General features: G+C 61.5%; 81 protein-coding genes and 2 pseudogenes. 40 read left to right on the top strand and 43 right to left on the bottom strand.

The window, feature by feature from the left end:
• The 4 genes from INT40_RS11940 to INT40_RS11925 all read right to left on the bottom strand — a co-directional run.
• Window positions 1–199, bottom strand: a 199-nt coding sequence (locus INT40_RS11940; protein ID WP_193096142.1) for a transposase, incomplete at its 3' end; no start/stop codon positions are given.
• Between the two features lie 326 nt (window positions 200–525).
• Window positions 526–1,593, bottom strand: a complete 1,068-nt coding sequence (locus tag INT40_RS11935) for an NAD-dependent epimerase/dehydratase family protein (protein WP_193096141.1) — start codon at window positions 1,591–1,593, stop codon at window positions 526–528.
• Window positions 1,586–2,308: an IspD/TarI family cytidylyltransferase gene (locus INT40_RS11930; RefSeq protein WP_193096140.1), complete on the bottom strand. Its 723-nt coding sequence runs from the start codon at window positions 2,306–2,308 to the stop codon at window positions 1,586–1,588. The genes INT40_RS11935 and INT40_RS11930 overlap by 8 nt, the downstream gene beginning before the upstream one ends.
• Window positions 2,290–4,026 carry a CDP-glycerol glycerophosphotransferase family protein gene (locus tag INT40_RS11925; RefSeq protein WP_319021983.1) on the bottom strand — a complete coding sequence of 579 codons (1,737 nt, stop codon included), beginning with the start codon at window positions 4,024–4,026 and terminating at the stop codon, window positions 2,290–2,292. The genes INT40_RS11930 and INT40_RS11925 overlap by 19 nt, the downstream gene beginning before the upstream one ends.
• Window positions 4,027–4,689: 663 nt before the next feature.
• On the opposite strand from INT40_RS11925, the gene INT40_RS11920 reads away from it, so the two are divergent.
• On the top strand, window positions 4,690–5,970 hold the full coding sequence (locus tag INT40_RS11920; RefSeq protein ID WP_319021982.1) for a CDP-glycerol glycerophosphotransferase family protein: 1,281 nt from the start codon (window positions 4,690–4,692) through the stop codon (window positions 5,968–5,970).
• 15 nt (window positions 5,971–5,985) lie between these two features.
• On the opposite strand, the gene INT40_RS11915 is transcribed toward INT40_RS11920, so the two are convergent.
• The 7 genes from INT40_RS11915 to INT40_RS11885 all read right to left on the bottom strand — a co-directional run bounded on the left by INT40_RS11915 (window position 5,986) and on the right by INT40_RS11885 (window position 16,631).
• Window positions 5,986–7,614, bottom strand: coding sequence for a glycosyltransferase (locus INT40_RS11915; protein WP_193096138.1), 1,629 nt, complete (start codon window positions 7,612–7,614; stop codon window positions 5,986–5,988).
• Window positions 7,615–7,933: 319 nt separating this feature from the next.
• Window positions 7,934–10,594, bottom strand: a complete 2,661-nt coding sequence (locus tag INT40_RS11910; protein ID WP_193096137.1) for a hypothetical protein — start codon at window positions 10,592–10,594, stop codon at window positions 7,934–7,936.
• Window positions 10,595–10,704: 110 nt separating this feature from the next.
• The gene (locus INT40_RS11905; protein ID WP_193096136.1) at window positions 10,705–12,825 is read right to left on the bottom strand and encodes an acyltransferase family protein; all 2,121 of its coding nucleotides are present in this window, start codon (window positions 12,823–12,825) and stop codon (window positions 10,705–10,707) included.
• A 170-nt stretch (window positions 12,826–12,995) separates the two neighbouring features.
• Window positions 12,996–13,919, bottom strand: a complete 924-nt coding sequence (locus tag INT40_RS11900) for a glycosyltransferase family 2 protein (RefSeq protein ID WP_193096135.1) — start codon at window positions 13,917–13,919, stop codon at window positions 12,996–12,998.
• A complete protein-coding gene (locus INT40_RS11895; protein ID WP_319021981.1) occupies window positions 13,916–14,746 on the bottom strand; it encodes a CDP-alcohol phosphatidyltransferase family protein in 831 nt (276 codons plus the stop codon). Before INT40_RS11895 ends, INT40_RS11900 begins: the two co-directional genes overlap by 4 nt.
• Before the next feature lie 118 nt (window positions 14,747–14,864).
• Complete coding sequence (tagD, locus tag INT40_RS11890) at window positions 14,865–15,254, bottom strand: glycerol-3-phosphate cytidylyltransferase (RefSeq protein ID WP_193096134.1); 390 nt, start codon at window positions 15,252–15,254, stop codon at window positions 14,865–14,867.
• Between the two features lie 108 nt (window positions 15,255–15,362).
• Complete coding sequence (locus tag INT40_RS11885; RefSeq protein WP_193096133.1) at window positions 15,363–16,631, bottom strand: CDP-glycerol glycerophosphotransferase family protein; 1,269 nt, start codon at window positions 16,629–16,631, stop codon at window positions 15,363–15,365.
• Window positions 16,632–16,788: 157 nt separating this feature from the next.
• Between INT40_RS11885 and INT40_RS11880 the strand changes: the two genes are divergently transcribed.
• Window positions 16,789–17,910 (top strand): magnesium and cobalt transport protein CorA, encoded by a 1,122-nt coding sequence (locus INT40_RS11880; RefSeq protein WP_193096132.1) that lies wholly within the window; start codon window positions 16,789–16,791, stop codon window positions 17,908–17,910.
• Between the two features lie 276 nt (window positions 17,911–18,186).
• Here the strand turns inward: INT40_RS11880 and INT40_RS20970 are convergent, their stop codons facing one another.
• The 9 genes from INT40_RS20970 to INT40_RS11840 all read right to left on the bottom strand — a co-directional run bounded on the left by INT40_RS20970 (window position 18,187) and on the right by INT40_RS11840 (window position 24,239).
• Window positions 18,187–18,321 carry a hypothetical protein gene (locus tag INT40_RS20970; protein ID WP_264298405.1) on the bottom strand — a complete coding sequence of 45 codons (135 nt, stop codon included), beginning with the start codon at window positions 18,319–18,321 and terminating at the stop codon, window positions 18,187–18,189.
• Between the two features lie 95 nt (window positions 18,322–18,416).
• Window positions 18,417–18,893: a VOC family protein gene (locus INT40_RS11875; RefSeq protein ID WP_319021980.1), complete on the bottom strand. Its 477-nt coding sequence runs from the start codon at window positions 18,891–18,893 to the stop codon at window positions 18,417–18,419.
• 160 nt (window positions 18,894–19,053) lie between these two features.
• Complete coding sequence (locus tag INT40_RS11870) at window positions 19,054–20,421, bottom strand: FAD-binding oxidoreductase (RefSeq protein WP_226831205.1); 1,368 nt, start codon at window positions 20,419–20,421, stop codon at window positions 19,054–19,056.
• A 68-nt stretch (window positions 20,422–20,489) separates the two neighbouring features.
• A complete protein-coding gene (locus tag INT40_RS11865; protein WP_193071901.1) occupies window positions 20,490–21,278 on the bottom strand; it encodes an SDR family NAD(P)-dependent oxidoreductase in 789 nt (262 codons plus the stop codon).
• Window positions 21,279–21,334: 56 nt separating this feature from the next.
• On the bottom strand, window positions 21,335–22,219 hold the full coding sequence (locus tag INT40_RS11860; protein WP_193071900.1) for a nitroreductase/quinone reductase family protein: 885 nt from the start codon (window positions 22,217–22,219) through the stop codon (window positions 21,335–21,337).
• A 67-nt stretch (window positions 22,220–22,286) separates the two neighbouring features.
• A complete protein-coding gene (locus tag INT40_RS11855) occupies window positions 22,287–22,559 on the bottom strand; it encodes an SDR family NAD(P)-dependent oxidoreductase (protein ID WP_193071899.1) in 273 nt (90 codons plus the stop codon).
• On the bottom strand, window positions 22,556–22,720 hold the full coding sequence (locus INT40_RS11850) for a hypothetical protein (protein WP_193071898.1): 165 nt from the start codon (window positions 22,718–22,720) through the stop codon (window positions 22,556–22,558). The genes INT40_RS11855 and INT40_RS11850 overlap by 4 nt, the downstream gene beginning before the upstream one ends.
• A 32-nt stretch (window positions 22,721–22,752) precedes the next feature.
• Entirely contained in the window at window positions 22,753–23,367 is a 615-nt protein-coding gene (locus INT40_RS11845) for a TetR/AcrR family transcriptional regulator (protein WP_193071897.1), read from the bottom strand.
• Window positions 23,364–24,239: an NmrA/HSCARG family protein gene (locus INT40_RS11840; RefSeq protein ID WP_193096131.1), complete on the bottom strand. Its 876-nt coding sequence runs from the start codon at window positions 24,237–24,239 to the stop codon at window positions 23,364–23,366. Before INT40_RS11840 ends, INT40_RS11845 begins: the two co-directional genes overlap by 4 nt.
• Window positions 24,240–24,494: 255 nt before the next feature.
• Between INT40_RS11840 and INT40_RS11835 the strand changes: the two genes are divergently transcribed.
• Window positions 24,495–25,001 carry a GNAT family N-acetyltransferase gene (locus INT40_RS11835; RefSeq protein WP_193071895.1) on the top strand — a complete coding sequence of 169 codons (507 nt, stop codon included), beginning with the start codon at window positions 24,495–24,497 and terminating at the stop codon, window positions 24,999–25,001.
• Window positions 25,002–25,136: 135 nt separating this feature from the next.
• The gene (locus tag INT40_RS11830) at window positions 25,137–25,352 is read left to right on the top strand and encodes a hypothetical protein (RefSeq protein WP_193096130.1); all 216 of its coding nucleotides are present in this window, start codon (window positions 25,137–25,139) and stop codon (window positions 25,350–25,352) included.
• A 39-nt stretch (window positions 25,353–25,391) separates the two neighbouring features.
• Here the strand turns inward: INT40_RS11830 and INT40_RS11825 are convergent, their stop codons facing one another.
• Entirely contained in the window at window positions 25,392–26,033 is a 642-nt protein-coding gene (locus tag INT40_RS11825) for a PepSY domain-containing protein (RefSeq protein WP_193096129.1), read from the bottom strand.
• A 167-nt stretch (window positions 26,034–26,200) separates the two neighbouring features.
• Between INT40_RS11825 and INT40_RS11820 the strand changes: the two genes are divergently transcribed.
• The 3 genes from INT40_RS11820 (at window position 26,201) to INT40_RS11810 (ending at window position 29,005) form a co-directional block, all read left to right on the top strand.
• Window positions 26,201–27,052, top strand: coding sequence for a glycerophosphodiester phosphodiesterase (locus tag INT40_RS11820; protein ID WP_193096128.1), 852 nt, complete (start codon window positions 26,201–26,203; stop codon window positions 27,050–27,052).
• Between the two features lie 305 nt (window positions 27,053–27,357).
• On the top strand, window positions 27,358–28,344 hold the full coding sequence (locus INT40_RS11815; RefSeq protein WP_193096127.1) for a malate dehydrogenase: 987 nt from the start codon (window positions 27,358–27,360) through the stop codon (window positions 28,342–28,344).
• A gap of 67 nt (window positions 28,345–28,411) precedes the next feature.
• Window positions 28,412–29,005 (top strand): helix-turn-helix domain-containing protein, encoded by a 594-nt coding sequence (locus INT40_RS11810; RefSeq protein ID WP_145997489.1) that lies wholly within the window; start codon window positions 28,412–28,414, stop codon window positions 29,003–29,005.
• 37 nt (window positions 29,006–29,042) lie between these two features.
• Here INT40_RS11810 and INT40_RS11805 read toward each other — a convergent pair whose 3' ends face one another.
• From INT40_RS11805 to INT40_RS11790, 4 genes are all read right to left on the bottom strand, one after another.
• On the bottom strand, window positions 29,043–29,459 hold the full coding sequence (locus tag INT40_RS11805) for a ChaB family protein (RefSeq protein WP_193096126.1): 417 nt from the start codon (window positions 29,457–29,459) through the stop codon (window positions 29,043–29,045).
• A gap of 284 nt (window positions 29,460–29,743) precedes the next feature.
• A complete protein-coding gene (locus INT40_RS11800) occupies window positions 29,744–30,637 on the bottom strand; it encodes an SDR family oxidoreductase (RefSeq protein WP_193096125.1) in 894 nt (297 codons plus the stop codon).
• Between the two features lie 89 nt (window positions 30,638–30,726).
• Complete coding sequence (locus INT40_RS11795; RefSeq protein WP_193096147.1) at window positions 30,727–30,909, bottom strand: hypothetical protein; 183 nt, start codon at window positions 30,907–30,909, stop codon at window positions 30,727–30,729.
• 186 nt (window positions 30,910–31,095) lie between these two features.
• Window positions 31,096–33,660 carry an ATP-dependent DNA ligase gene (locus INT40_RS11790; RefSeq protein ID WP_193096124.1) on the bottom strand — a complete coding sequence of 855 codons (2,565 nt, stop codon included), beginning with the start codon at window positions 33,658–33,660 and terminating at the stop codon, window positions 31,096–31,098.
• 126 nt (window positions 33,661–33,786) lie between these two features.
• Here INT40_RS11790 and INT40_RS11785 point away from each other — a divergent pair, with 126 nt between their 5' ends.
• The gene (locus INT40_RS11785) at window positions 33,787–34,620 is read left to right on the top strand and encodes a Ku protein (protein WP_193096123.1); all 834 of its coding nucleotides are present in this window, start codon (window positions 33,787–33,789) and stop codon (window positions 34,618–34,620) included.
• Between the two features lie 75 nt (window positions 34,621–34,695).
• Here INT40_RS11785 and INT40_RS11780 read toward each other — a convergent pair whose 3' ends face one another.
• Window positions 34,696–35,250 (bottom strand): MarR family winged helix-turn-helix transcriptional regulator, encoded by a 555-nt coding sequence (locus tag INT40_RS11780; protein WP_319021979.1) that lies wholly within the window; start codon window positions 35,248–35,250, stop codon window positions 34,696–34,698.
• A gap of 73 nt (window positions 35,251–35,323) precedes the next feature.
• Here INT40_RS11780 and idi point away from each other — a divergent pair, with 73 nt between their 5' ends.
• From idi to INT40_RS11735, 9 genes are read left to right on the top strand one after another with little or no spacing between them, the layout of a single operon-like run.
• A complete protein-coding gene (gene idi / locus INT40_RS11775) occupies window positions 35,324–35,866 on the top strand; it encodes an isopentenyl-diphosphate Delta-isomerase (protein WP_193096122.1) in 543 nt (180 codons plus the stop codon).
• A complete protein-coding gene (locus INT40_RS11770; protein ID WP_193096121.1) occupies window positions 35,859–36,923 on the top strand; it encodes a polyprenyl synthetase family protein in 1,065 nt (354 codons plus the stop codon). Before idi ends, INT40_RS11770 begins: the two co-directional genes overlap by 8 nt.
• A gap of 11 nt (window positions 36,924–36,934) precedes the next feature.
• Complete coding sequence (locus INT40_RS11765; RefSeq protein ID WP_226831201.1) at window positions 36,935–38,215, top strand: cytochrome P450; 1,281 nt, start codon at window positions 36,935–36,937, stop codon at window positions 38,213–38,215.
• A complete protein-coding gene (locus INT40_RS11760) occupies window positions 38,212–38,565 on the top strand; it encodes a lycopene cyclase domain-containing protein (protein ID WP_193096120.1) in 354 nt (117 codons plus the stop codon). Before INT40_RS11765 ends, INT40_RS11760 begins: the two co-directional genes overlap by 4 nt.
• Complete coding sequence (locus INT40_RS11755; RefSeq protein ID WP_193071883.1) at window positions 38,555–38,878, top strand: lycopene cyclase domain-containing protein; 324 nt, start codon at window positions 38,555–38,557, stop codon at window positions 38,876–38,878. Before INT40_RS11760 ends, INT40_RS11755 begins: the two co-directional genes overlap by 11 nt.
• Window positions 38,875–40,452, top strand: a complete 1,578-nt coding sequence (locus INT40_RS11750) for an FAD-dependent oxidoreductase (RefSeq protein ID WP_193096119.1) — start codon at window positions 38,875–38,877, stop codon at window positions 40,450–40,452. The genes INT40_RS11755 and INT40_RS11750 overlap by 4 nt, the downstream gene beginning before the upstream one ends.
• A gap of 46 nt (window positions 40,453–40,498) precedes the next feature.
• The gene (locus INT40_RS11745; RefSeq protein ID WP_193096118.1) at window positions 40,499–41,017 is read left to right on the top strand and encodes a TspO/MBR family protein; all 519 of its coding nucleotides are present in this window, start codon (window positions 40,499–40,501) and stop codon (window positions 41,015–41,017) included.
• Window positions 41,017–42,537 carry a cryptochrome/photolyase family protein gene (locus tag INT40_RS11740; RefSeq protein ID WP_193096117.1) on the top strand — a complete coding sequence of 507 codons (1,521 nt, stop codon included), beginning with the start codon at window positions 41,017–41,019 and terminating at the stop codon, window positions 42,535–42,537. Before INT40_RS11745 ends, INT40_RS11740 begins: the two co-directional genes overlap by 1 nt.
• Before the next feature lie 21 nt (window positions 42,538–42,558).
• Window positions 42,559–43,371, top strand: coding sequence for an NAD(P)-binding domain-containing protein (locus tag INT40_RS11735; RefSeq protein WP_193096116.1), 813 nt, complete (start codon window positions 42,559–42,561; stop codon window positions 43,369–43,371).
• A 36-nt stretch (window positions 43,372–43,407) separates the two neighbouring features.
• On the opposite strand, the gene INT40_RS11730 is transcribed toward INT40_RS11735, so the two are convergent.
• Complete coding sequence (locus INT40_RS11730; RefSeq protein ID WP_193096115.1) at window positions 43,408–43,986, bottom strand: CueP family metal-binding protein; 579 nt, start codon at window positions 43,984–43,986, stop codon at window positions 43,408–43,410.
• Window positions 43,987–44,123: 137 nt separating this feature from the next.
• On the opposite strand from INT40_RS11730, the gene INT40_RS11725 reads away from it, so the two are divergent.
• From INT40_RS11725 to INT40_RS11715, 3 genes are all read left to right on the top strand, one after another.
• Window positions 44,124–44,492 (top strand): metal-sensitive transcriptional regulator, encoded by a 369-nt coding sequence (locus INT40_RS11725; RefSeq protein WP_193096114.1) that lies wholly within the window; start codon window positions 44,124–44,126, stop codon window positions 44,490–44,492.
• 27 nt (window positions 44,493–44,519) lie between these two features.
• Window positions 44,520–46,688: a heavy metal translocating P-type ATPase gene (locus tag INT40_RS11720; RefSeq protein WP_193096113.1), complete on the top strand. Its 2,169-nt coding sequence runs from the start codon at window positions 44,520–44,522 to the stop codon at window positions 46,686–46,688.
• An 87-nt stretch (window positions 46,689–46,775) separates the two neighbouring features.
• A complete protein-coding gene (locus tag INT40_RS11715; protein WP_193071875.1) occupies window positions 46,776–47,363 on the top strand; it encodes a YdhK family protein in 588 nt (195 codons plus the stop codon).
• Here INT40_RS11715 and crtI read toward each other — a convergent pair.
• The 3 genes from crtI to INT40_RS11700 are packed head-to-tail and all read right to left on the bottom strand — an operon-like array spanning window position 47,347 to window position 51,385.
• A complete protein-coding gene (crtI, locus tag INT40_RS11710) occupies window positions 47,347–48,942 on the bottom strand; it encodes a phytoene desaturase family protein (RefSeq protein WP_193096112.1) in 1,596 nt (531 codons plus the stop codon). The two genes, INT40_RS11715 and crtI, sit on opposite strands and share 17 nt — an antisense overlap.
• The gene (locus INT40_RS11705) at window positions 48,939–49,835 is read right to left on the bottom strand and encodes a phytoene/squalene synthase family protein (protein ID WP_193096111.1); all 897 of its coding nucleotides are present in this window, start codon (window positions 49,833–49,835) and stop codon (window positions 48,939–48,941) included. Before INT40_RS11705 ends, crtI begins: the two co-directional genes overlap by 4 nt.
• A 41-nt stretch (window positions 49,836–49,876) precedes the next feature.
• Window positions 49,877–51,385: an SDR family oxidoreductase gene (locus INT40_RS11700; RefSeq protein ID WP_193096110.1), complete on the bottom strand. Its 1,509-nt coding sequence runs from the start codon at window positions 51,383–51,385 to the stop codon at window positions 49,877–49,879.
• 142 nt (window positions 51,386–51,527) lie between these two features.
• Here INT40_RS11700 and INT40_RS20965 point away from each other — a divergent pair, with 142 nt between their 5' ends.
• Window positions 51,528–51,662 (top strand): hypothetical protein, encoded by a 135-nt coding sequence (locus INT40_RS20965; protein WP_264298404.1) that lies wholly within the window; start codon window positions 51,528–51,530, stop codon window positions 51,660–51,662.
• A gap of 245 nt (window positions 51,663–51,907) precedes the next feature.
• Here INT40_RS20965 and INT40_RS11695 read toward each other — a convergent pair whose 3' ends face one another.
• From INT40_RS11695 to INT40_RS11680, 4 genes and pseudogenes are all read right to left on the bottom strand, one after another.
• The gene (locus INT40_RS11695; protein ID WP_193096109.1) at window positions 51,908–52,306 is read right to left on the bottom strand and encodes a hypothetical protein; all 399 of its coding nucleotides are present in this window, start codon (window positions 52,304–52,306) and stop codon (window positions 51,908–51,910) included.
• A 95-nt stretch (window positions 52,307–52,401) separates the two neighbouring features.
• Window positions 52,402–53,682 (bottom strand): ATP-binding protein, encoded by a 1,281-nt coding sequence (locus tag INT40_RS11690; protein WP_193096108.1) that lies wholly within the window; start codon window positions 53,680–53,682, stop codon window positions 52,402–52,404.
• 150 nt (window positions 53,683–53,832) lie between these two features.
• Window positions 53,833–54,174 (bottom strand): annotated as a pseudogene (locus tag INT40_RS11685) (FAD-dependent oxidoreductase); the annotation flags it as partial.
• Between the two features lie 296 nt (window positions 54,175–54,470).
• Window positions 54,471–54,830: a hypothetical protein gene (locus INT40_RS11680; RefSeq protein WP_193096106.1), complete on the bottom strand. Its 360-nt coding sequence runs from the start codon at window positions 54,828–54,830 to the stop codon at window positions 54,471–54,473.
• Window positions 54,831–54,970: 140 nt separating this feature from the next.
• On the opposite strand from INT40_RS11680, the gene INT40_RS11675 reads away from it, so the two are divergent.
• The 6 genes from INT40_RS11675 (at window position 54,971) to INT40_RS11650 (ending at window position 68,669) form a co-directional block, all read left to right on the top strand.
• Window positions 54,971–55,195 carry a hypothetical protein gene (locus INT40_RS11675; RefSeq protein WP_193096105.1) on the top strand — a complete coding sequence of 75 codons (225 nt, stop codon included), beginning with the start codon at window positions 54,971–54,973 and terminating at the stop codon, window positions 55,193–55,195.
• 84 nt (window positions 55,196–55,279) lie between these two features.
• On the top strand, window positions 55,280–65,917 hold the full coding sequence (locus INT40_RS11670) for a non-ribosomal peptide synthetase (RefSeq protein WP_193096104.1): 10,638 nt from the start codon (window positions 55,280–55,282) through the stop codon (window positions 65,915–65,917).
• Between the two features lie 13 nt (window positions 65,918–65,930).
• The gene (locus tag INT40_RS11665) at window positions 65,931–66,137 is read left to right on the top strand and encodes an MbtH family protein (RefSeq protein WP_193096103.1); all 207 of its coding nucleotides are present in this window, start codon (window positions 65,931–65,933) and stop codon (window positions 66,135–66,137) included.
• On the top strand, window positions 66,137–67,120 hold the full coding sequence (locus INT40_RS11660; protein ID WP_319021978.1) for an ATP-binding cassette domain-containing protein: 984 nt from the start codon (window positions 66,137–66,139) through the stop codon (window positions 67,118–67,120). Before INT40_RS11665 ends, INT40_RS11660 begins: the two co-directional genes overlap by 1 nt.
• Window positions 67,117–67,917 carry an ABC transporter permease gene (locus INT40_RS11655; protein WP_101573743.1) on the top strand — a complete coding sequence of 267 codons (801 nt, stop codon included), beginning with the start codon at window positions 67,117–67,119 and terminating at the stop codon, window positions 67,915–67,917. The genes INT40_RS11660 and INT40_RS11655 overlap by 4 nt, the downstream gene beginning before the upstream one ends.
• Window positions 67,914–68,669, top strand: coding sequence for a 4'-phosphopantetheinyl transferase family protein (locus INT40_RS11650; RefSeq protein WP_193096101.1), 756 nt, complete (start codon window positions 67,914–67,916; stop codon window positions 68,667–68,669). The genes INT40_RS11655 and INT40_RS11650 overlap by 4 nt, the downstream gene beginning before the upstream one ends.
• Before the next feature lie 29 nt (window positions 68,670–68,698).
• Here INT40_RS11650 and INT40_RS11645 read toward each other — a convergent pair whose 3' ends face one another.
• The 6 genes from INT40_RS11645 to INT40_RS11620 all read right to left on the bottom strand — a co-directional run bounded on the left by INT40_RS11645 (window position 68,699) and on the right by INT40_RS11620 (window position 74,949).
• Window positions 68,699–69,577 carry an NmrA/HSCARG family protein gene (locus tag INT40_RS11645; protein ID WP_193096100.1) on the bottom strand — a complete coding sequence of 293 codons (879 nt, stop codon included), beginning with the start codon at window positions 69,575–69,577 and terminating at the stop codon, window positions 68,699–68,701.
• A gap of 184 nt (window positions 69,578–69,761) precedes the next feature.
• The gene (locus tag INT40_RS11640) at window positions 69,762–71,606 is read right to left on the bottom strand and encodes an MFS transporter (RefSeq protein ID WP_193096099.1); all 1,845 of its coding nucleotides are present in this window, start codon (window positions 71,604–71,606) and stop codon (window positions 69,762–69,764) included.
• 147 nt (window positions 71,607–71,753) lie between these two features.
• Entirely contained in the window at window positions 71,754–73,025 is a 1,272-nt protein-coding gene (locus INT40_RS11635; RefSeq protein WP_193096098.1) for an MFS transporter, read from the bottom strand.
• 93 nt (window positions 73,026–73,118) lie between these two features.
• Window positions 73,119–74,105 (bottom strand): M56 family metallopeptidase, encoded by a 987-nt coding sequence (locus tag INT40_RS11630; RefSeq protein ID WP_193096097.1) that lies wholly within the window; start codon window positions 74,103–74,105, stop codon window positions 73,119–73,121.
• A complete protein-coding gene (locus tag INT40_RS11625) occupies window positions 74,102–74,491 on the bottom strand; it encodes a BlaI/MecI/CopY family transcriptional regulator (protein ID WP_193096096.1) in 390 nt (129 codons plus the stop codon). The genes INT40_RS11630 and INT40_RS11625 overlap by 4 nt, the downstream gene beginning before the upstream one ends.
• Window positions 74,488–74,949 carry a hypothetical protein gene (locus INT40_RS11620; protein WP_226823664.1) on the bottom strand — a complete coding sequence of 154 codons (462 nt, stop codon included), beginning with the start codon at window positions 74,947–74,949 and terminating at the stop codon, window positions 74,488–74,490. Before INT40_RS11620 ends, INT40_RS11625 begins: the two co-directional genes overlap by 4 nt.
• Before the next feature lie 185 nt (window positions 74,950–75,134).
• Here INT40_RS11620 and INT40_RS11615 point away from each other — a divergent pair, with 185 nt between their 5' ends.
• The 9 genes from INT40_RS11615 (at window position 75,135) to INT40_RS11575 (ending at window position 84,688) form a co-directional block, all read left to right on the top strand.
• The gene (locus INT40_RS11615; protein WP_219618759.1) at window positions 75,135–75,887 is read left to right on the top strand and encodes a DsbA family protein; all 753 of its coding nucleotides are present in this window, start codon (window positions 75,135–75,137) and stop codon (window positions 75,885–75,887) included.
• Between the two features lie 6 nt (window positions 75,888–75,893).
• Window positions 75,894–77,183: a hypothetical protein gene (locus tag INT40_RS11610; protein ID WP_096157501.1), complete on the top strand. Its 1,290-nt coding sequence runs from the start codon at window positions 75,894–75,896 to the stop codon at window positions 77,181–77,183.
• Window positions 77,184–77,250: 67 nt separating this feature from the next.
• On the top strand, window positions 77,251–77,994 hold the full coding sequence (locus INT40_RS11605; protein ID WP_193096095.1) for a DsbA family protein: 744 nt from the start codon (window positions 77,251–77,253) through the stop codon (window positions 77,992–77,994).
• Window positions 77,994–78,884: a cytochrome c biogenesis CcdA family protein gene (locus INT40_RS11600; RefSeq protein WP_009884259.1), complete on the top strand. Its 891-nt coding sequence runs from the start codon at window positions 77,994–77,996 to the stop codon at window positions 78,882–78,884. The genes INT40_RS11605 and INT40_RS11600 overlap by 1 nt, the downstream gene beginning before the upstream one ends.
• Window positions 78,884–80,041, top strand: a complete 1,158-nt coding sequence (locus INT40_RS11595) for a hypothetical protein (protein WP_009884260.1) — start codon at window positions 78,884–78,886, stop codon at window positions 80,039–80,041. Before INT40_RS11600 ends, INT40_RS11595 begins: the two co-directional genes overlap by 1 nt.
• 22 nt (window positions 80,042–80,063) lie before the next feature.
• Window positions 80,064–80,858 (top strand): GntR family transcriptional regulator, encoded by a 795-nt coding sequence (locus INT40_RS11590; protein ID WP_009884261.1) that lies wholly within the window; start codon window positions 80,064–80,066, stop codon window positions 80,856–80,858.
• 339 nt (window positions 80,859–81,197) lie between these two features.
• Window positions 81,198–82,394, top strand: coding sequence for an FAD/NAD(P)-binding oxidoreductase (locus INT40_RS11585; protein WP_373270354.1), 1,197 nt, complete (start codon window positions 81,198–81,200; stop codon window positions 82,392–82,394).
• A 69-nt stretch (window positions 82,395–82,463) separates the two neighbouring features.
• Window positions 82,464–83,849, top strand: coding sequence for an MBL fold metallo-hydrolase (locus tag INT40_RS11580; RefSeq protein ID WP_009884889.1), 1,386 nt, complete (start codon window positions 82,464–82,466; stop codon window positions 83,847–83,849).
• 68 nt (window positions 83,850–83,917) lie between these two features.
• Window positions 83,918–84,688, top strand: coding sequence for a sulfite exporter TauE/SafE family protein (locus INT40_RS11575; protein ID WP_165770310.1), 771 nt, complete (start codon window positions 83,918–83,920; stop codon window positions 84,686–84,688).
• Window positions 84,689–84,712: 24 nt separating this feature from the next.
• Here the strand turns inward: INT40_RS11575 and INT40_RS11570 are convergent, their stop codons facing one another.
• The 3 genes from INT40_RS11570 to INT40_RS11560 are packed head-to-tail and all read right to left on the bottom strand — an operon-like array spanning window position 84,713 to window position 87,341.
• A complete protein-coding gene (locus INT40_RS11570; protein WP_009884887.1) occupies window positions 84,713–85,837 on the bottom strand; it encodes an aminotransferase class V-fold PLP-dependent enzyme in 1,125 nt (374 codons plus the stop codon).
• Between the two features lie 41 nt (window positions 85,838–85,878).
• Window positions 85,879–86,766 (bottom strand): formate dehydrogenase accessory sulfurtransferase FdhD, encoded by an 888-nt coding sequence (gene fdhD / locus INT40_RS11565; protein WP_096167700.1) that lies wholly within the window; start codon window positions 86,764–86,766, stop codon window positions 85,879–85,881.
• 5 nt (window positions 86,767–86,771) lie between these two features.
• Entirely contained in the window at window positions 86,772–87,341 is a 570-nt protein-coding gene (locus INT40_RS11560) for a MogA/MoaB family molybdenum cofactor biosynthesis protein (RefSeq protein WP_096159607.1), read from the bottom strand.
• A 79-nt stretch (window positions 87,342–87,420) separates the two neighbouring features.
• On the opposite strand from INT40_RS11560, the gene INT40_RS11555 reads away from it, so the two are divergent.
• From INT40_RS11555 to INT40_RS20625, 4 genes and pseudogenes are all read left to right on the top strand, one after another.
• Window positions 87,421–87,870, top strand: coding sequence for a MarR family winged helix-turn-helix transcriptional regulator (locus tag INT40_RS11555; protein ID WP_096157505.1), 450 nt, complete (start codon window positions 87,421–87,423; stop codon window positions 87,868–87,870).
• A gap of 60 nt (window positions 87,871–87,930) precedes the next feature.
• A complete protein-coding gene (locus tag INT40_RS11550) occupies window positions 87,931–89,118 on the top strand; it encodes an LLM class flavin-dependent oxidoreductase (protein WP_009884883.1) in 1,188 nt (395 codons plus the stop codon).
• The gene (locus INT40_RS11545) at window positions 89,115–89,681 is read left to right on the top strand and encodes an NADPH-dependent FMN reductase (RefSeq protein WP_193096094.1); all 567 of its coding nucleotides are present in this window, start codon (window positions 89,115–89,117) and stop codon (window positions 89,679–89,681) included. The genes INT40_RS11550 and INT40_RS11545 overlap by 4 nt, the downstream gene beginning before the upstream one ends.
• A 30-nt stretch (window positions 89,682–89,711) precedes the next feature.
• A pseudogene (locus INT40_RS20625) lies at window positions 89,712–89,867 on the top strand (hypothetical protein); the annotation flags it as partial.
• Window positions 89,868–89,988: the final 121 nt, after the last annotated feature.

Below are 89,988 nucleotides of genomic sequence, written 5' to 3'. Positions count from 1 at the left end.
CTCGTAGTTCGGCGGACTCGTCGCTGGTGTTGCCGGGTTTGTTGCCGGCATCGATTTCTGCTTGGCGGAGCCATTTGTTGATGGTGCCTTCGTGGACTCCGAAGTCCTTGGCGATCTGTCCGATCGTCGTCTTGGAATCCCTGGTCTGGACGACGCGGATGACGTCGTCGCGGAATTCTTTCGGGTAGGGCTGTGGCATGATGTCTATCCTTCCAGGCTTGCCTATGAACAAGCCAGATCAGATGTCACCTAACCCTGCATCAGTCCCGGCGGTCGCCCTGGCTCCTGTCCAGACGCTGTTCTGGCTCATCGTGCGTATGAGTCCAAAGGCAACCGCGAATACTTACGTTCGCGTGGCATTCGCGCGGTGATCCCGGAGAAGAAGGATCATATCGCGACCTGAAGGAAGCGCGGCAGCAATGGCGAGGGTTAGCGACGAGATACGACAAGTTCGCCATCACATATCGAGTGTCAGTCGTGATCAGCGCGATCCTGACATGGCTACGCCAACAAAGGAGACAAGCCCTAGATTAGTGGGCCTTCCTCAAACGAGCGGATTGCACGAGAGACTCCAGCGGATAGGTCAGTCTTGGCGGCCCACCCTAGAGACTGAATGCGATCAGATGCGAGGCCCAGAGTCGCAACCGGCGAATACGAACCGCTGTCAGCCTCATTGGCGAAAGCAAGCTTCAGACCAAGCGACGGCCGTGCCGCAGCGAACTCTTCTGCAAGTTGCCGAATGCTGACGTTGCCCTTTGGATCGGCAACGTTGTAGACGGATTCTTCACCACGCAGGTGCGCATAGAACAGGCCGAGAACTGCGTCCGACACATAAGTGTAAGTTCTAGTCGGCGCACCCGCACTCATCATCGTGATGTCCCGTTGCCGGACGACATCAGCCAGGAAGTCGGCCTGCACCCTGCCGTCGTCCAAAGCCATTCCAGGTCCGTAGATGTGGCCGAACCTGACGCTCAGTGGTCGAACGTTGAACTCATCGGAATAGGCAGCTAGAGCAGTTTCGGCGATTCGTTTGCCCTCGGAGTAGCTCGCGCGCGGAGCAAAGTGCTGAAGTACGCCCGCTGAGTCTTCAGTGATCAGTTCGACTCCGGATACAGATCCATAGACTTCCGAGGACGAAAGGAGCACGAAGGAACCCCCACCGTCGCTGACGAGTCGGTCCAAAAGATTGATCGTACCCAGGGTATTGGCCTTAAGCGTGGACACGGGCGAGCTCTTGTGCAGAGAAGGCCTTGCCGGCGAGGCACCATGGAAGATCGTGGTGAAAGTCCGATCGAATTCCTTCGGTTCAGTCACATCTCCTTCGACCAGAGTGAAATCTGTCCGCGAGAGGGCAGCGCTGAGCCGGGGCCTCGCTTTGGCCAAGTTGCGCACCATTCCAGTGACATGTATGCCCAGGTCATATTCATCGTTAGCTGCCAATAGGGTCCCGACGATGTACATCGGTATCATTCCTGAGGCACCTGTTACAAGAATGTTCTGATCACGGTACGTTTCCCAGGTCAATGGTTCACTGACCAGCCGCCGCACGTCTTCCTGAAATACTGGCGAATCAAATAGTGCGACATCATTCACCGGCGAATGCCTCCCGGTCTTCGATCAGTGTCAGGAAGGTTCGACAAACATAGTAATCGGATGCTGTAGTGATCTTGATGTTGGTACGTGGCCCCTCGACCCGATGGACGTCGTACCCGAAACCGTGCATGAGTGTACAGGTATCGATAGAGTCGTGCTCGCCTTCGGCAACTGCGCGATCGTAACCGTCAAGGGCATCCTTGAGTCGGAATGTCTGTGGGGCCTGGGCTGTCCACAGAGGGTCCCGCGGGATGACATCCTTGATGCCGGCTCCTTCTTCGACCACCACTGTCTCAGTCATCTTTGTGCATGTGATTGCTGAGCCGTACTCAAGCGCGCTTTCGATATTGCGAGATACAAGATCCGCATCGATGAGAGGGCGGACTCCGTCGTGGATCAGAACCAAGCTATCTGGATCATTGCTTTCAGCGACAGTCCTCAGCGCGTTGTGTCGAGATTCCTGCCCTGTTGAACCGCCATCGACAATCCATTTGACCTTGTCCAACTCGTATCGCTTGACGAGTCGTTCAAGATGTTCGCGGAACTGCGGCAATATTGCTACAGCAATTGCGTCAATGTCTGGGTGCTGCTGGAATATGTCCAGCGTGTGGACGATTACCGGGCGACCATGAATTTCCAGAAACTGCTTCGGTCGAGAGCTGTGAGCCATCCTGGCTCCAACTCCTCCAGCGAAGACTACTGCGATGTTTGCCATTCGTTCTCCTCGTTGTTCTCTTCTTCAGTGGTGTCCGCAGTGCTCTCATCCCCATCGGGGTTGTGCGAGCTGTCCTCTTCGGCATCATTGTCGGGATCTTCTTCCAGATCCTGTTCGATCAGGTCTTCGTAGCGAAGTGGGCCTGACGGCGCCGAATCGACCACAGGGTCTGAAAGTATCAGCGAATCAATGACTCGGTCGGAGTTGTTCGTATCGACATAGTCAAAGTTTTCGCGCACAAATTCCTTCGTTTTTTCAACACTCAACTCAGGTTCACGAAGCAGTGTGATCAGTTCATCGAACGTAGTGGCAATGCTTCCAGGAGCGGCTTCTTCGTATGCTCTGTGCATTCCGCGAGTCGCTGAGTACGTCTCTAGGTCGTAAGCGAAGAAGATCATCGGCTTTTCAAGCAACGAGTACTCATAGATGACCGACGAATAGTCAGTGATCAGAACGTCAGAAATCAAAAGCAGATCGTTGGTGTCCGGGCAGGAGGCGACATCAAAGAGCCGATCGCTGAACTCAGCTGGGATCGGTGCTGGGTCCGGAATGAAATGATGCTGCCGGAATAGAACAACGGAGTCTTCTCCACACGCCTCGTAGAGGGCTGCGAAATCAATCTCGTCGTAGTCGTAGTGTGCATCGCCCGAACCTCGCCCGCGGAAGGTCGGAGCCAGGAGAATCTTCCTTTTTCCTTGAGTGTTCGGGAATGAAGCCTCGAATTCAACACGTACTTCTTCAGCGCGTCCTGCACGAAGGAATCCGTCGATTCGTGGAAGGCCGGTGGCAAGAACGGACTCTCGCTCAATTCCGAACGCTTCGCTATAGACATCGCGAAGATGTTGGGATCCGCAGATCGCGTAAGAGTAGAGACGATGAGCATTGCGCAGGTTCGGTGAACCATACTGACCGAACCGGCTATACCCGACCGATTTGAACCCACTTCCCGCATGCCACAGCTGAACGATCTTCTGGTTGTTTCGATCGCCTAAGTCTTTGAGGACTGCGAAATAGTCGTCGATCAAAATCGTATTTGCTTTGCCCATCTGCCAAGCAAGGTTGAGGGCGTTCTGGCGGGAGCTGGTCCGCCCCGTCCGGAAGGAGTATCCGAAATTGAAATCTTTGTCTAGCCCGCGTTCAAGCATCCTGTCGTGGACCGCTTTGAGATTGCCCTGCATATTCGGCCTCGCCTCGGAGGCAAACAGGACATTGTTTCCCTCTACCGGCCGCCGTCTTGCGGCAACGGCGAACACACCGCGCAGAGCCTTCCGCTTAGTCTTTACCCATTTCGATCGCACCTTCGACTTGATCCGCGCACGGGCGGTCGACGGCTTCCCTGCAGACCGGCCGAAAGAATAGGTACGCATCAGGAAATGCGGTGCCTCTTCGTCGTCTGAGATTCCGAATGTCACTGTATATGCAGATCGGTTCTTGTTGTAGACGAAGGCTCTGGACTGTTCGTCCAGCTCGGCGACTCGTCCGAGGGGGAAGTCCGCGGGGTGCAGCTCCGCACCTGTCCGCGCCACCAGGAAGTAGGTGCCATTGGGCACCTGGCCTCGCCGATTAAAGAGAGTGACGTTAATCTTCAGGTTATATCGGGTCGCGTCGATTCGCTCGAAGGTTACGGGGAACAGCTTCTCGCCAGGATTCGCATTTGAAGTGAGGTAGAAGTCATCGACCTCGTCACCAGAGAACTCGACAACGAAGGTGAGGTTCACTCGCTCCCATTTGATGTCGACGATAGTTAGATCTGCTGACACAATACCCCTTGCCGTCCGCATCAAGCATTCGATGCGCGTAGTTCATCGTTTCGTAATTCAGACAGCATAACAGGATCGAGACGTTGGTCGACGCTACCAGTCCGTTGGAACCTACAAGTGTGGTCAGCCCAAATTTCACGTGAATTTCTACTCAGATCTATGCTTGTACTACTAGCGGCCTCAGACCAGTACATGCTTCCACCTTGGAACTTTATGTCTTGAGCAATCCACAGACTCCGTACTCACCACTAGTGGCACCTTAGTGGTGCTTTTCCTGGCGTGAGACGTCACCGGTGGCCACAGTTCCCTACCTCAGCGCTAAGAACGCGTGAACTTTTAAGTCGCTTGAGGAGGTGGTGGTGTCGATCTGAGAAGGAATCCGTGCGCGAAGGCGCTGTCGTTGTCAGTCTCAAAGTCTGAAATATCGACGATAGTGTGCTTCATTCGTCATTTTCCCACGTAAGGAGCCCGCATCCTCCGTCGGGTTCGACCTGTACAATTTTTCGTCTGCGGTGGTCGTTGCCACTGAGGCCTGCGGGCACCTTTTGCCCGTAGCATGAGTGATGGCATCATGTGCCAGGGCCGCTTGGAAGGCCGAATCGATTTTCTGAAAGGTCCACTGTGAAAAACCTGGTTCGTACGACTGCTCTGAAAGCTGTGCGGTCGCGTGCATGGAAGAACACCAGCAAGTGGATCAGGGGTACGGAGCGCTGGCAACAGCTTGAAGACGAGTACGACGGAAGCTACGTCAAAGCTGAGGTTGTCGTCTACTTTGGTGATCGTAAGCCTAAGTTCTACCAGCTCAGTCAGTGGATCCCTGTGCTGGAGGAACTTCACCGGAAGCACCGTGTAGTTCTCGTGTTCCGAAAGCCATCGTCGTTGCTCGAAGCGCGTGATCTCACAAGACTGCCTATGGCCCTCAAACGCAGATTCGACCCGCTTCACACCTTCTATCATGCCAACGACTTCAAGCTGGCTCTGTACGTAAATAACGGGATGTCCAACTTCCAGTCTCTTGGCTTCGCACCGATGGTCCATGTTCATGTCAACCATGGCGAGTCCGACAAGCTGAGCATGGTCTCCAACCAGGCGAAATCGTATGACAAAGTCTTTGTCGCCGGTGATGCGGCAATCAACCGCCATCGCAAATCCCTGGTCGACTTCGATGAGTCTGCACTCGTCAAAGTCGGTAGACCTCAGCTGGACATCGACCGGCCTCCAGAGCTGGAGACTTCGTCAGCGACAACAATCATGTATGCGCCTACATGGGAGGGCGAGAACGATGCGAACAACTACACATCCGTCGATCTCTTCGGTCCCCAGATTGTTGAGGCCGCGTTGGGAATCAAGGGTTCACGTGTGATCTACAAACCGCACCCACGCGTAGCCGCCTCCAGCGATCCCGCCATGGCGGTGGCGAATGCGCGGATCCTTGAACTCATCGCCAGCGCCAACGCGTCTATTGCAGACGAGTCCCTGCAGCATCAGATTCTGATGGAGGGCGACATCCTCGCAATGTTCGACACGGTCGATCTTCTCGTCACCGACATTTCCAGTGTCGGACTCGACTACCTCTATCTGCATCCGGAGAAACCACTGGTTCTGACAGATCGTCGCGACGACATGGCCAAGCTCAACGATGAAGCTCCAATCAGCCGTGCGACCCCCATCATCGACGGTTCGACAGTGGGACAGGCAGATGAGCTGCTGCGCGACCTGTTGACGAACGACTCAGCGGCCGAGGCACGCCAGGAACTGCGCCGCCACTATTTCGGCGAGGGAACAAAGGGTACGTCGACCGTATTGTTCACGGAGGCCATCAGCACGCTCATCGCCAACAGGACGTCTGAAATGAAGAAATATCATTTCGAGAGCACCAACGCCGAGGCGAGCGACGAATAGTTTCGTCGGCTACGTTCAGTCCATTGTTCGTGGACGAACGGACAGGTTGCCGAGTCTCGTCGAATACCAGTCTCGTGAGCCGGTGCTTTCCGCCGTGTAGCTATTCGGAGGACGAATTCTGCGTTTCCCATTCCACGGATCGTGTGGCCGCCGGAGGTAGACGTCGAATGTCTCGTCCTTCGATTCGGAGAACTTGCCTTCTTCAATGTCGAAGGTGATGATCGCGCCACGGCCGAAAGACCGACGCTTGATCGACGGATCGGTGCATAGAAAGTATGTGTTCTTCTTTCGCGCGGCGAGAACCAGTTGCAGGGCGGCCGCAATGGATTCGTGAGTCTGACTGAGCTCCAGCTCGATTCGTGTTCCATCAATAGTGGGTGCGACCCTCAAGCTCTTCGCACTGATCGCTTGACCGCTTTCTCGCGGGTCGACGTTCGGAAGCAATACAGGGCTCAGGCCTTCCAAGACGGTTTTCCAGCGCCGGTAGCCGGCCTCTGGAAGATACTGTTTGACAGTCTCCTTTGCGGCCTCCCGCATCGTAGCTATACGGTCCGATCCGAGGCCCAGGAACTCCTCAATCTGAGTAGCCAACGCTTCGATGTCGCCTAGTGGCGTGATGAAGCCATTCTGGCCCTGAATCACCAGATCTCTAGGCCCATAGGTGATGTCGTAGACGATGGGGACGCACCCAGCACCCATCGACTCCATCATCGCCAGGGGCAGGCCTTCGCTGGTACTTGTCAGCATCGAGAAGGATGCAGACTGGAGGCGTGCTGGTACATCATTGACATACCCCGGCAGCTGAACCCGATCTTCGACGCCGAGGTCTGCAATCAGGCGTTCAAGCTTCTCGCGCTCGGCACCTTCTCCCAACACGGTCAGGGACACGTCCACTCCCCTGCCCTTCAGCAACGACACGGCACGTATCGCATGATCCACACGTTTGAGCGGAATCAAGTTGGCGATCATCACAGCGTTGTTCGTCGAGCGGTCAGCTTGGGTCTCATCGTGTACTGACCCCACCGGCAATTCTCCGGTGAGCAGCTTGATATTGGCTCCGGAGATACCCTTCGCGGCTATCGCATCGGCCTGCTGCTTGGTCTGCACACCGACCGCATCGAACCGGTCGAAATTGCGCATGGTATCAATTCTGCGAGGAAGGAACTCTCCGTGAGCACCATTCCAGGGGTGACGAAGATGGGATCCGTGCAAGAAGAGGATGAGTGCAAATGTTCTCTCAGTGATTTCATGGATGAATTCGCTGATCTTCTTGTCATCGATGATGAGGACTGCGGGCTCTTCCGTAATCGTCGCCGTAATCCAGGCATTGTAGAAGTCTCGGGGCCGGTTCCATTCGGCGATCGGATTGCCGCCTGCCGAATAGAGGACGAAACGGCGCCCGAGCTTCGGATCGTGAACATCAGTGAGCAGCAAAGTGTTGTCGGGACGCAGATAGTTGCGACGAATTATTCCAGTGGAACTCGATTTGCGAAAGACATCGTAGAACTCGGTGATGCTCTCGACTTCCCCGTCAGCTTCGGGCACGGGATCTGTCGGCGCTTTTCCCCCCAATGCGGCGAGTTCGACGTCAGATCTGCCTCTCAAGTCCTGCCAGATGTTCACCAACTCGACGGATTCATCCATCCGTCCTTCGGAGATGAGCCTAGTACGCGTCACGTCCACGTCCATTCGCGGGCTGAATGTCAGCAGCGTCTGCGACAGAGGCCTCCCGTATTTCTGGAAGCTCCGGATTCGACGCACCGCAGCGGTCGTCATTCCCCCGATCGACTCGGGAATACCCCAGATGGCGTTATAGACATGTAGAGCATCAGTTTTGAGCTCCTTCCCAAGTCCGATTTCAGACTGGTCGTGGTCAACGTCCTTGCGCAACAATCGAGAAATGGGTCTCAACGTCGGTGTCCTTCCTCAAACCCGCCTATGTGCTCTCCGACCATGACTGATTTCACGGTACGAGCGCCATATGTCCGTGATGGCGAAGCTGGCCCCTCCAGTTCACGATCTTCGGGCAGTCCGCGGTCTCCCAGTGCGCGCGAATGTTCCATGCGGAGTCCAGTTCGGTGTACCGGCCGCCTACTGCGACCTGCAGCGAATCGACATAGTTGATTCCGACCGTCTTCAACAGTCCGACGACACGCTCCACGACGCCTTCGGAACGGAGCCGAGCAAGATTGAGCACCGCAACCTGGGGATCAAAGACAATGAAATCTTCGTTGAAATGACTATGGCTGGCGAAGACGAAATCCAGAGCTCCCTCATGATCTTCCTTGAACGCACTGGCTATCCGCCGCATGAGAGTAAGACCGCTGGTCCGGGTCTTCCTCACATCCCTCTTCGCGCCGAGGAGGGACGTGCCCAGTTCTGTCGCTGACAAGTCCGTGATATCGGAGGAGACTTCCCCTGCTGCAGGAAGGACGACGAGTCTGTCATGATCAGCAAAGATCGCTGGCAGCAGAGCCTGGACCAGGTCGTCCGACTCCCGAATACCTGGGGCCGTCACCGGCTTCAGGACGTTGATGGTGCCATTGGTCAGCCTCTCTTGGACGGCATCAACCTGTTGTGCGCCAAGGGCATCAGCTGCCACCCAAAGGCGGTAGGAGCCAGTGGCATGATCGTCGATGGATGAGGCAAGAGTACCCACGAGGTGGCTCTCACCGCTGTTCACGGAAACATAGACATCCGTCGTTCCGCTCTTCGGCTCGGGGCGTTCGACCTGATCTATCGTCGAGGCGATTTCCGCGCTGCTGACATCGGGCAGATGCGCCGTAGCCAGGTATTCATCCGCGAGAGCCATATCGGCTTCGGTGATTTCGATCCATTTGGCATAGATCATCTCCTCCGAAGCCCCCGAGGCGATGAGCGGAATGATCTCGGCAAGTTTGTCGAGGATCCCGGTGCGGATTGCGTCGAATTCGGCGTCGTTGATTCCGTAGAGGCCGCCGAACCGGGAGTCTGATTTGTTCTTGGGTTCGAACTCGACCTCGGCTCCGACTGATCGCGCGGGGAGGTTGGCGTGCAGGCGTGAAGTCAGCACACGCGAGTATTTGTACGCGTAGTCGGCGACCCAGCTTCGAGCGAGTTCGAGGTTTTCGGGGAACGACTTGTCGCGGATCGCGGTGACGGTCTGCTTCTTCTTCGGCCCTTTGCCGCCCTTCATCCAGTCGACGAGCAGTGTTCCTGACCGCAGGTCGGGGGCAGGTGTTGGAAAGAGCGTGTCAACGGTCGTAGTCAGGCAACCCGAGAAGAACGCGGGAACACCAACGGCGCGCAGTAGGGCTACTGACTGCCAGTCGCGGCAACCGACCGGTCCGTATTTCTTCAGGTATGCGATGGCATCAGGCGTGAGCATTTCGGGGTATCGGACAAAGACCGACAACAGGATAGGACGGAGATTGGGATGGAACGGGATGTTGAAGGACTTGCCGAAGATGTCATGCATGTACCACCCGAAGGCGATATACCAAGTATCTTCAGGGATGTCTTGGTAGACGTTGCCATCACGGTAGACCTCAACCAGATTGAGTTCAGCCTCGGGACCCGAGTATTTTCTCTCTGCTTTGACCGTTTCGCCCAGTTTCGTGAAGAGCTGCGTGAGACCGCTGTCTCCTGTGAAACTGAGGTTCTCATATCTCAACAGGTGTCCGATTGAGGCGACCGTTTGGATGTAGTCACCGATGTTGCGTGAGCGGATTCCCGGCTGGTCGTAGCTGAGCACACCGAAGTTGCGTTTTCCTTCAGTCGTCGGAAGTGGTTCCAGATGCTTTCCACCTGGGAGCCAGTCACGCATGCGTGTGAGCTCGTAGCGAATGGCCGCATCCAGTTTGTCGGCGCCCCAGGCGAGACGGTCGTCGACGAGAGTGCGAACGTGGTCGAAGGCGTCGATGCAGAACGCAGATTCAGCGGTGCGCAGCACAGCTTTGGAACTCCACTGTTCAGTATCGCCGCTGTGATTCGAGCGCTCGATGAGCGGCAGCGCTTCGGCCCCGAGCGTATCGATAGCAGTCGGGTAGTATTCCACGGCTGCCGCAGTAATGAGTCCTCGTTCGTTGACACGCTCGAACTCTGCCCAGGCAGCTGCAGGGTCTGATGCACGGTGGTAGGCCATGCCCAGCAGTGTTCGTCCGATCTGACTGTAGTCAGGGCGGCCCAGCAGGTTCAATCCGATGGATACGACCTCTCCATGGTGCCCCGCATCAATCAACGCTCTGCCGGACTCCACCATTGAGGATTCAATTGACGAACCCCTGATCAACGATTCGGCCAGGGTCGAACCGGCCCGTATCCGTTGTAGTTCTCGCAGTTTGGCGTCGGCTTCCTTCTTGGTCGGTGCAACGGTCCACCCGTCGACGTCTGCGGCAGTAGGACCTTTAAGGGAAGTCGCCAGATCCCGGTAGGAACGCGCAGTGACTGCTGCGATCTTCTTCGCGCTGCCCGCGGGTTGTGCCTTTCCTGAAGCGCCGGTGGCATTGCGCTCTCGCACATACCTGGTTCCCGATGCCCGTTCAACTGTGGGGAGAGCACGACGAGCAATGCCGTGTACCACGGGCTTCACCAGCTCTCGTCCCTTGCTGATGAGCCTGTCAGTTGCGTTTCGCTGATTGGTCACTCGCCTAGTCCTTTGCAGAGGTGTCGGTGATCTGTCGGTAGTCGCGAACCCGTGATTTCACGGTATCGATTTTGTCTGTTCAATGAGCTGATCTTCGAACCTTTTGTCGCTCATTCGAAGGTGCCCAGCCCAGTGTGACGCAGCCTGTCGTTGAGTTGAGGTGCAAGGGTCTTAGCGTAGGTGGCCGTGATGTGAGCAGTATCGAAATAGGTGATGACTCCCCCGATGACCGGTTCACATCGACCGTCCGGACAGAACCAATCTTCCGGGTAGATGATCGACATATGCTTCGATTCCACTGCCTTCGCCGATTCTGCGAGTGGATCCATCCAGTGCCACGATTTGGGAGTTCCTGAGCATTCTTCGAGCTCATCCTCATGTGTGGCTACGCAATCAGGTACCTGGATATCGTCTCCCCCTGGATAAGGTGTATCTCTGATGACAACAACGTCCAGCTTGGCGTCCGTCCAGCTCTCCAGTATTTCCTTATGCCCTGCTGGGGCCTTCTTCTCAGTCTCTTCCCACGACATTCCTTCCAACGGTGTTGACTGCCGTTCCGAGGTGATCACTGCGTCGAACCCGCCTGATGTGGTGCGATCGACAACCCAGTCGGAATAGTCCTGACAACCTTTGATGCCCTCTGGAGTGCCGAGGTCCTGCGGAAGGGTCGATATGCTGCAGTTCGATGCCAGGAAGGTCGTGATCGTCCAATCGTTTTCGTCAGCCAATCGCTCCAGCGCCGGCAGCCAGTGACCAGCGTGGGAATTGCCGACCAGTGCGACCTGCTTCTCGCCGTCACCATACGTGCATTCGGGTCGATCCGTGTATGGCTCGCTCGACCAGCATCCATCTGCATACGCCTTTGATTTATCTTTCTTAGCGGCAGCCGGCTCCATCAACAAGGAGTCCGTGCCATCACACTTAGGGTTGGCCTTCGCGCTCGGCAACAATGCCGCGGCACCTAAGCAGGAGTCTGGGTCAGAAAGTGCGGATTGCAGGTTCTCCTTGTTCTGCTCGACAATCCGGTCTGAGACCCACATCTGGCTCAGACCAAGCGAGCCGACGACTGTCATGGCCACTATCGCGAAACCAAACGTCCTTCTCCGGTTACGCAACAGTGAGGTCTTTCGAAAGCGGTTCTCAACCCACGTTGTGGACGCCCACGCGACAATGAGTGAAACAAGAATGATCATTGCTTTGTCCAAGCGGCCAAGATTCTCCGTGGTGCCCAGCTTCTCGGACAGGTATGGAACAAGGACGATCAGCGGCCAGTGCCAAAGATAGACGGAATACGAGATGTCACCCAGGAACTGTGCAGGCCGCAACGATAGGAGAGGAAGCACGGAGAATCTGCCGCGGGAGTCAGCAACGATCACGAGTGCGGTGGAGACGACTGGAACAAGAGCGATATAGCCGGGGAACGGCATGTCCGCGCGAATGAGGAATGTCCCTGCGACGATTCCTGCCAGTCCGACCCACCCGATCAGTGAGCTGAAGGGGAGGCGCTTCGGACGAATATAGCTGACGAACACTGCCACGAGTCCACCAGTCGCCATCTCCCACATGCGAGTCGGGGTGATGAAGTAGGCCATAGCCGGCTGCACGACCGTGAACCAGACCGAGAAGATGAGTGAAGCAGCGAAGACGCCGACAATGGTGAAGCCGACGATCTGTTTGGGTCGCTTGGCTTTCACCCCGATCAGGAATGCGAGTCCGATGAGCATGGGCCACACAAAGTAGAACTGCTCTTCGACGGACAGCGACCAGAAGTGCTGCACCGGAGACTGAGCATTGTCCGCCGCGAGGTAGTCGACGCTGGAACTCGCGAAGTCCCAGTTGACCACGTATACCGCTGCGGAGAAGATCTGTCGTCCTGTATCGACCCAGATCGATTGAGGAGCCACAAGGTATGTGGAGACTCCGACGAAGAGGAGCACGAGCAGGGAGGCCGGCAGGAGTCGGCGAATCCGTCTCGCCCAGAAGTCAGTCACGTCTCGCCAGTTCTTCGGCGGAGACTTGATCAGGTGACTGGTGATGAGGAAACCGGAGATGACGAAGAAGACATCTACGCCGATGAATCCACCGACGAAGCGATTAGGCCACAGATGGTAGAGCAGGACGACTCCGACGGCTAAAGCCCGCAGACCTTGAATATCGGCGCGGAATCCCGACCCGCTCGGTTTAGCGTCCGTACTCGGCGGTCTTTCAACGTGGGTGGATTTCAACTGCATGTATCGCTTCCAAAACACTTCTCGGCCGGTGGGATCGGACCCGGCTGTGGTCGTTGTCGTTCCTCGTTTATGCAGGTCGTTGTTAGGCGTGCGTACCGATTCTGATCGAGCGAGATGAGAAATTCTGCAGAGCCTGATGCCGATCCGCTCGATGCACGCGCCTTTTCGCCTCAGATGATGGGAGGACGTCCGTGTCGAGACATCCGCAGCACGCCCCGTTTCGACAGTTTCTGTCGATCCTCACCCTCGGCCCACGGATCCAGTCGCCAGCCTGCACGCCAGCCTTCCATCCAAGCTCGGAGCTGGTGAGGCTTATTCGCCCATTTCACGCACTGCATCAGCGTCCATGAACCGACGTAGGCCCAGCTGAAGGGCCACGGCAAATTACGGCGAGCCAGCCAGACACGGTTCCGTGCATTCATGTAGAAGTATTCGTCATGCCGTCTGGGATCGATCACAGGGTGCGCCACAACCAGGTCTCCCATGTACCAGACTATGTAGCCTGCATCCCACACGCGCCAGGCGAGCTCAATGCCTTCGTGGGCGTACCAGAATGGTCCCGGCCAGCCGCCGCACTCGTCGAATGCCTTCCGCTGCATGCAGACGGCACCTTCCCACACTGAAAAGACGTTGGAAGAATGCTCGGCTTCGCCCTTCTTCAATCGGGGAATCCACCGTTTCGGAGCATCCGGCCCGCCCGGTTCTTCGACACGAGGTTGGATCAGACCGATTCTCGGTTTTGTGCGCATCAGCGCAGCCATGCGCATCAGAGTGGTGTCGTCGGGCAACCAGGCATCGTCATCGAGGAAGAACAGGAATTCGCCTTCGACGTGCGGCACTCCGGCGTTGCGTCCGGCGGGGATCCCTAAGTTCTCCGGCAGTCCCAGGGTCTTGACCTCGGCCGGGATCCCCTCGGGTTCCCATCCGTTGCCGACGCACACAACGTCGAGGTCGACACCCTTCTGCGCCAACAGAGACTCAAACCCTCGGTTGAGGTCCTCGAGTCGCTTCCCCTGGGAAAGCACGACAACACCGAACGAATATTTGCGGCTTTCTTCAAATCGCTGGGACAGAATACGGGAAGAATCGGTCATGACAACCTCCTCGAGGCCATGATCGACATGAAGTGTCCGATGACCGACAAAAGGCACAACGGCGCCAGAATCACGATCAGCCAACGTTCACCGAAGAGCGGAGCCGCACCAGCTGATGATGCGATCAGAGTCACGATGCTCGCGGCCAAGGCGAGGAGGGACATCTCCACGGAATGATAGATGCGATGGAACGGTACGAATCGAGCAGCTCTTTTCAGTTTCGCGACAAAACCTGGGTTCAGAGCAGTAGCTGCCTGCGAGTCCGCAAGTTTGTCCAAACCGTTGAACGCTCTGGACACGTGAACCATGTCGTTGAGCGCCTTGTTGAGCAGGACGAAACCAGCGAGGACAGTTCCGGCCAGCAAGTACGGGTACGTTCCGGCGGGATCGTCGCTGAGGTTGTTCCACTCCCCCACGGCTCGCACACCAAGAGCCACGGCAACCAGGCCCTCCGTGGTGTAGTGCCCGACTTTGTCAAGGAAGACGCCCTTGGCTCCACTGGTCCCACGCCATCGGGCCACTTCTCCATCACAGCAGTCGATATACATCTGGACCTGAGAAAAGAACACGGCAAGGACTGCGCCCCAGATCCCTGGGATGAGCAGACTGGCCGCAATGCACCAGCCGGCAAGAATCATCAGACCGGTGACCCCGTTGGCGCTGATCCTCGTTCTCACGAGGAGCATCGTGAAATAGATCGAAATGTGCCTGAGGTAAAGCTGTGCGCTCCAGTGCTCAGCGTTCTTCCGACTGCGAACTTCGATCGGCTGGGCCTTAGCCCGAAGCTCAGCCAGGGTCGGGTGGCTCTGCGGTTCTCGTGTGGGCACACCCGCTCCTCTCTGCTTCAAGGCATCTGAATAGTGTTTCGAAGCATTCTACTGTGGACACATCGATTGCCACTTCGAAGGCACAGGGGTGTCCAATGCGCTTCAGGCAACCGAGATGTCAGGGTTTGCCGAGTTCCGACTTGATCCGAGTCGTTGAAATTTCGGGAGTACGGGGCAGATAGACGACTTCACATTTGTCTTTGAGGAAGTCGAACTTCCCCTCCCAATCGTCACCCATCACGAACGTGTCGATATGGTATTTTTCGACATCGGTGACCTTCTGTTCCCAGTTGTCTTCTGGAATCACGAGGTCGACGTAGCGGATCGCCTCGAGCATGTGCTTGCGTTCCTCATACGAGAAGTAGGACTTCTTGTCCTTACCAGCATTGAATTCGTCGTTTGAAAGCGCCACAACGAGGTAGTCGCCCTGCTCCTTGCAACGCTGAAGCAGGCGGATATGGCCGTAATGGAGAAGATCAAACGTGCCATATGTGATGACTCGTCGCATTGAAGGAACCTTCCAGACGATTGGTGCCTCAAGAGCAGGCGGATGGGAGTAGCAGTTCAGCGGCAGTTTACCATTCTGTTACCTTAGGTTGCAGACGTGTAACCTGCCTCACGAATCAGCCTTTTGAAGACGGTCCTCGTTTCGTCGCTCGATGACGGATTTGCTGGCATCGATGAATTGAGAGATCTGCGCACCAGGCGACGTATCACCCAGATAACGTCGGCCCAGCTCCGTGGAGAGGTCCCACGCCGATTCCGCCTCCGTGATGAGATCGACGATATCCAGGCTGTCATCTGCGGGGAGGGTAAGACAACGATCAAGAAGCCCCCCGGGCAGTACCTCGGCGTCCGAGCTAAAGGGTTCGATCATGACGAGCGGCTTCTTCGATGCCAGCCAGTCGTACGCCACCGAGGACATCTCGGCAACAGCGATATCTGCCATCTCGAACTGCCACGAAACGTCGGAAGTTCGATCCTGAAATGCTCGCGGATCGGATTCGACGATATCCTCAATGGCTTCAACTGCCTTTGCAAATTCGCTCTTGATCACCCCAGTACGCGGATGGGGACGAAAGATCACTCGATATCCCGCATCGAGAAGTTTAGTGACGATGCTCGCACCATTGTGTGCGATTGCCCCATAGGACATTGACGGCGAGTCTCCCTCCCATGTGGGCGCATAGAACACTATCTGCCCATCAGGCTCGGCTGCGGCAAAGTTGCGCCACACCTCCGGAATCGCTCGGGGTCGGTCCAGCTGAGGACGCCCGACGTCGAGCATCTTCTCGTCACACATTCCATAGAGTGTTCGCTCAATGCGCTCCCGGGCCGCCGCTCCTGCGGTAAAGACAAAGTCATAGGCCTTGAGCTGGTTGGAGATCATCGATACCTTCTCGCTCTCTCCATGGCTGAGATGAACGTGAGCGGGCCCCGGATAACGCAGTGATTGAAAGTTCGGTGTCCCCTGATTGACATAGAAGACGGCCCTCAAGGACGACGACGTCATGAACTCATCGAGGCCCTTGGTCAGACGCGAGAACCGAATTGGGAGATCGGTGACCGTCTTCAGATGCTTCGCAACGATGGAGCTCCGGACGATGATCCCAAACGGGCGATCGCCGAGACCCATGCTCTTCATCTCTGCTTCCAACTGTTCGAACGGCCAGATCCACTGTTCGAGCTGATAGACCGAATCCATTCCGACGCCGAAATAAGCGGCAGCCACGAATTCGTCCGTCGCCTGTGGGTAGAAATCACCAGAGAGTCGTGACTCTTGAATCCGGTCGCGGAATTTTCGCGCACCGAGCTTGGCCGCTGACTGGGCGAAGTTGACCCCTTTGATCGCTTGATGCGAGAGGTCATCCGGAAGATTGGTCATAGGACTATTGTGCATGTGCAGATTCGAAGACCCTGAACCGACCCTCCTCTTATGCACAACATGACCTGCCATTATGATCAATTGAGCCGAGAGGCGAGCTGTGCTCACCGCTTCTTCCTCGGCTACGTTGGAGTCTTAGTCGAGCGAAAGAAACACCATGACACGAGCACGCAGACACAAGTCCGAACCGATTGCCAAGCGCAAACGCGGCTCCGGTGCGACGGTTGAATCGCCGAGGCCGATACTCCTCAGCCGCCAGATTGTGGGCAGTGAGCCGCATGAGATATCGGCCTCCTCAGACTTCGCCGAAGCACTCTCAAAACGAGATTCGACAGACGACTCCCCTACCTCGGCAGCGTTCACTCAGGTCGTCATCCCTCGGTCCACGCCTGAACTGCTCGCGGAGATCGCTTCGGTGTGGGATCTGCACCCCGTCCTTGTCGACGACCTGTTCCACGCCAATCAGCGCCCCAAGGTCGACCGGTACGACGATGTCCTGTTCGTCGTCCTCAAATCAGCGGTCTACATCGACTCAGCGGAGGAGGTCGAGTTCAAGGAATTCCACCTCCTGATGAAAGACAACGTCCTCGTGATCATCTGCCAGGATGATCGGTTCATCGACGGGACACCGATCCCGGACCGTGCTGAGGACATGAACTCCTACTTCACAAGCGAGGAACGACAGTGGATCTCTGACAGGGATCTGCTCTCGCTCGGCCCTGAAGCCCTCGTCTATAGATTGCTCGACACAGCCGTCGATACCTACTTCCCTGTGCTGGACGGCCTTCAGGATGACAAGGACGGCATCGAACGACAGGTCTTCAGCGGAGACACCGCGGCAGCCGAACGGATCTACCTGCTCAGCCAAGAGGTCATCGACGTCCTCCACACGACCACTCATCTCAATCGACTCACTCAACGTCTGGGCAACGGCGCCACAAAGTACGCGATCCCGACCGAATTGCAGGCCTATCTCGACGACGTCACCGACCACCTCACCCGTGTCCTTGCCGAAGCTGCTGAACTCCGCGAAGCCCTGTCGCAGATCCTCAACGTCAACTCCACCCTGGTGGCCCAACGCCAGAACGAAGATATGAAGAAGATCTCCGGGTGGGCGGCGATCCTGTTCGCTCCGACCTTGATCGGGGCAATCTACGGGATGAACTTCGATGACATGCCCGAACTCCATTGGGCCTTCGGCTACCCGATGGCCATCGGGCTGATGGTCGGCCTGGGCGTGGTCCTCTACACCGTGTTCAAGGTGAAGAAGTGGATGTGAGAACATCGTCCGGACCATCACGATGATCATTCGAGCTTCGTCGCCGACAGAGACCTGCGGGTCAGCCGATGAGGAGAGGCCTCAGTCGAGGTGAAGTTTGATCCTCCAATCAAACTAACAGGACAAAACGCCACTGAGGCGATGATAGGCATCCGCCCGCTCACAAATTATGGAGCCGGCACCTGAGGGGAAGGCCTGGACACGTGCACAGATCCGGATCACGAAGGCACGACAAGAAGAACAGAAGATGTGAATCGTTCCTCCGGTTGGCCAGGATCACGCCGAACGGCGCTTGAAGATGCGGTGATGCGTGGAGCGTGAGAATTCGAAGTCATCAGCGCCACCTCCCCCGCCGCGAACTCTGGCAGCTTCAGTGCGTTCGACGATGAGATCACGTTCAACTTCAGTCACGGCCGCGGTGATTAATAGTGAGAACCAGAAAGGGATGGCCCGCTTCTCTTCCACTCCTCGACAGCTGCTCGGGCCCGAAGCGAGCCTACGATTAGTTAGTCAAGCGGTGCCGTGAGTTCGATGTTGATGTCATCCGGGTCCTGAAACGACAAAATGGCGATGCCCGTGTCAGCTAAGTCGATAATCTGCCCATGCTGGACACCAGCTTGAGTTAAGTTCGCTGCCGCTCGGTCGAGATCTGCACGCGAAGCAACGCCAAAGCTGACATGGTCAAGTCCGGTACGTTCGGAATCGAAGGTTTCCTGACCGACTGGACGAAGGCCGAACAGCGTGCCCTGCGGCGTCTGGTACACGGTGCCTCCGTAAAACTTCTCCGGTGAATTCTCGACTCCGGGCTCACCTGCCTTGTCCGAGGCGTCGATAGCAACCGGCCATCCGAAGATCCGGTCGTAGAACGCTTTGGACCGCGCGATGTCGGTGACGGTCAGCCGGACGTGGGCGAAGCCTGAGCTCTCAATTAGTGCCATGGTGACAAGGCTACGCCCGCGGCAACCCTGGTCGAAAGTAGACACGAGGTGAGCAATAGGCACTAGAAAGAAGGGGTAAGCGGTACCAACGCCTCATCGAGGGCCCGGGCAAGCATCACCTGTCGTTTCCGGTGGTGTGGATGCTGGCTGCCAGTACACACGCGGTTGGCGCCGTTGACGAAAATAGTTGAATTGCTGAGTCGATCTACAGCCTTCTTCGATCGGGTAGGGCCGTTGCATGGAACACTCCGTGCGGATCGAAACGCTCCTTGATGTCGAGCAGTCGCGACGTGTTCGGCCCATAGGCCACGGCAGTCTGCTCTTCTTCGTCCGGGCCCAGGAGGTTCGGGTAGCCGCCCGGCAGAGCGTGTGATGCCAGTATTGATACAGCAGTCTTGGTCCAGTCGGAGACTGTTTCTCCAGCTTCAATCAATTCGATCATCAGATGATCCTCACGCCGGCCAAACGCTGTATCCTCGACGCGTCGATCACTGGCCCGACCGTGGAAGTGATGAACATTCAGGAACGACCCGGACGACTCTCGGGCTCCATATGATTCGAGCAGTGCCGGGGCAACGGTCGGGGTCAGCGCCTCAATGTTTCGCGTGCCGATGGCATAGTGGGCACCGTCGGGCAGCACGCCGTCGAGCTGGCGCAGCTTGGCCAACGGGGTCATCACGGAGATGTCCACAGTCAGAGGTGTCGCGAGCCCGCTGAATTCCTCGATGAATGCGTAACCGTCGGCGAGGGGTCCCGACCATGTTGCTGACACCGAAATGACCGGGGTCCCATCATCGGAGGGCACGATTGAGAGGACGGCGGTAAGCTCGTCGGGCGCTTGGCTGACCAGATCGCCGTACCCGGCCAGAACCTGTTTCGCGTGCTCGGACGCAAACAAAAAGGATCCCACCAACACTTCTGTCAGCGAGTGCAGTGCTACCTCGATGGAGGTGACGACTCCGAAGTTTCCGCCACCACCCCGAAGCGCCCACAGCAGATCAGGATTGCTGTCCTGATCGGCTCGCACCAATCGGCCGTCGGCCAGCACCACCTCGGCGCTCAACAGGTTGTCGGTGGCCAGTCCGAGACTTCCGCAGAACGGCCCGTATCCACCTGCCAGGGTGAGGCCGGTCATGCCGACAGACCCGACGGTTCCAGTGGCGGCGGCGAATCCGAACCTGTCAGCGGCTACCGCTACATTTTCTGATGTAGCCCCTCCTGCCACGGTGGCGACGCCCTCGTGAACTGAGACCTCCTGCATGGTCGATAGGTCGATGACCAGACCGTCTGGACGTATCGCGCGGCCAGCCCAGTCGTGGCCTCCTCCTCGGACTGACAGCGGCAGCGTGAACTCGCGTGCCGTTCTCACGGCGTGCTGCACTTCGGCGGATGTTTCACATTGCACCACCAGGGCCGGGCGGTGGTCGACCGCTCCGTTCCAGATCGCTGCCGCTGCAGTGATCTGGTCCTCTTCCGTCACAACGCGCATCGGGTCGATCTGGTTCGACAGTGCCTCCCGCAGTGCCGAGATCGTTGTACTGTCTGGAGTCGTCATCGTCTCTTGAGCTGTCATCGCCTGCATCTTCCGTTCGCAGTTCGGCGCCTTGAGTCAGGTGCACCTGTTTGGACTGGTTATCGTTGTTAGTCAACCGAGCGGAGAAGAATCTCATTGACGGCAACATGTGGTGGTTGAGTGACTGCGAAGACCGTCGCTGCCGCGACGTCGTCGGGCCCGAGCGGTCGCAACGCCGAAGAAAACTCCGAGTCCGCATCACGGGTAGGTGCATGAGTGATGTGGGTGGCGAGGTCAGTTGTGGTCGCGCCCGGCTCGATCACGACGACTCGAACTCCACGAGTGGTCACCTCCTGACGAAGCGATTCGGAGAATGCGTTGACTGCCGCCTTGCTGGCGTTGTAGACGCCAGTCAGTGGTCCAGCGGTGCGGCCATCGACTGAGGACAGCTGAACGGTTGTCCCCTTGGCACGCAGAAGGTGCGGCAATGCGGCATGGCTCGTGTACATGAGCCCGAGAACGTCGGTATCGATCATTCGACGCCAATCCTCTGTGTTGGCATCTTCGATGGGGCCGAGCAGCATCAATCCGGCGTTGCTGACCAGGATGTCGAGCGTACTGAGCTGATCCACGCAGGTCTCAACGGCATCTCGGCAGGATGACTCGTCTGTGACGTCGAGGTCTATGGCCACTGCTGTTCCACCAGAGGCTTCGATGTCGTCGACGAGGTGGTCGAACAGTGGGCGACGACGCGCCGCGACTGCGACCACGGCACCCTGTTCGGCGAGACTTCGCGATATGGCCGCCCCAATCCCCGAGGAGGCCCCGGTGACCAGTGCCACCTTGCCCCGCAGCGTGCCGTCCGGTGACAGTTGGTCCTGCAGTGGCTGTGGTCGTTCACTGATGTTCAGGTTCATATGCTCTTCCTTCTGTCCGAGCGGGAGGCACGTTCATTTCACCGACTGGCGTCCGGTCAGGTGGGTGGGAGGTTATCGATTGCGTAGTGAGGGCCGATCTCAAGGGCCGTGGACAGGCTCCGCTGCGCCTCCTCGGCGCTCAGATCGTTGAGGGCGGTGCGGGTGGGCAGCGGTTGCCCCCATTGGCTGAAGTATTCGTCGAGTCCGGGTGGAGAGACGAGACACAGCATTCGAGCGTCGGCACCTGTGGAGTTGTGGAAGAAGTGCGGTGCACGCGCGGGGATATTGACGACTTCGCCCGCGTCGACGATGGTCGTTTCACCGCGAAAGGTGACGTCGATCTGTCCTTCGAGAACGTAGAACATCTCCTCGAAGTCGTGTCGGTGCGGCGGCGGGCCTCCGCCTGCTGGAACGAACATGTCGATGAGCGCATAGCGGCCTGCTGTGTCTTCGCCGTTCAGGACCATCGTGTAGTTGTCGCCGACCACCCCGTAGTGTTCCAGGCTCTCGTCCGTGTTGGGGCGCCGGACAGAGATGTCGCGGGTCGGGTCGTCGGTGGCGACGGGAGTGGGAGCCGGACCGCTCTCAGCTTGATTATCGGCCTCTCGGGAGATCAATCGGATGCTTGACGAGAGATTCCGATTGCTATGTTCCTCAGCGTGGACGGCAATGGTGCGGATCTCGTTGTCGATCGAAGCTTCGATCACAATATCGGGGTGTACGCGAAGGTTCACGACCCAGGTGGGGTCACATTGCGCTCCTTCGCCTGGCACCACGACGAACCAGTCGCCGCCGTCTCGCAGTGAGAGCACCGGAGTGATCCGTTCGGCGCGGTTGTCTGCGTCGCGAGTGTGCAGCAGCACCGGACCGAAGCCGGCGGAATCGACTCGTCCGTCGTTGGCTCGAAATGCTTTGATGATGCTGTCGTTGAGATCAATCATTTGAGTTCGCCCTTCCTGTGCGATGTGCATTCTGATTGGTGGTACTGGGAGTCGTCCGGCAGCGGCGTCAGTTCATGAACATTCCGCCGTCGACGTTGAGGGTCTGACCTGTGATGAAGTCGGAGTCTGGGGAGGCGAGGCTTCGGGTGAGCCCGACGAGTCCGGCTTTGGCCGCGACGTAGTGCGCTTGACCCGCTACGCCGGAGAAGATCGATGCGGAACTGATGTTGATGATGCGTCCCCAGCCGCGGTCCTTCATCAGGGGCAGGAGTGCGTGAGAGATCAGAAAGTTTCCTGTCAGGTTGATATCGATCACGGTCCGCCACTGCGCCGATGTCATGTCGACGAATGGGGTGAACGGAAAAGACCCTGCAGTGCCTCGGGCGAGACGTCGGTGGCGATGACAGTGTCCTTGTTGGTCAGAAATCGCGTGACGAGTTCCTTGCCGATGCCGGTGCCGGTGATCAGGACGACTCGTCCGCTGCTGTTGTTGTCATTCATGTGGATGTTCTCCTTGCGGTCTTATCGCTGGATCAGAGTTGTTCCAGTGCAGGTGGTGCTGGAGCCAGACCAGCCAAGAAGACTCGCTCCTGGCGGAGCAGATTCGCCTCCAGCCAGTCGTCATCCTGTGAGAGCGGCTGCGCGAGCATGGCACCGAAGAACACGACGTCGGCCGCCGTGATATCGGACCTGATGGTGAGATCGTCTCGACCTCGGTCAAGAATTCGGCCAATGCCTGTATCGATCTCTGCTCGAAGACGCCGTGATTCTTCGCTCAACTCATCGGGACCACCATGCAGAGGGAGGACGAGCTGATCGCGATGAGCAATGGTGCCGGACAGGAATACCTCGAGGGCGCCGATCGCCGGGCGTTCGCTGGCTGCGGCTTCTTCCACCACGTCAAGAACGAGACCGAAGGACCTCTCGGTGAGTGCCTCCAAGAGTGCTTCACGAGTTGGGTAGTTGCGGTACAGTGTGGCGATGCCGACTCCCGCGTCCCGGGCGATAGAGGCCATCGGCACCTGCCGTCCCTCCCGCAGCATCGCGGTCACCGCGGCCGCGAGAAGACGCTCTTGGTTCGCTAAGGCGTCACGGCGAGTCTGGGATTTATGCTGTGACGGGCCTTTCGGCTCGGCGTTCTCACTCATCGGCTCTGCTCCTTGATCCAGCTGGGCAGATCGAGCACTTCGGGCACGAGGGTGCGAGTCAGGCTCATGTCGGCACGATATGCCGGGAGCTGAGCGAACCAGGTGAACATCTTCTTCTGGTCCTCATCGGGCAAAATATCCACCGACATCGGCTCATACCTGGCTGGGATTCCCATCGCATGGGCAAATGCCGCGGCAATTTCCTCTCCGGTCAATTCGTCGCCGGCGATCTCTATTGCTCCGCCGGGAATGCCTGCAGGTTCCAACAGGGCAGCCGCGGCTACCCGTCCGATGTCGCGAGTGGAAACCATCTGCAGCGGCACTCCCTCCGGCAATGGCAGACGGACCACGAGAGTGTCGCCGTCCATTGTGGGTTGTGAGAAGGACGCAAAGTTGTCCATGAAGAATGCGGGTCTGATAAACGTTGTGCGCAGGTCCAATTCCTCGAGGTGTTCTTCGACGCGCCGCTTACTCTCGAAGTGGGGGATGCCGGTTGCTCGTTCGGCTCCGCCGACCGAGCTGTAGACCAACCTGCCGACGCCGGCTCGGTAAGCGGCGTTGCCGATGGCCAGACCGTGCTCAGTTTCGCCGCGTGTTCCTCCGGGCCCGGCGAATGTCGTCATGGCAAAGACTGCTGCGGCTCCGCGAAGGACCTCTTCAAGTGAGCTGGCGTCGTTGAGGTCGGCGGTGACGAGTTCGGCGCCGGCCTGGCCCAAGTACTGTGCGCGCGGTGCGCTCGGGTCACGGACGAGCGCTCGAACCGGCACTCCCCGGCTCAGAAGTGCCGAGACAACGGCTCCGCCCTGCTGTCCTGTACCGCCGATCACGGCAATCGTGTCGCCCTTCGTTGTCAGGCTGTTGTTGGTGTTCATGTCCTATCTCCTCTGCTGTCGCGATCTCGTGCTCTCGCGGGAATCTGCGAGCCTGTACATCCATCAACTTCCAATACGGATGAATTATTCCACTTATTTTAAACATCTTTCGCGCATGTCAAAGCTGAGCGCGATTAGACTGGGTAAATGGAACTTTCGTTCCGATTGAAGCACCCCGCGAGAATGACCACCAGCAGGCAGGCAGGCAGATCGCCGAGCACTCCCGCTGCGGATTTGAGGAAAGGCCACCGACGCATGAGCAGAGAATCCGAATTCACCTTGAAGCCCTTCGCTGAAGGCGATGCTGCAGAAGTGGCCGTGCTCCAGAAGTGCTGTTGGGTCCCGGAAGCAATGCTGAATGACACCCTGAATATCCCTGCGCTTCACGAGACCGTCGACGATGTATTGCGGTGGCCCGAGTCCTGGGAAACGCTGTGCCTGCGGCGTGGAGATCGACTTGTCGGTGCCGTGAGGGGGCAGTCCACCGGCGGTGGCTCCTGGGAGATCGGTCGCCTGATGGTGGCACCTGACTTGGCTCGTCAGGGTCTTGGTCAGTGGCTGCTCCAAGCCGGAGAGAGCCTGGCGCCCAAGGACACGACCAGATTCGTTCTGTTTACCGGGGTGAGAAGTGAACGAAATATTCGCATCTACCAGCAAGCCGGCTATGAGATCTGCGAACCGCCCTCCGACATCAGCGAGCATGTGGCTGGAACCGTCTTCCTTGCGCGACCCACGACTGCAGGAATTTCGACCGCAGTCTGAAAGCCCACCGCCGCGATCATCGCGGCCGACGGCACGGCTCTGGCCATTACAACAGGGGCCGCAATCGCCAGTGTCAGAACGAAGGACTACTTCACCAAGCACGTCCCGCGCAGCCGAAGACCTCGGCTACACCGGGTGGCCATCGCCTGCCCAACCACGTTCCTGAAGGCAAGCACTCGTCACGATGGACAAGGCAATCTGCTAGCTGCCCTCAGCGATGAGGACCTGTCCCTCGTCGAGGAGCTGCTGCCGGAGAACCAGACCGTTCGAGTCAACAGTTCGCACGACATCCACTTCGCACAGTCGATGATCTACACCGACACGCTGAACGAGTTCGCTGCCCACGTCTGAACGGATCGATGGCGCGCGGGCGCTACTACCAAGAAGGCCTCAGTCGACCGTCACCTTCTTCGATTCGACATTGACTGTGACTTCGGTTTCGGATCCCTTGTCATCGAAGTCGAACTGGTATTCGCGCTGTCCGTCGTCATATTCGAGCTTCCAACCGGAGAGACGGCCTTCGCCCTTCTTCTTGGCCAGGTCGAACGCTTCGTCATACGTCATCGGAGATTCGAGGTCGATGGCCTTTTCCTTGTCATCACTGTCTTCCGATTCGTCGCGAACGACCTTGCCGGTGTCTGCATCAATGACGACTTTATGGTCAGTCGTGCCGTCCATGATCTTGACATCGTATTCCCATTTACCGTCGTCACTGTCGTAATCGAGTTCGATTGCGTGCAGAACCCCGTCTTTGGCCTTGGCCTTATCCTGTGCCGTCTTGACAGCGTCCTTGGCCGAAGTGGATGGAGATTCCTTGCTCAGATCTGCATCTTTGGAAAGCTTGGAATCTGAGGTCTTCGCCTCGTCTGTGGAACCTTCATCGCTAGGTTCCGACGCATCCGTTGCCTGAGTCTCGGCAGGGGCCTGCGACTCTTGAGCTTCGTCATCTGAAGTGCCCGAGCACCCCGCGAGCGCCAGCCCTATTCCGAGCACACCTGCAACTGCAACCTGGGACATTCGATTCGTCTTCATACGGTCACGCTAACACTCGTCTGGTGGACTGAAAACCCCGCCGGAGGGCACTGAATACGCCACCGGTCGGAGGTCCATCAGAACTGCTGTCATCATTCTTCTGTTCTCATCCTGCTGTTCATTTCTCGTCCTCCGGGAGCTTGCCTGGCACCCATAGCGTCACAAGCGTGATTACGACTGAGCAGAACAAGGTCCGCCCTCGTCCTTCTACGATCCTCGCCGCCGCGGTGCTCACCCTGACGGCGACTCTCGGCCCCGGCGTCGTCGCCTCCGCACACACTCTCGGCTCATCCTCCGAGAACGACTATGCGGCACCCCATCAGGTCTCCGAACTCGAATTCCCCACCACGATCTCCCACCGGGGCGGCTCCGACGTCTACCCGGAGGAGTCCATGGAAGGATTCACCGCCTCGGCGAAGGGCGGGTTCCTGCCCGAGATGGACATCCAGTTCCTCAACGACGGCACCCCTGTCCTCATCCACGACGACACGGCCGACCGCACACTCAACGGAGCCAGCGGCCCCATCCGCAACCTCAGCCGCGAAGAATGGGACGCTGCGACCATCAAGCACCCACAAGGTGGCGAATCGGCACAGACGGTGACTCTCGATGAGGCACTCGACGAGCTCGGCGGGGAGGTCGTCATGGTTCCCGAGATCAAGCCCGGGGCCACTTCGGCGGAGGTCGATCAGGTTCTCGACGTCTTCGACGAACGCGGACTGGCCGACTCACTCATCGTCCAGTCCTTCGACTTCGAGGCGGCGAAGACCATCGCCGAACGCGGCTACACTTCCCTCTACCTCTCGGGAGCAACCCTGCCGCAGGAATCCTTCGATGAGATCGCCGCTGCTGGCATCGAATGGGTCGGCCCCAGCAAGAATCTGCCCACCAGGGACCTGCGCAAACTCGACAAGGCAGGCTTCCACGTCGCTCCCTATACTCTCGGGACGGCGAAGGACGGTCACCGTCTGCCCGGCTGGATCGACGGCTACTTCACGGACGATGCCTGGACGAACTAGCGGGCAATGCCGCCAGCCTCAGAGACGAAATGTGACTCCTGCCTGATGCCCAGCGGTGACGAGCCGATAGAATCGGCTCGTCACCTTTCTCTCGAGAAGTTGCAGTGACGTCCGACGCAGCGATGCCGCACACGCGACCATGACGGGCCTCAACAAGGAAGTGGATTCCTCGTCATGCCGCACCGGCATCCTCCTCACTGACGTGGCGTTGATGGAGTGTTCACCGACGAACACCGCCGTTGCGCACGAGAGGACAGCCTGCATCGCCTGCGGTAAACTCCCACCACAATTAAGGAGCACAATCTATGAACGCCCCTATCAAAGTCGCCGTCACCGGTGCGGCCGGTCAGATCGGCTACAGTCTCCTCTTCCGCATCGCCAGCGGCGCACTCTTCGGCACCCACACTCCAGTTCAGCTGCGCTTGCTGGAGATCACACCCGCACTGACCGCTCTCGAAGGCGTAGTCATGGAACTCGAGGACTGTGCCTTCCCCACCCTCGACTCAGTTGAAATCGGCGATTCGGCCGAGCACATCTTCGACGGCGTCAACCTCGCCCTGCTCGTGGGCGCTCGACCACGGTCTCAGGGCATGGAGCGCAGTGACCTCCTCGAAGCCAATGGTGCGATCTTCACCGCCCAGGGCAAGGCACTCAATGCAGTCGCCGCCGACGATGTCCGCATCGGCGTCACCGGGAATCCGGCCAACACCAATGCGCTGATCGCAATGCGCAATGCGCCCGACATCCCCGCCGAACGTTTCAGCGCGCTGACCCGCTTGGACCACAACCGCGCCCTGGCGCAACTGGCCAAAAAGGCCGCGGTAACGGTGGCCGACATATCCAAGATGACGATCTGGGGCAACCACTCAGCCACACAGTATCCCGACATCTACCACGCGGAAATCGGCGGAGTGAATGCAGCCGAGGTCATCGGCGACCAATCCTGGATCGAAAACGATCTCATCCCCACGGTTTCCGGGCGCGGTGCCGCAATCATCGAGGCGCGCGGGTCGTCCTCAGCGGCCTCTGCTGCCGCGGCGACGATCGACGCCGCCCGCGATTGGCTGCACGGCACACCCGAGGGCGACTGGGCCTCGATGGCTGTGGTCTCCGATGGCTCCTATGGGGTGCCTGAGGGACTGATCTCCTCCTATCCCGTGACAACTTCGGACGGGAACTGGGAGATCGTGCAGGGGCTGGAGATCAACGACTTCAGCCGCAGGATGATCGACGCCACCGTGGCTGAGCTGGCCGAGGAGCGTGAGTCCGTGACCGGTCTCGGACTGATCTGAGGTCGCGGGGTTGAGCGGATCTGCTGATATTCTCAAGATCTTATTGCCCCGTTGAGCGAAGGTTCCCGTGAGCGCTGAGAATGACGTGCCGACTATGGCTGATCCGAGTGTGGAGTACATGGGTGCCCTCATTCGCCGCCTGCGGGAATCGGCCGGGATGACTCTGGCTGACCTCGGCCGCGTGGCCGGGGTCAGTCAGGGACTGCTGAGCCAGATCGAACGTGGCCTGGGCAATCCCGCGTATCTCACGCTGCTCAAGATTGCCAAGGCCCTTGATGTACCCGTCGGACGTTTCTTCGACACTGGTGAGGAGCCTACCGACAACCGTGTGGTCCGCGCCGATGGCCGCAGGCAGCTGCAGGTCACCGATCGTGGGCTCGTCTACGAACTGCTGACGCCGACCATGAACGGTCAGTTGTTGGTGCTCAAGGTGCGTGTCCCGGCGGGTTACTCCAACGAGTCGGTGCCCTTCGGCCATCATCGTGCCGAGGAATGCCTATTCGTCCTCGAAGGGGCCTGCTATTTCCAGATCGGCGAGGACGGCTACACCCTCGAGGCAGGTGACAGCATCACCTACCAGGGCGACCAGCCGCACTGGTTCCGTGTCATCGGAGACGCCGAGGCGGTCATCATCGCCACGATGACTCCCCCAGTGTTCTGAGGCCCGGTATTCGGAAGGCTCAGGCCTCGGCCAGACTTCAGGCGTCCTTCTTCGTCTGCTTATTGCTTTCACGCTCGAGGGCCTCGACGAGTTCGTTCTTGTTCATCGTCGAACGTCCCGGGATCTTCAGCGAAGTTGCCAGTTGGTACAGGTGATCCTTCGTAGCATTGGCGTCCACCCCGCCAGCGGTCGGGCGATCGGTGTTCTTCCCGCCCTTGGCCTGTGAGTCGGATGGCCCCGGCGAGGATTTCGGTTCCCACTTGTCACCGACCTTCTCGTGGGTGTGCTTCAACGCGTAGTAGGCCACCTGGTGAGCACGCTCTTCGTCGTCGTATTCCTCCATTGCGGAGTCATAGGTCTTCGCGAAAGTGCGCTGGGCCTTGGCATCCGAATGTCGCAAGGTCGTCGGAAGCTCTGACTTCTTCGGCACTCCTGAGCTGCTCATCTTCGGCATGGTGACCACTTCTCCTCACGTACGCGGGTGTCACGGTTATTCCGACCGTAACGCAGATCACCTTCACATGTCAGGAGCCGTGCCGCACAGCCTCGGCGTCGATATCGCCTCGCCCCTCTATCGCGGTGTGCTGAGAAGATGGCCAGTACTGCGCCGATTCCGACGAACACCCACTTCGTCCGCGGCGGTCTCCTACCGGGTGCGTGCGGTGGAGATGCCGTCGCCGAGTTGGATTCCGATGGCGTGGCGCCGGGCCGACAACGGTGTTGGCCGAGAACGTTCTGTCACGGCGTGGGCTGGCCCCCATTGACGTTGAGGGTCTCACCCAGGACGTAACTCGACTCCGCCGAGGTGAGGAACACATAAGCTGGCGCGAGTTCCGTCGGCTGGCCGGCTCGGCCCAAGGGAGTGTTCTTCCCGAAATGGGGCAGTGCTTCCTTCGGCTGGCCGTCAGAGACCTGGAGTGGTGTCCAGATCGGGCCGGGTGCGACCGCGTTGACCCGGATGCCGCGTGGAGCCAGCTGAGTGGCCAGTCCTTTGGTGAAGTTGTTGATCGCAGCCTTAGTCGACGCGTAGTCCAGCAGGTGGGTCGACGGAGAATACGCTTGAACGGACGTTGAGTTCACAATCGTTGCGCCGGCGGGCAGATAACCCACTGCTGTCTTCGTCACGCGGAACATGGCCCGAATGTTGGTCTCGAAGGTAGTGCCCCACTGCTCATCGGAGAGATCTTCGATCTCTTCGACGGCAATCTGTCGCCCCGCGTTATTCACCAGGGCATCGAGTCCACCCAGCCCGTCTGCCGCATCGTGGACGACCTGCTGGCAGTAGTCCGGGTCGGCGAGGTCACCAGGCAGCGGCACCGCTGTGCCGCCGGCCTCGCGGATGATGTCACAGACATGGCGTGCGTCGTCCTCCTCAGCAGGAAGGTACGACAGGGCGACATCTGCTCCTTCGCGAGCGAACGCGATAGCGACGGCCGAGCCGATGCCGGAATCGGCACCGGTGATCAGCGCCTTGCGCCCCTTGAGCCGACCGGTGCCGCGATAGCTCTGTTCGCCACGGTCAGTGCCTGGAATCAGTTCGACGTCGAGGCCCGGCTCAGGCTGGTCCTGTTTGGGCGGAGAGATGTCCGGAAATCGATTCACCGGATCCTGGAAAGTCAGTTGGTCGCTCATGAGCTGTGGCCCCTTTCAACTGGTGGTCGATTCGCTTCGGCTGGCCAGGGTCTGTTGAGAGATAAACCGCCTGTTGAGAGATGAGCTGGTCAGTAATGCGCTGGCGGATCGCTTGCGGGAAAAGACTCGTCTTCCCACTCATCAACCAACTCATCATCGTGTTCTTTGGTGGAGTGATCTGTTCCGGGCGTTTCAGCAACATCGTGCGGCGCTTCATCGGGAACAGTGTTGAGGGTCTTCTCCATGCTCTCGGTTTCTCGATCATTCGTCATCGTCGCCTCTTCTCACTGATGCCGCATCCGCGATCATCAGACTCATTGCGATCTTGGTCAGCACGGTGCTCTCTGAAGCTTCCGTACTGTTCCGGTGCCGTCACATTAACAGTCTCCTCGGAGTCTCGTAACCCCCGTTGTGACCGCGGTGGCCTGCGGGGAGAACATGCTCGACCCCCTCCTGGCTCACGCGGTGACCTCCTCCGGGTCGATGTCGCCCCGGAGTCCGCGCCATACGGGATGACGCAGACGACCAGCCTCGGTGATACCTCCGTATCGGACCTCACCGACGAGGCTGGGCCGCACCCAGTTCGCATCACGTGACTCGGCGGCAGGAACATCCAGGGAAGGTGTCTTCCGGCTCAGGCGATCGAGCTGTGCCCGCAGCGCCTGCAGCTGGTGGTCGTCGAAGCCGGTGCCCACACGACCCAGATAGACCAGACCGTCCTTCTCGTGGGCTGCCAGCAGCAGCGAAGAGAAGGTCTCGGAACGCTCCCCTTTGCCGGTGCGCCACCCGACGATGATCACGTCGCGAGTGGAGGTGTGTTTGAGTTTGGCCCAGGTGTGGGTTCGTCTGCCCGGCAGATAGGTGCTGTCGGTCTGCTTCGCCATGACTCCTTCGAGGTGGAGTTCGCGACTGGCCTCCATCGCCTTGTCGACGGTTCCTTCGAAGGCCGCCGGCACATGGATGTGCTCACCCTCGGTGACCATGTCGAAGAGACGTTCACGCCGTTCGAGATACGGAGTCTTCAGCAAGGAAGCGCCATCAACGTTCAACACATCGAAGACCATGAGATACACCGGTGTGCGCTCACGTTCACGTTCAATGTCGCTCTCACGCGTCAGCCCCATCCTGCGTTGCAGCCGCCCGAAGTCGGGGCGACTGCCCGGGCCCAGTGCGACGATCTCTGCGTCAAGGATGCAATCAGCGTCCACGCAGTCAGCGAGCTCGATGAGTTCGGGGTAGGCCTTCGTCAGATCGTGACCATTGCGGCTGGTCAGCGCGATCGACCCGGACGAATCATCGGTGCCGGCGCGCACGGCGGCGAGCGCACGGATGCCGTCCCACTTCATTTCGAATGCCCAGTCCTCGGCCTGTCGGCGAACGGAGTGAAGGCTTCCGATACTGGCCAGCATCGGTGCCATGTCAGTGGGCTGCGCATCTGTGGAACCGGTGCGTTCGGGGCCTGTGTGTCCGTTTCGCTTGGAATCGGTGTGCTCAGTCGAAGGTTTGCCCCGCCTCGGCGAGTTCTTAGATGAGTCTTTGGTCAGGTGGATCATCCAGTTCTTCTCGGGTTCCTTGTTCGGCCCGTGCTCGCCGGTGTTGAACAGTGCGAATCGTCGTTCTCCCCCTAGCCCGCCGTCTTCGGCCCCGTGGAGGACAGCGATGATCTCGCGGCCCTTCTTCCACTTCTCGAGTTCGTAGGTCCCGGAGTCCCAGATCGTGACCTCGCCCGCACCGTACTGTCCCTTCTCGATCGTGCCTTCGAAGCTTACGTATTCGAGCGGGTGGTCCTCGGTCTGGATGGCCAAATGGTTGTGCTTCGGATCGGTGGGCGGTCCTTTCGGCAGTGCCCACGAGACCAGCACGCCGTCGTGTTCGAGTCGGAAGTCCCAGTGCAGGGTGCTGGCCTGATGTTCCTGGATGACGAAGGACAGCTCGTCCCCGCTGGTGCCGTGGCTGTCGGGCACCGGTTCGCTGGTGTGCTTCGGGTTACGTTTGGACCGGTAGATGTCCAGGCGGTCGCGCGGCGCCTTCGATGAACTCGACGTTCCTTTCGTCGAAGCGGGTGCGGCTCCCGCCGAGGTGGGGGCCGGATTTGCTGAATCGCCGGCAGTCTTCGCCAACGGTTCGAGCAGATCGCCGTGGTCGTCGATCCGCTCAAGGACCTCCTCGAAGCGCAGCTGCTCGACAGCGGGCGGGTCGTCGAGTTCGTCCCAGGTCCGCGGTGTCGCCACTGTGGGAGTGAACCGGCCGCGCAGAGAATACGGGGCCACTGTCGTCTTCGCCGCTGAGTTCTGGGACCAGTCGATGAGCACCTTGTTCTCTCGCAGCGTCTTCTTCATGGCTGAGACGACGAGGTCTTTGTGATCGGATTCAAGGCTGCGCGCCAACTCGTGGGCGACGTCGGAGATCTGTTGGCTGGAGGCTGATCCCTCGAGCGGCGCATAGAGATGGATCCCCTTGGAGCCGCTGGTCACCGGGTAGGCGTCGAGACCCATCCCGGTCAGCAGCTCCCTGACCAGCTGTGCGACCTCGATGCAGTCGGCCAGTTCGCGTCCTGGCCCGGGGTCGAGGTCGAAGACCATGCGGTCAGGATGCCGTGTCTTCGACTCGATGGTGCCGGGGTCAGATGCCCCCTTCGCGACCTGCCATTGCGGGATGTGGATCTCGAGTGAGGCCATCTGCGCTAGGTAGGTCAATGTCGCGCGGTCCTGGACCAGAGGGTACCTTTTGGATCCGGTGGAATGACGGATGGAACGGGAGACGATCCACGATGGTGCGGAGTCCGGGAGGTTCTTCTCAAAGAACACGTCTCCTGGTTTCTGCGGTGTGCCGACACCGTCGACCCAACGTTTGCGGGTGGCAATGCGGTCATGGGCGTGCCGGATCAGCTGCTCGTGAATGCGAGCGTAGTAGTCGAGCACCTCGCCCTTGGTTGTGCCTGTCTCCGGATAGAAGACCTTGTCGAGATTGGTCAGCGTCAACCGATGCCCGTCGACGGTGACTTTCTGTTCCTGGCGTGGCATAGACACCTCCTGAGTTCTGTACGCTACCCGCTTGCACCGGCGGTAACGAGGGCCACGGAGGAACAGCCTCGGCGGTGGGGACCTACGGGGGTAGCCAAGGTGCTGAGACTGGGCTTCAATGGAGGGATGAGAGCCATTTGGACCGGATCGATTGCGTTTGGTCTCGTCAACGTTCCGGTGAAGCTGTATTCGGCCACCGAGAGCCACGACGTCAATATGCACCAGGTGCATGAGAAGGACGGCGGGCGCATCCGCAATCAGCACCGTTGTCAGGAGTGTGGGAAAGTCATTGAGTTCGACGACATGGTCAAGGCCTACGACGACGGCGACAACCGCGTGATTCTCACGAAAGACGATTTCGAGGCCCTGCCCGCCGATGAGAATGACGATCTCGAGGTCCTCCAATTCGTGCCCAACGATCAGATCGACCCGATCATGTTGGAGAAATCGTACTTCCTGGAGCCGACATCGAAGACACCGAAGGCCTATCTGCTTCTGCGCCAGACCCTTGAGGACACCGACCGCACGGCAATCGTGAAGATCACTCTGCGCACCCGTACACGACTGGCGATCCTGCGAGTCAGCGGAAAGGTGCTCATGATCCAGACGCTGCGGTGGGCCGATGAGATCCGCGACGTCGACTTCAAGGGCGTGAACTCCCAGGCGAAGATCTCCAAAAAGGAATTGGAGATGTCAGCCAAACTCGTCGAATCGTATTCGGAGGACTTCACACCGGAGGAGTTCAACGACGACTACCAGGACGAACTGCGCAAACTCATCGACGCGAAGATCGACAAGGGAGAGACGCTCGACCTGGAGAAGGCCTTCCCCGACGAGGAAGAGGATGAAGAGCCCGGTGGCGACGTGATCGACCTGATGGAAGCTCTGCAGAAGTCCGTGGACAGTTCACGCTCGAAGAAGAAAAGCTCAAATGGATCCGGAACGAAGAAGTCCGGATAACACGAAGCCACACGGGGAACGCCCTGCGAAGCCTCTTTCTTCAGCTCGTTCAGCTCCCTCCACCGTCCCGCCAGGTCACTGCCCAGCCAGATCTCCCTGCGGTTCGTCGGCTTCGGCCAGTGCCGTGAGAAACCGGATGACGACCTCGCGCTCGTCGCTGCTCATGTTGGCTGCAGCGGCAAAGCGACGCGCATGTTGGCGGCCGACGGCCTCACGTGCCGCCTGCGCAGTCTGTGGTGTCACATCGATGCAGAGCGTCCGCTGATCCTTGGGATGCGGGGCACGAGTCAGGTGGCCTGCCGCGACGAGGCGGTCGATGAGCTTTGTCGTCGACGCACTGGAGATCCCCACTTCATGGGCAATGTCCCTGGGAGTGATGATCTGGCCCTGCTTCTGCGCTTGCATGAGCATCCGAATGGCGCGCATGTCACTCTCATTGAGGCGCATATACCGCCTGGATGCCTCCGCCAGTGCCCGATCGGCTTCCCGCCAGTGGCGCAGCGCCTCCATGACGGACATGCACTGCGTGATTTCGGGCTGCGTCAGCTGAGAACGATCGAAGAATTCGGGCTCGTTCGAAAAGTACTGCAATTCTGAATCCGGGTGGATTCTTCGCTCTACGCTCGACACGATGACAGCATACCGTTGCTACACTGGATTAAATCTCTCGCCTGGCTAACGAAAGTGGGTTTGAACAGTGGAAATGGTTGTTCTCGTCGACCGCACCGGAGATCCCATCGGTGTGCAGGACAAGGCCGAAGTCCATGGCCTGTCCACTCCACGACATCTGGCCTTCTCATGCCATGTCGTCGACGGGCGCGGTCGCCTTCTCGTCACACGGCGCGCACTGACGAAGAAGACGTGGCCGGGAGTGTGGACGAATTCTTTCTGCGGCCATCCCGGGCCTGGCGAAACGCTTAAGGCCGCCGTCCGCCGCCGCTCGGAATTCGAGCTCGGACTGAGCATCGATCGCATCACCTGCGCCATCCCCGACTTCGCCTACGTCGCCCGTGATGCCTCCGGAATCGAAGAGAACGAACACTGCCCGGTCTTCATCGCCCGGGCCACATCGTCGATGACGCCGAACACCGCCGAGGTGTCCCAGACTCAGTGGACGACGGCCGCGGATCTGACAGCGGCGATCAACTCCGCACCATGGGCATTCAGCCCGTGGCTGGTCGAGCATTTCCCTGAACTTGCACCGCATATCGCAGAGCACATCGCGAAGGCGGGGCTCAATGACTGATTCGATCACCCCACTCGAAGACATCGCGTTCTCGTTCCAGGACCGGCTCTCACAGGTGCTGACGGAGGGACGGCGCCGTTCTCGCACATTCTCCGCACAGTACGGACAGCTCTGGGACTCACTCACACACATGGCCACGGGAGGAAAGCTGGTCCGACCACGCCTGCTCCTGGACGCCCATCGCGGCCTGGGCGGACGTGACCAGGCAGCCGCCGTCGACGCGGCATGTGCCATGCAGCTATTGCACATCGCACTCGTCATCCATGACGATGTCATCGACAACGACACCGTCCGTCGTGGAGAGGCGAACATCTCCGGAGAGTTCACCTCTGCCGCAATGCACCGCGGCGCCGGCCCGCGTGAGGCTCAAGTCTGGGGAGACGCAACAGCACTGCTGGGCGGTGACCTCATGCTCACCCTCGCCCACTCTCTGCTGGCCCGGCTCGATGTCGACGACGCCAGACGCCGGGCCATCCTCGACATCTTCGATGACACGCTGTTCCAGAGTGCCGCTGGCGAACACTCAGATGTGTGGTTGAGCCTGCAGCTGGAAGAAGCGCGACCCCAGGAGGTCCTCGAGATGGCCGGGCAGAAGACGGCCATGTACTCGTTTCAGGCTCCCCTACTGATCGCGGCTGTTCTGGCCGGGGCAAGCAGCACCCAGACCGCCGAACTGGCCACCATCGCTGCACAGATCGGTGTGGTCTACCAGCTGCGCGACGACGTCCTCGGACTGTTCGGCGATGAACGGAAGACCGGGAAATCCAATGTCAGCGACCTCCGTGAAGGCAAGGAGACCCTCTTGATCACGTTCGCTCGCTCCGACCCGTCCTGGCCCGAGGTGCGTCCCCTCTTCGGGGAGAGGATGCTGAGCACTGCCGATGGTCATCGGCTGCGGAACGTCATCGAGGAATCAGGAGCTCTCGTGTTCGTCGAATCCATCATCACTCAGCGCTGCGAGGACCTGTATCGACTCATCTCCGATGCAGCCCTGCCACCGACATTGAGCCGCCAGCTGATCCAGCTGACCTCCGACTGCAGCTCGCGCATCGCATGAACTCGGTGGGCATGCGAAAAGCAGTGGGAGCACGCGATGAGACCGAACCTCGCGTCGAACACGATGGAACCATGTGGAGGATCCGCTCCTACGAGGCAGCCACAACCGTGCTGCGTACGCGTCATCGGACCACTCAGGCAGGATTCACCGCAGAGAAGATCCCGCGCGGGTACTTTCGGAAACACCCCATACTGATCTCCGATGGTGACGATCACGATTCTCAGCGCAAAGAGGTCGCTCGCTATTTCGCCCCCGCGGTGGTGTCTGCGAAGTACGGAGAATTCATCAACGAGCGTGCTCAAGCCCTCGTCGACTGCGCCGTCGCAAACGGCGGTCTTCGCCTCGACGAGGCGGCTCTGAACTATTCGGTCGAAGTCACCGCCGAGATCGTGGGACTGACCGAGTCCTCCACCGATGCGATGGCCAAGCGTCTTGTCGGGTTCTTCCGGCAGCCGCCTGTCGACCTCGCCGCTCCTGCGATGGGCCGAACCCGTCGGCAGTGGGCCCAAGCGGCCGTCAACGGCCTCTTACCCATCGGACGGTTCTACGTTCACGATGTGCAACCGGCGATTCGCTCCCGGCGCATCCGACGCCGCGACGATGTGCTCTCGCATCTGCTCTCCGCCGGCTACAGCACCGCCGACATCCTCGTCGAGTGCGTAACCTACGGCACAGCCGGCATGGTGACGACTCGCGAATTCATCACCATGGCCTGTTGGCATCTGCTGACGGACGAAGAGCTGGGCCGTCGCTACACCGAATCCTCACAGCCCACCCGTCTGAAGATCCTCGAGGAGATCATCCGCCTCGACCCTGTCGTCGGCCACCTCTACCGTCGAGCGCAAGCCGATATCGAGGTCTCGGACAACGGATGCCCCCACACCATCTCCGCAGGCGACCTGATCGACGTGTGTGTAAGACAGACCAACACCGACCCCCACGCGATGGGGACCGCACCGGAGACGATCAACCCCGGGCGCGATCTCGGACGGGGGAAGGCCGCGACGGGGCTGAGCTTCAGCGACGGAGCCCACGCGTGCCCCGGCCAGCCACTGGCTCTCTACGAAACCGATGCCCTTGTCCACAAGCTCCTGGCCATCGGACCACGCCTCCTCCGGAAGCCCGAAATCAGCTGGGACAACGTCATCGAGGGGTACCGCCTGCGCGGCATGGACCTGAGCCTGATGGAAAGGTCACGTCCAGCAGCAACTGTTCGGTCCGCCCCTCAGCACGAACGCGGCGGATCGCAGCCGCCGGCTTCGCCCCACACCGCTGCGAGAATGACCCTATGAGCGCCTACGAGTACCTGCTGCTGATGGGAGCCTGCCTGCTGATCACGCTTCCCCTCGAGCTGCTGTTCTCCGCCCGGGTCTATCGCCGCTGGAAGCTCCTCCTCGGGTCTCTCATCCCGGTCATCCTCGTATTCTCCCTCTGGGACATCATCGCGATCGCTCGGGACCATTGGACCTACAACCAGCAGTTCGTCACCGGCCTCCACCTCGGCAACCTGCCGCTGGAGGAACTCGTCTTCTTCATCGTCATCCCCATCTGTGCCCTGCTCAGCTACGAAGCAGTGGGCACCGTGCTCAACTTCATCACGAAGAAGGCCACCAGCCGGAAGGGTGGAGGCGATGATGCCTGAATACACGGTAATGACGGCGATCGGCATCGTTGTCGTCATCGGGCTCGAAGCCTTCGTCTTTCGCAGCGGGATCTTCCGACGGGCGAAGTACTGGGCCGCGCTCGCCATCTGTCTGGGATTCCAATGCCTGGTCGACGGCTGGCTGACCAAATTGAGCGATCCCATCGTCATCTACACCCCGTCACACCTCCTGAATGTGCGCTTCCCCTGGGACATTCCAATCGAAGACTTCGGATTCGGATTCGCCATGATCACCTCTGTGCTCATGGTGTGGCAATGGCAGCTCAATCGTTCGCAGAAAGGCACCGAATGACACCTGGACCACGGCCGAGAGACCGATGTGCGCAGAACATCCCGGCACCGCAGGGACGTTCGCGGCCGCTCAGGCCCAAACGGGTCACCGTCATCGGAGCCGGCATCGCTGGACTGGCAGCGGCTGCGATCCTCGCCGAACACGGTGCCAAGGTCACGGTGATCGAGAAGAACGACCACCTCGGCGGGCGTGTGAGTGCATGGCCGGTAGAGGACGATCGGACCATGAGCCGAGGATTCCACGCATTTTTTCGGCAGTACTACAACCTTCGCGATCTGCTCAGTCGGGCAGATCCCGAGCTTCAACGCCTGCAGCCCGTCGACGACTACCCCCTCCTCCATCGCCGAGGCTCCACGGACACCTTCGCCTCGATCCCGCGGACTCCACCGTTCAATCTCCTCGGGTTCGTCTGGCAGAGTCCGACGTTTCCTCTCCGCCGGCTCCTCGATGTCGACATCCCGGCTGCGGTTGAACTCATCGACGTCGAGTTTCCCGCCACCTATCGACGTTACGACGGTGAGTCCGCGGCCGACTTCCTCGACCGGCTGCGCTTCCCCGACGAAGCCCGACATCTGGCTCTTGAGGTGTTCGCACGCTCCTTCTTCGCCGATCCGCAAGATTTCTCCGCCGGTGAGCTCATCGCCATGTTCCACACCTACTTCGCCGGATCGGCAGAGGGCCTGCTCTTCGACGTCCCCGTCGATGACTACGACACGGCTCTCTGGGCCCCACTGGCCGAATATCTCACCGGAATCGGTGTGCAGATCCGCACCGGGGAGATGGTGACCTCGCTTGAATCCACCTCGTCGGGTTGGATGGTGTCGACCGACGGCCAGGAGGTCCACGGCGATGCAGTTGTCCTCGCGGCCGATCCCGCGCGAGCTCGTGAGCTGCTGAGGGTCAGCCGCGACTCGATCGTGCGCACCGCTCCAGCCGCGCAAGGATGGCTGGAGAACATCGACTCGCTGACCAACGCACCCGCTTTCGCTGTGCTGCGTCTCTGGCTCGGTGCACCCGTGGCTGAGCATCGGCCGGAGTTTTTGGGCACCAGCGGATATGACGTCCTCGACAATGTCTCGGTGCTCGAACGCTTCGAGGAAGGGGCCAAGCAGTGGGCGCAGTCCCACAACGGTTCGGTTCTGGAACTTCACGCCTACGCGCTCGACATCGACGCTGATCCTTCTGAGCGGGACAGGGCGAGCATCGTGGCCCGTCTGCTCTCTGACCTGCATCAGGTCTACCCCGAAACTGCGCATCTGCCCATCGTGGACCAAGAGCTGCTCATCGAAGCGGACTGCGCGTTGACGGACACCCGCCCCTGGGATGAGCGGCCCGAGGCTGCCACCCCGATTCCTGGATTGGTCGTCGCCGGTGACTATGTGCGCTGCGACTTACCTGTGGCACTTATGGAACGCGCCACGACGACCGGTTACATGGCGGCCAATCACCTCCTCGCCTCGTGGAGGGTCGAAGGAACCCCGCTGTGGTCACCACCGACTCGCGGACTGCTGAGACGCGGGGCCCTGGGACTGCTGAGACGTGGCGCACAAAGCCTCTCGAGGAGACACCGATGACCGCCTATTTCTCACGAACATCACTGCGAACCACAGAGAGGATCTCATGACCGCCGATTGGAAACGCTTCATCATTCCGTCCGCGGTGTGCGCGGGAGCGGCGACGCTTGGAGCACTCGGGACGAAAGTCGACTCCGCCTGGTACACGAATCTGAAGAAGCCCGCCTGGCAACCACCGGGCAAGGTCTTCGGACCCGCGTGGACAACTCTGTACTCATTGACAGCATTCGCCTCGGGGCGAGCGCTGAACCGCCTGCCGAACAGTCGCGACCGGCGGGCATATCTGGGTGAGTTAGGTGTCAACATGGCAGTCAATGTGGCATGGAGTTGGCTGTTCTTCTCCGCCCGTCGCCCGGACGCCTCTCTCCTTGCGTCGGCCGTGTTGGAAGCGTCGACGCTGAGGCTGCTGAAGAAGGCTGCCACGGTCGATCGGGTGTCGGCCGTCGCGCTCGCACCATACGCGGCCTGGGTAGGATTCGCGGCTGTCCTCAACGCGGAGATCCTCCGTCTCAATCCGGGCGAGACGAACCGGTGCCTGGCACTCACCCGAACGAAGAGCGCCTGATGGCCGCTGCCGACGAGAGCCTCACCTTGGTGTGGTTTCGTGATGATCTGCGCGTGCGCGATCACGCCGCGCTGACGGCCGCGCGTGCCGATGGCCGCGTCATCGCCGCGTGGATCCGTGAGGCCCGCGATGATGAGGGCCTGGGGCCCAGACCGCTGGGCGGGGCAAGCCGGTGGTGGGCACACGAGTCACTGGCCGTCCTCCACCAGGAGCTCTCTGAGCTGAGCATTCCTCTACTCTTCGCCGCGGGAGAGGCGGCTGCGATCATTCCGCAGCTGGCCGATCGCCTCGGCGTGGATGCGGTTCGCTGGTCGCGTCGTTATGCTCCTGCGTCCCGAGCGCTCGACAGCCAGATCAAGACTGCGTTGAGCAATCAGGGCTTCACGGTCCATTCCCACATCGGGTCCCTCCTCGTCGAGCCTTGGACGGCCGCCCCTCAGGGTGGTGACCATTACAAAGTCTTCACCCCGTTCTGGAAAGCCGTGTCAGGACGCGAAGTCGGTGACGTGCTGCCGACGCCGGAACCACAAACACCACTAGACCCGGCTCTGCTGGAATCGGCACGAGCCTGCTCAGCCGTGACCGACCTCGACGGACTGGGACTCCTCGAAGGCACCGGGTCCGATTCAGGAGATTTCGCTGCAGCCGGGGGCCCACGGTGGTGGCAGAACACCATCGCCCGCCACTGGTCGCCGGGCCTCCGGGCCGCTGCCAGCCAGCTTGAGGATCTGGGCGCGGGCATCGATGGCTACAGCACCACCAGGGATGTTCCCTCGGACGCAACGAGCACATCTCGACTCTCGCCGAGGCTGCGGTTCGGAGAACTGTCACCGCGGCAACTTCTCCACGCCGCCCAGACGACAACATCCATTTCCGCAGATGATCGCGCAGCCTGGATCCGTCAGCTCTATTGGCGCGAATTCTCCTGGCATCTGACCTACCACTACCCCGACATCGACTACACACCGATCAGAGACGAGTTCCGACACTTCCCCTACGAAGACGACGATGAGGCGCTGGCCCGCTGGAGGTCCGGAACCACCGGCTACCCACTCATCGATGCAGGAATGGCACAGCTGTGGGAGACCGGGTGGATGCACAACCGGGTCCGCATGGTCACAGCGAGCTTCCTCACCAAGAACCTCCTCCAACACTGGTGGTTCGGCGAGCAATGGTTCTGGGACACCCTCGTCGACGCCGATGAAGCCAACAACCCTGTCTCCTGGCAGTGGGTCGCCGGCAGCGGTGCCGACGCCGCTCCCTATTTCCGTGTCTTCAATCCCGAACGACAACGCGAACGTTTCGACCCTGACGGCGCCTATATCGACGACTGGCTCCCTTATTCGACTGACGCATCGCCGACTCACATCGTTGACCTTGCAGATTCACGTCAGGCCGCGCTGGGTGCCTACGATCGGATGAAGAACATGTCTGCAGGAGCCGAGCCCGCAGGGCCAGAGTCTGCCGGGCCAGAGTCTGCAGGGCCAGAGCCCGCGGGGCAAAAGTCCGCAGAAGACTAAGACGCGAAGGCGGTTGAGAACATGAGGGTGCTTCTAGCAGGATGCGGTGACCTGGGAACCCGCTTGGGCCTGAGGCTCGTGGACAGCGGCCAGGAGGTCATCGGCCTGCGCCGACACCCAGAAGAGCTTCCCGACTCATTCGAAAAGTTGTACGTCGACCTTGGCAACCCCGGCACCATCACCATCGAAGGCGTTGATGCAGTGGTGATCACGCTGACTCCCGATGACTATTCCGATGCAAGCTATGAGCAGACGTATCGCCGCGGAGTCGAAGGTCTGATCAGCATCCTGGGCTCTCGCCCCAAGCGGGTAATTCTCGTGTCCTCGACTCGGGTTCTCGGCGCCGCAGCACCCGGGGAGAGCACGGATGAGGAGACCGTGCCCAAACCCGAGTCGGGCCCTGCCCGCACTCTCTGGGACACCGAAGAGCTCATTCGTGCCACGTACCCATCCGCTGCGATCGTTCGGGCCGCCGGGATCTATGGTCGCGAGGATTCGCCGCTCATCAAGGGAGTTCGGTCGGGCCGAGCAGTGAACTACCGCCGATGGACGAATCGCGTTCACTACCGCGATCTCATCCGAGGCATGGAAGCCCTCCTGTTCACCCCAGACCCGCCGCAGCTGTTGCATGCTGCGGACTCGTGTCCGGTCCAGCTGGGCGAGGTCGTCGGATTTCTGGCCTCCGCTCTGGACATCTCGGCTCCACCGGATCTGGAGGACGAGCCTGAAGCAGGGCGACGAATCAAGAACACTCGGTTCCAAGACCTCCTCGGATCGCTGGAGTTCCCCACGTTTCGCGAGGGATACTCGCATGAGCTGCGTTCCACGAAGTGAACGGACAAAGCTGATCTGGATAACCGGCTCCACCGGTTAAGTCAGCTGGAGATCAGTGATGCAGGTTGCGCCCTCATCGGTTGTGTCGAAGTCGGCAGAACCGGACTTGCCGTCGTAGCCGACCTCGATGGTTCCCTTGATATCGCTTGGCACCCAGAACCCGACGAAACCGTTGTCGAAGGTCGTGGCTGTTTCATCGACCACGATGTCGCCGGCGGCTTTGTCGGCGATCTGGACATCGATCTTCTTTTTGTTGAGCTCTCCCAGGCAGGTGGTCAGGCTGTGATAGAAGCAGTCGTGAGTGGTGTTCACAAACGGGGCAATCGACACATACGTCTTATCTGCCGGTAAGTCGAGGGTCACTTCCTGCGCCTCTCCAGCCAATACGAGTTCATCAGGATAGACCGAGGCCATCAGATCGCCTGGACGATCGGCTACGTCCAGCTGATCGAGATGATCGATTGCTTCAACAGCATCCATTCCTGACAGCCCATGGTCAGAGAGGAATTCCTCCGACGAGACCTGCTCGACATCGGGTCCCGAATCTGAGCCTCCGGTTGTGCAGCCAGCCAACAGCAGCGTGAGGGCCGCGATGGCAATTCCACGTCGTTTCAATCCATCTCCTCACATCGCATTCGTGTTGCCCACCACAAACAGCGGACAGGCTTGATCGCCGTTGACAACTATACCCCCGATGGGTATATGCTCGGCGCCAGATACCTACCCCCGGTATCCAATTGTGGAGGAGCAACATGAGTGAGAACTGCGAGCCAAACGACGCCACCGCCGCTCAGACAAATGAAGCTGGCACGGATTCCTCTTGCCATGCTGCTGGTCACGAGCACGGATACATCCGTGACAAAGGCCGATATCAACGACGGCTGGCACGCATCGAGGGTCAGGTTCGGGGAATCGAGCGGATGGTCGATGAAGAGCAGTATTGCATCGACATCCTCACCCAGGTCTCAGCAATCCAATCAGCGCTGCGCAACGTAGCTCGAGGACTTCTCGACGACCACATGCGCAGCTGCGTCGTCGACGCAGTCAAGGACGGCGGAGCCGACGCCGATTCCAAGCTCGACGAAGTCTCTGAAGCCATCAGCCGACTGATGCGCAGCTAACCCACAGACAAGAAGCAGGAGGACATCATGAGCAGCCCACATCCCCATGTGTCGGACGAGCACCACGACCACAACTCGCTCAGCACCCAGGACCACGACTCACACAGCCAGCACAGCGGTCATGGCGACCACAACGGCCACAGCGGCCATGGCGGACACAGTGATCATGCCGGCCACGGCGGCCACGGTGATCACGCGGCCATGTTCAAGAACAAGTTCTGGCTGAGCCTGGCACTGTCGATCCCGGTCGTATTCTTCAGCCCCATGTTTGCCAGCCTGCTCGGGTACACGACACCGGAGTTCCCGGGAGCCGACTGGATTGCCCCAATATTGGGCACCGTCATCTATTTCTATGGCGGCATGCCATTCCTCACCGGCGGATGGTCGGAACTGAAGTCGCGCCAACCGGGCATGATGCTGCTCATCGCCATGGCCATCACCGTCGCGTTCGTGGCTTCATGGATCACCAGCCTAGGTATCGGCGGGTTCATGCTCGACTTCTGGTGGGAACTGGGCCTGCTCGTTGTCATCATGCTATTGGGCCACTGGATGGAGATGCGTGCCTTGGGCGCGGCATCTGGTGCACTCGATGCTCTTGCCGATCTGATCCCAGACGAGGCAGACAAGGTCACCGACGACGGAACCGTGACCGTGCCGATCAGTGAGCTCACGACCGGAGACATCGTTCTCGTGCGGTCCGGGGCACGAGTACCGGCCGATGGCAGCATCGTCGACGGTACGGCAGAGTTCGACGAATCCATGATCACCGGCGAATCGAAGACCGTCACCCGTGCAAGCGGGGATCATGTGGTCGCTGGCACCGTCGCAACAGACAACTCCGTGCAAGTCTCGGTCGAAGCCATCGGCGAGGACACCGCACTGGCCGGCATCCAACGCCTGGTCGCCGAAGCCCAGCAATCCTCATCCCGGGCACAAGCACTGGCTGACCGGGCCGCGGCCTGGCTGTTCTGGTTCGCGCTGGGCGCAGGCATCATCACCTTCCTTGTCTGGTTCCTCATCGGCCAGCCCGATGATGCAGTGATCCGTACTGTGACTGTCCTCGTCATCGCCTGCCCACATGCATTGGGCCTGGCAATTCCTCTCGTCATCGCGATCTCCACTGAGCGAGCCGCAAAGGCCGGAGTACTGATCAAGAACCGCATTGCTCTGGAGCGGATGCGCACGGTCAATGTCGTCCTCTTCGACAAGACAGGCACCCTCACCGAGGGCGCTCACGCAGTCACCGACATCGCAACCGCAGCGGACATCACAGACGGGAAGCTGCTGGCCATCGCCGCCGCGGCCGAAGCTGATAGTGAACACCCCGTGGCACGGGCAATCGTGACGGCTGCCAGTGAGCACGAGGAAGCTTCGGCGATGGCCTTGGTCGGCTCTGAGTTCAGGTCTGCCACCGGACGAGGGGTGCGCGCAGTCGTCGACGGTGCAGAGATCACTGTCGGAGGACCCAATATGCTGCGTGAGCTCAACCTCGACCCACCAGCTGATATTGCCGCCAGGACTCACGAATGGGTCGATCGCGGAGCCAGCATCCTGCATGTGGTCTCCGACGGACAGATCATCGGGGCCCTGGCTCTGGAAGATCGGGTTCGGCCGGAATCACAGGCAGCAGTGGAGGCCCTGCACAGTCGAGGTGTAGCTGTTGCCATGATCACCGGCGACGCTCGTCAAGTCGCTGACGCAGTGGCCGCGGATCTGGGGATCGACGAGGTCTTTGCCGACGTCCTCCCGCAGGACAAGGACACCAAGGTCGCTGAGCTTCAGAGTCGTGGACAGGCTGTGGCTATGGTCGGAGATGGCGTCAATGATGCCCCGGCCCTGGCACGAGCTGAGGTCGGCATCGCCATCGGTGCCGGCACGGATGTGGCGATGGAATCAGCGGGAGTTGTCCTCGCTGGAAATGACCCCCGTGCCGTGCTGTCGATGATCGACCTCTCGCGGGCCAGCTATCGCAAGATGCTGCAGAACCTGGCCTGGGCTACCGGCTACAACGTTCTCGCCGTTCCTCTCGCAGCTGGTGTCCTCGCACCGATCGGGTTCGTCTTGTCCCCTGCAGTCGGGGCAATCCTGATGTCGCTGTCGACGATCGTCGTCGCACTCAACGCCCAGCTGCTGCGCCGAGTCGATCTCGACCCAGCCACACTCGCAGCCCTGCCCGTGGAAGATGCAACTGTCTGAAAGGTCGGCGGGATCGTCGCCCCATAAATCACCGATCCGAACGTCGGTGCACCGTAGGGCCTGTGGGTCCGGAAAAGAAGGAGAAACATGAAGAAGACCACACCGTTGACGACAATCGCTGCGATCGCAGCCGCGACAGCCCTGGCATTGTCCGGGTGTGCCAGTTCCGGAGAAGACGAAGCGGGTCAACCTTCTCAGGACCAGTCCGAGTCGTCATCCGGTGAGGGGCATGGCGACAGCCATGAGCACGCCGCTGATGGCGGCGATCCGCCAGCGGGCATCAAGAAGGCGTCCGATCCGAAGTACGCCGTCGGTGATGAGGTCAAACTCACGGCCGACCATATGCCAGGGATGAAGAGTGCAGAGGCGACGATTTCAGGCGCCTTCGACACCACGACCTATTCGGTCAGCTACACCCCAACCGATGGCGGCGACCCGGTGAAGGATCACAAGTGGGTTGTTCATGAGGAACTCGACAACCCCGGGAAAGCACCCCTGAAGGACGGCTCTGAGGTGAAGCTCGAAGCCGACCATATGCCAGGAATGAAGGGCGCAGAGGCAACGATCGCAAGCTCGACCGATGAAACTGTCTACATGGTCGATGTCGACACGGACGAGATGACGATGACAAACCATAAGTGGGTTGTCGAAGACGAAATCAAGCCAGCCGAGTAGACCCGTTGCCGACGGGCAGCGGCCCCGGACTCGAGTCACCTCGGATGCGTTTGAGCACCAGTTCGGCGCTGATCAGACACATCGGCACACCGACACCGGGAGCGGTCGTCGCACCTGCATAGTAGAGCCCCTCCACGTTTTTGGAGACATTCTGCTGGCGGAACATCGCACTCTGTCGCAGCGTATGGGCTGGCCCGAGCATCCCCCCGAGCCACGAATTGAAGTTGCTGGAGAAGTCCGTCGGTCCCTGAGTCTGTCGAAATCTGATCCGATCTCTCAAATCAGGGATATCGGCCCAACGGGCAATCTGCTCAATGGCTCGATCCGCTGCACGTTCGATGCGTGGATCTCCCTGCCCGTCGCGGCCCCCGGCGCCCATTCCGGCATCAGCCGGCACAGGGATGAGGATGAAGAGATTCTCGTGATCAGGTGGTGCCACACTGGGATCGGTGTGGCTGGGTTTGCACACATAGGCCGATGCCGGGGAGGAGATCTTCGGTCGAGGGCCGAAGATGTCGTCGAAGTTAGTCGACCAGTCGTCGGTGAAGAAGAGTGAGTGATGCGGAAGCTGCGGGACCTCACCCTCGATTCCGAGAAAGACCAGAATGGCGCCCGGCCCACTCGTCACCCTCTCCCACCAGCTTTCAGGGAAGCTCCGATCGACAGAGTCCAGGAGCTGAGTCTCCGTATGGTGAAGATCAGCGGCTGAGACGACGGTGTCACAACGGTGTTCGTGATTCCGGCCCTCGTGATCCGTCCAGACGAGGCCGGTGGCTTTTCGGCGTCCGCTGCCTTGTGGTGCGGCAGAGATGTGTGTGACGGTCGCATCGGTGTGCACGCGGACTCCGGATCTTTCGACGATGCGGGTCAATGCATCGGCGATGGTCCTGAATCCTCCCATCGGGTACTGGACCCCGTCGCACAGGTCCAAGGCACTCATCAGGTGGTAGATCGCCGGTGCCCTCCGTGGGTCTGTGCCGAGGAAGATCGCCGGGTATTGGAGGATCTGCCTCAGCACAGGATGCTTCACCGAGGTGGAGGAGAAGCGCTCAAGAGATGTGCCGAGCAGACGAACCAGAGTCGGAAGCGCGGTCATGACCTCTGGCCGAAGCATCGACATCGGTGAGGTGAAGAGATTATAGAGAAAGTAGTCGATCGCCATCTTCCTGGTGCGGTTGGCCGATGCCAGATATCGGCTCAGAGAACGACCGCTGCCCCGCTCGGTGCGCTCGAAGACCTCGAGGACCTGGGCTTTGCCCTGCGGAATCGTGATCGTCTGCGCTTGTGAGGATGTCGTGGCGGGGCTGAATACGGTGTAGGCCGGGTCGAGGGGCCGCAGATCCAGTTCGGCGCTCGCAGAGGTCCCGACAAGATTGAAGAAATGTTCGTAGACCTCCGGCATCAGGTACCAGGACGGTCCGGTGTCGAACCGATAACCGTCCCGCTCGATCGAACCGATACGGCCGCCGAGAGTCGAATTCTGCTCGAAGAGGTCGACCGTGTGCCCCTCGCGGGCCAACAGTGCAGCAGTGGCCAGTCCCGCTGCCCCTCCGCCGATGACGGCGATGCGCTGTGTCATGGTCGCCTCTCCCTCGCCGTGACGACGATGGCCTTCGAAGCCAGCCTTGCTTTCACCACGTTGGGGATGCGCACTCGTTCTTGATACAGACGTTCGACGGGAGTGACAGCAATCCTCTCGTTCAGAGCGGAGAAGAGGGCTGCGGCGCTTCTCACCGCTGTTCTGGCATCTTTCGGCAGAAGCGAGAAAGTGGCCTGAGCATGTGCGAGCTGTCGTCGAATCCTGATCACCCACGCGGTTTTGTCAGCGTCCGTGAGTCGGCTGTCGGCGGTGAGATAGCTGCGGCGCAGTCTCAGACTGTCGTCGGCGAGGTCGCGGAGGAAGTTCACGTTCTGAAACGCCGCTCCGAGTTGTCGCGCACCGAATTCCAGCTGTTCGGTTTCAGCGGGCGTGCGATTCTGAGCACAGAGGAAGACTTTGAGGCACATGAGGCCCACCACCTCTGCGGAGCCGTAGACGTAGTCCCGATGTTCGTCCGGGCTGAAGCTGCGCACGGATGAGGGGGGTTCGCTGAGCGCACTCACATCTGCTCGCATCGAAGCGAAGAACGGTTCGATGAGATCACCGGCGATTCCGGTCGTCCTTGCGGTCTGAGCGAATGCGTGGATGATCAGGTTGTCGCTGATGCCGAATCTCAGGGCGCTGCGGGTTGCGTTCGCGAAGCCATCGAGCAGTTCGTACTGCTCTTTCGTTTCGAGTCCGGCGTCGGAAGCAAGCCCATCGACGATCTCATCGGCGATTCTGACGAGGGCATAGATGTTGCGAATGTGGTGACGGTGGTTGGAACCGAGAAGTCTGGTGGCCAGCGCGAAAGACGTCGAATAGTTCGAGATGACGGCGTTGGCTGCCTGCTGAGCCGTCCGACTGAACACCTCGTGCGTCTGTGAGAACATATTCGTTAGCTTAGCTAACGATTATGTGGTTGGCCTCGCTTTCACCGAGATTTTTCCGCCGCTCCGGCGATATTCTTCGCCATGGCAGGAAAGATGAGCCGATGGAAAGGCGAGACGAACCCCCAATAGAGTCGCCCTCGGATGCCTTTCGGAATGAAGATCGCTCGCTGCCTGAAATCGCAGCCACGACCAGCCTCGGTGGTGGTGAATTCGAGCCATGCACTGCCTGACACCCGCATTTCTGCACGAAGGAGCAGACGATGCTCGGGGTCCAGCTCCTCGACCCGCCACCAATCGACAGGGTCACCGACACGCAGACGATCCGGCAGGCGTCGCCCACGATTGAGTCCAACGCCACCCACGAGCTTGTCCCACACACCTCGCACCCTCCATGCGAGTGGCCACGAATACCAGCCATTTCGTCCGCCGATGCCTTCGATGACTGGCCACAGCTGCTCGGGCGTCAGCCCAGGAAAGCGCAGTGTCCGGTCATCGGTGAATACTCGCTCTCCTGCCCATTCGGGATCATTGGGCAGAGGCTTCGCTGCCTGGGCAAGCTCCCCCGCATCGGCATCCCAATTAGTATCGACAGCCCCTTCAGCCTCGCGCTGCAGCGCTAAGCGCACGGACTGCTCATAGTTGAGCAGACCGTCCGGTGGTGGCGATATGACAGAGTCGACATCGCGGTCTTTGGTGACAGCATCCTCTTGCAGTGACTGGACGAGCGGCAGTGTCAGCGTGAACGGCAGCGGGGTAACGAGGCCGACCCAGATCCCGGACAGCGTGGGTGCAGGCAGTGGCAGCGTGAGGACGTGCCGGGGCTTGAGTCCCGCGATCGCAGCGAATCTCTTCATGATCTCGGCATATTTGAGAACATCATGGGACCCGATGTCGAAGGCACGGTTGACGTCACCGTCGATGTCGACGGCCCTGAGGAGGTAGTAGAGCACATCACGGACCGCCAGTGGTTCAACGTGATTGGTGACCCACCTCGGCGCCGGCATCAACCGCAAGGTCAGGGCGAGGTGACGAACCATCTCGAAGGAGGCCGATCCAGATCCGATGATGATGCCCGCCTGGAACGCGACGGCGGGCACAGGCGAGTCGATGAGAATCCGGCCGACCTCTGCTCGCGAGCGCATGTGCATGGACAGGTCCGCCTTGTCGGGGTGGAGTCCCCCGAGGTAGACGATGCGTCGGACGCCTGCGGCCTCTGCCGCTTCGGCTACCCGCCTGGCGGTTGCGGCTTCCCTGTCTTCGAAGTCGTGCCCCGATCCCATCGAGTGGACGAGATGGTGGATGACATCGGCTCCGGTGGCAGCCTCGACGAGGCCGTCCCCGTCGTCGAGGTCGACGCGATGGATGTCGACCTCATCGGCCCAGGGCACCTGTTCGAGTTTGTGCGGAGACCTCACGGCGACGCGAACGCGGTGGCCGGCCTGCAACAGGCGAGGGACGAGGCGTCCCCCGATGTAACCGGTGGCTCCGAGCACCAGGACCGTGCGGGGATGAGGTGATGGCTCGATGATTTCAGGGCGAGATTGTTCCACGCTGTCACCATAAGCATATTTCACTAGCTTGGCTAGTGATCGACGTGACTCAGATATACAGACCGGATGCCACCCTCCGTGCCTCATATATTTTTACCCGCGAAATGGTGGACCCTCGGACACCATGGGGAGTGACCGGTCGATGGCGACTCGAACAGAGCCCACCACGAAATACGCCAGGCAGTACAAGAAGGCCTCGAAGAAGAACAAGAGCGCTGTTCTCAACGAGGTCATCGCGACAGGTCGCCAAACGCGACCGGAAGCCTCGTGCCAGTGAAATACACCGACGAGCTCAAGACTCGTGCCGTCGAACTCGTGATCCATGCTCAAGCCGACCCCGACACCGCGAACGGGCAACCGCCCGCCTCGCGAACGAGCTCGGACTGAGCAAAGAAACCCTCCGCGTCCGGCTTCCAGCTGTGGCGCATCGGGCAGGGGTTCTGGTTGCATCGGATGCTCCTGTGGCGAGTCCGAGGACGAGGAACAGACTGGCGAGGACCGTGGTGAGAGTTAGAGTACGCATTACTTGTCGCCTTCTTCCTGAGCTGCTTCTTCTTCTGAGTCGAGTGAGTAGATGATGGAGTTCGAGGCGACGATGATCCGGTTCTCCGGGGCCGCCCATGGAAGTGCCGTGTTGGTGACGAGTGGTTTGGTCTCGCCCGCGAGTGTGACGATGTCGCGGCCGCAATCGCCATAGGCAGTCTGGGCGGGAATTGCGAGGGGACTGAAATCGGGGTCTTCCTCGACTGGCTTGTCGTCTTCACCGAATCGGAAGATCAGTCGACCGAACCCGAGCGCGTTGGGTGAGGCGACGATGTCGGCGCCGGCCTTGATCTTGGCACCATCCCAGCGACGACGTTCTTGCAGACATCGCGAGGCAGATACCAAAATGAGGCACCCCAGCATTGCTGGCGTAGGCATCGGCTGGGCCAGCGTGACTCTCAGTGCCTGGGTAACCGGCAACCGAGGAAAACGACGAGGGGACTGATGCAGGGTGTTGGGCAGTCAGATTCCAGCTATGAGCCCAGAAGCGCCAGAGGAACTACAGCTACTCCGTCCTGTCTGCGATAGGCGAATTTTCCGGATGTCACAATGATTTTGTCGACGAGCTCATCACCAATCTTCTGGTGCAGCCAGTTGAGGTGGCGAACGTCGGAATCATCGATTTCTGAGGCGAGCTTGATTTCTATTGCAACCACACGACCATCCGGCTTTTCAACAATCAAGTCGATTTCGTGGTCTCCGGAGTGCGTTCTCAGGTGACCTACCTGATGGCCGAATGCTGGGACATAACACCGAATGCATAAGGTGACGAGAGACTCGAAGAAGGATCCGAGGAGTGGGCCATTCTTCAAGCTCCGATAGTTGCGGCTGGTATCGGCCCGTGTTCGGTTTCCGAGAAGCGACTCCGGCGTCGCGCGGAGGAGCCGAGCAGCAAGAGCTGGATCTGCGAGCTGATGTTTCGGCTTATTTCCCAGCTTGTTCAGTTCCCCTCCCTCAGGTATCCAAGCGGGTATTTCATCAAGCAGCCACAATTGGCTGAGCGCTTCTCTGAAAACTCCTATAGTCGCGCGGCTTGGGCGGCTCTCCTTTGAAACCGCTGCAGCGATGGATTCGAAACTTGCAGTCGTCGAGGTCGCTGCAGCGTATGCACGAAGCCATGCAAGCAGAGCCTGCGGCCGTCTGAATTGTGAACCAAGTGCAGGAACCTCCCTCTGTAACGCATAAGTGAGATAGGCATCCAGCTCGTCCGCAATTGTTGACGAGGAGCCGTTGCGGAGGGCAGGGAAGCCTGAAGACACGATCTCGCGCACGTACGAGTCGAGCGACACGCTAGTTGTTCCCTCGATATCGTCGCCGGTGTCAGCGAGGATGCGGCGGAGGCTGACTGATGGTTCGTCTAGGAGACGTTCTTCTAGAGACATCGGGTACATACGGAGCCGAACGATACGGCCCGCACCGGTATGGATCTGTGTTTCATTGGTATTCGCGCTGCCGGTCAACAGAAAGCGCCCCGGAGTACGGTCATGATCGACTTCTCGACGGACGTGGTCCCAAATCGGCGGGTCGTACTGCCACTCGTCTAAGAGAACTGGACGAGCAGCTGAGCTGGCTCGACCACGGTCAGCGCGAAGGATTGATAGTTCTTCCGGATTATCTAGCCTGAATACAGATCCGGCCAGCCGTGATGCGGTCGCAGATTTCCCCACAGCCTTCGGACCGTCCACAGCTATGGCAGGGAACCTCTTCAGAGCGCCTGAAATGACACTGTCAAGGATTCGTGGTTGATACTCCATGGACCAAGATTACAGTTTCGCTGTCACTTATTGAACAGTTTCGCCGAACTGAAGTGCACAGTTTCGCTGTCACTTATTGAACAGTTTCGCCGAACTGTCAAGTCCGTCAAAGGACGGTTGATCAGATTTGCGCAAAGGGAAGCAGCGGACTCAGGGGATGGGAGTTGTCACGCTCTCCAGTCCGAGACCGTCGAGGCGTGGTTGTCGCCCTGTCGCCACGAGGATCTCGTCAGCCTCGAACATGGATTCCCCGTCCGGACTGTTGGTCCGGATCGTGATTTCACCGCCATGGATACGACCGAGGCCAGTGTCTGCGGCCCGTTTCCGGCTGCGGTCGGTGACCTCGGCTCTCAGATCGACTCTGACCCCTGCTCTTTCAAGCGCCTCGGTGACATGCTGGCCCGCGAACGGTTCGTGACCGGCCAGAAGGCCACCACCGCGAACGAGCATTCGTACTCGTGCACCCAGTGCGGCCATCCAGGTCGCGGCCTCAACTGCGACGACTGTGTGTGATCAGCTTTAAGTAGGCCATTCCAGATCCGGAACCCATCCATTTCAGTGTCTGGATTCCAGCCGAAAGAGCACGAAAAATCTACGTGTTTCCCCTGCAGAACCTGATGAGCCGTCAGCGGTGTGAGTTCTGCGCGTCCCGCCCTGGATTCGCTGACAGTGATTGCGGCTACCGGAGCACAGAACGTGTTCGTGGGTCTTGGCGAGATGCCTTGATTGAGCGAAAACGATGTACTCGGCAACCGGCCCAAGCTGGGAGGCGTCTCTACGTCACCCCATCACCAGGGATTCGCCAGCTGCCACTGCTCGAACCAGTACCTGTCGCCTTGGTAATGGGACTTGGAAGGCTTGCAGCCCTTGAGGTCCGAATGCTCGTCCAGCCAGGCGCGCACCAGGCCGGGTACCTCTTCCATCCGATCGCGCCAATCGTCGAGCGGCAGCACCAGCACAGTGCCGTCAGCTGCCGTGAGGCGGCATGAGTAGTTCGGCAGCCCCTCCGTATTCTGCGAATGCGTGTAGCTGATCTGCTCGCAGCCAGTGGTGAGATAGAAGCGGATGTACTCCCCCGACACGTCGGAGCACAGCGACTTGAAGTCCTGATACCGGCTGAGCCACTCCGGCCTCTTATATTCGGTCATACGTTCTATTATGCGCCCGCCGTGAGTGATTGCTCCAAAATAGTTTCCCGCCGAGCAATCCAGTCGCGACAGCCCTCCGAATCAGAGGTGATTGCCCGTTGCAGACGACTTCTGCTTCCACCGCCAGGAAAGGAACACGAATGACGACCACGAAGCACACACGCACCCGGACCATCATCGGTGCCACAATCACAGCCCTTACCGTGACCGTCGGACTCTTCGCCGCCCCTGGGGCAGCCTCGGCGGCCGAGAATCCGCAGGCGGCCGCGGCCGAGACCTCCAGCTCACTGATCGAGGGCCCACTCGTCGATCTGGGAGATCTGATGAACCTCATCGGCTCCATTAACATCGGACAGTTCCAGTAACGGCCAACGCAGTGCAGCGCACCCTTGAAGCGCTGCCTGCACCCATGTCCTCGCAGCACTCCCCCGCCCGATGTGAAAGACCTGATGACTGAAGACGCTTCTCGAATCGAACTCACCTCCGCCCAACGCGGTATCTGGTACGCCCAGAAAATCGAGCCCGACAATCCGACGTTCCAAATCGGGCTGTACGTCGACATCCGCGGACCGCTCGATGTCAACGTGATGCGACGTGCAGTGCGCACCACCGTCTCAGAGGCCGATTCGCTCAACGTCGTGTTCCGTGAAGACGAACAGGGCGCCTATCAGCAGCACGGTCCCGCGCGCAGCCATCTCCATGTCCACGATCTGCGTGGCGACCCCGACGGCGATCCTGCTGCGACGGCTCGTGCCATGATGGACGACGACCTCAGCACCGTCCACGATCTCGACGACGGAGAGCTGCTCAGATCCGAACTGTTCCACCTCGGCACCGATCACTGGATCTTCTACCAGCGCGCCCATCACCTCATCGTCGACGGGTACTCCGCGATACTCGTCCTGCGCCGTGAATCTCAGCTCTACAGTCAGCTGATCGGCCCGGCAACCGGGACTTCGGAGTCGCCCTTCGGCAGTCTGGAGGACTTGGTGGCGGAGGAAGCCGAATACCGTTCGTCAGATCGCTTCCACACCGATGCCGAGTTCTGGACGCAGACGCTCTTGGAATCGGAGGCGGCCACCGGTCTGGCCGGACACCCACCGACAGCGGCGAAACAGCTGGTCACGGTCAACTCCGAAATACCCCAGGAGCTGGCCCGACAACTGGCACGAACTCGTTCGACTCCGACGCTCATCCTCAGCGCCGCAGCAGCCTACCTGCACCGAATGACCGGCCGGCAGGCCATCTCCGTGGGGCTTCCGGTCACGGCCCGGCGCAGCGCCCTGGCCAAATCGGTCCCGTCGATGATGTCCAAGATCCTGCCTGTGCAGCTGAGCACCACACCCGAGACCACCGTCGACGAACTCATCGAGAATGCGGGTTCCGCACTCCGCCGGACCCTCATCCACCAACGATTCCAATATCAGGAGCTCGACACCGACACCGACTACATCGGGCCTTCGGTCAACATCTTCCCAACGGTCGACGACATCGACTTCGGTGCAGCATCTGCGTCCCTGCATCTCCTGTCGACGGGCCCGGTCGATGACCTGTCGATCATCATCCACGGCCTGGCAGCGGAACAGCCCTCCTCCAGCGGAAATGACCGAGCCGCTATCATCCGCTTCGAGGCGAACGCAGCACTCTACAGTCACCAGAGCCTCACCGAGCACCTGCGGCAGTTCATCTCCGTGCTCTCCCAACTCAATCCTGCGCAAGCTCAGCCCTTGGCCGAGCTGTCGCTGATTGACGAGACGGAATCTGCCGAGCTCATCGCCGGCGGACAGGGCCGAACTCAGGACGTTCCCGGCCATACTGTGGTCGAGGAGTTCACCACGCATGCCAGGAAGTCTCCCCTCACCACCGCTGTCGTGGCCGTTGACGGTCAGATGAGCTTCGGCGAACTCGATCGCCGTTCGACGCAGCTGGCCTGTCACCTCCGGGAGCTCGGTGCCCGTCCGGGCGCGCGCATCGCTGCGCGCCTGGGCAGGACGACGGCTCTGCCCGTCGCCGTGCTCGGGATCCTCAAGGCGGGTGCGGCATTCGTGCCGCTCGACCCCGACTACCCTGCGGCCCGGATCGAAGCGATGGTCGCCGATGCCAGCCCGGTTCTCGTGCTGAATTCCTCATCGGTGACCGGCCCCGGCGGAGAGACCACGGTGACCACCGGTGCTCCTGTGATCGATCTGGATTCCGACCAGCTGTGGGCGACACTGACAGCCAAGCCGGCCCAGACAGCACCGGGGACAGCTCCGGCTACAGACGACCTCGCCTATGTGATCTTCACCTCCGGGTCGACCGGGCGCCCCAAGGGCATCGGCGTCGAGCACCAGTCCCTCGTCAATCTCTTCCACAGCCACGTGGAGTCCATCTTCACTCCAGCAGTCGAGAGGCTCGGGCGCGGAGTGCGCGTCGCGCACACCGCGGGCATCTCGTTCGACGCCTCGTGGGATCCCCTGCTGTGGCTGTTCGCCGGTCACGAACTCCACCTCATCGACTCACTCACGCGCCGCGATCCGGAGGCACTGACCGAGTACTTCTCCGCTCACGGCATCGACTCCATCGAGACGACGCCTTCGTTCGTCAAGGCGCTCCTGGCACACGGCACCTTCAGCGGCGAGGAGCATCCCAGCGTCGTGGCGCTGGGTGGAGAAGCCGTCGAAGCCGGCTTGTGGCGTGAACTGGCCGCGTTGGACGATGTGACCTTCCACAATCTCTACGGTCCCGCCGAGACCACTGTCGACAGCCTCACCGCACCCATCGTCTCCGGCTCTGTCCCGGTGCTGGGTCACTCCGTGGCGAACACCAGACACTACGTCCTCGACTCTCGGCTGACTCCTGTGCCCGCACAGGCACAGGGAGAGCTCTACATCGCCGGACTCAACCTGGCACGCGGCTACGTCGATCGTCCTGGAACAACGTCCGAACGATTCATCGCCGACCCCTTCGCCGACGACGGATCCAGGATGTATCGCACCGGAGACATCGTCCGCAGATCCCTGTCCGGTGGCATCGAGTTCCTGGGACGAGGCGATGAGCAGATCAAACTTCGTGGATACCGCGTCGAGACCTCAGAGGTCGAGCTGGCTCTCCAGGCTGATGAGAGGATCCGTTCCGCGGCCGTCGTCCTCGGGCAGAACCAGGCTGGCTACGATCAGCTTCTCGGGTACGTCACCGCGAGCGGCGACATCGACACCGCCGAGGTGCGCCGGAGCATGAAGTCCCGCGTACCCGACTACATGGTGCCGTCGTTCATCATGCGCATCGAACACATTCCGCTCACGGTCAACGGCAAACTGGACCGACGGGCACTGCCGGAGCCCGAATCGTCGCAGGCCGAATCCGAGGCGCCAAGGGACGCAACAGAGCAAGCCGTCGCCGCGGCCTTCAGCCAGGTGCTGGGAGTGGACTCCATCGGCATCGATGACGACTTCTTCGAACTCGGAGGACACTCGTTGCTGGCGACTCAGCTCGTCGCCTCCCTGCGGACGAGCTTCGCGGCGGCTCCGGCACTCCATGAGGTGTTCCAGCACCCCACTGTCCGCGAACTCAGCGCCACCCTCGACCCGAACGCTGACTCGGCCGACCCCGGCCGTGAACTCGTCGCCGCGGACCGACCTTCCTCGGTCCCACTCTCATACGCCCAGTCCCGCCTCTGGTTTCTCAACCAGTTCGACACCGCTTCCGCTGCGTACAACATTCCGCTCACCCTGCGCATCCGAGGAGACCTGAACTCCACCGCTCTGCATGCCGCCATCAACGACCTCGTCGCACGGCATGAGAGCCTGCGCACCGTCTTCCCCTGGACGGCGGGACAACCCGAACAGGTCATCCTCACCACCGCCGAGGCGCAGATCGCCATGCCCATCATCGAAATCAGCGAAGAGCTCGTCGACCACACCGTGAATGCGGAAGCCACACGGGGATTCGACGTCTCGACCCAGCTTCCGATCAGAGCTCTCCTGATCAGACAGGGCGCCGAGGACCATCTCCTGCTCCTGACACTGCACCACATCGCCGCGGACGGCTGGTCACTGCGCCCCTTGGCCAACGACCTCTCGACGGCATACCGCGACCGTGACCGCGGACACGACCCTGTCTTCACGCAGCTGCCGGTCCAGTACGCCGACTACGCTCTCTGGCAGCGCGAAACACTGGGTGCCGAGGACGACCCGGACAGTGCGATCGCCGAGCAGTTGGCCTTCTGGAAGAACACGCTCAGCGGTGCACCTCTGGAACTCAGACTCCCGGTCGATCGTCCCCGCAGCACACGCACGACCGGTCACGTCTCCCGTGCGATTGAGATCGAGATCAGTCCCGCGAGCCATGCCGGTCTGCGCCGACTCTCGGCGGACCGCAACGCCAGCCTGTTCATGGTGCTGCAGGCGGCATTCGCCGTGCTATTGGACAAGCTCGGTGCCGGCAGCGACATCCCCATCGGCACACCCGTGGCCGGGCGAACCGAGACGAAACTCGACGAACTCATCGGCTTCTTCGTCAACACGCTGGTGCTGCGCACAGACACATCGGGCAATCCGAGTCCCGTCGACGTCATCGACCGTGTTCGCGCATTCAACCTCCCTGCCTACGCCAATCAGGATGCGCCCTTCGAACGCGTCGTCGATGAGATCAGCCCGCCTCGGTCGGAGAGCCTCCACCCCCTGTTCCAGGTGATGCTGACCCTGCAGAACACCGCGCCCGTCGATATCGACATGGGTCGCCTCGACGTCGAAGCCGCACCCGGCCCGGAAGTGTCTGCGGCGAAGTTCGACCTCCTCCTCGACCTGGCCGAACTCGCTCCCCAAAACGGGACGCGCAGTGACTCTGCGCACCGCGACGGCGAGGCCCCCGGCATCGTCGGTTCCCTGGAATTCGACTCCGCGCTCTTCGATGAATCGACCGCCCAGGACATCGCTGCACGGTTCCTGCGCGTCATCGAGGCGTTCGTCACCGACCCGCACCGTCTCCTCTCAGACCTCGACGTGCTCAGTCCGAGGGAGCTCGAGTCCATCCGCAACGAGAGCCGCGGACCCGAGCGAGACTCTGTCGAGTCGACGATCATCGACGCATTCGAATCGACGATCAAGCGCCATCCTGACCGTCAGGCGCTGGTCTCCGACTGCACCGAACTGACCTTCTCAGAACTCGGCTCTCTCGTGAGAGGTCTCGGCCGCGGACTCGCCCGCCATGGGATCGCGCGGGGGGATACTGTCGCGATCGCGCTGCCCCGGTCCGCCGATGCCATCGCAGTGCCCCTGGCGGTGCTGCGCATCGGCGCAATCGCCGTGCCCATCGACCTCAGCTATCCGCAGGAGCGAATCCGACTGATCCTCGACGAGAGCGACGCCGACGCCGTCATCGTCGACCCCTCCGATGCCTCTCTGCGTCCCGAGAACGCCATCAGCATCACCGACCTCTGTGACGGCCACGTTGATGCCCAAGGCGGCGAGACCCTGACGGGCCGACACGACACAGCCCTCGACCACGGTCGTCCGGATCCTGACGACCGGGCCTACGAGATGTACACATCGGGTTCCACCGGCACTCCCAAGGGCGTTGCCGTGGCCCACCGGTCACTGATGAACCTCTTCGCTCACCATCGGGCCACGATTTTCGCCGAGGCCGGACTCGACGATGCACCGGTGAAGGCCGCGCACACCGCCGGGCTGGGCTTCGACGCCGCTTGGGACCCGATTCTCTGGCTCGTGGCCGGGGCGAACCTGCACATCGTCGGCGACGAAGTGCGCAGAGACGCCGAAGCACTGGTCCAGTACTGCCGCGCGCACCGAATCACAGTGCTCGAAACCACCCCGTCCTTTCTGCGACAGCTCATCACCTCGGGGCTCTTCGACGCAGAGGCCGACAGCGACACCACTCCGCTGTCGATCGCTCTCGGCGGAGAGGCTGTCCCCGACGAACTCTGGCGCGAACTGGCCGACACTGCTGCCGTCAATGCCTACAACTTCTACGGGCCCACCGAATTCACCATCGACGCCCTCACGGCACCAATCGAGGGAGCCCACAGCACGATCGGCCACCCGATCAGAAACGTTCAGGCCATGGTGCTCGACCGCCATCTGCGCGAAGTCCCTCACGGAGTCGTCGGCGACCTATATCTCGCCGGAGACGGAATCACCTTGGGATATGTGAACCGGGCGAAGGAGACCGCGCAGCGGTTCCTCGCCAATCCGAACGCCTGCGGCGAGCGCATGTACCGGACCGGCGACCTGGTTCGTCGGACCGCGGGCGGAGGCCTCGACTTCATCGGCCGCGACGACGATCAGATCAAGCTGCGCGGGTACAGGATCGAACTCGGCGAGGTGGAGAATGCATTGGCGGGGGCCCCAGGTGTCGAGCAGGCGGCGGCCATCGTCGACAATCCTCACGACCCGCAATCTGCCCGACTCATCGGCTACTACACCGGAGACGCCGAGGAAAGCACCATCCACGACCATCTGGTCGCCCGGCTCCCGACCCCGATGGTTCCACGACTGCTCATCGGCGTCGACACCATCCCCCTGACCGCCCACGGCAAACTCGACCGCGGCCGGCTGCCCGCACCCACCATGTCGGGGCAGCAGGAGTCTCGCCGCGCTGCCAGGACACCGGAGGAACGCACCATGTGCCGGCAGTTCTCTACAGCGCTCGGAGCAGAGGAGGTCGGACTCGATGACGACTTCTTCGAACTCGGCGGACACTCGCTGCTGGCGGTGTCGCTCATCGGTCGCATCCGTGAAGCCTTCGACACCGATCTGCCGCTGCGAGCCATCTTCGATGCGCCCACTCCCGCGGCTCTGCTCCGCCGTCTCGACGCTCCCGAGCACACACCTCAGTTGTCCCTCGCCGAGGCGGCAGCCGCTCCCGCCCGTCCCGACGATGGCGCAGCATCAATGAGCCTCACCGAGTGGAGACGGTCCTCGCTCAGCACTCGACCGCACCTGATCCCACTGTCTTACGGGCAGGCGCGCATGCGCTTCCTCAACCAGCTCGACACCGGGGCCTCCGACTACAACATCTCGCTGGCGGTTCGCTTCGCCGGGGATCTGGACCCCGAAGCCCTCGGCCAAGCTCTGACGAACGTGATCGCACGACACGAGATCCTGCGCACCGTCTACCCGACGGTCGATGAGACACCGGTCCAGCACATTCTGCCGCCGACAGCGGGAGAGAACATCATGGACCGCTTCGTCACGGACTCGCCTGCCGCAACCGCAGAGACCTTGGCAGAACAGGCGGCACTCGGCTTCGACCTGAGCACGGACCTGCCACTGCGCGCGTCCCTCTTCGACGAAGGCGAGGAATGGGTCCTCCACCTCGTCATGCACCACATCGCCACCGATGGGGCCTCGCTGCGACCGCTGACGCAGGACCTGTCCACCGCCTACGCCGCACTGCGGGGCTCCGCCCATCCCATGCAGCGCACACTCGACGTCCAATACGCCGACTTCGCCCTGTGGCAGCGCCACGTTCTCGAGGAGCAGCAGAACCCAAGTGAGCAGGACGGTCGGCAGGAAGGTGAACAGAACTCACTGCTGGAGCGCAAACTCCAGCTCTGGTGTGACCACCTCGACAGCATACCGACCGAACTCCCCCTGCCCTCGGATCGGCCGCGCCCACGCACTGCTCGCCAGTCCGGGCGCCACCATCGCTTCAGCCTCGGCGACCGCACGACGCAGCGTTTGGCTGCGCTCGCCGCGGACAACGGCGCCAGCCTGTTCATGGCACTGCACTCCGTGCTCGCCGGCTTCCTCAGCAGTCTCAGCGGCAGCGAGGATGTCGTCATCGGCTCTCCCAGCGCCGGTCGTTCGGATCCCGAACTCGAAGACATCGTCGGGCTCTTCGTCAACACCGTTCCGATTCGCAGCGATATCTCTGCCCAGCCCGATCTGCGCACGCTTCTGGCACGCACCCGGACCGCGGTGATCGAGGCATTGGAACTCGACGATGTGCCGTTCGAGCGCCTCGTCGAATCCCTCAATCCGCCCCGCGAGCTGGGACGTCATCCGCTGTTCCAGACCATGTTGTCCCTGGAGAACTCGGCGACGCCGAACCTCGATCTCCCGGGAGTCGACACGAGCATCGAGCCGGAGGTCGAGACCGGAGATGCCAAGTTCGATCTTTCGTTCACCTTCCGCCAGAGCACCCCGGGCACCGGTCTGGATGTGGTGCTCGACTTCAACTCCTCGATGTTCGACACCGAGACCATCGCCGAGCTGTGCGAGCGGTTCTCCCGGTTCGTCGACGAGGCGGTGAGCGCTCCGGATCGCCCGATCCATGACATCTCCCTCCTGGGTACCGCCGAGGTGGAGCAGGCCATCGATGAACTCACCGGTCCCGTCCCCACCACCTCGGCGCCCCTGATCCTTGATGTCTTCGCAAGCACAGTGCGCCGGATGCCCGATGCCATCGCGGCCCAGCACGCCGAAACCTCGCTGTCGTTCCGCGAACTCGACGAGGCCTCCGAGCTGCTGGCACGCGAACTCATCGGCTGCGGTGCGGGGCCTGGTGCCGTGATCTCGGTTCGCCTGAGCCGAGGGGTGGGTATCATCGTCGCCACTCTGGCCGTGCTCAAATCCAGGGCCGCCTACAATCCGATCGACATCGACTATCCGGTCGGGCGCACCACCGCGATCCTGTCCGATGCACAACCGGTCATCGTCGTGGCCGAGACCGGGACCGCCGAGGCGCTCGCCCCAATTCTCGTCGATGCCGGAATCACCCCGGCGGTCATCGAAGTCTCACCGGCCACCGGTGCGGTGAACGCCACAACCCCGGCACCCACAGCGAAGGTGGAGCGCTCACCACGAGCATCGCAGTTCGACCCGACCGCCTATGTCACTTTCACCTCCGGTTCGACCGGTCGGCCGAAGGGCGTCGAGGTCGGCCATCGGGCCCTCGCCAACCTGCTTGCCTCCCATCGCGGAACCTATCTGCCGACTCCGAGGTCCGAAGGCGAGCAGATCGCTGTGGCCCACACGACCGGAATCGGGTTCGATGCCGCATGGGACCCCATGCTGTGGATGATCGTGGGCCATCACATCCACATCGCCTCCGAGCAGGTCCAACGCGATCCCCAGCAGCTCGCGCACGATCTCCGCAGCCTGGGCATCGGATTCTGGGAGACGACTCCCAGCTACCTACGCCAGCTCAAGACCGAACCGGAATTCCTCCGCCTGCTCGAGGAAGCCGCAGCTGGCGGCAGCACCGTCACTGTCGCCCTCGGCGGTGAGGCGATCGACGGGGACCTCTGGGAGTGGCTGCGCGATCAGCCCGGCATCACCGCACTTAATCTCTACGGCCCCACCGAGACCACTGTCGACGTCTTCGCCGGCCCGGTCTCCTCCTCGCCGACACCGGTGCTCGGCTCACCGCTCCAGCACATGCGCGGTTATGTGCTCGACGAACGACTGCACCATGTTCCCGCCGGCACGACCGGAGAGCTCTATCTCGCAGGACCCCAGCTGGCGCACGGATACCGTGGGCGACCGGGGCTGAGCGCCGAACGCTTCATCGCCGACCCATTCGGCTCCGCCGGCGAGCGCATGTACCGCACCGGAGACCTCGTCGTGCGTGACCGAAACGGGCAGCTGAGCTTCCTCGGACGCAGCGACAGCCAGATCCAGCTTCGCGGATTCCGAGTCGAACTCGGCGAGGTCGAACGTGCACTGCGCTCCACCACGGGCGTCAAGGACGCACTCGTTCGCCCTGTCGGCGATGATCCCGCGAGCATGCAGCTCATCGGCTACATCGTCGCCGATAGGGTCGAGACGACTGAAACGGTCGAGACCACTGACCCGACAGTGTCGCCGGCAGAGCCTCAGGAGGTCCTCGCCGACGAGACTCGACGTCACGCGCGTTCGACCCTGCCCACCTATATGGTTCCGACGCGCATCGTCGTCATCGACGAGGTGCCTCTGACGACCCACGGCAAGGTCGACGAGGCGGCACTCCCCGACCCATCAGCGGCGGCGGTCGGCTCCCGGCTGGAACCCCGAACACCCCAGGAGGAGACCGTGGCGATGGTCTTCGCCCGGGTCCTGGCGCTGCCACGTGTCGGGGTCGACGAATCGTTCTTCGAACTCGGCGGGCATTCATTCCTCGCCCGGCCCCTCATCGCGGCTGTCAATGATGCCCTCGGTGCCGAGCTGTCGGTTCAGTCCCTCTTCCGCTCCCCGACCGTCGAACAGTTGGTGGTCGAAGCAGCCCAGGGCACCGCGAACTCCATCGACGACAGTCTGCAGCGTCTGCTTCCGCTGCGCACCTCGGGTTCGAAGTCGCCTCTGTTCGCTGTGCACCCGGCCACCGGCATCAGCTGGGGCTTCGCTTCGATGCTCCACGGTCTCGATGCGCAGCGCCCGCTGATCGGACTGCAGATGCCGGGGCTGGCCCCGGACGATCCAGACGAGATCACTGCGAGCACACTGACCGAGCTCGCCGATGACTACATCATCCAGATGCAGTCGGTGCAGCCGGCCGGCCCCTACCACCTGATCGGCTGGTCCTTCGGCGGCGTCCTGGCTCACCGTCTGGCCACCCGACTGCAGGAGAAGGGTGAGGACGTGGCATTCCTCGGCGTTCTCGATGCCTTCCCCACGGGGCAGGATACCAACGCCGATGTGGGCGAAGGGGCAGCGCTGTGGGCGAACTATCTCCAGACCCACTACCCGGGCACTCCCGAAGAGACCGAGGGCCTCGATGACGCCCAGGCACTGGAGTTCCTGCGCCGGCACGGTGATCCTCTCGGCAATGTGTCGCCGGGAACCATCTCCTCGATGACCCGAGGCTTCCTCACTGTGGCGCAGCTGATCCGAGAAGCACCGCTTGAACGGTTCGACGGCGACCTCAGCCTCTTCGTCGCCACCGACGAGGTGCCACACGGAACCCCGGCACCGGAATCATGGGGCCCCTTCGTCACCGGCGACATCCACGTCACCGATGTCGCGGCCCGACACTCGGACATGCTGACCACAGCAGCGCTTGCAGAAATTCTTCCCGTGATGGCAATCCACTTGGATGAGGGCGCCGAATCACAGACGAGACCAATCAACTCCAAAAACAGAAGAACCCCGCCCCGGAAACACCAGTAGGAGCTGAAGACACATGAACAACCCCTTCGACGACACCACGGCAACCTTTCGCGTGCTCGTCAACGAGCTCCAGCAGCATTCACTATGGCCCTCGTTCGCCGATGTGCCCGCGGGCTGGGTCGTCGCCTGCGGGCCGGCCGGCCGAGAGGAATGCCTCGACTTCGTCGAACAGAACTGGACGGACATCACCCCGCGTCGGCTCGCCGAGATCGCCTCCTAGTGATCAGCATTGACCAGCTGAGCAAGAACTACGGCACATTCAGAGCACTCGACAAAATCAACCTACAGGTCGACCAGGGACAGATCTTCGGCCTCCTCGGCCCCAACGGCGCCGGTAAGACCACGACCGTCAAAATCCTGTCCACTCTGGTGCGCCCCGACTCCGGAGAGGCCGTCATCGCGGGGAACTCGGTGACGGCCGATCCCACCGCCGTTCGCGCCAGCATCGGCCTGTCGGGACAGTACGCGGCGGTTGACGAGAAGCTCACCGGCCACGAGAACCTCGTCATGGTCGGCCGTCTCTACGGGATGAGCCGGCAGGAGTCACGAGCCAGGGCCCGTGAATTGCTGCACGAGTTCGCAATCGTCGACGTCAAAGATAAGCGTGCGGGAGCCTATTCGGGAGGTATGCGACGCCGTCTCGACCTGGCCTCGGCCTTGGTCTTTCGACCACCGGTGGTCATTCTCGACGAACCCACCACGGGACTCGACCCGCGCGGGCGACTCGACACCTGGGACGTCATCTCCACTTTGGTCGGAGAAGGAACGACGGTGCTGCTGACAACCCAATACCTGGAAGAGGCCGACCAGCTGGCAGATAGAATCGCCGTCATCGACTCCGGCAAGGTCATCGCTGAAGGGACCTCTGATGAACTCAAGGTCAGCCTCGGCGCCGAGCGCATCGCACTCACCCTTGCCCGCAGGGACTCGCTCGACGAGACCCTGCGGATTCTCGAACGGATCATCGGAGTCTCGAACCGCGCGCAGACCGACTCGACGGGAATGCGTCTCACTGTGCCGGCGCCACTCGGCCAGAAGACACTGCTGCAGGTTCTCGAAGCCCTGAACAGCGGCGGAATCCTCGTCACCGAGGCGGCCCTGAGCCGACCGACACTCGACGACGTGTTCTTGAACCTGACGGGGAAACCCGCCTCACCGGAGACCTCGCCATCACAGTCTGCGGATGCCGAGGTGGACGTATGAGCACACTGACCTCCGCGGCACGTGACAGTTCCGTCATCGCCTGGCGCAACCTGCTCACTGTGCGTCGCACTCCCGGAGCTCTGGTCACCGGCATCGTGCAGCCGGTGATCTTCGTGTTCCTCCTCGCGTTCGTCTTCGGCGGCAGCCTGGGTGGGGCGCCCTATCGGGAGTTCCTCATCGGCGGGATCCTGGCCCAGACCCTGACATTCAATTCCTCATTCACCGCCGTCTACCTCGCCAAGGACCTCCAGCTCGGACTCATCGACCGGTTCCGATCACTGCCGATGTCACGCGTGGCCGTCATCCTGGGGAGGACGACGTCCGACTTGGCCACCGGCTCGATCTCGATCGTCGTAACCATGGTCTGCGGACTCATCATCGGCTGGCGCATCACCGAAGGTTTCGGGTCGGCACTTCTGGCTATCCTTCTGCTGCTGCTCTTCGGCTTCGCCATGTCGTGGATCGGGGCGTTCATCGCGCTGACCGCCCGAAGCGTCGAGGTGGCCCAGAGTCTCGGTCTGATCTGGCTCTTCCCCGTCACTTTCCTCTCCGGCGCCTTCGTCTCGGTCGACTCACTGCCCGGACCACTGCAGGCGATCGCCTCATGGAATCCGGTCACTGCGGTGGCCACCAGCGTCCGAGAACTCTTCGGCAATGTCTCTCCCGCTGGCTACACCTCGGGCACGGGCTGGGCGGCAGACAACCCGATTCTCTACGCGGTGATCAGCTGCGTGGCAGTCATTGCCCTCTTCTCCACCGTTGCCGTGTCCCAGTACCGGAGAATCAGCAGGAGATGACTCGGCAGCAGAGGATCGAGACCAGTATCGAGTATCTGATATGCGATGTCGGCACACTGAGCCAGGCTCGTGAGGACCATCGTTGGCTGGACTCTCTGTTGTCGCCCGCCGAAGCCGCCCACTCGAATCGGCTTCGACAAGCCGCAGACAGGGCTGCCTATCGGAGCGGACATCTCCTGTTTCGCCTCATGGCCGCTCGGCGTCTGGGCATCGAACCACGAGACGCTGGAGAGCTGACGTTCACTCGCACATGTCGCACCTGCGGCGGTCCCCACGGAAAGCCGCAGATCATGGGTGCAGAACTCAGCCTGTCCCGTTCGGGTGACATGGTGGCGGTCGCCTCGGCGCCTTCGTCATCTCCCATCGGCATCGATATCGAACACATTCCGAACGAGGTCTTCTCGGGTTTCGACGAATACGTGCTGACATCGGGCGAGTCCCTGTCCCCCGGCGCGAACACCACCCGCAGACGCATCGAGCTCTGGGTGGCCAAGGAAGCTGCGCTGAAGACAACCGGTGACGGGCTGAATGTGGAACCCAGCGGTCTCGAGGTCGTTGGAACCGACCGTGAGGCGGCAGTCGTTCCCGGGTCCGTGCACTGGGCGGCCTCGATCAGAGCTCCCGAGCATCCGGAGCTCAACCGGCTGAGCCTGGCGACCGTCCCCTGTCCTCCGTCTCATGCAGCCGCATTGAGTTGTGCCGACCGACTGCCTGTCACCTCAACGAGCCTGTCGGACGTTCTCATCGGCTGACGACGGTTTGCGCCAGACGGTTTGCGCCATCAGCGGGCCGAGTATCCGGTGACAACGAGCCAAGCAGGAAGGTCGAGGGTCTTCGGCGCGATGCTGCGCACTTCGTCCAGGTCGGCTTGGTATGCCGGGGTTTCGGCGAACCACCGGAACATCGCCTGCATGTCCGCGTCCCCTTCGAGTGTTTCGATCGGAAGTTCCTCGTATCGAGCGGAGAGTCCCGTGTGCTCACCGAAAGCGCGTGCGATCTCAGTACCGGTGCGTTCATCACCGGCGATCTCGATTGCGCCTCCACGAATGTCGGCAGTGCCCAGCAGTGCGGACGCGGCCACAATGCCGATATCGCGAACAGCGATCATCTGCAGTTTGATCCCGTCGGGCAGGGGCAGTCTGAGAACGAGTTCGCCCTTGTCGAGCTGGGGCCCCATCGCGGCGAGGTTGTCCATGAAGAACACCGGTCGGATCAGAGTCACCGCCATATCGAGGTCTTCCAAGTATGCCTCGACGCGACGCTTGGATTCGAAGTGCGGGACGCCCGAATTCCGCTCGGCCCCACCGACGGAGTTGAAGACGATGTGCGGCACACCTGCTGCTGCCGCAGCTTGGGCCAGGGCCAGACCCTGTTGCGACTCACCTTCGGTGTCTCCGCTGCCCATACCCCCGGGCGGGAGTGTCATGAAGAAGAATGCTGTGGCTCCCTCCAGAGCGGCAGCCAGGGATGTCGGTTCATCGGCATCGGCATACGCCAGCTCAACCCCGCGATCGGCGAGGGATCGAGCCCGTTCAGATTCGGGGCTGCGCACCAGCGCCCGAACGTGCGCCCCCTGATCCACCAGTGCATCGACGACGGCGCCACCCTGCTTTCCGGTTGCACCGAAAACTGCGATGGGTCCTTGTGTTTCTGCTGCCATGATTCACTCCTCACATTGTGCCTGCGTCTGTGTCATTGTCTGTGACGGCGTTCAATATGGAGTCCCGCTGAGCATACCGGCGACTAGGCCGAGCACCGCGATGACGGCCAGAATGATGACGAGTACACGTTTGCGCATACTCCCGATTCTACGGGGGACGTCTGGGCTGTGTCTTGGCCTCGGATCACCGGTCGGTCGACTCCAACTTGCCGCGACGATTGCGTTTGATGTGCCCCAATCGGATGGCTTCGCGCACCGACGAGCGGAAACGTCCGGGCCCCCAGTGACGGGCACCGATAGCGCGGTGGAGCTCCGTCTCCGAGACCGGCTGCATGTCGCGAATGTAGTCGATGATGCCCTGCACCTCATTGGCCGAGACTTCGGGTGGGACATCACGGGAGGATACTGACGGCCACGGGGCATATGCTCCGGCCGAACCCGGCCCCGGACGCAGCCGGTCGCGTTTCCTCATCTCCTGGCGCCCTGCCGCTGGCGTCGGCTCCACGGTGCCGTCGGCATCCGAGCCTTGGCCGGCACCCGCCTCTGCGGCCATCTTCTCCTCGACCTTCCCCTTGGCCCCATCGGCATCTTCGGCGGTGAGCGGGCGGGCGATATCCTCGAGGTTCGCCCCCTCAGCCTTGACTCCGAGGAAGATCTCCGCGATGCCACCCAATGCCATGACTCCGGCGCCGATGCAGAAGGCCATGGCAACCAGGGACCGGTTGCCGGATTCGATCATCCCGCCGAAGAGCAGCGGTCCGGCGATGCCGCCGGCGGCTGTGCCGATGGCGTAGAAGAATGCGATCGCCAGTGCCCGGGTCTCCATCGGGAAGATCTCGCTGACCGTGAGATACGCCGCGCTGGCACCGGACGAGGCGAGGAAGAAGCAGACGGCGAGGATGATGAGGAAGAGCCAGGCATTGCCGATGTTCGCGTTGAAGACGAATGCCAGAATCACCGCTACGACTGCTGAGCCCAGATAGCTGAACGAGATCATCTGCTTGCGGCCGATCGTGTCGAAGAGCCTGCCGAGGACGACGGGGCCCGCGAAGTTGCTCAGCGACCACAGGATGATGAAGATCGGAACGGTCCCCGCAGCCACGCCGTAGAACCCGTGGAAAATCGTCCCGAGGTTGAAGGTGATTCCGTTGTAGAGAAACGCCTGCCCGACAAAGAGGACAAGGCAGAGGACAGCACGCTTCGGATAGAGCTTGAAGGCGACCTTCGCGAGCTCGGCGAAGGAGATCGTCTTGCGTTGGCGGATCGTAATAGTACGGTCTGGCTCGGGCAGACTCTGCTGCGTCGCCTCCTCGATGCCGGACTCGATGCCTTCGACGATCTTCTCGGCTTCGTCTTCCTGACCGTGGATGAAGAGCCACCGCGGACTTTCGGGCACATTCTTGCGGACGACGAAGACGAAGATCGACAGCAGCGCGCCGACGGCGAAGGCGAGTCGCCAGCCGATCATCTGCGGCAGGATGTCGGTGTTGAGGAAGAACAGGGTTGTTGCGGCACCGCCAGCAGCGCCGAGCCAGTAGGAGCCGTTGATGATGAGGTCGATGCGCCCGCGCACTCGGGCGGGGATGAGTTCATCGATGGCGGAGTTCACGGCCGCGTATTCGCCGCCGATCCCGGCTCCGGTGAGGAAGCGGACGAGGAAGAAGTACCAGGGTGAGAAGGAGAACGCGGTGGCGACGGTTGCCACCAGGTAGAGGACGAGGGTGATGAGGAAGAGTCTGCGGCGGCCGAACCTGTCGGTGAGCTGGCCGAAGACAATGGCGCCGACGCACGCTCCCAGCACGTAGATCGCACCCGCGGTGCCGATCTGCCCGGCGGTCATCGAGATGCCGCTGCCGTCCTCTGTCATTCGGGCGGCGACATTGCCGACCATGGTGACTTCGAGTCCATCGAGGATCCACACGCTGCCCAGACCGACGACAACCATCCAATGGAACCTGGCCCATGGGAGTCGGTCCATGCGGGCCGGCACATCGGTTGTGATGGTTCCGAGTTCAACATCCTTGCTCATCAGACACCTCGCTGCATCAGTTCGCACCGGCCAACTTTTCGCGCTATCTACCGGGGAGTCTAAGCAGACTCCCCCGCGCCGACAAGGGCTGGTTTTACGATCGCACGAGGAGTACTCTTCGCTGTTGATCGGAAGACGTGCTGAAGTTTATTCGCTTCGCCGAGCCGCACGGATGAGCACCACAGCGAGCACTGCACAGAGCAGGTAGATCACTCCGACGACCGCCCAGCCCAGCGAGAACCCAGCGGGCGAGCTCACCAACAACCCCATGGCCACCGGGCCGAGGGCGAAGCCGGTGAACATGCCGGCCGTGACCATCCCACTGGCCGAAGCCATCGACGTCGCTGGGATCGAGCGCATGAGAGCACTCATGAGAACCACAGAGACTCCGAGCGCCGAGGTGCGGTGCAGTGCCGCCGCAACCCACAGCATCCACGCCCAGCCGGATACCCCTGCACCGTAGAACATCACTGCGCCACCGACGGCGATGAAGGCAAGAAGCAGGAGCAGGCGGGGCCCCGATGCACCACGGGCCATCTGCCTGGCCCAACCCACTCGGGCGGCCACGCCGATCGCCCCGGCCACCGCCGCGGTGATACCGCCGAGGACGAGTGAGAATCCCAGTTCGCGCACTGAGAACAGCGGCAAGTAGACATTGGTGGCCTGAACCCCTACCCCGTTGAGCAGGCCGAAAGCGGCGAGGGCCCACACCATGCCGGGGTAGCGCGACGAGGTGACGGGAACTGACTCGGCCGCCTCGGCGGTGGAGGTCTTGGGTTCGTCAGCCTCGGATTCGGCGGTGGAAGTGGTGGTGTCAACGGACCGCGAGGCTGCATCCGTGAGCAGCGGTGTCTTGCGCAGCGATCGCCACGACAGCACCATCAGAAAGAGAGGGACGAGTGCGATGAGCAGTGCCGCACCCCGCCATCCTGCAACCGCGGCCAACAGCGGAAAGGCCAGACTCGCCGTCAACTGGCTGACCTGGACTCCGGACTGTTTGATTCCCACCCAGCCGATGCGTTTGGACGTCGGGACGCGTTGGAGAAGGATCCGGTTGGTGACCCCGTTGGGGAAGGACTGGGCAATGCCCGAGGCGGCTGCGGCGATCAACAGCATCCAAAACCCCGCCGGGATCGCGACCAACATCAGTGCAGCTGCGGCGAGCACGAAGACCACGGTCATCAGAGAGTTGTCCGAGTGCTTGTCCGCAACTCGGCCCAAGGTCGCGTTGCCGATGGCCGCGCACGCGAAGCAGGCTGTGGCCAGCAGACCGAATTGGGCTTCCGAGATCCCGAGGTCGACGATGATCGAGTCGCTGACGGCGCTGAGCCCGTAGAGCATCAACGGCCCGGCACCGACGGCGCCCAAGAGCACCGTCAGCAGGCCCCGACTCGGCACTCGCTGCTCGTGTCTATCCACTCATCACTCCCCTCGTACCCTCATCCAGCATGGTAGGCGCCCGCGTGATTGGGGTGGCTTGAGTCCGAGTGGTGGCCACTTCACCGAGGTCGGTCAGGGCATGACGCAGCCGGCGACCAGCACCGTGGCGTAGGAGTAGAACACTGAGGAGAAGACGGTGACGAAGGCGGCGAGCACACTCACCAGAGCCACCACCGGCAGTACCCCGGATGTCATTTTGGCCGGTGAGACCAACTGCCGAATGCGGTCGGGTCCGGCGATATTGAGAGCATGGAGGCCGCCGAGGTGGTCGCTGAGGTTCGTGGGCTGCCCGATCTTGAGCAGCGCACTGGCCAGAGCCGGTGTGCCGGCGACCTGCTGTGCCCGGTCATCGGCAGCGATCTCGAGGTAGAGCGGGATGGAGGCGGCCACCTCGGCGAACAGGGGAATGAACGACAGCGGTCGCACGAAGGTGTCGACGATTGCCATGATCCGATGATGCCCACCCTCGACGTGGGCCTTTTCGTGCTCGAGCACGGCGGTGAGCTCATTCTTCTCCAAGCTCGCGCACAGGGCTTCGGAGACGATTACGCCGCCGTATTTCTGCGGCAGGGAGAACGCGAAGGGGGTCCGGACGTCGAGGATGTTGAGTGAATGACCGTTGATATCGGCGACCGCCGAGTCCCGGTGCAGACGCTGGGCGGCAGCCGAGTTCGCCTGCCTGCGACGAGTCCGCCGATGCAGCGCCCATACTACGGAGACGAGTGAGAGCACAAGCGGGAAGATGAGGAAGAGGACCACCGGAACCAAAGTGTCGACCTGCGCGAGCCCGGGGAACGGGCTGGCCGCGATGAGGCACCGCTGGCACACATCGGCGAGGGGAACGGGCAGAACATCCGGACCCTTGAACAGCGAGGCCGCCATGAGGCTCATCGCGGCCACGACCGCCCACCACATGAGGGGCACCAACAGGAGCCCGAGCACTGCCAGTCGCGGGACCCGCATGAGAACCGGCGCTGCAGCTCTCACCAGAAAGGGCCCGATCCAGGAGACGAGGGCGAACAGAGTGAGCGCGCCGACCCCGCTGAGCAGCAGACTCATCCGCGTTCATCCTTGGAGTTGAGGTAGCCGCGGAGAAGCTCGACATCCTCGGCACCGATGCCTTGGACGAAGTGCAGGATCGAGGCCGCCCGGTCTCCCCCGTTGACCAGCGCCTTCTGCATGAGCGTCGCCGCATGCTCTTCGCGGCTGATGATCGGAAGGTGCTGCACCGATCGGCCCTGCCGCTCACGCCGCACTAGGCTCTTCCGCTCCAGATTCGTCAGGACGGTCGCGATCGTCGTATAGGCGGGAACATTGTCCGAGGCTTCGATGATCTGCCTGACCGTCAATGGGCCCTCATCCCACAACAGGTCCATGACCTGCTGTTCGAGCGCACCGAGGCGGATCGGCGAAGACTTCTCGGTCGAATCCGACACTGATGTCATGCCTGAGCGCTCCTTTCACGAGTGGGTACCGGGCAGGAAAACTGCCCCTTGAGGCGGACGACCACCGCGACCAGCAGCAGGACGACCGACAGGACCGCCAGCACGGGCTGAAGCGGTGCGAAGTATGTGAGAGCCCCAGTATAACCGAGCACGACGAGCGCGATCTTATTGCACACCGGGCAGCCGACGGCGAACCAGCCGAGCATGCCACCCACCGTACCGAACGTGCCCCCGCGGCGCTCGGAGCTCGTGACGCGAGCGCCAGGCTCGCGGACATAGGTGGCGACGAGCACGCCCAGGAGGACCGACATGAGAATCCAGACCGGATAGTCCCACCACACGGGCGGAATGTCCCTGGAGAAGAAGGAATTGGGGATGAGCACCGTGGACAACCCGATGATGATTGTGGATGCACCGGCGGCCGCAATGGCGACGAGGATGCGGCGGGTGCTCCACATGCGAAGCGATTGGGCCGCCTCACGGAGATAGGAGAACAGCAAGAGGGTCCCTTCGTTGCGCAGCGTCGGACAGAATGTTTACTATGGAAGTTAGTATACTATTCAGGATAGTAAAGTTCCATGACGCGTTGCCTCGGCTGCGCGCTGATCTGACTCTCCCGACCCGACTTCCTCAGGAGGTTCCCGTGTTCCGTTCTGCTCGCGGCCCCATGGTGTGGCTCGTGCCCTTGGCCGTCATCGTCCTCGCCGCAGTGCTCATCGGCGTGGTCATCGTCAACCAAGGCCCTTCCGAGGACAACGCGAACGCGCATTCCCAGAGCGAGTCGGGAGCCGGTGGCGAGTCCGGAGCCGGTGGCGAGTCCGATCCCGGCACCGAGGAGGTCGACCTGTCGTTCGTCGAGCACAGGGTCGAGGGCGACAGTCACGCGCTCGGCGAGGTCGATGCCCCGGTGACTCTCGTGATGTTCTCCGACTATCAGTGCCCGTATTGCGCTTCCTGGAATGAGGAGACGCTGCCTGCCATGATGGATTATGTGGACAAGGGCGATCTGCGCATCGAGATGCGCGATCTCGCCGTCTTCGGCGAGGAGTCCGAGAGGGCGGCTCGCGCAGCCTATGCCGCCGGCCTCCAAGGAAAGTACTGGGAATTCCACAATGCCATGTTCGACGGTGGCGAGCATCCCCCTAAGTCCGAGCTCGACGACGACTCGCTGGTTTCCGCGGCCGAGGATCTCGGCCTCGACCCCACGAAATTCAAGGGTGACATGAACTCGGTCGACGCCCATGAAGAGTTCGACGCCACTGCCCAAGAGGGCTACTCGCTGGGCGTGGCCAGCACCCCGACATTCGTCATCGGCGGCAAACCCCTCGTCGGCGCGCAGCCGACCAAGGCATTCGTCGGCTCCGTCGACGATGCCCTCGCCGAGGCGGAAGGGTAAGGAAGCGTGCGACCACGGTCCACCGCCTCGGCGGTTCTGCCCCTCATCGTCGCCGTTGTCCTTCCGCTCAGCGCCTGCTCGGGGTTCGGCTCGGGCTCACAGTCGTCCGAGCCGAGCACGGCAGGCTCACAAGCTCCGAGCTTCGACTCCGGTGAAGCTGCGAGCGTCGAGTCGGGTGAAGCAGGCAGCGCTTCCGCTGCGGAACGCACCGTCGACCCCGGCTGGGACGCCCCGGCCCAGGAAGCGGACGGGACATTCCTGTCGATGCACGAGAACGACGACAGCCTCGAATATCGCGCCGTCGACTCGGGTGGTCAGGTTCTGTGGACGGCACAGCGTCCCCGCGCCTGTTCCGCCTACCTCGTCACCACCACCGACGACGGACCCATCGCAGTCCTCATGGACCAAGGCTCTGCGACAGGCGACTCACTCACACCGACCGCGAGCGGCTATGACCTCACAACCGGCCAGAAACAGTGGGGACCGGTGGAAACACCCGGAGCAATGCTGGGCAACGGCCTCGTCTTCGCGGGCGCACCGAAGGACTTCATCGGAATCGCCGGGCCCCGCACCGCGCTCGACCCGGCCACCGGAGATGTGGCCGCTGTCGAAACTGAAAATGAGAGCGACGACGCCTCGCCGCGGGTGGTCGCGCTGTTCGGTGAGCACCTCATTCGCAGTCAGGACGGCGACATCGTCGGGGAGGATCTCGACGGGCACAGGCTCTGGACTCGGGCAGCCGAGGACTTCGGTTTGTCGGCCTCCGACGCCCGGGAGGTTCCCTGGGAGCCGATCGGTGAAACCCACGCGCTGCTGGGCGATGCCGGCAGCGAGGAGCGAACGCTCATCGACCTGGACTCGGGGGCGAGCGTCGATTCGAATATCTCTGGGGCCTGGTTCGACTCATCGAGCGAGACCCTGGTCACCGCCGGGTCCGATCTGCTCGGGTTCGACTCCGACGGGACCAAACGCTGGAACACGCCTTTGCCCGAGAACGCCGAGGTCGCTGCCGTGGGTGCCGGTCTCATCGTCTTCGACTCGGAGAGTGGGAGCCGCTCATCAAGCGGGAGCCGCTCGACAAGTGGGAGCGGCTCCTCGAGCGGTCATGACTCAGATCGCGCGGAGACGGAACGGCCGGTCACTGCCAGATCTGCCCGGGACGGAAGCCGGGCCGAAGGCGGCACTGCCCTGCTCGAGGCGATCGAACACCTCGGGTCGCCCCACCACATCTCCGAATCCGGTGCCGCGCTCATCGGTGACCCGCAGACACCGCTGTTGGTCACGAGTCGGAGCTGACGGTGGCAGCGCCAGACCGCCGTCATCTACACTTTACTAATCCGCATAGTAACTCAGGAGTGGTGATATGCCGAGACACGAAGCGCTCAGGCCCCAATACCGATGGTGGATACCCCTCACGGTCATCGCCGTTGCCCTGGCTCTCGTGCTCATGATCCTCCTCATGGATCGCGAGCAGAACAATGAATCTGCCCAAACGACCGCCGGCAAACAGAAGGAACCGAACGTCGTCGTCACCGAGGTCGAGGATCCCGAGCAGAAGGATCTCAGCGACTTCGACACTGACGATGACGATCCCCTGGCCGACGGACCGGTGGATGCCCCGGTCACACTCGTCGTCTTCTCCGACTATCAGTGCCCGTACTGTGCGGCCTGGTCACAGGACACTCTGCCGACAATGCTCGACTACGTCGACTCCGGTGATCTGCGCATCGAATGGCGCGAGGTCAACGTCTTCGGATCCGCATCCGAACAGGCAGCCGAGGCAGCCTACGCGGCAGCCCTGCAGGACAAGCACTGGGAGTTCCACGAGAAGCTGTTCGCCGGAGGCAAACCACGGTCGCCGGAGGAGCTCTCGCCCGAAGCGCTGACCTCCGTGGCCGCCGACATCGGCCTCGACATGGAACAGTTCGAGGAAGACATGAACTCGTCTGAGACGGCCGAGGCCGTCGATAAGAACGCGGCGATGGGCACCGAACTCGGCGCGTTCTCGACTCCGACATTCATCCTCGACTCTCAGCCCTACGTCGGGGCCCAGCCCACCAGCGTCTTCGTCGACGCCATCGAAGCGAAACTGGAAGAAGCGAACTGATGGACATCGGATTGCTCAGCGCCTTCATCGGCGGCGTCCTCGCTCTGCTCAGCCCCTGCGCGGCCCTGCTGCTGCCGGCCTTCTTCGGCTCCACAGTCGGCGTCGGGTCACGACTGCTGCTCCACGGCGGCATCTTCTACGTAGGAATGCTGCTCGTCCTCATCCCTTTGGGAATGGGGGCAGGAACCCTGGGAGCACTCTTCACCGCCTATCGGGGCACCATCGTCCTCGTCGCCTCGGCGATCCTCATCATTCTCGGCATCGTCCAGTTCTTCGGCTTCGGCTTCGACCCCGCTAAGGCGCTGCCCGGCGCCGACGCCATGAGGTCCAAGTCCGCCACGGCGACGGGAGCGACGAAGACATTCCTCCTCGGCGCCACGAGCGGGATCGCCGGAGTCTGCTCCGGGCCCATCCTCGGCGCGGTCCTGACTCTGGCGGCCACACGCGGCAGTGTGTTCCTCGGCGGCGTGATGCTCGCGATCTACGGGGCCGGAATGGTCGTGCCTCTGTTCATCACCGCGGCTCTGTGGTCGCGGATGGGACCGCGGGCACGGGCAGTCATGCGCGGTGGTTCGGTCACGCTGTTCGGCCGCCGACTGCCGGTCGTCTCGATGGTCACCGGGGCGCTGATGATCCTCATCGGGATCGTGTTCTGGATGACCAACGGCCTGGTCTCGGCTCCATCGCTGGTCTCGACGTCCACCCTCGCCCATATTCAGGAATGGGCGAGCTCCTGGACGACGACGACGATCGACATCCTCGTCGTCTGCCTGCTGGCTCTCATCGCGATCGCATTGTGGTTCCGTCATGAACGCCGTCGCAACCAGGGCAGGCCGGACAAGGACAGGCGGGACCAAGATATACAGACCAGAGACGAGCCGAGGCACTGATGCCTACACGAGGACTCTTCGCAACAGCGCTCGGCCTGTGCACGGCGCTGGCGCTCGTCGGCTGCACCTCGACGAAGGAGCCGCCCGAACTCGACCGTGAACCAAACCAGGCCGGGACCGAACTCGACGCGGTCGACGGCTCCGACATGCAGCTGCCACTGATCGTCGAACCCCTCGAACTCGTGGAACCGGGCTGGGATCTCGACGTCAAGCACCTCGGCGATGTCTTCCTCTCAGCCGGCATCGGTGACGAACGTCTGGGCTTCAGCGCCGTCGACAGCAACGGCACCACACTGTGGCAGGCGCAGCGGCCCCGGGGCTGCACGGGATTCACCGTGACCGTCGACAGCGAAGGGAATCCACTGGCGGTGCTCACCGACTCCGCCTCCGATCAGAGCTGCAGCACCGAGGTGACGGCGAGCGCCTACGACCTCGAATCGGGTGAGCAGCGGTGGGGTCCGACTGAGGTACCCGGCCCGATGCAGGGTCCGGGGACGGTCTTCTCGCCCGCCGACGATGAGGCCGAAACTGTGGCACTCGATCCTGACACCGGTGAGGTCGCGGACCAGGGCGCTTCGGATTCTCGTGTGCTCGGCGAGCATCAGGGTCTGATCCTCAGCGTCGATCACGACACGCTCTCCGCCGCTGACGGCGCAGAGACCGCTTGGGAGATTCCGCTGTCGGATCACGACTGGAATGCCGAGGGGCTCACAGCATTGACCGAGCAGGTCGACGGTCTCATCCACCTCGATGCCGGCGATGGGTCCGGGCCCGTCATCGATGCGGAATCCGGCGATGTCGTCGACGACTCCGCCAGCGAGATCGCCCAAGACGCGAACTCGCAGATGGTCATCACGAGGGATGCGCAGGGCCTGACGGTCATCGATGCAACAGGGATGAACGAACTGCCCGTCTCTCTGCCCGAGTCCGTGGTCCTGGAAGCTGCCGTCGGCGGACTCATCTACCTGCGCGAGGGCGAGACTCTGCGGGTCCACAATGCCGCCACCGGCAGCATCGCCCGGGGCTACCCGGCGCAGGGGTCGGGCACCGTCGCAGTTCCCGACGTCTTCACCTCGAAGGGCTTGGGAACTCTGCGGGCCGGTGACCGGACCCTGCTGGCCACAGACAGGGTGGTCGAAGAGTCGGCACAGGGGTAGCGCGGCTGTCTCGACCGCCCGAATGTTCGACGCAAAGAAACGACTCTTCGGGCAGACTGGTGCCATGGCATCATCTGGGCACATCGATTCGACCGGCAGCAGCACCGGAGGCAGCAACGACCCCGGCCACCGGACGCTGTGGGCCAGGGTCAAGGCCGATCTTGAGCGGAGGATCAGGCGGGGAGAGTTCGACAGCACCTTCCCGGGCGAATTCGAGCTCTCGAAGCACTACGAGGTCAGCCGCTCAACGATCCGTGCAGCACTGACACCCCTGCGCCAAGAAGGCCTCGTGACAGCTCAGCCCGGGCGTCCCTCCGAGGTCGTCCATGTCGCTAGGGAGCGTCGGTTCGGCCCGGTCTACAGCCTGTTCGCTGCGGTCCAGAAATCAGGGATGACACAGCGCAGCACCATCGACGCTGCGGAACTGCGCAAAGATCCCGAGGTCGCGAAGCGCCTCGGCGTCGGACCCGATGCAGACCTGGTCCACATCGCGAGGATGAGGTACGCCGACGATGAGCCGCTGGCCATCGATCGCGTGTGGCTGACACACGAAGCACGCGGAGTCCTCGAACAGGATCTGACCCACACCGCCCTCTACGATGCCTTGCAGCGGTGCTGCAATCTCACCCTGACAGCAGGACAGGAGACCGTGCATTCGGTCAACCTCACCTCTGAGCAGGCGCGCCGTCTCCACTCTCAGCCCGACTCAGCGGCCTTCTTCATCGAACGCCTGGGCAAGATCGACGACCGGGCGCTGGAATGGCGAGAAACTCTCATCCGCGGTGACCGCTTCACCGTCACGACCACCTACCCCTGAGTCCCACCGCCTCTCGCCCCTCCTCACAGCACACCTGACACCGCAGGCTCTGCCCAACACTGCCCGGGCGCGCACGGACGTGCCCTACCACTGTCCGCGCCCGGGCACACACTGCCCCTGCCCGTCGGGCACGCACTGGCCGCGCACTCCACAGTGCTTCCTCGGTCGGGCTCCGCAGTGATCACATTGATGTCCTCCAGGGCTTTCCTCCAGCCATAAATGTACGTACATTAGAGATGTACGAACATTTGAACGGACCATCTGCAGAAATTTCCCTGTGCCGTCGGCCAATCGCCGCTCAATCGCGGCGGGCGCCACAGAACCAAGGAGGGATCGACAGTGAGCATGCACCATAGGACCGTCGTCATCGGTGGAGGGAACGCGGGCCTCAGCGTGGCCGCCCGTCTGCGCAACGCCGGCCAGGACGATGTGGCAGTCATCGAACCGAATACCGAGCACTACTATCAGCCGTTGTGGACGCTCGTCGGCGGCGGCGCGGCCCCGCGCCGGGAAAGCGTTCGCCCCGAAGCGCAGGTCATGCCGCAGGGAGTTGCCTGGATCAAGGACTCGGCGTCTGAGATCGAGCCCGACGATCACACCGTGAGGCTGGCCTCCGGTGGCGAAGTCGGTTATGACTACCTCGTCGTCTCTCCCGGCCTGCAGCTCGATTGGGACCGTGTGCCGGGTATGAAGGAGGCCATTGCAGGGCCACAGGCATCGAGCAACTACGATTTCGAGTTGGCACCGAAGACGTGGAAGCTCATCAAGGGCATGAAGCGCGGCACTGCCGTGTTCGCCATGCCTTCCGGGCCGATCAAGTGCGCTGGAGCTCCGCAGAAGATCGCCTATCTGGCGGCCGATCACTGGAGGCAGCAAGGGGTGCTGGATAAGATCCGCGTGGTTCTCGTCCTCCCCACGCCGGGCATGTTCGGCGTCGAGGTCTTCGCCAAGGAGCTCAAGAAGGTCGTGGAACGCTACGGCATCGAGGTCCGCTTCAACAGCGAAATCACAGACATCGATGCCGACGCTCAGTCCGTGACCATCACAGACAATTCGGCTGAGCGCAGCGAACAACTCGACTACACCATGCTCCATGTCGTCCCACCGCAGTCCGCACCTGATTGGATCAAACACAGTCCCGTGTCGAAGCCCGGTGACCCGAACGGCTACGTCGACATCGATCCCAACACCCTGCAGCACGTGCGCTGGCCCGAGATCTTCTCCCTCGGCGACGCAGGATCGTCGCCGAACTCGAAGACAGGCGCTGCCATCAGGAAGCAGGCTCCGGTCGTGGTGGAGAACCTGTTGGCAACAATGGAGCACCGGCCCGTGAACGCCCGCTACGAGGGCTATGCCTCCTGCCCACTGACGACATCGCGAAACACTATGCTCTTGGCGGAGTTCGACTACAGCATGCAGCCGGCTCCGAGCATCCCGGTCATCGACACCACGCACGAACGTCGCGACATGTGGTATCTCAAGCGCTACGGCCTGCCGGCCATGTACTGGAACCTCATTCTCAAGGGACGAGCCTGAACTCCCTGCCCGGCACTGCCGCACACAGCAGTACCCCACCCTGCACATGACGAACATCGGAGAATATTCATGCTTCTCGAACGCATCTACGACGAAGACCTATCGCAGGCCAGCTATTTCATCGGCTGCCAGCAGACGAATGAAGCCATCGTCATCGACCCTCGGCGGGACGTCTCCGTCTATCTGGACCTGGCCCGGTCCAAGGGCATGCGCATCATGCATGTCACAGAGACCCATATTCATGCCGACTACCTCTCCGGGACCCGCGAGCTGGCCGAAGCCACCGACGCGACCATCTGGGTCTCGGGCGAAGGCGGACAGGACTGGCAATACGGCTTCGCAGGTCAGCGCCTCTACGACGGCGACACCATCACCGTCGGCAACCTCACCCTCGCCGCGGATCACACTCCCGGGCATACTCCTGAACACCTCTCCTTCCGGCTGACCGACGGTGCCGCCGCCGACAAGCCCGGCTACTTCTTCACCGGCGACTTCGTCTTCGTCGGAGATCTGGGGCGCCCCGATCTGCTCGACGAGGCTGCAGGCGGTGTCGACACCCGATTCGAGGGCGCCAAGCAGCTCTTCCGCAGCCTGCGCGACAAGCTGCTGGCACTGCCCGATTACGTTCAGATCTTCCCCGCCCACGGTTCCGGCAGCGCCTGCGGCAAAGCCCTCGGCGCCGTTCCCACGACCACGGTCGGATACGAACGGAACTTCTCCTGGTGGGGTCGTCATCTCGCAGCCGACGATGAGCAGGGCTTCATCGACGAACTTCTCGAAGGGCAGCCGGATGCACCTGCCTACTTCTCACGGATGAAGCGGCAGAACCGTGAGGGACCACAGATACTGGGACACCGGAATCCCCTGCAGGAGCTCGACGCCGAGGCGGTGAAGAAGGACGTGGAGGAGGCCACAGTGACCTTCGTCGACACTCGAAACCAGCACCAGGTCCATCAGGGAACCGTCCCCGGGGCGATCAACGTCCCGGTCGCCGGCAAACCCGCCGCCCATGCAGGCTGGGCCCATGATCCTGAAGCCGATTCGCGTCCACTCGTCCTGCTTGCGAAGGATCAGGACCTCGCACAGCTGATGTGGGACCACCTGATTCGCGTCGGCATCGACGACGTCACGGGATATGTGACCAGCCTCGACGAACTTCCCGTGGTGGTGCCCGAACTGGTGTCACCATCCGATCTGGGCACGACCGACTACGATCTCCTCCTCGATGTCCGCAACGCCTCTGAATATGTCGCGGGGACCATCCCTGGGGCGAAGCAGCTCAGTGCAGGTCGAGTCCTATGGCACCAGGACGAGCTGCCGGCGGACGGGACGATCGTGACGTTCTGTCAGAGCGGAGTTCGCAACTCTGTGGCCGCCAGCGCCCTGCGCAGAGCCGGTCACCGTGTCGTCGAGCTCGAGGGCAGCTACCTCGGCTGGCAGGCCGCTCAGAAGTAGGACCGACCTCACACGCATCCGGCGCCACCGTGCGCCGGATGCGTGTGCTGTGTCAGATTCCGGAGATCATGAACTTCTCTCTCGCACTCACCTTGGCCCTCGCCCTGGTCATCGGCCTCACCCTGGGGCTGCTCGGGGGCGGCGGCGCAATTCTCGCTGTCCCGGTGCTCACCTATATCACCGGCCTGGAGCCGGTGCAGGCAATTCCGACCTCGCTGTTCATCGTCGGTGTCACGTCGCTGGTCAGCCTGAGCCTGCATGCGGCGAAGAAGCGGGTGGTGTGGCGCACAGGGCTCATCTTCGGGGTGGCAGCCATGGTGGGGGCATTCGCCGGCGGCCGAGCGGGAGCATACGTCCCGGCTCCGGTGCTGATGCTCTCCTTTGCCGCGGTGATGACGGCCGCTGCCATCGCGATGATTCGCGGACGTCGGCAGACCGGTGACCAGCATGAGAGGCCACCGGAGCTGCCGATCAGCAAGGTCCTTGCCACCGGCGCAGTGGTCGGGCTGGTCTCCGGGTTCGTCGGCGCGGGAGGGGGCTTCCTCATCGTTCCCGCGCTGGTGCTCTTGGCACGGCTTCCGATGCCACGCGCCGTGGCCACGTCCCTGCTCATCATCACCATGCAGTCTGCGTCCGGACTGGCCGGCTACGCCCTCTCGACCCCACTCGACTGGTCGCTGGCTGTGGCCATCGCCGGCCTCGCCGTTGCCGGATCCTTCATCGGCTTCTGGCTCAGCAACAGGTTGCCCAGTCAAGGCCTGCGCAAGGGATTCGGGTTTTTCGTCCTGGCCATTGCTGCAGTCGTCGTCATCGAGGAGACTCTCCTGCTCATCGGGTGAGAGCTGGTGAGACCTGAGGTCCGCTCATCTCAGTCCACGCAGCGCCTCGACTGCCGCAGTGACATCGTCTTGGTCGTTGTAGATGTGGAAGCCGAATCGTGCCCGGCCGTCGGTCATCGAGAATCGGATCCCCGCCTCTTCAAGTCGCGACGGTGCAGAATCGGCGACCTCGATCGACACGATCGCAGAGTTCGACGCTTCGAACCCCATCCCCTCACGGAAAGCATTGGCCAAGGCCACATCATGCTCATGGATCGCTTCGACGCCGACCTCAAGCAGAAGCTCGAGCGCCGGTGCCATCCCGACCCAGCTGTGCCAGGCCGGAGAGATGTCGAAGGCACGAGCGTTGTCTGCCAGGCGCATCGGCATGCCGAAGCTGGCTCCGCTCCCGCCTGCGAACCATCCAGCCGCGAGCGGCTTCAGCCGCGCGGCGAATTCCTCCTGCGCCCGAGTGCTCGCCTCACCCGCGTCGCGGCTGGCCGGTGGGCGCATCGTGAGGAACGCAGCCCCGCGCGGAGCACACAGCCATTTGTAGGCGGCGACGGCGAGGAAGTCGACCTCGGCGGCATTCAGCGGAAGCCACCCGGCGGCCTGCGTGCCATCGAGGACGGTCAGTGCTCCCACCTCGCGTGCACGTGCCGTGATCTCCGGAATGTCGGCCACTTCCCCGGTTGCCGACTGTGCCGCCGAGAACGACACGAGCGCTGTGGACTCATCGATCGCCTCGGCGAGGGACTGCAGCGGTGCGGTGCGAACGTGCACACCGCGGTCCGCATGGACGGCGAAAGGGTAGACACCGGAGGTGAACTCAATGTCGGGGACGAGGACTTCAGCACCATCGGGAAGGGCCGCGGCGATCGGGGCGAGCAGCTGGGAGACGGCGGCGCCTGTGGTCACCCAGTCCGCATCCGCACCGACCATCCGTGCGAAGAGTTCTCGGGATGTCTGGACGGAATCCGCCCAGGCCTGCCAGGGGCGGGTGCCGCGTCGCCATTGTTCGAGCGATGCCTGCATCGCGTCCCACCCGCGCCGAGGTGGTGGCCCGTACGAGCAGGAGTCGAGGAAGGTGCGTTCGACGTCCCATTCCGCCTGCGCTTCGGCGAGCGAGAGTGCGGACGTGTGCGTGCTGCGATCGTCATTGATTCCCATTCCACCGAATCTAGCACCGAGGTAGAGCGCAGGCGATGCGGCTAGGCGATGCGCTCCGGGTAGGAATACGCGTTGAAGCGGCCCCTACGGTTGAAGCCGATGACGCTGACACCCACGCTCTTGCCGTGTTCGACGGCCAGCGCCGAGGGTGCGCTGACGGCAGACATCATCGGGATGCCTGCCATCGCGGACTTCTGCACCAGTTCGAAGGAGGCCCTGGCCGAGACCTGCAGGACGGTGCGGCTCAGCGGCAAGCCGATTCCATTGTGTGACATGGCCCAGCCGATGACCTTGTCCACGGCATTGTGGCGGCCCACGTCCTCGCGGGTGACGAGGAGCTCGGGCTCGGCATTCGGGTCCTCACCGACGGCGAAGAGTGCCGCGGCGTGGACTCCCCCGGTCTTGTCGAAGACGTTTTGTCCCTCACGCAGCCGGTCGGGCAGTTCCCCGATCCTCGCCGCTGAGATCAGGGACGGGAACCGGAATTCTTCGTCGAGGTCGACGGGGAAGGACGCCGGGATGAGGGGGTAGGCGGAGGTCTTCGTCACCGCGTCGATGGCCGCGGTTCCACAGATCCCACACGAGGACGAGGTGTAGACGGATCGGGCGGGGGCCGCCTCGGCGCTCCAGGTTCCGGGTCGCAGTCGCACGGCCGCGACGTTGTAGTTGCGGGATCCGTCGGGGGCGAGCCCGGCGGAGAAGTCGATCTCCTCGATCTCGTCCATCGAGGTGATGACCGACTCGGACAGCAGGTAGCCGGCGATGAGCTCGACGTCGTTGCCGGGTGTGCGCATCGTGACGGAGAACTGCTCGCCGTCGAGTCGGATCTCCAGCGGCTCTTCCCCGGCCAGGGAATCGGGACCGGCGGAGATCTCTCCGGTGGCATCGAATTTGTAGACCCTGGCGCGGACTGCCCTGCGCTGCTTCATCCCGATCAGTCCCGTGGTCCGTGGTCGGTGGTGTCCTCGACCGAGGTCTGGATGTGTTCGAGGAGTTCGTCGATGACGGTGATGCCGTCCTTGACCCCGCCCTTGGATCCGGGGAAGTTGATGACGAAGCTGCGGCCGGTCACGCCGGCGACTCCGCGGCTCATCACCGCCGAGGTGGTCGTCTCCAGTCCCTTGCGCCACATCGCGTAGATGAGTCCGGGTGACTGTCTCTCGAGGATTTCGGCCGTGAATTCCGGGGTGCGGTCATCGGGGGCCAGGCCTGTGCCGCCGCTGGTGACGATGATGCGGGGGCGCTCGGCCTCGGAGGTGTCGATTAGGAGGGCGCGCAAGGCTTGGCCGACGGGTTCGCCGTCGCGGACGACGATGGCCTCGGGAGTCTCGTATCCGCGTGTGCGCAGCCAGTCGACGAGAATCGGGCCGGTGGTGTCGGCCGCCTCTCCCCTGGCCGCCGAGGTGGAGGCGATGATGACGGCAGCAGTCCGTCCCGCGCCGAGGAGGTCATCGGCCTGGGATGTCGCCTGGGCTTGTGCTGCCCCATTCGTTTCACTGCTCACGATGCCATCGTACGTCGGACAGGCGCTGCGTTCGACTGGTACCCATTACAGTGAGAAAGGTCCACAGGGAGGAGGCGCGATGGAGGATCTGTCGCTGAGCACGCTGGTCTGGCTGCGCATGGTGCGCTTCGTCGAGAACAGCAATCAGCTGTCCAATGACCATCTGCGGCAGTTCGATCTCACCCTGGCCCAATTCGAAGCGCTGGCCCATATCCGCAATTTTCAGCCGATCACGCAGACCGACCTGGCCCGTGGTCTCACCGTCACGGGAGGTGGCATCTCCAGAATGCTCTCCCGTCTCGAATCCGAGGGGCTCATCTCGAGGCAGCAGGATTGGAAGACCAAGCACATCTCGCTGACCGACAAGGGCACCGAGCTCCTCGAGCGGGCCTATCCTTCCCAGCTTGAGCAGCAGGCTTCACTCTTCGACGAGGTCCTCGATGAGGACGAGAAGACGCAGCTGCATGCGCTGATGAAGAAGCTCTACGAGCACAGCATCACCCGTTGCGAGGACGATTCGCAGTCCTAGGGAATATTTCTCCGGCACTATCAGTTGACATGGCAAATGACATTTCACTGAGGAGAGAAATTGAGCGAAACCACCGGCCAGACTGCACCTCCTGAGCAGACAGCGCCCACTGAGCAGGCCCAAGCCACGAACATGATGGATCACCTCGGATTCACCTCCGGTCAGGGACTGCAGTTCGGGATGTACAGCCTCGGCGATCATCTGCCGAATCCGGCCGACGGGTCCAGGGTGGACGCCGGCGAGCGCATCCGCGAATTCATCGGCTACGCCCAGGCGGCCGAGGATGCCGGCTTCGATTTCTTCAGCGTCGGTGAGAGCCATCAGGAGTACTTCGCCTCGCAGGCCCATGCCGTCATCCTCGGCGCGATCGCCCAGGCCACAAGCACGATTCGCATCGGCAGTACCTCGACGATCCTGAGCACCTCGGATCCGGTGCGCGTGTTCGAGAACTTCTCCACCATCGATCACATCTCAAACGGTCGCGCCGAACTCGTCGCCGGCCGCGCCTCCCGGATCGGCCTGTTCGAACTCCTCGGCTACGACCTGCGTGACTACGAAGAGCTGTTCGAGGAGAAGTTCGAGCTGCTGGGCCGGATCAATCGGGAGCAGCGGGTGACCTGGAGCGGGAAGTTCCGCGCCCCGCTCAACAGCGCCGAGGTGCTCCCCCGTCCCGCACAGGACCCGCTGCCGATCTGGCGGGCCGTGGGCGGCGCCCCGACAAGTGCGATCAAGGCGGGCCTGGCCGGAGTGCCCATGGTCATGGCCCACCTGGGCGGGACCACCTCGTCGTTCAAGCCGACGGTCGATGCCTACCGGGAAGCGGCACGTCACCGTGGCTTCGATCCCGCCACCCTGCCGATCGCGAACGCCGGATTCCTCCATGTCGCCGAAACCTCGCAGGAGGCGCTGCGCGGGCTCTACCCGCACATCAATGAGGGGATGAAGCGCTCGAATGGGCAGGGCATGCCCAAACAGCTCTTCGCCCAGGCCGTTGACCCGCACAGCATCGTCAACCTCGGCAGCCCGCAGCAGATCGTGGAGAAGGTCCTGCACCAGCACGAGGTCTTCGGTCATCAGCGCTACCTCGGTCAGATCGACTTCGGCGGCATGCCTTACGAGAAGGTGATGAAGCAGATCGAGATCCTCGGCTCTGAGGTCATTCCCGCCGTGAAGAAGTACACGGTCTCGTCGACTCCCCAGGCCACCTCGGCGATGAATGCGAACACAGCCGAGGAGGTTGCCCGATGAAGCTCGTCGCTCTATCCGGTTCGAACGTAGGCACGAAGACGCGCACGGTCATGGAACACCTCACCCAGACCGTGATGGTCCAGGACCCAAACGTCGAGGCCACACTCATCGACCTCGCCGAGGTCGACATGGTCTTCAGCGACGGCCGCAACTTCACCGAATACACCGGCGATACCGGTCGCGTGACCCGGGCTCTCATGGACGCTGATGTGATCATCATCGGCACCCCGATCTTCCAAGCCTCGATACCGGCGACTTTGAAGAACATCTTCGACCTGCTGCCGGTCAATGCCTTCCGGGACAAGGTCGTGGCCATGGTCGCGACCGCGGGTTCGGCCAAGCACTATATGGTTCCCCAACAGCAGCTGCAGCCGATCTTGACCTATATGAAGGCGCAGGTCGTCCAGCCCTATGTGTTCGTCGAGGAGAAGGACCTGCTGCGGGGCCAGATCGTCAACAACGATGTCATCGCGCGCCTCGACCGGCTCGTCGAGGACACTCTCGTGCTCACGCAGACCTATGCCTCGATCCGGGAGGCCAAGGAGGCCTCGTACGGGTTCTGAGCCCAGAGTCCGGGAAGCACTCGAACGGCGCTGATCGACTCGGGTGACAGGCGACATCATCACCGTCATCGCCCGCATCGGCCTCGGCTCCATCTGCATCGCCACGGCTGGCAGAAGTTCAACGAATGGACCATCGCCGGAACTTCCGAATCGTTCTCACAGATGGGCGTGCCGCTGCCGGGGATCGCCGCACCCATCTCCACCTTCGTCGAACTCACCGGCGGTGCGCTGCTGCTCGCGGCCATGGGGCCGGGTCTCGGCTCAGCGTCGACCGTGTTCTCTTCTCCGCAAGAAGACCAAGCCGGGA

The organism is Brevibacterium sp. FME17 (assembly GCF_014897515.1).
Lineage (GTDB): Bacteria > Actinomycetota > Actinomycetes > Actinomycetales > Brevibacteriaceae > Brevibacterium.
The sequence above is the reverse complement of the archived record's forward strand: the minus strand, read 5'-3'. Positions and strand labels throughout refer to the sequence as shown.

Excerpts from the sequence above, each read along its gene's own strand:
- INT40_RS11930 (WP_193096140.1), bottom strand. The coding sequence starts at position 2,308 with ATGGCAAACATCGCAGTAGTCTTCGCTGGAGGAGTTGGAGCCAGGATG.
- INT40_RS11915 (WP_193096138.1), bottom strand. The coding sequence starts at position 7,614 with ATGGATGAATCCGTCGAGTTGGTGAACATCTGGCAGGACTTGAGAGGC.
- INT40_RS11905 (WP_193096136.1), bottom strand. The coding sequence starts at position 12,825 with ATGCAGTTGAAATCCACCCACGTTGAAAGACCGCCGAGTACGGACGCT.
- INT40_RS11900 (WP_193096135.1), bottom strand. The coding sequence starts at position 13,919 with ATGACCGATTCTTCCCGTATTCTGTCCCAGCGATTTGAAGAAAGCCGC.
- tagD (WP_193096134.1), bottom strand. The coding sequence starts at position 15,254 with ATGCGACGAGTCATCACATATGGCACGTTTGATCTTCTCCATTACGGC.
- INT40_RS11885 (WP_193096133.1), bottom strand. The coding sequence starts at position 16,631 with ATGACCAATCTTCCGGATGACCTCTCGCATCAAGCGATCAAAGGGGTC.
- INT40_RS11880 (WP_193096132.1), top strand. The coding sequence starts at position 16,789 with ATGACACGAGCACGCAGACACAAGTCCGAACCGATTGCCAAGCGCAAA.
- INT40_RS11870 (WP_226831205.1), bottom strand. The coding sequence starts at position 20,421 with ATGACAGCTCAAGAGACGATGACGACTCCAGACAGTACAACGATCTCG.
- INT40_RS11865 (WP_193071901.1), bottom strand. The coding sequence starts at position 21,278 with ATGAACCTGAACATCAGTGAACGACCACAGCCACTGCAGGACCAACTG.
- INT40_RS11860 (WP_193071900.1), bottom strand. The coding sequence starts at position 22,219 with ATGATTGATCTCAACGACAGCATCATCAAAGCATTTCGAGCCAACGAC.
- INT40_RS11855 (WP_193071899.1), bottom strand. The coding sequence starts at position 22,559 with ATGACATCGGCGCAGTGGCGGACCGTGATCGATATCAACCTGACAGGA.
- INT40_RS11850 (WP_193071898.1), bottom strand. The coding sequence starts at position 22,720 with ATGAATGACAACAACAGCAGCGGACGAGTCGTCCTGATCACCGGCACC.
- INT40_RS11845 (WP_193071897.1), bottom strand. The coding sequence starts at position 23,367 with ATGAGTGAGAACGCCGAGCCGAAAGGCCCGTCACAGCATAAATCCCAG.
- INT40_RS11840 (WP_193096131.1), bottom strand. The coding sequence starts at position 24,239 with ATGAACACCAACAACAGCCTGACAACGAAGGGCGACACGATTGCCGTG.
- INT40_RS11835 (WP_193071895.1), top strand. The coding sequence starts at position 24,495 with ATGAGCAGAGAATCCGAATTCACCTTGAAGCCCTTCGCTGAAGGCGAT.
- INT40_RS11825 (WP_193096129.1), bottom strand. The coding sequence starts at position 26,033 with ATGAAGACGAATCGAATGTCCCAGGTTGCAGTTGCAGGTGTGCTCGGA.
- INT40_RS11815 (WP_193096127.1), top strand. The coding sequence starts at position 27,358 with ATGAACGCCCCTATCAAAGTCGCCGTCACCGGTGCGGCCGGTCAGATC.
- INT40_RS11805 (WP_193096126.1), bottom strand. The coding sequence starts at position 29,459 with ATGCCGAAGATGAGCAGCTCAGGAGTGCCGAAGAAGTCAGAGCTTCCG.
- INT40_RS11800 (WP_193096125.1), bottom strand. The coding sequence starts at position 30,637 with ATGAGCGACCAACTGACTTTCCAGGATCCGGTGAATCGATTTCCGGAC.
- INT40_RS11795 (WP_193096147.1), bottom strand. The coding sequence starts at position 30,909 with ATGACGAATGATCGAGAAACCGAGAGCATGGAGAAGACCCTCAACACT.
- INT40_RS11790 (WP_193096124.1), bottom strand. The coding sequence starts at position 33,660 with ATGCCACGCCAGGAACAGAAAGTCACCGTCGACGGGCATCGGTTGACG.
- INT40_RS11785 (WP_193096123.1), top strand. The coding sequence starts at position 33,787 with ATGAGAGCCATTTGGACCGGATCGATTGCGTTTGGTCTCGTCAACGTT.
- idi (WP_193096122.1), top strand. The coding sequence starts at position 35,324 with ATGGTTGTTCTCGTCGACCGCACCGGAGATCCCATCGGTGTGCAGGAC.
- INT40_RS11770 (WP_193096121.1), top strand. The coding sequence starts at position 35,859 with ATGACTGATTCGATCACCCCACTCGAAGACATCGCGTTCTCGTTCCAG.
- INT40_RS11765 (WP_226831201.1), top strand. The coding sequence starts at position 36,935 with ATGCGAAAAGCAGTGGGAGCACGCGATGAGACCGAACCTCGCGTCGAA.
- INT40_RS11760 (WP_193096120.1), top strand. The coding sequence starts at position 38,212 with ATGAGCGCCTACGAGTACCTGCTGCTGATGGGAGCCTGCCTGCTGATC.
- INT40_RS11755 (WP_193071883.1), top strand. The coding sequence starts at position 38,555 with ATGATGCCTGAATACACGGTAATGACGGCGATCGGCATCGTTGTCGTC.
- INT40_RS11750 (WP_193096119.1), top strand. The coding sequence starts at position 38,875 with ATGACACCTGGACCACGGCCGAGAGACCGATGTGCGCAGAACATCCCG.
- INT40_RS11745 (WP_193096118.1), top strand. The coding sequence starts at position 40,499 with ATGACCGCCGATTGGAAACGCTTCATCATTCCGTCCGCGGTGTGCGCG.
- INT40_RS11740 (WP_193096117.1), top strand. The coding sequence starts at position 41,017 with ATGGCCGCTGCCGACGAGAGCCTCACCTTGGTGTGGTTTCGTGATGAT.
- INT40_RS11735 (WP_193096116.1), top strand. The coding sequence starts at position 42,559 with ATGAGGGTGCTTCTAGCAGGATGCGGTGACCTGGGAACCCGCTTGGGC.
- INT40_RS11725 (WP_193096114.1), top strand. The coding sequence starts at position 44,124 with ATGAGTGAGAACTGCGAGCCAAACGACGCCACCGCCGCTCAGACAAAT.
- INT40_RS11720 (WP_193096113.1), top strand. The coding sequence starts at position 44,520 with ATGAGCAGCCCACATCCCCATGTGTCGGACGAGCACCACGACCACAAC.
- INT40_RS11715 (WP_193071875.1), top strand. The coding sequence starts at position 46,776 with ATGAAGAAGACCACACCGTTGACGACAATCGCTGCGATCGCAGCCGCG.
- crtI (WP_193096112.1), bottom strand. The coding sequence starts at position 48,942 with ATGACACAGCGCATCGCCGTCATCGGCGGAGGGGCAGCGGGACTGGCC.
- INT40_RS11705 (WP_193096111.1), bottom strand. The coding sequence starts at position 49,835 with ATGTTCTCACAGACGCACGAGGTGTTCAGTCGGACGGCTCAGCAGGCA.
- INT40_RS20965 (WP_264298404.1), top strand. The coding sequence starts at position 51,528 with ATGGCGACTCGAACAGAGCCCACCACGAAATACGCCAGGCAGTACAAG.
- INT40_RS11695 (WP_193096109.1), bottom strand. The coding sequence starts at position 52,306 with ATGCCTACGCCAGCAATGCTGGGGTGCCTCATTTTGGTATCTGCCTCG.
- INT40_RS11690 (WP_193096108.1), bottom strand. The coding sequence starts at position 53,682 with ATGGAGTATCAACCACGAATCCTTGACAGTGTCATTTCAGGCGCTCTG.
- INT40_RS11680 (WP_193096106.1), bottom strand. The coding sequence starts at position 54,830 with ATGACCGAATATAAGAGGCCGGAGTGGCTCAGCCGGTATCAGGACTTC.
- INT40_RS11675 (WP_193096105.1), top strand. The coding sequence starts at position 54,971 with ATGACGACCACGAAGCACACACGCACCCGGACCATCATCGGTGCCACA.
- INT40_RS11670 (WP_193096104.1), top strand. The coding sequence starts at position 55,280 with ATGACTGAAGACGCTTCTCGAATCGAACTCACCTCCGCCCAACGCGGT.
- INT40_RS11665 (WP_193096103.1), top strand. The coding sequence starts at position 65,931 with ATGAACAACCCCTTCGACGACACCACGGCAACCTTTCGCGTGCTCGTC.
- INT40_RS11655 (WP_101573743.1), top strand. The coding sequence starts at position 67,117 with ATGAGCACACTGACCTCCGCGGCACGTGACAGTTCCGTCATCGCCTGG.
- INT40_RS11650 (WP_193096101.1), top strand. The coding sequence starts at position 67,914 with ATGACTCGGCAGCAGAGGATCGAGACCAGTATCGAGTATCTGATATGC.
- INT40_RS11645 (WP_193096100.1), bottom strand. The coding sequence starts at position 69,577 with ATGGCAGCAGAAACACAAGGACCCATCGCAGTTTTCGGTGCAACCGGA.
- INT40_RS11640 (WP_193096099.1), bottom strand. The coding sequence starts at position 71,606 with ATGAGCAAGGATGTTGAACTCGGAACCATCACAACCGATGTGCCGGCC.
- INT40_RS11630 (WP_193096097.1), bottom strand. The coding sequence starts at position 74,105 with ATGAGTCTGCTGCTCAGCGGGGTCGGCGCGCTCACTCTGTTCGCCCTC.
- INT40_RS11625 (WP_193096096.1), bottom strand. The coding sequence starts at position 74,491 with ATGACATCAGTGTCGGATTCGACCGAGAAGTCTTCGCCGATCCGCCTC.
- INT40_RS11620 (WP_226823664.1), bottom strand. The coding sequence starts at position 74,949 with ATGTGGAGCACCCGCCGCATCCTCGTCGCCATTGCGGCCGCCGGTGCA.
- INT40_RS11605 (WP_193096095.1), top strand. The coding sequence starts at position 77,251 with ATGCCGAGACACGAAGCGCTCAGGCCCCAATACCGATGGTGGATACCC.
- INT40_RS11600 (WP_009884259.1), top strand. The coding sequence starts at position 77,994 with ATGGACATCGGATTGCTCAGCGCCTTCATCGGCGGCGTCCTCGCTCTG.
- INT40_RS11595 (WP_009884260.1), top strand. The coding sequence starts at position 78,884 with ATGCCTACACGAGGACTCTTCGCAACAGCGCTCGGCCTGTGCACGGCG.
- INT40_RS11590 (WP_009884261.1), top strand. The coding sequence starts at position 80,064 with ATGTTCGACGCAAAGAAACGACTCTTCGGGCAGACTGGTGCCATGGCA.
- INT40_RS11580 (WP_009884889.1), top strand. The coding sequence starts at position 82,464 with ATGCTTCTCGAACGCATCTACGACGAAGACCTATCGCAGGCCAGCTAT.
- INT40_RS11575 (WP_165770310.1), top strand. The coding sequence starts at position 83,918 with ATGAACTTCTCTCTCGCACTCACCTTGGCCCTCGCCCTGGTCATCGGC.
- INT40_RS11570 (WP_009884887.1), bottom strand. The coding sequence starts at position 85,837 with ATGGGAATCAATGACGATCGCAGCACGCACACGTCCGCACTCTCGCTC.
- fdhD (WP_096167700.1), bottom strand. The coding sequence starts at position 86,766 with ATGAAGCAGCGCAGGGCAGTCCGCGCCAGGGTCTACAAATTCGATGCC.
- INT40_RS11555 (WP_096157505.1), top strand. The coding sequence starts at position 87,421 with ATGGAGGATCTGTCGCTGAGCACGCTGGTCTGGCTGCGCATGGTGCGC.
- INT40_RS11545 (WP_193096094.1), top strand. The coding sequence starts at position 89,115 with ATGAAGCTCGTCGCTCTATCCGGTTCGAACGTAGGCACGAAGACGCGC.